General features: G+C 52.2%; 94 protein-coding genes and 4 pseudogenes (2 of these 98 cut by a window edge). 36 read left to right on the forward strand and 62 right to left on the reverse strand.

Annotated features, from left to right (window positions below; translation table 11 throughout):
• The 3 genes from EGM51_11580 to EGM51_11590 all read left to right on the forward strand — a co-directional run.
• On the forward strand, positions 1-2,336 hold the 3' portion of the coding sequence (locus EGM51_11580; protein QBG49302.1) for an efflux RND transporter permease subunit. The gene continues 772 nt to the left of window position 1, outside the view; the window shows 2,336 of its 3,108 coding nt (coding positions 773-3,108); its start codon lies beyond the left edge, outside the window; it ends in the stop codon at positions 2,334-2,336.
• Complete coding sequence (locus EGM51_11585) at positions 2,333-3,685, forward strand: MATE family efflux transporter (GenBank protein ID QBG48007.1); 1,353 nt, start codon at positions 2,333-2,335, stop codon at positions 3,683-3,685. Before EGM51_11580 ends, EGM51_11585 begins: the two co-directional genes overlap by 4 nt.
• Positions 3,686-3,763: 78 nt before the next feature.
• Complete coding sequence (locus tag EGM51_11590; protein QBG48008.1) at positions 3,764-6,001, forward strand: Na-K-Cl cotransporter; 2,238 nt, start codon at positions 3,764-3,766, stop codon at positions 5,999-6,001.
• 50 nt (positions 6,002-6,051) lie between these two features.
• Here EGM51_11590 and EGM51_11595 read toward each other — a convergent pair whose 3' ends face one another.
• Together EGM51_11595 and EGM51_11600 are read right to left on the reverse strand one after the other, a co-directional pair.
• Positions 6,052-6,675, reverse strand: a complete 624-nt coding sequence (locus EGM51_11595; protein ID QBG49303.1) for a guanylate kinase — start codon at positions 6,673-6,675, stop codon at positions 6,052-6,054.
• 40 nt (positions 6,676-6,715) lie between these two features.
• On the reverse strand, positions 6,716-7,747 hold the full coding sequence (locus EGM51_11600; protein QBG48009.1) for a YicC family protein: 1,032 nt from the start codon (positions 7,745-7,747) through the stop codon (positions 6,716-6,718).
• Between EGM51_11600 and EGM51_11605 the strand changes: the two genes are divergently transcribed.
• Positions 7,581-8,006, forward strand: coding sequence for a DUF192 domain-containing protein (locus EGM51_11605; GenBank protein QBG48010.1), 426 nt, complete (start codon positions 7,581-7,583; stop codon positions 8,004-8,006). The two genes, EGM51_11600 and EGM51_11605, sit on opposite strands and share 167 nt — an antisense overlap.
• A gap of 59 nt (positions 8,007-8,065) precedes the next feature.
• Here EGM51_11605 and EGM51_11610 read toward each other — a convergent pair whose 3' ends face one another.
• The 12 genes from EGM51_11610 to trpB form a co-directional block, all read right to left on the reverse strand.
• The gene (locus EGM51_11610; protein QBG48011.1) at positions 8,066-9,475 is read right to left on the reverse strand and encodes a PEGA domain-containing protein; all 1,410 of its coding nucleotides are present in this window, start codon (positions 9,473-9,475) and stop codon (positions 8,066-8,068) included.
• A gap of 6 nt (positions 9,476-9,481) precedes the next feature.
• Positions 9,482-10,825, reverse strand: a complete 1,344-nt coding sequence (locus tag EGM51_11615; GenBank protein ID QBG48012.1) for an FHA domain-containing protein — start codon at positions 10,823-10,825, stop codon at positions 9,482-9,484.
• 25 nt (positions 10,826-10,850) lie between these two features.
• The gene (locus EGM51_11620) at positions 10,851-11,780 is read right to left on the reverse strand and encodes a type II secretion system F family protein (GenBank protein ID QBG48013.1); all 930 of its coding nucleotides are present in this window, start codon (positions 11,778-11,780) and stop codon (positions 10,851-10,853) included.
• Between the two features lie 5 nt (positions 11,781-11,785).
• Positions 11,786-12,661 (reverse strand): secretion system protein F, encoded by an 876-nt coding sequence (locus EGM51_11625; protein QBG48014.1) that lies wholly within the window; start codon positions 12,659-12,661, stop codon positions 11,786-11,788.
• A 2-nt stretch (positions 12,662-12,663) separates the two neighbouring features.
• Complete coding sequence (locus EGM51_11630) at positions 12,664-14,346, reverse strand: FHA domain-containing protein (GenBank protein ID QBG48015.1); 1,683 nt, start codon at positions 14,344-14,346, stop codon at positions 12,664-12,666.
• A 12-nt stretch (positions 14,347-14,358) separates the two neighbouring features.
• Positions 14,359-15,162 (reverse strand): Flp pilus assembly protein CpaB, encoded by an 804-nt coding sequence (gene cpaB / locus EGM51_11635; protein ID QBG48016.1) that lies wholly within the window; start codon positions 15,160-15,162, stop codon positions 14,359-14,361.
• A 21-nt stretch (positions 15,163-15,183) separates the two neighbouring features.
• Positions 15,184-15,822, reverse strand: coding sequence for a hypothetical protein (locus EGM51_11640; protein QBG48017.1), 639 nt, complete (start codon positions 15,820-15,822; stop codon positions 15,184-15,186).
• 187 nt (positions 15,823-16,009) lie between these two features.
• On the reverse strand, positions 16,010-16,387 hold the full coding sequence (locus tag EGM51_11645; GenBank protein QBG48018.1) for a hypothetical protein: 378 nt from the start codon (positions 16,385-16,387) through the stop codon (positions 16,010-16,012).
• Positions 16,387-17,991: a hypothetical protein gene (locus EGM51_11650; protein ID QBG48019.1), complete on the reverse strand. Its 1,605-nt coding sequence runs from the start codon at positions 17,989-17,991 to the stop codon at positions 16,387-16,389. Before EGM51_11650 ends, EGM51_11645 begins: the two co-directional genes overlap by 1 nt.
• A gap of 3 nt (positions 17,992-17,994) precedes the next feature.
• A complete protein-coding gene (locus tag EGM51_11655; protein ID QBG48020.1) occupies positions 17,995-18,624 on the reverse strand; it encodes a hypothetical protein in 630 nt (209 codons plus the stop codon).
• A 47-nt stretch (positions 18,625-18,671) separates the two neighbouring features.
• Positions 18,672-18,887 carry a hypothetical protein gene (locus EGM51_11660; GenBank protein ID QBG48021.1) on the reverse strand — a complete coding sequence of 72 codons (216 nt, stop codon included), beginning with the start codon at positions 18,885-18,887 and terminating at the stop codon, positions 18,672-18,674.
• Positions 18,888-19,282: 395 nt separating this feature from the next.
• Positions 19,283-20,494, reverse strand: a complete 1,212-nt coding sequence (gene trpB / locus EGM51_11665) for a tryptophan synthase subunit beta (protein QBG48022.1) — start codon at positions 20,492-20,494, stop codon at positions 19,283-19,285.
• A gap of 146 nt (positions 20,495-20,640) precedes the next feature.
• Here trpB and EGM51_11670 point away from each other — a divergent pair, with 146 nt between their 5' ends.
• Positions 20,641-21,465, forward strand: coding sequence for a hypothetical protein (locus EGM51_11670; protein QBG48023.1), 825 nt, complete (start codon positions 20,641-20,643; stop codon positions 21,463-21,465).
• A gap of 18 nt (positions 21,466-21,483) precedes the next feature.
• Here the strand turns inward: EGM51_11670 and EGM51_11675 are convergent, their stop codons facing one another.
• The 10 genes from EGM51_11675 to EGM51_11720 all read right to left on the reverse strand — a co-directional run bounded on the left by EGM51_11675 (position 21,484) and on the right by EGM51_11720 (position 34,529).
• Positions 21,484-22,353 carry a hypothetical protein gene (locus EGM51_11675; GenBank protein ID QBG48024.1) on the reverse strand — a complete coding sequence of 290 codons (870 nt, stop codon included), beginning with the start codon at positions 22,351-22,353 and terminating at the stop codon, positions 21,484-21,486.
• Positions 22,353-22,970: a phosphoribosylanthranilate isomerase gene (locus EGM51_11680; GenBank protein QBG48025.1), complete on the reverse strand. Its 618-nt coding sequence runs from the start codon at positions 22,968-22,970 to the stop codon at positions 22,353-22,355. The genes EGM51_11675 and EGM51_11680 overlap by 1 nt, the downstream gene beginning before the upstream one ends.
• Before the next feature lie 4 nt (positions 22,971-22,974).
• The gene (locus EGM51_11685; protein ID QBG48026.1) at positions 22,975-23,643 is read right to left on the reverse strand and encodes a hypothetical protein; all 669 of its coding nucleotides are present in this window, start codon (positions 23,641-23,643) and stop codon (positions 22,975-22,977) included.
• Between the two features lie 182 nt (positions 23,644-23,825).
• Positions 23,826-24,797, reverse strand: coding sequence for a nucleoid-structuring protein H-NS (locus tag EGM51_11690; protein QBG48027.1), 972 nt, complete (start codon positions 24,795-24,797; stop codon positions 23,826-23,828).
• A gap of 204 nt (positions 24,798-25,001) precedes the next feature.
• Positions 25,002-27,329, reverse strand: a complete 2,328-nt coding sequence (locus EGM51_11695) for a hypothetical protein (GenBank protein QBG48028.1) — start codon at positions 27,327-27,329, stop codon at positions 25,002-25,004.
• 158 nt (positions 27,330-27,487) lie between these two features.
• Positions 27,488-28,612: a lipid-A-disaccharide synthase gene (locus tag EGM51_11700; GenBank protein ID QBG48029.1), complete on the reverse strand. Its 1,125-nt coding sequence runs from the start codon at positions 28,610-28,612 to the stop codon at positions 27,488-27,490.
• Positions 28,609-29,475 (reverse strand): LpxI family protein, encoded by an 867-nt coding sequence (locus EGM51_11705; GenBank protein ID QBG48030.1) that lies wholly within the window; start codon positions 29,473-29,475, stop codon positions 28,609-28,611. Before EGM51_11705 ends, EGM51_11700 begins: the two co-directional genes overlap by 4 nt.
• Positions 29,476-29,532: 57 nt before the next feature.
• Complete coding sequence (locus EGM51_11710) at positions 29,533-30,672, reverse strand: autotransporter outer membrane beta-barrel domain-containing protein (GenBank protein ID QBG48031.1); 1,140 nt, start codon at positions 30,670-30,672, stop codon at positions 29,533-29,535.
• The gene (locus tag EGM51_11715) at positions 30,627-32,888 is read right to left on the reverse strand and encodes a hypothetical protein (GenBank protein ID QBG48032.1); all 2,262 of its coding nucleotides are present in this window, start codon (positions 32,886-32,888) and stop codon (positions 30,627-30,629) included. The genes EGM51_11710 and EGM51_11715 overlap by 46 nt, the downstream gene beginning before the upstream one ends.
• 312 nt (positions 32,889-33,200) lie before the next feature.
• Complete coding sequence (locus tag EGM51_11720; protein ID QBG48033.1) at positions 33,201-34,529, reverse strand: hypothetical protein; 1,329 nt, start codon at positions 34,527-34,529, stop codon at positions 33,201-33,203.
• Between the two features lie 237 nt (positions 34,530-34,766).
• Here EGM51_11720 and EGM51_11725 point away from each other — a divergent pair.
• From EGM51_11725 to EGM51_11735, 3 genes and pseudogenes are all read left to right on the forward strand, one after another.
• Positions 34,767-35,992: pseudogene (locus EGM51_11725) on the forward strand (pyrophosphate--fructose-6-phosphate 1-phosphotransferase).
• A gap of 314 nt (positions 35,993-36,306) precedes the next feature.
• Positions 36,307-38,487 (forward strand): catalase/peroxidase HPI, encoded by a 2,181-nt coding sequence (gene katG / locus EGM51_11730; protein QBG48034.1) that lies wholly within the window; start codon positions 36,307-36,309, stop codon positions 38,485-38,487.
• A 62-nt stretch (positions 38,488-38,549) separates the two neighbouring features.
• Positions 38,550-39,434 (forward strand): hypothetical protein, encoded by an 885-nt coding sequence (locus EGM51_11735; GenBank protein ID QBG48035.1) that lies wholly within the window; start codon positions 38,550-38,552, stop codon positions 39,432-39,434.
• A 62-nt stretch (positions 39,435-39,496) separates the two neighbouring features.
• Here EGM51_11735 and EGM51_11740 read toward each other — a convergent pair whose 3' ends face one another.
• The 4 genes from EGM51_11740 to EGM51_11755 form a co-directional block, all read right to left on the reverse strand.
• Positions 39,497-40,705, reverse strand: a complete 1,209-nt coding sequence (locus EGM51_11740; GenBank protein ID QBG48036.1) for a carbohydrate porin — start codon at positions 40,703-40,705, stop codon at positions 39,497-39,499.
• 68 nt (positions 40,706-40,773) lie between these two features.
• The gene (locus tag EGM51_11745; GenBank protein ID QBG48037.1) at positions 40,774-42,279 is read right to left on the reverse strand and encodes a mannitol dehydrogenase family protein; all 1,506 of its coding nucleotides are present in this window, start codon (positions 42,277-42,279) and stop codon (positions 40,774-40,776) included.
• Positions 42,280-42,332: 53 nt separating this feature from the next.
• Positions 42,333-44,081 (reverse strand): hypothetical protein, encoded by a 1,749-nt coding sequence (locus EGM51_11750; protein QBG48038.1) that lies wholly within the window; start codon positions 44,079-44,081, stop codon positions 42,333-42,335.
• Positions 44,078-44,992 (reverse strand): carbohydrate kinase, encoded by a 915-nt coding sequence (locus EGM51_11755; GenBank protein ID QBG48039.1) that lies wholly within the window; start codon positions 44,990-44,992, stop codon positions 44,078-44,080. Before EGM51_11755 ends, EGM51_11750 begins: the two co-directional genes overlap by 4 nt.
• Before the next feature lie 135 nt (positions 44,993-45,127).
• Here EGM51_11755 and EGM51_11760 point away from each other — a divergent pair, with 135 nt between their 5' ends.
• The gene (locus tag EGM51_11760) at positions 45,128-46,222 is read left to right on the forward strand and encodes a GntR family transcriptional regulator (protein QBG48040.1); all 1,095 of its coding nucleotides are present in this window, start codon (positions 45,128-45,130) and stop codon (positions 46,220-46,222) included.
• A 405-nt stretch (positions 46,223-46,627) separates the two neighbouring features.
• Positions 46,628-47,143, forward strand: a complete 516-nt coding sequence (locus tag EGM51_11765; protein ID QBG48041.1) for a hypothetical protein — start codon at positions 46,628-46,630, stop codon at positions 47,141-47,143.
• A gap of 108 nt (positions 47,144-47,251) precedes the next feature.
• Here EGM51_11765 and EGM51_11770 read toward each other — a convergent pair whose 3' ends face one another.
• Together EGM51_11770 and EGM51_11775 are read right to left on the reverse strand one after the other, a co-directional pair.
• Positions 47,252-48,508 (reverse strand): ISL3 family transposase, encoded by a 1,257-nt coding sequence (locus tag EGM51_11770; protein QBG49304.1) that lies wholly within the window; start codon positions 48,506-48,508, stop codon positions 47,252-47,254.
• Positions 48,509-48,663: 155 nt separating this feature from the next.
• The gene (locus tag EGM51_11775) at positions 48,664-48,906 is read right to left on the reverse strand and encodes a hypothetical protein (protein ID QBG48042.1); all 243 of its coding nucleotides are present in this window, start codon (positions 48,904-48,906) and stop codon (positions 48,664-48,666) included.
• A 94-nt stretch (positions 48,907-49,000) separates the two neighbouring features.
• Here EGM51_11775 and EGM51_11780 point away from each other — a divergent pair.
• Positions 49,001-50,356: pseudogene (locus EGM51_11780) on the forward strand (DDE transposase).
• 291 nt (positions 50,357-50,647) lie between these two features.
• Here EGM51_11780 and EGM51_11785 read toward each other — a convergent pair.
• On the reverse strand, positions 50,648-51,898 hold the full coding sequence (locus tag EGM51_11785) for an IS110 family transposase (protein QBG48043.1): 1,251 nt from the start codon (positions 51,896-51,898) through the stop codon (positions 50,648-50,650).
• 388 nt (positions 51,899-52,286) lie between these two features.
• On the opposite strand from EGM51_11785, the gene EGM51_11790 reads away from it, so the two are divergent.
• The 5 genes from EGM51_11790 (at position 52,287) to EGM51_11810 (ending at position 55,629) form a co-directional block, all read left to right on the forward strand.
• Positions 52,287-52,529: a hypothetical protein gene (locus tag EGM51_11790; protein ID QBG48044.1), complete on the forward strand. Its 243-nt coding sequence runs from the start codon at positions 52,287-52,289 to the stop codon at positions 52,527-52,529.
• A 242-nt stretch (positions 52,530-52,771) separates the two neighbouring features.
• Positions 52,772-53,086 (forward strand): YceK/YidQ family lipoprotein, encoded by a 315-nt coding sequence (locus EGM51_11795; protein QBG48045.1) that lies wholly within the window; start codon positions 52,772-52,774, stop codon positions 53,084-53,086.
• Positions 53,087-53,531: 445 nt separating this feature from the next.
• The gene (locus EGM51_11800) at positions 53,532-54,338 is read left to right on the forward strand and encodes a hypothetical protein (GenBank protein ID QBG48046.1); all 807 of its coding nucleotides are present in this window, start codon (positions 53,532-53,534) and stop codon (positions 54,336-54,338) included.
• Between the two features lie 63 nt (positions 54,339-54,401).
• On the forward strand, positions 54,402-54,875 hold the full coding sequence (locus EGM51_11805) for a HEAT repeat domain-containing protein (protein ID QBG48047.1): 474 nt from the start codon (positions 54,402-54,404) through the stop codon (positions 54,873-54,875).
• Complete coding sequence (locus tag EGM51_11810) at positions 54,787-55,629, forward strand: DMT family transporter (GenBank protein QBG48048.1); 843 nt, start codon at positions 54,787-54,789, stop codon at positions 55,627-55,629. The genes EGM51_11805 and EGM51_11810 overlap by 89 nt, the downstream gene beginning before the upstream one ends.
• Here the strand turns inward: EGM51_11810 and EGM51_11815 are convergent.
• The 4 genes from EGM51_11815 to ovoA are packed head-to-tail and all read right to left on the reverse strand — an operon-like array spanning position 55,607 to position 62,649.
• Positions 55,607-57,061, reverse strand: a complete 1,455-nt coding sequence (locus EGM51_11815; protein ID QBG48049.1) for a DUF1501 domain-containing protein — start codon at positions 57,059-57,061, stop codon at positions 55,607-55,609. The two genes, EGM51_11810 and EGM51_11815, sit on opposite strands and share 23 nt — an antisense overlap.
• Before the next feature lie 12 nt (positions 57,062-57,073).
• A complete protein-coding gene (locus EGM51_11820) occupies positions 57,074-59,326 on the reverse strand; it encodes a DUF1800 domain-containing protein (GenBank protein QBG48050.1) in 2,253 nt (750 codons plus the stop codon).
• 60 nt (positions 59,327-59,386) lie between these two features.
• Positions 59,387-60,568, reverse strand: coding sequence for a putative C-S lyase (locus tag EGM51_11825; GenBank protein QBG48051.1), 1,182 nt, complete (start codon positions 60,566-60,568; stop codon positions 59,387-59,389).
• Entirely contained in the window at positions 60,553-62,649 is a 2,097-nt protein-coding gene (gene ovoA, locus EGM51_11830) for a 5-histidylcysteine sulfoxide synthase (protein ID QBG48052.1), read from the reverse strand. The genes EGM51_11825 and ovoA overlap by 16 nt, the downstream gene beginning before the upstream one ends.
• A 225-nt stretch (positions 62,650-62,874) precedes the next feature.
• On the opposite strand from ovoA, the gene EGM51_11835 reads away from it, so the two are divergent.
• Positions 62,875-63,177 carry a hypothetical protein gene (locus EGM51_11835; protein QBG48053.1) on the forward strand — a complete coding sequence of 101 codons (303 nt, stop codon included), beginning with the start codon at positions 62,875-62,877 and terminating at the stop codon, positions 63,175-63,177.
• Positions 63,178-63,406: 229 nt separating this feature from the next.
• On the opposite strand, the gene EGM51_11840 is transcribed toward EGM51_11835, so the two are convergent.
• Positions 63,407-64,027 (reverse strand): tRNA-(ms[2]io[6]A)-hydroxylase, encoded by a 621-nt coding sequence (locus EGM51_11840; GenBank protein ID QBG48054.1) that lies wholly within the window; start codon positions 64,025-64,027, stop codon positions 63,407-63,409.
• Positions 64,028-64,136: 109 nt separating this feature from the next.
• On the opposite strand from EGM51_11840, the gene EGM51_11845 reads away from it, so the two are divergent.
• The 5 genes from EGM51_11845 (at position 64,137) to EGM51_11865 (ending at position 69,631) form a co-directional block, all read left to right on the forward strand.
• A complete protein-coding gene (locus tag EGM51_11845) occupies positions 64,137-64,799 on the forward strand; it encodes an oxidoreductase (GenBank protein ID QBG48055.1) in 663 nt (220 codons plus the stop codon).
• A gap of 97 nt (positions 64,800-64,896) precedes the next feature.
• A complete protein-coding gene (rlmN, locus tag EGM51_11850) occupies positions 64,897-65,940 on the forward strand; it encodes a 23S rRNA (adenine(2503)-C(2))-methyltransferase RlmN (protein ID QBG48056.1) in 1,044 nt (347 codons plus the stop codon).
• Between the two features lie 94 nt (positions 65,941-66,034).
• Entirely contained in the window at positions 66,035-66,334 is a 300-nt protein-coding gene (locus EGM51_11855) for an ArsR family transcriptional regulator (protein ID QBG48057.1), read from the forward strand.
• Positions 66,335-66,425: 91 nt separating this feature from the next.
• Positions 66,426-68,882, forward strand: a complete 2,457-nt coding sequence (locus EGM51_11860; GenBank protein QBG48058.1) for a pyridine nucleotide-disulfide oxidoreductase — start codon at positions 66,426-66,428, stop codon at positions 68,880-68,882.
• A gap of 143 nt (positions 68,883-69,025) precedes the next feature.
• Entirely contained in the window at positions 69,026-69,631 is a 606-nt protein-coding gene (locus EGM51_11865; protein QBG48059.1) for a hypothetical protein, read from the forward strand.
• A gap of 227 nt (positions 69,632-69,858) precedes the next feature.
• Here EGM51_11865 and smpB read toward each other — a convergent pair whose 3' ends face one another.
• From smpB to EGM51_11895, 6 genes and pseudogenes are all read right to left on the reverse strand, one after another.
• A complete protein-coding gene (gene smpB, locus EGM51_11870; GenBank protein QBG48060.1) occupies positions 69,859-70,353 on the reverse strand; it encodes an SsrA-binding protein SmpB in 495 nt (164 codons plus the stop codon).
• A 212-nt stretch (positions 70,354-70,565) separates the two neighbouring features.
• Positions 70,566-70,745 (reverse strand): annotated as a pseudogene (locus tag EGM51_11875) (DNA-directed RNA polymerase subunit omega).
• A 221-nt stretch (positions 70,746-70,966) separates the two neighbouring features.
• Positions 70,967-72,601 (reverse strand): chaperonin GroEL, encoded by a 1,635-nt coding sequence (groL, locus tag EGM51_11880; GenBank protein ID QBG48061.1) that lies wholly within the window; start codon positions 72,599-72,601, stop codon positions 70,967-70,969.
• A 113-nt stretch (positions 72,602-72,714) separates the two neighbouring features.
• A complete protein-coding gene (locus EGM51_11885; protein ID QBG48062.1) occupies positions 72,715-73,002 on the reverse strand; it encodes a co-chaperone GroES in 288 nt (95 codons plus the stop codon).
• Positions 73,003-73,146: 144 nt separating this feature from the next.
• A complete protein-coding gene (dnaK, locus tag EGM51_11890; protein QBG48063.1) occupies positions 73,147-75,087 on the reverse strand; it encodes a molecular chaperone DnaK in 1,941 nt (646 codons plus the stop codon).
• Between the two features lie 362 nt (positions 75,088-75,449).
• On the reverse strand, positions 75,450-75,854 hold the full coding sequence (locus EGM51_11895) for an HPF/RaiA family ribosome-associated protein (protein QBG48064.1): 405 nt from the start codon (positions 75,852-75,854) through the stop codon (positions 75,450-75,452).
• Between the two features lie 347 nt (positions 75,855-76,201).
• Here EGM51_11895 and EGM51_11900 point away from each other — a divergent pair, with 347 nt between their 5' ends.
• The 3 genes from EGM51_11900 to EGM51_11910 all read left to right on the forward strand — a co-directional run bounded on the left by EGM51_11900 (position 76,202) and on the right by EGM51_11910 (position 77,504).
• Positions 76,202-76,825, forward strand: coding sequence for a MarC family protein (locus tag EGM51_11900; GenBank protein QBG48065.1), 624 nt, complete (start codon positions 76,202-76,204; stop codon positions 76,823-76,825).
• A gap of 79 nt (positions 76,826-76,904) precedes the next feature.
• The gene (locus EGM51_11905) at positions 76,905-77,204 is read left to right on the forward strand and encodes a SelT/SelW/SelH family protein (GenBank protein QBG48066.1); all 300 of its coding nucleotides are present in this window, start codon (positions 76,905-76,907) and stop codon (positions 77,202-77,204) included.
• A gap of 6 nt (positions 77,205-77,210) precedes the next feature.
• Positions 77,211-77,504 (forward strand): hypothetical protein, encoded by a 294-nt coding sequence (locus tag EGM51_11910; GenBank protein ID QBG48067.1) that lies wholly within the window; start codon positions 77,211-77,213, stop codon positions 77,502-77,504.
• A gap of 9 nt (positions 77,505-77,513) precedes the next feature.
• Here the strand turns inward: EGM51_11910 and EGM51_11915 are convergent, their stop codons facing one another.
• Both EGM51_11915 and EGM51_11920 read right to left on the reverse strand, forming a co-directional pair.
• A complete protein-coding gene (locus tag EGM51_11915; GenBank protein ID QBG48068.1) occupies positions 77,514-77,798 on the reverse strand; it encodes a hypothetical protein in 285 nt (94 codons plus the stop codon).
• Entirely contained in the window at positions 77,799-78,224 is a 426-nt protein-coding gene (locus EGM51_11920; protein ID QBG48069.1) for an NAD-dependent deacetylase, read from the reverse strand.
• An 84-nt stretch (positions 78,225-78,308) separates the two neighbouring features.
• Here EGM51_11920 and tsaA point away from each other — a divergent pair, with 84 nt between their 5' ends.
• The 4 genes from tsaA (at position 78,309) to EGM51_11940 (ending at position 81,786) form a co-directional block, all read left to right on the forward strand.
• Complete coding sequence (gene tsaA, locus EGM51_11925; GenBank protein QBG48070.1) at positions 78,309-79,004, forward strand: tRNA (N6-threonylcarbamoyladenosine(37)-N6)-methyltransferase TrmO; 696 nt, start codon at positions 78,309-78,311, stop codon at positions 79,002-79,004.
• Positions 79,001-79,756 carry an AraC family transcriptional regulator gene (locus tag EGM51_11930; protein QBG48071.1) on the forward strand — a complete coding sequence of 252 codons (756 nt, stop codon included), beginning with the start codon at positions 79,001-79,003 and terminating at the stop codon, positions 79,754-79,756. The genes tsaA and EGM51_11930 overlap by 4 nt, the downstream gene beginning before the upstream one ends.
• Positions 79,757-79,832: 76 nt before the next feature.
• Positions 79,833-80,468 (forward strand): DUF1080 domain-containing protein, encoded by a 636-nt coding sequence (locus tag EGM51_11935; GenBank protein QBG48072.1) that lies wholly within the window; start codon positions 79,833-79,835, stop codon positions 80,466-80,468.
• On the forward strand, positions 80,461-81,786 hold the full coding sequence (locus EGM51_11940; protein QBG48073.1) for a Gfo/Idh/MocA family oxidoreductase: 1,326 nt from the start codon (positions 80,461-80,463) through the stop codon (positions 81,784-81,786). The genes EGM51_11935 and EGM51_11940 overlap by 8 nt, the downstream gene beginning before the upstream one ends.
• Positions 81,787-81,889: 103 nt before the next feature.
• Here the strand turns inward: EGM51_11940 and EGM51_11945 are convergent, their stop codons facing one another.
• From EGM51_11945 to EGM51_11995, 11 genes are all read right to left on the reverse strand, one after another.
• Positions 81,890-83,956 (reverse strand): alpha-glucuronidase, encoded by a 2,067-nt coding sequence (locus EGM51_11945; GenBank protein QBG48074.1) that lies wholly within the window; start codon positions 83,954-83,956, stop codon positions 81,890-81,892.
• A 538-nt stretch (positions 83,957-84,494) separates the two neighbouring features.
• Positions 84,495-86,024 (reverse strand): TRAP transporter large permease, encoded by a 1,530-nt coding sequence (locus EGM51_11950; GenBank protein ID QBG48075.1) that lies wholly within the window; start codon positions 86,022-86,024, stop codon positions 84,495-84,497.
• A complete protein-coding gene (locus EGM51_11955; GenBank protein ID QBG48076.1) occupies positions 86,024-86,521 on the reverse strand; it encodes a TRAP transporter small permease in 498 nt (165 codons plus the stop codon). The genes EGM51_11950 and EGM51_11955 overlap by 1 nt, the downstream gene beginning before the upstream one ends.
• Complete coding sequence (locus EGM51_11960) at positions 86,521-87,540, reverse strand: TRAP transporter substrate-binding protein (protein QBG48077.1); 1,020 nt, start codon at positions 87,538-87,540, stop codon at positions 86,521-86,523. The genes EGM51_11955 and EGM51_11960 overlap by 1 nt, the downstream gene beginning before the upstream one ends.
• 71 nt (positions 87,541-87,611) lie before the next feature.
• Positions 87,612-88,640 carry a galactose mutarotase gene (locus EGM51_11965; GenBank protein ID QBG48078.1) on the reverse strand — a complete coding sequence of 343 codons (1,029 nt, stop codon included), beginning with the start codon at positions 88,638-88,640 and terminating at the stop codon, positions 87,612-87,614.
• A gap of 13 nt (positions 88,641-88,653) precedes the next feature.
• Complete coding sequence (locus tag EGM51_11970) at positions 88,654-90,279, reverse strand: hypothetical protein (GenBank protein ID QBG49305.1); 1,626 nt, start codon at positions 90,277-90,279, stop codon at positions 88,654-88,656.
• A 62-nt stretch (positions 90,280-90,341) separates the two neighbouring features.
• Positions 90,342-91,103: a hypothetical protein gene (locus EGM51_11975; protein ID QBG48079.1), complete on the reverse strand. Its 762-nt coding sequence runs from the start codon at positions 91,101-91,103 to the stop codon at positions 90,342-90,344.
• 9 nt (positions 91,104-91,112) lie between these two features.
• Complete coding sequence (locus tag EGM51_11980; GenBank protein ID QBG48080.1) at positions 91,113-91,940, reverse strand: 5-dehydro-4-deoxy-D-glucuronate isomerase; 828 nt, start codon at positions 91,938-91,940, stop codon at positions 91,113-91,115.
• A gap of 16 nt (positions 91,941-91,956) precedes the next feature.
• Positions 91,957-94,347 carry a hypothetical protein gene (locus EGM51_11985; GenBank protein QBG48081.1) on the reverse strand — a complete coding sequence of 797 codons (2,391 nt, stop codon included), beginning with the start codon at positions 94,345-94,347 and terminating at the stop codon, positions 91,957-91,959.
• A complete protein-coding gene (locus tag EGM51_11990) occupies positions 94,344-95,237 on the reverse strand; it encodes a DUF4861 domain-containing protein (GenBank protein QBG48082.1) in 894 nt (297 codons plus the stop codon). The genes EGM51_11985 and EGM51_11990 overlap by 4 nt, the downstream gene beginning before the upstream one ends.
• 227 nt (positions 95,238-95,464) lie before the next feature.
• On the reverse strand, positions 95,465-96,175 hold the full coding sequence (locus EGM51_11995) for a hypothetical protein (GenBank protein ID QBG48083.1): 711 nt from the start codon (positions 96,173-96,175) through the stop codon (positions 95,465-95,467).
• Between the two features lie 178 nt (positions 96,176-96,353).
• Between EGM51_11995 and EGM51_12000 the strand changes: the two are divergent.
• Positions 96,354-97,399: pseudogene (locus EGM51_12000) on the forward strand (IS630 family transposase).
• A 232-nt stretch (positions 97,400-97,631) separates the two neighbouring features.
• Here EGM51_12000 and EGM51_12005 read toward each other — a convergent pair.
• Both EGM51_12005 and EGM51_12010 read right to left on the reverse strand, forming a co-directional pair.
• Positions 97,632-100,934 (reverse strand): hypothetical protein, encoded by a 3,303-nt coding sequence (locus tag EGM51_12005; GenBank protein ID QBG48084.1) that lies wholly within the window; start codon positions 100,932-100,934, stop codon positions 97,632-97,634.
• Between the two features lie 97 nt (positions 100,935-101,031).
• Entirely contained in the window at positions 101,032-104,262 is a 3,231-nt protein-coding gene (locus tag EGM51_12010) for a hypothetical protein (GenBank protein ID QBG48085.1), read from the reverse strand.
• Between the two features lie 405 nt (positions 104,263-104,667).
• Here EGM51_12010 and EGM51_12015 point away from each other — a divergent pair, with 405 nt between their 5' ends.
• Genes EGM51_12015 through EGM51_12025 form a run of 3 tightly spaced genes read left to right on the forward strand, consistent with a single transcriptional unit; the run spans position 104,668 to position 107,659 of the window.
• A complete protein-coding gene (locus tag EGM51_12015) occupies positions 104,668-104,934 on the forward strand; it encodes a hypothetical protein (GenBank protein QBG48086.1) in 267 nt (88 codons plus the stop codon).
• 6 nt (positions 104,935-104,940) lie between these two features.
• Positions 104,941-106,995, forward strand: a complete 2,055-nt coding sequence (locus tag EGM51_12020; GenBank protein ID QBG48087.1) for a hypothetical protein — start codon at positions 104,941-104,943, stop codon at positions 106,993-106,995.
• A complete protein-coding gene (locus EGM51_12025) occupies positions 106,982-107,659 on the forward strand; it encodes a response regulator transcription factor (protein QBG48088.1) in 678 nt (225 codons plus the stop codon). The genes EGM51_12020 and EGM51_12025 overlap by 14 nt, the downstream gene beginning before the upstream one ends.
• Here EGM51_12025 and EGM51_12030 read toward each other — a convergent pair.
• Both EGM51_12030 and EGM51_12035 read right to left on the reverse strand, forming a co-directional pair.
• Complete coding sequence (locus EGM51_12030; GenBank protein QBG48089.1) at positions 107,656-107,910, reverse strand: DUF4861 domain-containing protein; 255 nt, start codon at positions 107,908-107,910, stop codon at positions 107,656-107,658. The genes EGM51_12025 and EGM51_12030 overlap by 4 nt on opposite strands.
• Positions 107,911-108,056: 146 nt before the next feature.
• Positions 108,057-108,236: a hypothetical protein gene (locus tag EGM51_12035; protein QBG48090.1), complete on the reverse strand. Its 180-nt coding sequence runs from the start codon at positions 108,234-108,236 to the stop codon at positions 108,057-108,059.
• Positions 108,237-108,951: 715 nt separating this feature from the next.
• Here EGM51_12035 and EGM51_12040 point away from each other — a divergent pair.
• A complete protein-coding gene (locus tag EGM51_12040; protein ID QBG48091.1) occupies positions 108,952-110,994 on the forward strand; it encodes a right-handed parallel beta-helix repeat-containing protein in 2,043 nt (680 codons plus the stop codon).
• 149 nt (positions 110,995-111,143) lie between these two features.
• Positions 111,144-111,893, forward strand: coding sequence for a phosphoribosylformimino-5-aminoimidazole carboxamide ribotide isomerase (gene hisA, locus EGM51_12045; protein QBG48092.1), 750 nt, complete (start codon positions 111,144-111,146; stop codon positions 111,891-111,893).
• Here hisA and EGM51_12050 read toward each other — a convergent pair.
• The 3 genes from EGM51_12050 to EGM51_12060 form a co-directional block, all read right to left on the reverse strand.
• A complete protein-coding gene (locus EGM51_12050; GenBank protein QBG48093.1) occupies positions 111,863-112,375 on the reverse strand; it encodes a cupin fold metalloprotein, WbuC family in 513 nt (170 codons plus the stop codon). The two genes, hisA and EGM51_12050, sit on opposite strands and share 31 nt — an antisense overlap.
• An 83-nt stretch (positions 112,376-112,458) precedes the next feature.
• A complete protein-coding gene (locus EGM51_12055; GenBank protein QBG48094.1) occupies positions 112,459-113,223 on the reverse strand; it encodes a DUF481 domain-containing protein in 765 nt (254 codons plus the stop codon).
• 113 nt (positions 113,224-113,336) lie between these two features.
• Positions 113,337-115,178: a sulfatase gene (locus EGM51_12060; GenBank protein QBG48095.1), complete on the reverse strand. Its 1,842-nt coding sequence runs from the start codon at positions 115,176-115,178 to the stop codon at positions 113,337-113,339.
• Between the two features lie 127 nt (positions 115,179-115,305).
• Between EGM51_12060 and EGM51_12065 the strand changes: the two genes are divergently transcribed.
• Positions 115,306-115,343: the 5' end (the start) of a fumarate hydratase gene (locus EGM51_12065; protein ID QBG48096.1), read on the forward strand. 1,582 nt of this gene lie beyond the right edge of the window; only the first 38 of its 1,620 coding nucleotides appear in the window; the start codon lies at positions 115,306-115,308; the stop codon falls past the right edge of the window.

Consider the following 115,343-nt stretch of genomic DNA (forward strand, 5'->3'; position numbering starts at 1 on the left):
GCGAAATTGCCGATGTGATCGACGGATTCGAGGATACAGACGAGTTTGCATCGTATAACGGACAACCGGCCATCATGCTTGAAATCTATCGCGTTGGCGACCAGACCCCGACTCAGATCTCCCGGACGGTCGAGGAACTGCTGCCGCAGCTCAAAGAACAGCTGCCTGATGGGATCGGCATTGATATTCTCGATGATAAGACCGAGGTATTTTCGCAACGTGCCGATCTGCTGCTGCGCAACGGTGCACTCGGGTTGCTGCTGGTCCTCTTTGTTCTGGGTATTTTTCTGGAAATGCGTCTGGCCCTCTGGGTGGCTATGGGGATTCCGATCTCTTTTCTCGGGGCTATGCTGCTGATGCCGGTCACGGGACTGTCCATCAACATGATCACCATGTTTGCTTTTATCGTATCGCTCGGCATCGTGGTTGACGACGCCATCGTCGTCGGTGAAAACGTCTACCATTATCAGCAGGAAGGCCACGAACCCCACGAAGCTTCCATCCTCGGTGCCCGGGAAGTCTGCTCTCCGGTTGGATTCAGTATCCTCACCAATATTGTAGCCTTCATTCCGCTGGCTTTAATGCCGGGTATGATGGGTCGTGTGATCGGCATGCTGCCGATTGTAGTTATTGCGGTATTCACCATTTCCTGGCTGGAAAGTCTATACGTCCTCCCTTCGCATCTGAGTCATGGCCGGAAAAAAGAACCGCAGGGACTTTTCGGTTCCATCCACCACCTGCAGCAGCGTTTCAGCAATGCCTTCAGCCACTGGGTGCGCACCAAATACGGCCCTTTCCTGGATTTCTGTCTGTCACATCGCTACGTCGTTATTTCGGCATCTCTCGCCATCCTCTTTATTGTAGGCGGATATTGGCTCAGCGGCCGCATGGGTTTCGCGATGTTCACGACCGTCGAATCTGATTTTGCCATCGCCTCGGCCACGCTGCCCTACGGAGCGCCGGTGGCGAAAACCGAAGCCGTTGCCGACCGTCTGGTGAAAGGAGCTCAGAAAACCCTGGAAGAAACCGGACATCCGGAACTGGTGGAAGGTATCTTTGCCCGGATCGGCAACAGCGGGTCCCACACCTGCCAGGTCCGCGTTTATCTGGCCGACCCCGAAATCCGTGATGAAATTATGGGCACCGAAGCCTTTGTACAGGCCTGGCGTAAAAACGTCGGCGAAATTCCCGGGGTCCGTTTCATCCGTTACGCCTCCGACCAGGGTGGACCGGGCAGTGGGCCGGCGCTGGAAATCGAACTGCGCCACAGCAATATCCGAACGCTGGAAAATGCAGCACGTGCGCTGGCCGGGGAACTCGAAAATTATCCGCTCGTGCAGGACATCAATGACGGCGTTGAAGAAGGAAAAACCCAGTTCGACTTCACCCTTAAACCCGAAGCCATCAGCCTCGGTCTTTCCGCCAGTGATATCGGCGGCCAGATCCGCGCGGCTTTCGAGGGTACCGAAGTGCTTCGCCAGCAGCGCGGACGTAATGAGGTAAAGGTTAAAGTCCGTCTGCCGCTGGAAGAACGGACCCGTATGTATAACTTTGAAAAATTCATCCTTAAAACGCCGGACGGCGGAGAAGTCATGCTCTCCGATGTGGTGAATACCGAAATCGGAAAATCCTACACCACCATCAACCGTCGCGATGGAATGCGCACCATCACCCTTACCGCCGATGTGCGTCCCAAATCCAAAGCGGGCGAAGTGATGACCAAACTGGACAACGATTATTTCCCGAAACTGCAGAATCAGTTCCCCGGGCTGGATTACAGTTATGAAGGCCGCACCGCCGATCAGCGCGACAGCTTTGGCAGCATGGCCATCACGATTCCGCTCGTTCTGCTTGCCATCTACGCCCTGCTCGCCATTCCGTTTAGAAGTTACTCCCAGCCGCTTATCGTGATGGTTTCCATCCCGTTCGGCATCATCGGCGCCGTTCTCGGACATCTGATGCTCGGTTATGAAATGACGATGATGGGGGTCATCGGTATGCTCGCGCTCTCGGGCGTGGTGGTCAACGATGCCTTGGTACTGATCAGCTTTGCTAACGAACGCAGACAGCATCACGACACCACACACGATGCCGTAGTTTCGGCCGGCATCCAGCGCTTCCGTCCGATTCTGCTGACCACTCTCACCACTTTCGGCGGATTGGCCCCGATGATTCTCGAAACTTCACGGCAGGCTAAATTCCTGATTCCGATGGCCATCTCGCTCGGCTTCGGTATCCTCTTCGCAACCTTCATCGCACTGTTGATTGTACCCTGTCTCTATATGGTGATCGACGACTGCGGTTCACTTAGACGCAGATTAACGGGCGCCTCATGAGCAAACTTCTCGAAGGATCTGTTGCAGGACATATGACCCGGCTCGCCCTCCCCGGTGTAGCCGGGGCTTTTGCAATGATGGTGTTCAACCTCACGGACACCTATTTTGTTTCCCGCCTGGGCACTGAAGAACTCGCAGCCATGGGCTTTACTTTTGCGGTGGTCATGATCGTCGGAGCCCTGGCCATCGGCTTTTCAGCCGGTGCCGCCTCGATTATTTCACGCGCACTCGGCGCAAAAAATATACCGCTCGCACGCCGGACAACCGCCGACGGACTGGTGCTGACCATCCTCGGTACGGTATTCGTCAGCCTGCTGGGCTATTTCACCATCACCCCGCTCTTCTCCATGCTCGGTGCTGAAGGTCACGTGCTTGAACTGGTGCGCGGCTACATGCAGATCTGGTATATCGGTGCCGTCTTCGCCATCCTTCCACCCGTCTCAGACGGATGCCTCCGCGCCGCCGGTGATATGGTACGGCCGGTAATCGTTATGATCGCCTGCGCTGCTCTCAACGTTATCCTCGACCCGATTTTCATTTTCGGCTGGGGTCCTATTCCGGAGCTCGGCATAAAAGGTGCTGCCCTGGCCACCGTAATCTCCCGCGGTCTGGGCGCATCCGCCTCCCTGCTCATCCTGCATTTCAAGCACCGTCTCATCGACTGGAGCCGACCTCATCTGCGGCAGGCGCTCAACTCCTGGAAAGCGATTATCCAGCTGGGGATTCCCGCAGCCCTCACCCAGGCACTCACACCGGTTGCCCAGGGCTTCTACATCCGCCTGGCGGCCGGAGTCGGCGGCGTAAAGGCCGTGGCCGCCATGGCCACCGGCACCCGTGTCGAAACCATTGTGTTCATCATCTCCATGGCCTACTCCATGGCCATCGTCCCCTTTGTCGGGCAGAACTTCGGGGCCAACGCGCATGACCGCGTCCAGGACGCCCGTCGACTCAGCACCCGCTTTGCCGTTATGTACTCAGGCATCACGTTCCTCCTGCTCATCGTCGGTGCCCGGTGGGTTACCGGGCGTTTCAGCAATGATCCGACCGTGCTGCAACTGAGCATAACCTACCTGTTTATCGCCGCCCTCGGTCATGCCGGCCTGCACACCACCACCTGGCTCAGCCAGATACTGAACGTAATAGGAAAACCCCGGCCTGTAATGGAAGTCAACCTCACCCGCGTCTTCATCCTTATCATGCCGCTCTGCTTCCTCGGCAGCCGCTATTTCGGCTTCACGGGCCTCGTGGCCGGTCTGGCCCTCGCCAATCTACTCTCGGGCACACATGCCTATTTCACCACCCGCGCACAGCTTAAAACCTCCAGCTGTCCCGAATTTGTACCACGCTGAATCGCGTTATGAGTGCTTCCTATTTGCTGTAATCTCTGAAAATATCGCCCTTGTAAATTTACAATATTAGGAATTCCTATGGGCGAACACATCGAAAAGCAGGGATATTCATTCGGCACATTCAAAGGAGTCTATACGCCAAGCGTACTGACGATTTTCGGTGTCATCATGTACCTGCGCTTTGGCTGGGTACTGGGCAACGTCGGTCTGTTCGGCACCCTGCTGATTGTCACCATAGCCACTCTCATTACTTTTCTGACCGGACTCTCCATTTCCGCCATGGCCACCAATATGAAGGTGGGGGGCGGCGGCGCGTATTATATTATCTCCCGCTCCCTCGGACTTGAGGCTGGCGCAGCAATCGGACTGCCGCTTTTCTTTGCACGGGCCATCGGCGTCGCCTTCTACATCGCCGGCTGCACCGAGGCTGTCATGTTCTACACCGGCAATCCACTCGCCCAATGGGGGATTGATCCGGCCATGACCGCCAAAATACTTTCCGCCGGCACACTGATCGCCCTTACAGCCCTGGCCTATTTTTCGGCCGACCTCGCACTGAAAGTTCAATTCCTCATCTTTGCAGCCATTGCTCTTTCTCTGGTTTCATTTTTTATGGGGAATCCCTCCCCTGAAATACTCTCCGTTCCTGCCGATGCCGTTATTCCAGACAAAGTCGGTTTCTGGGTGGTCTTTGCAGTGTTCTTCCCGGCTGTAACAGGAATAGAAGCCGGCCTAGGTTTATCCGGCGACCTGAAAAACCCGGCAAAATCGCTTCCTTTGGGCACACTGCTGGCTATTGGAACCGGGTATCTCGTCTATATGATCATGCCGATCTTCCTCAATACAAAAGTGCACAACCCGGACCTGTTGCTGATCGACTCCAACATTATGTCCACCATTTCCTACTGGTGGCCGGCCATTGCCATCGGCGTCTTTGCCGCCTCTGTTTCCAGTGCTCTCGGCTCCCTGCTCGGGGCCCCGCGTACCTTACAGGCTTTAGCCATCGACCGCATTATTCCCCGGCTGATCGGCAAGGGGTTCGGCAAAGACAAAGCCGATCCGCGTATTGCGACCCTCATTTCTTTTGCGGTCGCTCTGGCCGCCGTACTGCTGGGCGATCTGAATGTGATTGCCCCTATTCTCTCCATGTTTTTCCTGCTCTCCTATGGACTGCTGAATCTCTCGGCCGGTCTGGAAGGACTGATTGAAAGCCCATCCTGGCGCCCGAAACTCAACGTCCCGTGCTGGGTTTCTCTGCTTGGAGCCGCGCTCTGCTTTGCGGCCATGCTGATGATTGATGCCGGAGCAACCATTATCGCAATACTACTGACTGCCTTTGTTTTTTATCTGATCAAACGCCGGCATCTGAATGCCCACTGGGCCGACATGCGCTACGGCATTCTCACTCTCCTCGTGCGCTTCGCCATTCACCGGCTCAATAAACTTAAACCTGATGAACGAACCTGGCGACCGCAGATTATGGCCTTAAGCGGCTCTCCGAAATCGCGCTGGCACCTTGTTGAACTGGCGCATGCCCTCACACGGCACAGCAGTGCACTCACCATTGCCAGCATCCTTCCGGTGGAAGACTGGTCCGCTGAAAAAGTCCGTTCCATGGAAGCCTCTATGCAGGAGTATCTCCAGAAACGGGAAGTCGATGCCATGGTGAAAATCTTCCCTTCGCCCAATATGCTGTCCGGCGCACGGGCACTGGTACGCGCCTACGGCTACGGCCCGCTGACGCCCAATACCATTTTATTGGGCGACACCGAAAACCGTGAAAACTTCACCGAATTTGCGGAACTGATTCAGCTCGTCTACCGTACAGAGCGAAACCTGGTAATGTTGCGGGAAAACGGATTTGAAGAACCGGAAGATGCCGAGGAAATTCACGTCTGGTGGGGGGGCAACAAAGATAATATCGGCCTGATGCTTACCCTCGCCTACCAGATTCAGAAAAGTCCGGTCTGGAAAGAATCGAAACTCATCATCAAAACCATTGTGGAAAACGAAGAGGAAAAACCGCCCGCAGAAGAGCGGCTCAAAAACTTTATTACCGAACAGCGGATTCCTGCCGAAGCGGACGTCCTGATCAAGAACCGCCCCAGCTTTTATGACATCATCAAACAGTCTTCAGCACAGGCCGGTCTGCTCTTTATGGGCATGCGGCCGCCACGCAGCGACGAGCCGGATGAAGAATATGGCCGCTACTACGAAAGCCTGATGGCTTCAACCCGGGATATGCCGCCCACAGCCTTTGTGCTTGCCGCGGAAAAAATCGAATTCCGAGAAGTCATCGGTATTACCTCCGGATGACCCTTTCGTTTCGCAAAAAAAGCCGTCGAAGATCGGCTGTGACGACAGACCTAGAACAACCCCATTCCGGTGAGTACGAGAGATTTAAGATCATCGTATGCGGTTTCCAGATCGTCGTTGATGATCTGATGCGTGTAGTGTTTGGCATAGGCCATTTCACCTTCGGCGGCCGCGAGTCTTTTTTGAATCACTTTTTCCTCATCGGTACCGCGACCGCGCAGCCGTTTTTCCAGTTCTTCCATCGACGGCGGAGAAATAAAAATATCCGTAAAACCGCGACGAATGGGATGCCGCGGATCCAGTTTTGCCAATGATTCCCGCAACTGGGAAGCACCCTGAACATCAATATCCAGCAGGATATGTTTTCCCTCTTCCATTGAATAAAGCACGGTGTCTTCCAGGGTGCCGTAATAATTGCCGTGCACTTTGGCCCACTCCAGAAACTCACCGTTTTTGATGCGCTCCTTGAATTCCTTTTTGGAAAGGAAATAGTATTCCACCCCATCCTGCTCTTCACCCCGCGGCGCGCGGGTGGTGCAGGAAACCGAGTAGACAATTTTCGGAAATTCCTCAACCAGCCGGTCGCACAACGTACTTTTTCCGCAGCCTGAAGGCGCCGAAACCACAATCAGCAACGGTCGCGATGTGCGGACAGCCGGAGGTTCTTCCTGAATCAATTTGTGCTTACCTTCTTCCACATCCTTCTCCTGAATACTATTCTATATTCTGCACCTGCTCGCGAATCCGCTCGAGCTCGGTTTTAAACGCCACCACATACCGGGTAATTTCCACTTCGCCGGCTTTCGACCCCGTAGTGTTGATTTCGCGGAACAGTTCCTGACAGAGAAAATCCAGCGTCCGTCCCACAGGTTCCTTCGAACGCAGCAGTTTGCGCGCCTGTGCCAGATGACTCTTTAAACGGGTCAGCTCTTCACTGATATCGCACCGGTCGGCAAACAGGGCGATCTCTTTAACGATTCGCTCATCGGAAGCCAGATCATTCAGCCCGGCCTCCTCCAGCCGCTGAAACAGTTTTTCGCGATAGCTTGTCACCACCGCCGGAGCCAGTTTACGAATTTCCTGGGTATATTGTTCCAGCAGCGTCAATCGCTCCCGCAGATCACGCTCCAGCATTTTTCCCTCGGCCGCACGCATTTTCGCGAGCCCCTTCAATGCTTTAGCCAGTGCTGCGCTGAGAATCTCCGAAACCTGATCCGAGTCCAGATCACGCTGTTCGATGGATACGACACCCGGCAGCCGCGAGATCAGTTCCGCTCCGAGATCTTCCTGCAGTTTCAGCTTTTCCGCCGTTTTGCGAATACCGGTCACATATTCTGCCGCCAGTTTTTCATCCACCACCACCGAACCGGCGGAGCCGTCTGCGGTTTCCACGCGGATGATGCCGGAAACCCGCCCACGCGAAAATTCCTCGCGGATGGTACGCTGCACCTGGGCATCGAGCGTAACCAGATTGCGCGGCAGATTCACATTAATATCCAGTTGTTTGCGGTTCACCGAGCTTAGTTCGACCGAAACCCGGATACCGGCAGCCGATGCTGCACCCTCGCCAAAACCTGTCATGCTTTTCAACGCCATAAAATTGAACCTGATCCTTGAATTTGAAACTTGTAATGAAACCTCAGAATCCCCGATTCTTAAGGCCATGTCACGCATATTGATTAAAGATGGCCCCGGTATACCGGTCGTTGAAAACGTGCTCATCGCCGAATCTCTGCGGGATCGCATGCGCGGGTTGCTGGGTCGCACCGGTCTGGATCCGGAACTCGGTATGCTGCTCCGCCCCTGCAAAAGTATTCATATGTGGTTTATGCGCTTTCCGATTGATGCCGCTTTTCTGGATCAGAACCTGCAGGTCCTCAAAATGGCCCGCAACCTCCGGCCCTGGCAGCTCGCCTTTGCTCCACGCGCAACAACCTGTGTGCTCGAAACCGCAGCCGGTGTGCTGGACCGTGTGCAGCAGGGCGATACCCTTATTCTGGAATAAAAAATCCAGCCCCGGAAAAGTTCCGGACGCTGGATGTGCTGTTTTCAGATCATGGAAAGCTATTCCGGCACTGCGCTTTTATTCATTTCAATCAATCGGCGGGCCTCGCGGTTGCTTTCATCTTCCAGGGTGATGGGCTGAACATCGCGGATGTCGGCGGCCAGCGCCGTATCAAATACGCCCGGATACCGTTCATAATAGATATTACCGTTGGGCAGTCTGTACTCCATGCGGCACTTGATGATCTCATCGTCTGTCACAATTTTTGTATCATAAACAAAAATGCGTTTAAGCACTTCATGGCGTGTAACAATCTGATCAACTTCAACCTCAACGGCGGTAGTACGTGAAACAAACCCTTCACGCACCAGCTGAATGGTATGCGTTCGATCCGACTTCAGTGTAATGCGGATCGGTTGCGACAGCGAATCCGATCCGCCCTTCGGCTGCGAGGTGGTCAGCAGTTTGCCGTTCACATAAATCTGAACGTTGGCCGGCTCGGTATCAATGACCAGCGTTCCGCTGTTTTTCTCCATGTTAAACTCAACACTGTCGTTGATATCGGGCTCCAGATAAATGTTTTTGGTGGCCGTAGCATACCCGTCAAGCGAGGCCGTGACCTCGTGCGGCCCTTCTTTAAGATTCTCCAGCGTAATCGGAGCCTCGCCAACCACCCGGCCGTCAATCATAATTCGTGCTCCCTCCGGCGAAGTCATCACGGTCAGACCGGAAGGAAGCGCTTCGAGCTCGGCATCAATTTTATACGGTTTAGTGGCCTCGAAAGTCATGCGCATCTGATACGGCTTATAACCGCGTTTCGAAACTTTCACATCGGCCTGACCGGCTTCCACTTCTTCAATACGGATCGGGGTATCCCCGGCATAAATGCCGTTGATACGGACCTCCGCGCCTTCCGGTGAAGAGGTCACATCCAGCTGTGCCGTATTGGAAACCAGTTCAGCGAACACGCGGACCGGTGTCCGGTCTTCCAGAATTGCGGTCATGGTGCGCGGAAGCTGTTTCGGAGAACGGAACTCCAGCCTGTATTCCCCCAGCGGAAGATCCGTAAGCAGCAGCGGTGTATTTCCTTTCGAAACCCCGTCAATAATGACATCCGCATTCTGCGGATTGGAGTCGACCAGCAGCAGTCCGGTGATCGGTTTCATGTTCAGCGTGACGTCCATCTCCTGCCCTTCGAGCAGGCTCACGCTTTTATAGCTCCGCTCAAATCCATCTTTCCGCAGTTCAATCACATAGTCTCCGGCAACCAGGCCCGTCAATGCCTGCGGGGAGCGCCCCTGCGGAGTCCCGTTCACAAAAACTTCAGCGCCTTTGGGATCGGAATTAATGGTGATGGATCCTTTTCCTGCAATTTCAACTTCGCATCCGCTGAGCAATACCAGCGGAAGCAGCAGAAAAAGAGGGCATACCATAGAGCGTTTCATCATAAATAACCGTTTTCCAATCATTGGAACCTACCTCAAATGCTGTTCAACGTTTAGGAGCTTGGCACTGACCTTTTCATAACGAGGATCAGAACGATCCTGAATCAGCTCATTCAAAATACGCAGATACTTCGCCGCCTCATCCCAGTTCCGCAGACGGATCGCCCGGTCGGAGCGGAACAGATAATCTTCATACCGCACATTCTGTTCCGTCTGCGCCGCTTCCAGCAGGCCTGCGGCCCGATGGTAAAGCGCCGGTTTCGGCTCAATCGTTTCCAGATAAAGCATGGTTTCTTTTAAATGGACAATGGCCGATGCCAGATTCCCGTAACGGATATCACGCTCGTTGTAACGGGCTTCCCCCACTTCGAATGCATTTTCCGCCAGCTGCATCAGCTCCTCCGGCTCCTTCATCCAGGTGAAGGAGATGCCAAGCTCACTGACCGCAAAATCTTCAATCAGCTGAGTCGTACGTTTGATAGCCACCGGTGGCGTCCAGTTCAGAATGGTAATATGATGAAACCGGCTATTCCGTAAAACCGCCAGTTTATACAGATCATACTGATTTTCCACCGTTCCGGCATAATCAGAATCCACATCAAAGAAACCGGCCGCTTCAATCCCTATGGAAAGCTGTTCAATCACCGTATCGGAGATTTCCTTGCTTTCAAGCTGATGCCGGTTGGTTTTCAGGTCGTCAATGCGAACCGAAAAGAGACCTTTATCATCAAGCTCCACATGATAGCGGAAGATATTTCTGGGCGTGCCCATGACACGTTCATAGGAAAACGTCAGCGATTCCTTCTGCTCGACCGCCGGGACATCGGTCCGGGAAAGTTCGAACAGCGAAGGGCCGACAATCATCAGCACAATCAGAAAAAGCAGAATAACCGAAACCTGCAGCAACCGCGAGGTCAGCAAAGCCCCCTTCTGTGGAGGCTCTTTTTCCCTGCCTTTTTTTCTCGCCGTTTTTTTATGCCGTTTAAAGCCCAGATCAATTTCATTCTCCGGCGCTTCCGGCACATCGGCACACTCCTCTTCGTTCTTGCCCGCAACCGCCGAAACCGGAACTTCTTCAGCCCGGCCGGTATTGATGATCCGGAACGCCGTATGGCCCACCTCGACCAGATCACCGACTTTCAGCTGATGCTCATCAACCGGCTCCCCGCTGACGGTGGTCTTTTCACCGGCGCCGAAATCGGTAACCCACAGCGTGCCATCGGATTTAAAGAAAAAACGACCGTGAAACAGCATGACCGCATCGTCATCCAGCACCAGGTCATTCGCCGGTGACCGCCCGAATTTTATGCCGGCCGCCGGCACTTTGACTTCCCTGCCGACCTCTTTTCCCTGTTCAATAATCAAATGAGACATGTTGATTTACCTATTTCGTTAACGATCAGAATCCGCCGCGCAGGGCCATCTGCAGGATAACAGGACCCAGCAGAATCAGAAAGACGCCCGGAAAAATAAAGGCCACCAGCGGAAAGAGCATTTTCACCGGCGCTTCATTCCCCATTTTCTCCGCCCGCTGGAAACGTTTCTGCCGGATCTGGTCGGACTGAATCCGCAAAGCCGTACCGATGCCTGTTCCCAGCTCATCGGCCTGCACCAGCGCATTGGTCACCGAACGGATGTCGGGATGGTCGATCCGCTCCGCCATATTCTGCAGCGCCACTTTCCGGGAACGTCCCACCTGAATCTCGCGGAATACGCGGATCAGTTCCTCACCCAGCGGATCAATCGGGCGGAATTCAATGATCCGGTTGATGCCGCTCATAAAATCAAGTCCGGACTCCACAGAAAGGGTCAGCAGATCGAGCACAAACGGCAACGCCCGTTCAATACTTTTATGCCGCACCTGCACCGCATTTTTCATCCAGAGATCCGGATAAAACCCGAGCAGTATCATGATCAGCAGATAAATAAAATACTTCCGATCCGCCAGCATACCGGCGATCCCCGACGGCATGGAACCAAACGACATCCAGAGCAGCACACACAGTACCGAGCCCAGACCAAGCGGCATCATGACACGCAGCCCGATCGCTTCCTCCGGCTCAATCAATCCCTCAAAACCGCCGGCAATCAGCTTTCGTCGAATACGGTGCCGGCTCTCCTCCAGCGAAGCATGCCCGGTAATAAACGAGGGAACAAGGCGGACAAACGGAAGGACCATACGGATCAGCAGCGGCAGACTGCGTTCCTGCCGTCGGCCGTCGGCCAGCGTAATATAGGTGACGTGCTGGGCCGTGCGAATCACCTGCCAGGCCACGGTCATCGCCGCAAACAGGAACATCGAACTGATAATTATGATTTCGTTCGTCATTTCACCTACACATCAATATTTACAATTTTACGGATCAACAGCATGCCCATCGCCACCATCAGAATCACAACCGCAATAATGATCATCCCAATCGACGAACTCACAAATGCCGTCATCATTGCCGGATCCAGAAAATAGATGGCCAGCCCGAGAATAAACGGCATGGCCCCCACCACATTGCCCTGAATTTTTCCCTGCGCGGTCAGCGATTTAATTTTGCCTTCAATCCGTCGGCGCTCCCGGATTGTCTCCGCAATGCGGTCAAACACCTCGGTCAGATTACCGCCGGTCTGCCGTGCAATTTCAATCGACTGAATCATCAGCGTCAGATCATCGCTGCCGACGCGCCGATCCATATCGGCCAGCGCAACCTCAAACTGCACGCCCACCCGAAGCTGCTGCAGAAACATGGCAAACTCCTGGGCAATGGGATTTTCGCCTTCTTTAACAATCGCCTCAAAAGCCTGCTGAATGCTGAACCCCGCTTTCAACGCATTACTCATGCCGGTCATCGCGTTCACCAGCTGCGAGTTAAAGCGCTCCAGCCGACGGGCCCGCAGTACTTTCAGCAGCAGTCGCGGCATGAACAACGCCAGTGTGGCACCGAATATTCCGACCACACCGCCACTGACGAATCCGCCAAAGGAATGAATATCCCCGGCGATAAAAAACAGCATAAAAAAGACAATCAACGCCAGCATACGTGAAATATTGAGCATCTGCTGTGGCGAAATAAACAGGAACAGATCCTCAAACTGCCGGGCGGTATCCGCCGTGTATTCACTGGCATAGCTCTCTTCCGCCTCGCGCAATGCGTTCAGCACCACGTAGCCCATGAGCGCCGCGCACAATGCAAAAAGGGATGGAATCAGCCAGAACATATCTATCCCCACTGCCCCGATCTTTTGGTGGTGAAAATGGAGCGGTCAAACGGAATGCCGCGCACTGCGATTTCCTCAATAAAGGTCGGCACCGCGCCCGTGGCATGCAGACTGCCCTGCACCCGCCCGTCGTCGTCCAGCCCGGTCTGTCGAAATTCGAAAATATCCTGAAGCGTGAGCCGGTCACCCTCCATCCCGGAAACTTCCGTGATTTTACTCACCTTGCGCGAGCCATCCGAAAAACGGGAAATCTGGCAGATCAGATGCACCGCCGAACCAACCTGTTCGCGGATGGCACGAACAGGAAGCTCCATCCCCGCCATCAGCACCATCGTCTCCAGACGGGCCAGCGCATCGCGCGGAGTGTTGGCATGAATGGTCGTCAGCGATCCCTCATGGCCGGTATTCATCGCCTGCAGCATATCCAGCGCTTCCGCACCACGGCACTCGCCCACGACAATCCGGTCCGGTCGCATGCGCAGCGCATTGCGCACCAAATCACGTATCGTGACCGCTCCGCGCCCTTCAATATTGGCCGGCCGCGCTTCGAGACGGACAATATGATTCTGGGTCAGCCGCAGTTCTGCGGCATCTTCAATCGTCAGAATACGTTCATCGTCGGGCAGATAACTGGAAAGCACATTCAGCAGTGTGGTTTTCCCCGAACCGGTACCGCCCGAAACAATAATGTTTTTACGCAGCAGCACACAGACCCGCAGAAACTCGGCAATATCGGGCGTCAGCGTGCCGAAGTTGATCAGATCCTGTACCTTGAACGGCTCCTTCGAAAATTTACGGATCGTTATGCATGGCCCCACCAGTGACAGCGGATGAATCACCGCATTCACACGGGAACCATCGGCAAGACGGGCATCCACATAGGGCTGACTTTCATCAATCCGGCGGCCGATCGGCGACACAATACGTTCAATAACGGAGTGTACCGAAGTTTCGTTGATAAATGTGCAGTCGGTCAGTTCCAGTTTCCCTGCACGTTCCACATAAACCTGACTCGGCCCGTTCACCATAATTTCAGTCACGGTATCATCTTCCAGCAGATCCTCCAGCGGTCCGAGACCGACCGCCTCGTCGAAAATCTCCTTAGCCAGACGATCGGCTTTCAGTCCGGCCGGCAGACGATCACGGATCTCGTCAATGATTTCTTTGAGCGTCCTTTTGATTTTTGTCTGAAGCTCCCCTTCCTGCAGCTTGCTCATACTGAGCCGCTTCAGATCGAGGCGTTCTACAAGTTCGCTGTGGATCTGCTGTTTAACCGCCTGAGTTGCAGCCACATTCCGCGATGCCGTTCTGGGTTTAAAAGGTTCCGGAGCCGATACCGTAACCTCCGGTTCCGCCGCCGGGGGTTCCGGGGACCGGATAGAAGAAGAGACTGCATCTTCACCGAAAATCATCGTATAGTTTCCCAGCTGAATCGGTACGCCGGGAAAAACCTGCCGGCGGGTTGATACCCGCTCGCCGTCTACAAAAATGCCCTCCCCCATCAGATCTTCAATATACGATTCGTCCTCCATCAGCGTCAGTACCGCATGCGCCTCCGTAACACTTCCGTCGTCGAGCACAATACGGTTCGAGGCATCGGATCCGATCATATAAACACCGTACGGCGCTTCCAGAGACTGGGACGGCCTGTTCGGATGGGAGATATTGATTTTAAGCGAACTCATTCTGATTAAACCCTACAGATTAGGAGAAAGGTTGGACTGCCGGCGCTGTTCATTAATCTGCATAAGCACCGATTCAAGATAATCGAAATTAACCGACGGAAAATCGGCCTGATGGCTGACATCGTTCGGATTCCGCAACGAAAGATAAAGCTGTCCGCGCGTCTGCTGGGCGAAAACAAGAATCTCGGCTTCGTGCGTAGTCACTTCGAAAGTCAGCATGCTGTACCCGGTTTTATTCTCATTGCCGGCCTCCGTATTCTGCCGAGCCAGATTGGAGCCGGTAGCCAATACCGTCACATCCTGCAACAGGGTCAGCGTCACCGACTCGGTCTGGTTCGGATTGGTGCGCGATGGAAACGTGAACGTACCCAGAATATCGACATGGTCGTTCGGCTTCACCAGCCCGCTCACGGCTGCGGCACCGGAGATGGCAATCGACAGCGCACGCTTGCCTTTCTGAATGACCGGTGCCAGACCGCTTTCGATTTCGCGCGGCATATCCACATGGGTCCACCAGAGCGGCTCCGCCCGTTTCAATGCATATTTCAGCCGTTTGCCCAGCACACGGTCTACATCGGCCGCCATAAATACATTGTCACCGACCGCACTTTTATACACGTCCTTCAAAGCCAGATCATCGCGCGTCAGTTCGGTCATCGCAGCAATATCCCGCTTTGCCACGATTACCTTCACCTTCACGGCTCCTTTATAGAGTTCGGCGCGTTCATTGGCCAGATAGCGGGCGCTCATCCAGAACGCCAGAATCCCCACCAGCAGCGCCACAATTAAAATCAGCTTATTCTTCATATTCAGCATCTCCAGTAATTGGAAAAATTATCAAAGCGCACCACCCTTAACAAGGATCGTAATCGTATTCACCCCGTCCATACGATCCGTGGCCTGTACATAACATACCCTGCTCTTTTTTTCATAAACCGCCATGCCGCTGACGGTCCCGTTTTTGATCAGCGCCGGACTGATCATTTTCCAGCCCGCTCCCTGCAGTGCCCCCGCATAAAAAACATGCGTTTCCGTCGCCGACGAAGTCGTCTCCAGAGTAGCCAGATAGGTTCCGGTTTTATCGTCTGAAATGGTGGTCCGTACCTTCGCACGGCGATATTCCGGTACCGGCGATTTTACCGACGTTCCCCGTTCCCCGGTGGGTTCATAGACAAAAATCTGCTGGGTCGGTTGCTGCGGCGGTTTCAGCACCAGAAAACCGACGCTCTGATCAGGAAATACCGCACGCCCCGTCGCCCCGTTTTCATTTTCCTGAACCTGTACCTGTGCCCCCATCTGTTCAAACCGGCTTTTCAGCTGATGGACCACCGGTTCGGAAAAGCGGGCGGAATAAATGCGCATTACCGCCGGACGGCCGTTGACGGTCATCTCCGTCACATACGCCTTGTCCCACGGCAGCGAACCATTATGAAACCGATCCCCATCGGCCGCACCGCCGCCGAAAAGACGAAACACTTTTCCAAAACCCGGAGCTGCCATCAAAAGAAGAACGGGAAGTAGAATTCGCAGGATTATACGTCGCAGGAACATTATTCTCCACTTCCTCCCTGCGGATAGAGCAGATCCTCCCAGGGCGGCATGTAAATGGCATTCTGAATCGATACCGAACTGCGGCCGGTGACTCGCTGCATAAACGTCGATGTCACCGGTGTGGACGAAGCCTTCTCCGACCCCACAAGTTCACTGAGCGGGTTTTCCCCGGTCCATAAAAATTCAAACGCATTTTCCCTCCCCCGGGATAGGCTGCCAGCTCCCCCTCCAGATCGCCGCCCGGATTCAGCGCCTGCTCAAAATCATCATCAACTGCGTCAAAATTATAGGTTGAAGCTCCCCCCGATGTTCCTGCCGAATAGGCCATCAGCCGATCCGCCACCTCTTCCCGGGCGGAATAGATCGTTATGAAATCGTAATAGACAATGTTAGCAATCAGATCAATGCCCAGAATGAGCACCATAATCCCCACCAGACCAAGCAGCATCTCGATCATCGCCTGACCCTTTCTGGATTTCAGCTTCCGCATCAGCCCCGCCCCATATTCGGGTTTCCTTCGTAATTCGGATCGCAGACGTCGCCGTTCTCTATGGCTTCCAGGTTTTCCTCAATCCAGTCGAGAATCGCATTCCGGTCTTCATCATCCTCCCACATCTTCAGAATTTCACAGTAATAGCAGTCGTTGTCTTCTATTCCAGAAATGCCTTTCTCAAGATATTGCGGCAAATGCTGATATATGTGCTCATCCCATCCGGGCTGTCTGGGGTTGTCCGAAGTTCGTGATGACAGTTGATTATGAATCAGACGTGCATCATGGAATGCCGGCAGCACTAAACCGAAATACATCGGCGCACGTTTTTTTCCACTTCCATCCGGATCTTCCAGATACCCGAAAGGTTTTGCTGCCGCCTGCCAGTAAATATCCCCCACCGCAATCTGCATACCCGGCGTGTAGATATCCGATGCAATACGCACATCGACGGCGGCGTTAGCTCCGCCATAGTTAAACTCGTCCTTGAATTTCCAGCCTTCATGCAAAGGGAAATCATCGGAATCCGGATAATACATTCCGCTGCTGTATCCCCTGTCCTTCATCCAGGATGATTGTTTGAAAAAATGCCATGAAGTCCAGAGATTGAAACCGTCCTGATACATCATATCCAGATCCACGGCATCCGTTGGCGGATTGGTTTCCATATACCCTACCAGTTGATCCTGAAGGGTGGATGCATTTACATCCACATCGGGGTAATAGTTCGTCAGCGTATCGATATGCCAGTTTGAAGAACTGTAATACGCTGCAATAGACGCTCCGCTGCTGAACTCATATACCTGTGAACTGAAATATTCTGAATTGACGGTATTCCGCTGCGCAAAATCAGGCAGAGGATCCCAGCTCGTATAATCGCTGTAACTGCTGATGAGATCGTACCGGGATCCCCGGGCAAAGTAACAGTAAATCCCTCCGCTCACCGCTCCATAAAAATCGGGATCAAGCAGGATGTGAGTACCGTTAAAAAACAGAAAATAGTCGGTATTCCCGCTCTCCGCAATCATGGTTTCGTTGGCAACCGCCGAAAGAATGGCCCCATATTCCTCCCAGGCTCCCGTGTAGGGCTCCTGAACCGTATCCATATAATACCCGCCACTCTCCTCAAAATCCTGTCCACGCTGAGCCAGAAAACGGGATGTCGCCTCTTCAACCATCAGCTCATCCTTTTCCGTCAGATTCAGCAAAGCACTGGACTGCGCCGCCACCAATCCCATTAGTGGCCCGATCAATGCCATCCTTCTCTTTAAAGGCGCAATATTGAACTCGATATCATCAGCCAGATTCTGAAGATCAGACGAATAATTCGGATCGGTTGGATCCATCGTTGCAAGCTCATCACAGATATACGCCGCCTGCACCAGATTCAGCTCACCGATCATATTCAGCGTAATCCCCTGCCAGCGGGCGGCTGAAAGCGCGGCGGCATCGCCGGCATTGTCGATGCGGATTTTGGTGGAGACAATATTATGCAGATCAAAATTCCACAGCACCACAATGGTTCCGATGAACAGAACCATAATGAGAAAAATAATCGCCTGGCCGGACTCCCGGCCTTCGGATGACTGTAATTTTTTCCACATCGTTTACTGGGTCGTGAGATAGAGCGCAGAGTGATTCTCCAGCCGAATCTCCTGCGTGATGGTATAAAGAGGAACTTCCGAATACTCAATTTCCCCTTCGCTGCTGTACCGAACAACCATTCCGCGATCAGCATCCATAAAAAGACCGCTGGCAAAAGGAAAGATGAGCGGCACATTCTGACTGACGTTGACCCAGGCATCTTCATCCCCTGGCGCCGCAGACTCCACCGAAATTTCGGTATCGGAAGTCAGCCAGTGAAAATAATTCAGAATCGAATCGAGCTGGGATTCATCCTCCGCACCGAGATAAAAGGGGATATAATAATTTTCATACCAGAACTGTTGTGACCCCAGCGACGTCGATACCGCAAGATCCCACCGCGTGCCTACATCGCCATCCGGTAAAGCCTGATGCTGAAGCGTACTGCTTCCATAAGGTGGTCCTGCCGTCGGAATCGTGGTCACGCGTGCTACCCGCTCCACAAACTCCTCATCCATTCCCACGGTCAAAGCCCGGGCCGAAGCAAAGGCACTGAACGAAATCACGTCCCGCGCCATAATCAGATACGAAACCTGCAGTAACCCGAAAAGAATGAGGCACAGCATAATAATCGCAAGGCACGACTCAACCATTGCGGCACCATCTCTTCTTTTTGGAAATTTTCGTTTCACAAAGAAAGCTATAATTCCTGAAGATCTTCCAATGCGGAAGAGCTGTCAGCTTCAGTCTGTCCTGCAGATCCACCATCCAGAGCATCCACAGCACCTCCCAATTTACCTTTAATTGTATCTCCAAACATCCCAAAAAGGACGAGGGCCGCAATAGCCACCACCGCCACAATGATGATGTATTCAACCATCGCCTGGCCTTCTTTACGTTTCATATTCGTTTTCATTTCCCACTCTCCTGTATTTCGGATGCATAAATCACACGGAATGCGCCATCAGTGCCAGTACACGCCCGCCGAATGACTTAAAAGTATAGAGTAACAATGCACACAAACCGATCAGCATCAGAAAGATGCCCGTTGCGATCACATACTCCAGCATCACCTGCCCACATTTTCTTCTCTTATCGGCCTTCATAAAACATACCTGTATATAACGGTTTTCAACGTTTCGAAATTGTACCCGATTTTCCGATGTTTGAAATCTAAAACACAGGCATTAAGTGATCATGAATTAAACCCGTGCCCATGACGAAAGTTCCGCATGAATTCCCCAAAAAAACGGACAACAAAAAAGGGCACCTCCCGGCACCCTTTCTCTGCAAACCTCAGATTAGCGACCATCACCGGTTCTTCGCTTTCCATTCCGCCAGCTGCATCACATCCTTATCTCCGCGACCGGATACATTGATGATAATAACCTCATTCTGATTAAACTGATCCGCGTTTTTAATCACCCAGCCGATGGCATGCGAACTTTCGAGTGCCGGCAGAATACCCTCCCACTGCGACAGCTTATCAAAACCAAACACCGCTTCTTCATCAGTGACATAGGAATATTCCGCCCGGCCCAGATCACGCAGCAGACTGTGTTCCGGGCCCACCGCCGCATAGTCGAGGCCGGCACTGATCGAATGCGTCAGAGCAATCTGACCGTCATCATCCTGCAGCACATAGGTTTTTGAGCCCTGCAGAATACCGATTTTATCCTCAGCAAACCGAGCGGCGTGCATCCCCCCGCTGATCCCGAAACCACCGGCTTCCACACCGATCATTCGAACGCCTTCATCTTTGATGAACGGATGAAACAGCCCGATCGCGTTGGAACCGCCGCCGACACACGCGATTATAGCATCCGGCAACCGGCCTTCCGCCTTGAGAATCTGTTTTCGCGCCTCACGCCCGATTACACTCTGAAAATCACGCACCATCATCGGATACGGATGCGATCCCAGTGCCGAACCGAGAATATAGTGTGTCGACCGGATATTCGTCACCCAGTCCCGCATCGCTTCGTTCACCGCCTCTTTCAACGTCTGCTGGCCAACCGTCACCGGAACCACCGTTGCCCCCAGACTTTCCATACGGAACACATTCAGCGCCTGGCGCTCCATGTCCACTTTGCCCATGTACACAACGCATTCCATATCAAACATCGCACAGACCGTCGCCGTCGCCACACCATGCTGGCCCGCGCCGGTTTCCGCGATAATACGTTTTTTACCCATGCGTTTCGCCAGCAGCACCTGCCCCATCGAATTATTGATCTTATGCGCACCGGTATGACAAAGATCCTCACGCTTCAGATAAATTTTCGCCGTACCGAGCTGCTCCGTCATACGCTCCGCAAAATAGAGCGGCGTCGGCCGGCCCACATATTCACGAAGATAATACTGCAGCTCCTTCTTAAATTCAGGGTCCTTACGAACCTCTTTATAAACACGGGTCAGTTCATTCAACGGCTCCATCAGCGTTTCCGGCACATACATGCCGCCATAATCACCAAAGTGGCCGAGTCTGTCAGGTTGAGTCGGTTTCATTTCAAAAATCCTCATTAAAAACGGATTGAGATAATGTGCCCCCCACCGGACCAATTCAAGGCTCTTTTCCCAAACCTCTCCCAAGCCCCGCCCGATTTTCCCTTGCTTCCTATAGATATATCATCTATTACCCACGATCGTGCTAATTAGATGATATATCTATGAAATGGAAAAGCTTTCATCATCCGGACTGGTCGCTGCCCGTCGTACGTCGACGGGTGCAGGAGGAATGGATAGATCTGCTTCAGGATCTGGCCGAGCTGCTACGCACCGCCGGACGCTCCCACCTCTGGAAGCACACATACCCCAACCTTCGTTCCTATCACAATTCGATGTCGCGCCTGCGAAAGGCCGGTCTGATCGTAAAACAAACCAAAGCAGCCGAACTGCCCTACCTGGAACTGACCGACGCAGGTAAAAAGCTGTTGCCGATCTATCACGAACCCGAAAAAATGTGGGAAACGACATGGAACGGAATCTGGTACATGCTGATTTTTGATGTACCCGAAGTCCAGCGACACTACCGCGACAAACTCCGTGCATTCCTTAAGCGTATGCGCATGGGCTGCCTGCAGAAGAGTGTATGGATCACCCCCCGCGACATTCGTCCGGAATATGACGACCTCGAACGCGCGGCCAACGTGAATGCGGTTTCCTATCTACTCGAATCCCGCACCGTGCTCCACCGCGCTGCCCGGGAAATGGTCGATACGTCCTGGAACTGGAAATGGATTGATCAGCTGCAGGCCCGCTACCTCTCCGTATACAACTACAACCTCGAACTGCTCGAACAGATCGACCACGATGCCGACGCCCTCATGCTCCTGCTGAAAGAGGATTCCGAAGCCTATATTCAGTGCATGCACCCGGATCCCCTGCTACCGAACGAACTGCTTCCGGCGAATTACCTTGGAAAAGACGTCTATGCCCTCCACAAAACTCTCCGCAAAAAAGTCGCTCACCACCTGCAGAAGTATATTATTTAACCACTACGATCGTAGAGTTTAGATGATATACTTTTCAATGGCCTGCTCGGCTGTGACGGGTGTGTCGGACGGGGAAATTCCGGCCTGGTGAAGTGCCAGACCGATGACGGTTTCGGGCGATAGGCCTGATTCACGAAGCCGGGATATGCTTTCGGAATGCTGGCGCTTACTGAGTTTCCGGCCCGAATCATCATAAATCAAGGGATGATGGAAATACTGCGGAACCGGCGCGTTCAGGGTTTGGAACAGCTGAATCTGACGGGCGGTGCTGAAAAGAATATCCTCTCCTCGGATAACGAGACCGACGCCCTGACGGATATCATCGCAAACGCAGGCAAACTGATACGTCCACTGCCCCTGACGGTCGCGCAACGAAAAATCGCCGCACTGCAACCAGGGAATCTGACACTGTTCACCCCGTTTAAGATCCTGAAAAACCACCTCTTTTCCCGGGGTCCGAAAGCGGACCGTATGGCCTTCGAGCGGGAGCCCCTTTTCGGCACAGGTTCCTGAATAACAGAGTTCCCCAGCTCCTTCCGACTGCATTTCAGCAATCTGCCGGCGGGTGCATTCACAACCGTAAACCAACTCCCGTTTTTCCAGCTCATCCAGTACGGACTGATAATATTCCGAACAATCGCTCTGCCGGAATGCAGATGGTTTTTCCGCAGGAGATGAAATTCCGAGATCCGGAACAAAACCAAGCCATTCCAGGGTTTCAAACATGGCCTGTTCATATTCCGGCCGGGCCCGGGAAAGATCGTGATCCTCAATCCGGAAAAGGACACCGGCACCGAACTTGCGAGCAATCCCCCAGACATAGAGCATATGGAGTACATGCCCCAAATGAAGATATCCGGTCAGACTGGGCGCAAACCGGGTGATCATCAGGCACTCCGGGCGGTCTCGATAAAGGCTTTCACTTTATCCATATCCTTCACCCGCAGCTCTTTCTCAACACCGGAACTGACGTCCACGCCCCAAGGCTTCACCTGGGCAATAGCTTCAGCGACATTTTCCGCCGTCAGTCCACCCGCAAGCAGAATGGACTTTTCAATGGCCCGAACAAGGGTTCTCGCCATACTCCAGTCGCAGGTTTTCCCGGTTCCGCCAACAGTCTTTTCGTCGTAGGAATCGAGCAGAATACGGTCGAATTCAAAAGAGGATTCGGAATGATACAGCTCGGCCGGCGTTGTTGCCCGCCAGACTTCCAATCCCTTGAAAAATTCGCGATCAAGGCTCCAGCTGTCGTGCACTTTATGCACCTGAATCACATCAAAACGGCCGTGCTGCGCAGCATGTGCAAGCTCGGCTTCGCCGGGGCACACAAATACTCCAACGCGTTTGATGTCTTCCGGCGTTTCCCACTGCCCCACCTCTTCCGGTGGGACATAGCGTTTAGATTCCGGCCACTGAATAAAACCGACAGCATCAGGCTTTAAAGCAGAAACCTGCTCGAGGTCGTCCCCCGAACAGATTCCGCAGATCTTGACAAATGTCGACATTGGACTACTCAGCAGGAACCTCTTCAGCCGACGGAGTCACTTCCAACTCAGCAATATCTTCTGCAATTTCACCCGCAGCCTCAATCGCCAACGCTTTGCTTTCCCCGGCTGTCAGATTCATCGGACTCTGGCCTTCCGCCCAGACGATTTCAAAATCTTCGACACCGATAAATTCAAACGAAGTGGTGATCTGACGACTCAGCGCATCACGGGTATCGCCCTCTTTATAGGTATTTCCGGAGGCAACCAGCAGTACAACACTCTTGATTTTGTGTAACGGTTTAATGCCATCTTCAGTGATCTCAAAAGTCAGTCCCGGACAGAGAATCTGGTCAATCCAGGCCTTCATAGCGGCCGGCGAAGAAAAGTTCCACATCGGCATGGTCAGAACCAGAACATCCGCATTATTGAACAGTTCCGCCTGTTTGGAGGCATAATTCATCGCCATTTCCTCCACCTTGGAACGCTCGTAGCCCTCCTGAGTAACCGGATTCCATACGGCGCGATAAAGCTCATAAGAATAAAACGGCGGTTTTTCATCATAAAGATCGACATTCACCAGCTCTACGTCCGGACGCAATTCAATAAGTTTTCCGAAAAAGGCCGCGGCCAGCTGTTTTGAAACCGATTCTTCAGTCGGTTTCGGATTCGCGCATACGTGCAAAACATTCATATTAAGGGACTCCTTATCTATTTCCCTCTCCCAAGGGTATTTCCAAATTGAGTGGTGTTTATAGCCTAAAGCGTAAGGACCGTACAACCTATAACCCCGAATAACAGGTTTCTGCAGGCCGTTTTACAAAAAATCTCTCCAAAAACCGGAGAGATACATCCTTTCCAATGACCGCCAACGGGTTAGATCGCAGTGATTTCGTCGTAGAATCCGACATAGTCATCTTTACGGTCACTGTCCCGCAACGCCATGGCCGTGCGCGGATGTTCATTCTGATGCCCCGTAATCATATACGGAATACTGTAGCCCCAATCAATTTCCTGACTGAGCGGATGCATGGTATGCTGTACAAAATTCAGAATCGGCCGCAGATTAAACTTCGGATTCTTCAGAAACCCGACGAGCAGCTCGGTCGGGCAGTTACCTGCACCGCGCCCCATTCCCATCATCGTGGTATCGAGCATTTTAACACCGTTGATCGCAGCATACATGGTGTTGGCATAGGCCAGTTGCTGGTTGTTGTGCGCATGAATTCCGAGAATCTTCCCTGTCTTTTTATACCGCTCAATCAGGTCTCCGATCTGCTCGTAGTACAACGAACCGAAACTGTCGACCACATAGAGGAAATCGATCTCCTCTACGCCCTCCAGCGTTTCAAGGCCATTATCAAGCTCATAGTCCGGCACCGTCGAAACCGCCATCAGATTCAGCGCCACTTCATAGCCCTTATCCTTGGCATCCTTCACAATTTCCAGAGCCGCCGGAATCTGATGGATATAGGTGGCCACACGGATCAGATCGAGTACGGACTCATTTTTCGGCAGAATATCATTCAGATCGGTTCGACCGGTATCAGCCATGGCACAAAGTTTGAGACCGGTATCGTTTTCGCCCACTTCCCGGCGGATATCCTCTTCGCTCGAAAATTTCCAGGGACCATGTTCGTTGCCCGGGAACAGCTTTCTATCCGCTTTATACCCGACTTCCATATAATCAATGCCGCCGGCCACGCAGGTATCATAAACCCCTTTAAAAAAACCGTCATCAAACTTGTGCGCGTTGCACAGGCCGCCATCACGCACCGTGCAATCTACAATTTTCAGGTCGGGATCAAAAGTCACCCAGCCCGCGCTCTTATCATGCTGCTCACTCATACTCTCTCCTGTATTTTTAAAATCCGAAAAGGGCGAGGAATATAACACTGCCCCAAAAATGAACGAAACATTTCCCGATATATTTAAAATCCGGGCAGCCGGAACCTTTCCCGGAGATTGAAAGAAGTCTTCCCCCAGGTCTGCGGAAGGACGGAAAAGATAAGCCTCCCGAAAACAGCCTTTGACCGAACCCCATTACGTAAATCAGTGCTGCCCGATTTTGAAATAGCGCTGCTCTTCAGCCGTTTTCAATTCGCTCGAAAGAAGCACAAATCCGGCAGAGTCAGCAAGATTGGTCGCCGCCGGCTCCCAGATACCGGTCACCAGGTTGGTAGTCGCCCAGAGCACATTCGTCGATCCCGGCTCGGCCCCGACCCCGAAAACCGTTTCATCCAGTCCGATCACTTCAGCGGAGCAGAGTCGAATGCCGTCCTGCAGCCCGTTGTGCTCCAGACGATAGGTCCCGGAACCGCCAGCACTATAGCTGAAAACCAGAATGGTATAGGTCCCGGCCTCCGGTGCCGCCAACAACGGAATCGCGGCCTCTGAGGATCCGGCGTCCGAATCAATAAGCACCCCGTCCGGATCGTAAAGATTCAGCTGCAGAGTCATGCCGCCCGCATCCACCAATTCAATGCAATCCAGCTGAATCGGGTCACCTGCACATGCGGAAAATTCAAACAGATCCAGATCGCCCAGATCCACTTCCCCCTCCGGAAAGATTTCAGCCGCGAGTGCTCCTCCTTCATCCCCCGAAGGGACGATAAAGAGATTGCCGATGTTGGCAAAACGCAGGTTATACGTACCTACACCGCCCGAAATATAATTTTCAACCACTACCGTGTAGACGCCGCCGCTGGTAATCGAATGACTGATCAGCGCATCGGAGGCATTCGCACTGTGTGTAATGGATGATCCGTCCGGGCCGTAGAGCAGGATCCACGGTGAAAAAACTGCCGGTTCCGTCGAAACATCCCCGCATCGCAGAATAATCGAATCCCCAGCATCCGCGCTGAAGGTCCACAGATCCACATCCGCCAGATCGGTAATGCCGATATGATTCGCCCCGTTGGTCAGCGCACCGCCCTCATCTCCGGCCGGCACCACGAATGATTTCCCGGTATTCGCGTAGCGCAGATTATACGTGCCCGCGCCGCCAGAAATATAATTCTCCACCACCACCCGATAGACGCCGCCCGTGGTGGCCGCATGAACAATCTCCGCATCAGACGAATTGGTATCCTGCGAAATCAATGATCCGTCCGGACCGTACAGCAGAATCCAGGGAGAAAAAGAAACCAGCTCTGTCGTCACCTCTCCGATCCTCAACCGAAGGGTATCCCCTTCATCCGCGCTGAAAGTCCACATATCGATATCCGCCAGATCGGTAATGCCGATATGATTCGCCCCGTTGGTCAGCGCACCGCCTTCATCTCCGGCCGGAACCACAAACGACTTTCCGACATTCGCATAGCGGAGATTGTATGTACCCGCTCCGCCCGAAATATAATTTTCAACCACTACCGTGTAGACGCCGCCGGTCGTGGCCGAATAGCTGATCAGCGCATCGGAAGAATTCGCATCCTGTTCAATAAAAGATCCATCCGGCCCATAGAGCAGAATCCAGGGCGAAAAAGTCCCGAGATCGGTCGACACTTCGCCGATCCGCAGAATAATCAAATCCCCAGCATCCGCGCTGAAGGTCCACATATCCACATCCGCGAGACCGATCACCCCGAAATGATTTTCACCGTTCGTCAGCTCGCCACCCTCGTCTCCGACCGGAATAACGAAAGGTTTTCCGGCGTTCGCATAGCGGAGATTGTATGTACCCGCTCCGCCCGAAATATAATTTTCAACCACTACCGTGTAGACGCCGCCGGTCGTGGCCGAATAGCTGATCAGCGCATCGGAAGAATTCGCATCCTGTTCAATAAAAGATCCATCCGGCCCATAGAGCAGAATCCAGGGCGAAAAAGTCCCGAGATCGGTCGACACTTCGCCGATCCGCAGAATAATCAAATCCCCAGCATCCGCGCTGAAGGTCCACATATCCACATCCGCGAGACCGATCATCCCGAAATGATTTTCACCGTTCGTCAGCTCGCCACCCTCGTCTCCGACCGGAATAACGAAAGGTTTTCCGGCATTCGCATAGCGAAGATTGTATGTACCCGCTCCACCCGAAACATAGCTTTCAACCACCACCGTGTAAACGCCGGTGTTGGTAATCGAATGGGCGATCTCCGCATCAGAGGCCGACGAATCCCCTTCAATGAGCACTCCGCCCGGACTATAAAGCCGAATCCAGGGAGAAAAGGTCCCATAGGCAGTCGTGACCTCCCCGATCCGCAGAATAATCGAATCCCCTGTGTCTGCCGAAAAAGTCCATGTATCGTTCACATCATTTGTCGTGATGCTGCCCGTGTGGTTTCCGCCGTTGCTGAGAACTGCGGCATACGAGACGAAAGTGCTGGCGAAAACCAGTAGGATTGAAATCCCGGGAACGTGCATGGTGCGTGATGCTTTCATAAAATTCTCCCGTTATGCCCGGAATCACTCTCCGGGCTGGGGGGAAACCTGCCAGATCACTGACGGATGGAAAGCCTCTTCTGAAATTTCTTTACAAGTTTATATGATATAAATATACGCGTATTTCCAATACATATTAGCATGCAGTGCCGCAACATTCAGTCCAACAGAATCTGCACAACCTGCTGTGCGGCAGTTCGGACACCCAGCAGCTTCCGGAGTTCGGAATATCCTTTCAGCATCGCGGATTTTTCGGCTGATGACTCCATGAACTTTTCCAGTTCCGCCACCATCATTTCAGGCGACGCTGCATTCTGAATCAATTCCGGGCAGACGGTTTTTCCGGAAATAATGTTCACCAGACCGATGTGTTTAATCTTCACCACTGACCGCGCAAACCAATACGTAAAGGCACTGGTTTTATAAACGAGGATATGCGGCGTACCGATCAGCGCAGTCTCCAGAGTCGCAGTCCCCGACGTCACAATCGCCGCTTCGGCCTGACGCATCACTTCGCGCGCATTTCCACAAACGACATCCAGCCGTACCGGTTTATCCAGGGATTGGGAAATTTTTCCCTTCACCAGTTTTTCGATCCGTTCATTCGGCGAAGCGATCATAAAAGAGAGATCCGGAAACTTCTGTTCCAGTAATTTTGCCGCGGAAAGAATAGCGGGAAGAATACGCTCAATCTCCTGTTTCCGACTGCCCGGGAGGAGAGCAATGCGCTGATCCGACTGCCATGGCAGATCCAATGGTTCTGTTTTCAGAAATTCATCAATCTGCTCCACCAACGGATTCCCGACAAAATCGACCTGAAGTCCGGTCCCTTGAAACAGCTCCACTTCAAACGGAAAAATAACCATCAGCCGATCAATGCAGGCCGCCATTTTCGGAATCCGCTTTTTATTCCACGCCCAGACCTTCGGTGAAATATAATAATAAACCTTCACCCCACGCTTCTTCAGCTCCGGAGCAAGACGCAGATTAAAGCCGGGATAATCAACCAGCAGTGCCTTCTCCGGCTTACGTTTATCGACCTCGTCCAGAATCTGCTGAAGCACGCCTTTAAAAAAGCGGTACTGTTTGAGCACCTCGATAATGCCCATCACCCCCATGCGGTCGGTATGCTGCAACAGTTCAACAGCTTCCGCCTTCAGATGGTCCCCACCAATCCCCCACCACTCCGTATCCGGCGTTTTTTCCTTATAAGCACTCACCACTTTCGAGGCATGCAGATCCCCCGAAATTTCGCCGGCCACCACTAGAATCGATTTCTTCATTGCCGATCATGACCATCAGAGGTTTCCGTATCTACCGCCACAAAGGCCATATTGTACCGGTCCGCCAGCTGAACCAGCTTATCCTGTTCAAGCAGAATGGTTTTCCCGGCCTCCACCGCCAGACAGGAAACCCTCGCTTTTTTCATCATCCGAAAGGTTCTGGTTCCAACCACCGGAATATCAAACCGCATATCGTGCCCAACTTTCGGCACTTTCACAATCACACAGCCGGCTTTACCGACCCGTCCAGCACGCCTGATGCACTGGTTGGTGCCTTCAAATGCCTCAACGGCCACAATTATGCCCTCCTTGAGAGCTACAGTCTGGCCGATCTCAAAATCGCTGGTTCCTTTGACCAGTTTCAAACCGAGCGCAATATCAGCCTGCTCGCGTTCTGTCGGGGCCCTTTTGCTTAAAAGCCCTTTTTCCGGTGTATAACATTCCATAAAAGCATTACCGGGCAGAATCTCAATCCCCAGATTTTCAATGGCTTCTACCACGGCACCGAAGATCGTATGCGCATTTTTAAAATCAAGCCGGCGGTACATCTCAACCGCAAGCCGGTCCATGCGAACCGTAAAGAGATTTTTCGGAGCAATCTGTCCAACCATCATACATTGCCGGATGCCGATAGAAGAGAGGGTATCCAGAAAACACTGCATGCTGCCCAGATTCACCCAATGAACCTGATCCACTAACATTGAAATTTCGCGACGCGTCTCCCCTTTAAATGCCACCACATCAATACGCTTCACCCCGGCGTCGCGCGCAGCGCGGGCCAGCATCAGCGGATAGGCATCTCGTCCGGCAATAATAATCAGTGATTCAGGAACATCGTTCATATCCGCCACATACTGCCCCAAAAAAGAACCCTTGGAAAATCAAATTTCCAAGGGTTGGCTCAAGCGGACAGCGTACGCTTAAAACTCGTAAAGCAGAGCCCCGCTGAATACGGCGGAATAATAATCCTTACCCCACTGGCCGTCGATATCAGCCGTCAGCTTCACCCCGTTTTCCAGTTTAGCCGCAAAGCCCACTCCGAACTGCGCCAGATTCGCTTCCGGACCGCGCATAATGAAGAGTCCACGCTGCGTGGAATCAATCAGCGTGTAGTCCACGACTTCGTCATCGTCATTGAATTCATGTATCCAGTAACCGCGCAGCTGAGTTTCAAAATCAATCTTAGCACCATAAGTCGGCACCGTCAGCTCAGCCCCCAGCATAGAGCGGCAGTCCCAACGATCAAACGATTCAATATCCCGTGCAACCGAGGTAGAGGATTTTTCCTTATATCCATCCTGACTGTACAGACTGCCCTGCACCCCAATCAGCGGTTTGATCAGTGAACCTTCATCGTCGGGATTCAGCATTTCTGTGCCCAGCCCGAAATAAATCGTTGTCTGCGCCGCATCCGCCGAAGAAGTCACATCAAAATCCGTTCCGGAGGTGTTATCCATACCGATTACACCATGGCTGAGTACCACATCAGCAAACCATTCCTTTGTGCCGTATGAACCGTAAAGCATACCGTAAGCGGTGTCCGCATCACTCTCATCCCCGTTATCGCCGGAAAGAGAAGAACCGGTATAGCCACCGGCCAAACCGACAAGCAGTTCACCGAACGCTTTATCCACACCCAGCACCATACCATAACTGTTGAAATCATAGCCGTTATCATATCGACCGTTCTGATCACGATCGCCCAGACCGCCGTAAGCCTTAACCCAAGGCTGATAACTCTGCTCCGGATCATGATATCCGGGACCGTAAACTCCATACATTCCGTATTCATGGAAAGACGAACCACGGGCACGAATCTGATCTATCGCCCCCCAGATCCCTTTGGCATGCTCAAAAGTCGGCAGACTGTAGATATAGAGCTGTTTCATCTGAGCCTCTACTTCATTCTCAGACAGTCCATTCAGAATTTCCACCTGGTTTGAGGCAGCAGTATGTCCGGCAGCCGCCATGGTTTCGATTTCCTCAATAATTGCATCCATCAGCGAACCGGAACCTAAGTCCCCGACATCCGCAATGGACCGACGCGTATAGATGGCCATGATATTGGTTCCATCCACCAAATTGAGCTGATAGTCGACCAGACTGCCCCCGAAGCATCCAGTGCAGATAACGAAATGCCGTTGGTAACCCCATCAATAACCAACGTATCGGCCGTAATGATACTGTTGGTGTAGGTCGTATCGACAGTCAGCCGCGAAACCGCATCCACACCGACCTTCGCACCGGCTTCAAACTCCGCCTGCGAAGCAGCCAGATGTCCGACGTTGGTTCCGGTAGAATCCGTCATAATAGTCAGTCTGGCGCCGGAAGCCTGATAGTATTCATCCACATCCACCAGTGCGCCGGATGCAATCTCCAATCCGGAATCACCGCCGGCGTTACGGTTGTAAAGGGCCGAAGCATTCAACTGCGCTCCGTCTTCCACCCGGAGAATATTATTATCACTGCCCTCGTGCCATTCGCCGTCAATGACAGTACCGCCGATTGCAACATAATTACCCGCTGTCAGTGTTGACCCCACGCCGCTTACCAGCACCATGTTATTGCCGCCACCTTCTGCAAAATCACCAATAGTAAGCGCTCTTACAGAAGCGGAAGCCCCGTTCGTTATGATCAGCGCATTCTCCTCATCCACATCACCGATATGCACATCGTATGATCCCAGATTCAGAGCTGCCGCTGCACCGTTAAAAATGTTGGTACTTTGATAGCGCTGAGAAAAATAACCGACTTCATCCCAGTCCCCCCAGTCCAGGCCGGGAAGAATAAACCCTTCAGACTGAAACTCATAGGTAACTCCCCTGAAAATTCCGACATAAGGCACATCGTCGTATGTTATATCCTTAACAAAGGTAATTTTCGAACCACTCTCCAGCACAAGCTTATTGTCTGCATCGTTAACGCACTGTGCGGCATTGGTCAGCACCAGCTCTCCGCCATTTCTAATGGTCACTGTACAGCCCATGTTGGTGTCTGCGGTTCCGAGTTCAAAATGGTCGATACTCAGCACGTTACTGTCTTCAACATATACCTCCACCGCACCGAGCGTGACCCCTGAGTTTGTAGTAATCACATTTGTTGTGATTGTTCCGATCAGCAGTTCATTTGCATACCAGACGCTGTTTGTTCCGCCGAGGGTAACCGTGCCGTTTCCGTCCAGCGCCTGAACATAATTGGTGCCGCCGTAAAACTCGACCGTCCCCGCGTCCATTATCAGACCGCCGGATGCTGTAAAGTCACCATAAAACTCCGCAGTCCCTCCCCGCAACTGAAGGCCACTGTGAACGTTGCTCGAACTGCCGGTATGGTGGAAATCATTATAGGCTCTAAAGATACCGCCATCTGCAATCTCAAGATGGTTACTGTTGGCCGCGCCCTCGAAAAGCTCGACAGAACCGTACATCGACAGCACCCCTCCGTTCCGCACCTCTACCGAGTTCTCATAGGTTGTAGAAGAGCCGATCACAAGGTTCGTAAGGGATAAAGAGGCGCCCTCAACAATGGACAGTGTATTGGAATCCGAAGTAGCACCCACAGCTACAGCACCGTTCAGCGGCTCCCATTCCGCCTCCTCACCAAACAGCTGAAGTTCCTGATATCCGTTATCGACATCATTAACTCCGGTCAGCGTCCCGCCCACTGCAAGCACCGAATTAGACCCCAAATAATAAAACCCATCCATCGAGGCATCCATATCTCCATGGATTTTCAAGGTGGCGGAATCTCCGATAACCAATGCGTTCCCGTTTGCAACTCCATTAATTTCCAGATCGCCGTCAATCTCCAGTGTTCCCATACCGCCGGCATTGAGACCATCAAAGTTATTCGTTTCACCCGGCAGCCAGCCTACCCACACCATATTATTGCTGTTGGCATCAGTACCAATGGTCAGATCTTTCGCACTCCAGATCGCATTGACCGTGTTTGTTGTTATTTTGAGAATTCCGTTTTCATAGGATTCCTCATAATCAACACCACCGTAAATCTGAACAAAGTTTCCATCAGCCGAATCGGAATATCCCACATATGCCTCCTCGGTCGCGAGTGAAGCATCGTTGAATTTTCCGCCCTCTTTATAGGAAACAATGCCTAAATAGTTATTCGTCGTGTACTTACCGACATACACCGTCCCCCAGACAGCGTCTTCCGACAGATATTTCCACTGATTATCAATCTGAACAGCATCCTCATCCGCAAAAGCCGAAAAAGCCAGTGCCGATATCACTGAAAGCCCAACTAAATGTTTAATACCCATCCCTGATCCTTTATTTATTTAAAAATTTAAAGTTTAAATAAGCAAATACAGGGCCAATCTGTAAGGGTTTGTATCAGATCAGGAACCCGGAACCTTTATTCTTCCCGGATATCCTTTCCGGATTCAGCCATCCAAAGCCCCCATGAAAATTATGAATGAATATACGGAACACCGCAGTTGCCATGGTGAATGGCTCTGCCTCCGCTTCAGAAAACCGACGCATAACGCGCACTGCATTAAGCCGGTTATTGGAACAGCCGAAACCCTGGCCCGTTTCTCATTTTGGCAAATCCGGTTCCGAGTTATGGATAATCATTTGTCCACGGTCTGCTCTTCGTTGGCGGACATCAGGCCTTCAATCATTTCAACCAGTCCCTGCAGCTCTTTGGCTTTGCACACATCAAGAACGGTCAGGCCGTCGGCATCGGGAATATCCGCACGGGCTCCTGAACGCAGCAGGAAACGGGCAATCGCATATTCCCGCCTTTCGATAGCATGATGCAGAACTGTTTTTCCTTCACCGAGAATCCGGTTCGGATCGGCACCGAGCTCCAAAAGCAGCGTGGCGGTTTCATACTGCCGATTCACCAGCGCGATCTCAAACGGAGTACGGTTTTCCTCATCAACCAGATCAATACGATCAAGAGCACCCGCCAGTTGCTCCACCAATTGATTATGTCCCACCTGAGCAGCCATATGCAGCGGTGTCAGACTGGAAAAATTGAATACGGAAGCATCGGCCCCGTTTTCCAGCAACAGCTCTACGGCCGACACATGCTGACGTCGAACCGCAATATGCAGCGCGGTATCACCCCGCTGATCGAATGCATTAATCTCCGCACCGGCCTCAATCAGAACGCGGGCCCGCTGGAGCGAAGCGCTTTCGATACACTGCATGAGCGCGGTGCGGTAAAGACCGTTACGCTCATCAATATCCGCACCGGCGGCAAGCAGCAACTTTAGCGCCGCTGCATCTGGCAGCTCCGCCGCCCGATGCAACGCCGGCGTACCGTCAACATCATTGACACTCGGGCTGAGCCCGGCATTCAGCAGCGTTTCAAGCATTGGAGGATTTCCCAGCGAGGCGATAACCGGACTGATTCCGCGCGGATCGAGATTCACCAGCGGGGCACCGTGCCCGGCCAGCCACGCGAGGGCCTCGGGATAATTTTCCCGGAAAGCCACCTGAATCAGCGTCAGTCCTTCGGCATTTTTACGGGAGAGCACTTTCGGGTTGGCACTAATCCGCTGTTCCAGCAAAGTCAGTTTACCATTCCGCAGCAGATCAAACTCGTTTTGAACCGCACTCTGATACCGCATCACGAACCAGCCCGCCCCGCCGATCAGCACCAGAACCAGTAATAAACCCACAATCCACCATGGAAATGACTCCACCCTGTCCAACAGACTCCGTGACACATTCGTGATTCTTCCGGCCACAAGATACGCGATAAACAGCACAACGGTTCCCAGCACCAGCGCCCCCGTCAGAATCGCTGAAAACAGAAACTTCCGGTCATCCAGCTCAAATTCGAGCTGCCCGTGAAAATGCCAGGCGGCAAACCCGGCCAGGGCCGTCAGTACCAGTCCGATCTGGGCTGAAAAGCGAAGCCGGCCACGTATAATAAATAGATCCGCCATAAGAATATCCCGTTCTGTTGCAGGATTTTTTTACCATGCCCCCGCTCAGCAACTCAACCCCGCCGAACCACTAATGGTGCCGCAGTAACCGGCCGGTTTACCCCCTCCACTTCAACCCCATTGGCCCGGATGCAGCAAATCCCCTGTCGATTGCAGGCAATTCCCGCTTGCGTTTTCAGCCCCGATTCCCATTATTTGCGCTTCATTTTTAACCACTTCAATTGAAAGGAATTAAACATGGCTGTTAAGAAAGTTGCCCTGCTGACCGCCGGCGGACTTGCCCCTTGTCTCTCCACCGCGGTGGGTCGCCTGATCGAACGCTACACCGAAATTTCCCCGGAAACTGAAATCATTGCCTACGTCGGCGGCTACAAAGGCCTGCTGCTCGGCGACTCCATCACAATTACCGATGAAATCCGTAAAAACGCAGCGGTACTGTACAAACACGGCGGCTCCCCATCGGTAACAGCCGTGTCAAACTCACCAATGTCAAAGACTGCGAAAAACGCGGCCTCGTCAAAGAAGGACAGGATCCGCTTCAGGTGGCCGCAGACCAGCTCGTGAAAGACGGCGTGGATGTTCTCCACACCATCGGCGGCGACGACACCAACACCACAGCAGCCGATCTCGCAGCTTATCTGGCTGAAAATGACTACAAACTGACCGTAGTCGGTCTCCCGAAAACCATCGATAACGATGTCTATCCGATCAAACAGTCCCTCGGAGCCTGGACCGCGGCCGAAGAAGGTGCGCGCTTTTTCGAGAATGTAGTCGCCGAGCACAACGCGAATCCGCGTATGCTCATCATCCACGAAGTCATGGGCCGCAACTGCGGATGGCTCACCGCCTACACCGCCAAGGTCTACCATGAACGCCTCGAAGAACTCGATTTCCTGCCGAATATCGGACTCTCCAAAGAACGTAAAGACGTACACGCCATCTTCGTTCCGGAAATGGATATCGACATTGCCGCGGAAGCCAAGCGCCTCACCAAAGTGATGGACGATGTCGATAACGTGAACATCTTCATCTCCGAAGGGGCCGGCGTTGATGCCATCATCAAGGAAAAGGAAGCCGCCGGCGAAGAAATCATCCGCGATGCTTTCGGCCACGTGAAACTGGACACCATCAATCCGGGAGCCTGGTTCGGCAAACAGTTTGCCGATCTGCTCGGTGCTGAAAAAGTCCTGATTCAGAAATCCGGCTACTATGCGCGCGCCGCCGCCTCCAACGAAGCCGACCTGAAACTCATCAAAGAGTGCTGCGACGTGGCCGTTGATTCCGCGATCGCCGGCATTGGCGGTGTGGTTGGTCATGACGAAGATAATAACGATGAGCTCCGCGCCTGCGAATTTCCGCGCATTGCCGGCGGCAAACCGTTCAATATTGACGAACCGTGGTTCGGCGAACTCCTTGCTGACATCGGCCAGACCAAAGGGACTAAAGTGGAAGTCAGTCACTAAAAAAATCATGTCGTAATGGCTGAAGCGTGATCACGTTCAGCTGTTCACGGTCTCGACTCAGAAAAGCGTTCTCCGAAATTCCGGAGGACGCTTTTTTTCTATGGTTTGAATGCTGCCAATCCCCTTGCCACGACCGAAATAGGTGATACCATCCAGCCTTGGCTGGAGGATCATATCGATATCTATAATTTACCGACGCAGCTGTCTTTATAAATTTCACAAATCACAAAAGAATTATATAATGAGTTTCAGTAAAAGGGGTGAATAGCACACAGGATCAACAAAGGAATGCGCACACAAACCAGGAGAAAAAAATGAGCACCGAAAGCCAATGCCCGTTTACGGGAGCCGGAAGCAGCAAAACAACCTCAAACGGGGACTGGTGGCCGAATCAGTTGAATCTGGATATTCTTCATCAGCATTCTCCCAGATCCAACCCGATGGACGAAACGTTCAACTATGCGGAAGCATTCAGCAAACTGAACCTGAAGGCCGTAAAAAAAGACCTCAGGCACGTCATGACCGACTCCAAAGACTGGTGGCCGGCTGACTGGGGGCACTATGGCGGTCTGATGATCCGTATGGCCTGGCACAGCGCCGGAACCTACCGTGTCGGCGACGGACGCGGGGGTGCGGGCAGAGGCCAGCAGCGTTTTGCTCCGCTCAACAGCTGGCCCGACAACGTCAGCCTCGATAAAGCCCGCCGCCTGCTCTGGCCGGTAAAAAAGAAATACGGCAATAAAATCTCGTGGGCCGATCTGATCATTCTGGCCGGCAACGTGGCCCTGGAATCGATGGGATTCAAGACCTTCGGTTTTGCGGGCGGACGCGAAGATGTCTGGGAACCGGACCGGGATGTGGACTGGGGCTCGGAGAAGGAATGGCTGGATAATGACGGACGCGACCTGGACCCCGACAATGTGGATAATCCGCTCGCCGCCATTCAGATGGGCCTGATTTATGTGAATCCTGAAGGCCCGAACGGCGAACCCGATCCGCTGGCCGCCGCAAAGGATATCCGAAACTCTTTCGCGAGAATGGCCATGAATGACGAGGAAACAGTGGCCCTGATCGCCGGCGGGCATACCTTCGGGAAAACCCATGGCGCCGGCGATGCCTCCCATGTCGGCCCCGAACCCGAAGCGGCGCCGCTCGAACAGATGGGCATCGGCTGGAAAAACAGTTTCGGCAAAGGCATGGGCCGCGACACCATCACCAGCGGCCTCGAAGGAGCCTGGACGCCCCGGCCGACGCGATGGGACACCGGATTCTTCGATATGCTTTTCGGCTATGAATGGGAACTGGTCAAGAGTCCGGCCGGTGCCTGGCAGTGGCATGCGAAAGATGTACAGGAAAAAGATCTGGCCCCGGATGTGGAAGATCCGTCGATCCGTGTACGAACCGTCATGTTCACCACTGACCTCGCCCTGCGGTTCGACCCGATCTACGGTCCGATCTCCAAACGTTTTCATGAAAATCCGGAGGAATTCAGAGAAGCCTTCGCCCGCGCCTGGTTTAAACTGACCCACCGCGATATGGGACCGAAATCGCGCTATCTCGGCCCGGAGGTTCCGGAAGAGGATCTGATCTGGCAGGATCCGGTCCCGGCCGTAGACCACAAACCGGTTTCCGCAGCGGACATTAAAGCGCTCAAACAGCAGGTTCTCGACGCAGGACTTTCGATCGCCGATCTGGTCTACGTGGCCTGGTCTTCGGCCTCCACCTTCCGAGGTTCCGACAAACGCGGCGGAGCCAACGGCGCACGTATCCGGCTCGCCCCTCAGAGAAACTGGGAAGTCAACCAGCCGGCTCGCCTGAAAAAAGTGCTCAAAGTGCTGGAAGCTATTCAGGCCGGTTTCAACAGACAGCATGATAAGAAGCAGGTATCCCTCGCTGATCTTATTGTTCTGGGGGGTAATGCCGCAGTGGAAGCCGCGGCCGCCAAAGCCGGATATAAAGTCAAGGTGCCTTTCACACCGGGCCGTACCGATGCGACGCAGGAAATGACTGAAGTCGATTCCTTCGAATATCTTCGACCGCTGGCTGACGGATTCCGCAACTATCTTCCGAAAACATATGCTGTTTCCGCCGAAGAACTGCTGATTGATAAAGCACAGCTGCTCACCCTGACCGCGCCCGAAATGACGGTGCTCATCGGCGGCCTCCGTGTACTGAACGCCAACTTTAAACGGGCGAAAACCGGAGTCCTCACCAAACAGAAGGAGACGCTCACCAACGACTTCTTTGTGAATCTGACGGATATGGAAACGGAGTGGAAACCCGCTGAAAAAGAGGGGTTCTACGAAGGGTTTGACCGGAAGACCGGAAAACGGAAATGGACCGCAAGCCGCGTCGACCTTATTTTCGGCGCGCACTCGCAGCTCCGTGCACTGGCCGAGGTCTATGCCCAGGACGATGCAAAGCAAAAATTCGTCAACGACTTCGTCGCCGCCTGGACCAAAGTCATGAACCTCGACCGGTTCGACGTCGCCTGAATTATAGCTATTGGAAACAGAAAAGCGTCCCATCCGGGGCGCTTTTTCTGTTTAATGGCACCATGAATTTTGAAGCAGCACTTCGATCCTGTCCGAAAATCCTGATGGAGGCCGCCATTGCCGAGCGGGTTCGCCGGGCACATCCCGGCCAAATGCATCCCCGGCTTGCGACCTCTCTGATGATCCTGACTCCGGAAGGACGGAACATTCTCCGCGCCTTTGTGCGAGAGTATATAGCCATCGCCCGGAAAGCCAGCCTGCCGATAGTCATCGGTACACCGACCTGGCGGCTTGATAAGCTCCGCAGTTCTGAAGAGCACATTCCTGACGATCTGAACAATCAGGCCGTCGCCTTTGAGCAAGCATTTAAAGAGGACTATTCCCGCATCATCGTTGCCGGACAGATCGGTTGTCAAAATGACTGTTATAAACCCGAAGAAGCGCCCGGCACCGAAGACGCCTACGATTTCCACTCCTGGCAGATCGAACGCCTGACCGATTCAGACTTCCTCTACGCCGTCACCCTTCCGGAAGTCGGAGAAGCCCTCGGCATCGCCCGGGCCATGGCCGCAACCGGCCTGCCGTATATCATCAGTTTTGTGATCGGCAAAGACGGCCGCATCCTCGACGGCACACCGCTTGATCGGGCCATTGAAACCATTGATTCCGCAACCCGGCGGCCGCCGACGGGATATGGCGTCAACTGCTGCTACCCCGCATTCCTCCGGACCTCGGAACTTTCCGGAAATGCCGCAGGGCGCATGCTTTCCATTCAGGCCAACGCCTCCTCCCTCTCGCATGCCGAACTCGAAGCGGCCGAAACCGTTAAAGCCGATCCGATTGAGGACTGGAGCCGCTGCATGCTGAACCTGCACCGTACCACCGCCATAAAAATACTCGGCGGATGCTGTGGAACCACCGGCCGGCACCTGAAGACCCTCCTATAAAAAATCCGGCCGCCGGAACAGCAATCCAACGACCGGAACAGGCCGGCAGTCCGGGAGAATTTTTAGAAAGACGCACCAATCCAGGCCCCCAGAACAAGGGCGTCATCAATATCACCGTTGGTCCCGCCGCCGGGGTCCACGATATACTGCACGGACGGCTGAATGTAGAAACTCGGAATAATCTGAATCCGATGGCCCAGTTCATAAACCATTTCCGCATCCACATCGCCGCCGGAAACATACCGTCCGTATTCATCGCTGATTTTCCCATACGTTACAAAACACATGGTGTGGTCGTTTTCGCGCCCGGGAAACAGCCCTTTCCAGTTTGCACCGCCGCTGATCTGCATCGGCACTTTGGCCGTTTCGTCCTGATGCGTATAGGATCCGAATGCGAAAAGACGCAGATTCTCCATCACTTCGACATCACCATGTCCGTAGAAGCTCAGCAGATTCCCGGTTTCGCCCCCGTCAAAATCGGTGTAGTCATATACCGAATCCGCGATGCCGAGGTAGACACGGGCCGGACGGTCAAACACCTCCGGCGTCCAGTCATACTGCGCCATAAAGGTTACCCCGTCATCGCTGCGCCAGCTCCAATCGGTTCCCTTCACGTAATCGCTCCAGATGGAATCACTGACCTGATAAGCACCAAGCTGGAATTGATGTTCTTTGTTCAGCGTATACTTCACCCGGCCGCCCCAGAGCCCCAGGGGAAAGGAATAAATCTGCGAATTCTCCAGCATCAGCGAACGAACCGGACCGTTAATGGAGGTGCTGAGTGAATACCGGTTAAGCTCGTTATCGGCAAAATCCTCATCCATGGACGTGCGGCCGAATTTAACCGCCAGATCCTCTCCGAACATTTTTTCGATCCAGACCTGATAGAGCCAGGTCACCTGCCCTTCGGCGCCGCCGTTGATCGTCATCGGGTCATAAATGCCGCCGACATCGCCGGCAATGCCGTTACCGGAACGGTTGACTATGGATAGTTTAATTCTGGTTCCATCCCACCCGATCAGTTTTTCCAGATCGAGATCCACCCCGGCATAGGTCTGCGCCGTAAAATTATCGGCCGTCTCAATCCCGCCGTCCACATTCGCGGCATAGATGGAATCAAAATAGAGGAACGGAAAAATTCCCGCCTCTTCCATACTTTCGTGCCGACTGAACAGCCGCTCCTCTTCATACCACGCTTTATTCTGAACCGCCTCTTCAGCAACGGCCGTCAGCGATAGTGCTGCACATAACCCTGTAAATGTATTTTTCATGTTCACTCCTCATTTTCGGTCGAGCCGGGATGCCGCCGCATCCCGGTCTCCGCCCGGGTGAATTTCGATTATACCGCCTGCCGCTCTCCGGCCAGAACCTGCTCCATCAGCCGTGCGATGTCGGGATTTTCGTATAGCGCCTCAACCATTGCCGCATAGGTTTGGGAGAACCGTTCATTGTCAACCAGATCACCGAAAATCGGTTCCAGCCGCAGAAACGAAAGTACATCATCCTCTGTGCCCATCGCCGCCAGATGCAGCTCGTCTTTCATTTCATCAACAACATCCAGCTCCACACCATGCCGACTGAGCCCTTTATCGCTGTAATAACACCAGGCAGCAATCACCAGCGTTGCAAAATCAATACTTCCGCCGGAAGCGAGGTTTTCATTGATCGTGGAAATCAGGAACTTCGGCAGTTTGGCCGAACTTTCCAGACAGATGCGCGCCAGACTGTCTTTGATATTCGGATTTCCGAAGCGCTCAATCAGGCTGTCTTTATACTCATCCAGATTGATCCCCTCCACTTCGTCGAGCACCGGCGTTGCTTCACGGTCCATAAAGGCGCGCAGATAACTTCTGAACAGCGGATCCGTAACGGCACCATCGATCGTTTCATGGCCGTGAATCGAACCGAGCAGACCGAGTACGGAGTGACCTGCATTCAGTAACCGGATTTTCATTTTTTCGTAGGGCGTGACATCCGGCACAAATTGAGCACCGACCTTTTCCCAGGCCGGACGGCCGTTGGAAAAATTATCCTCAATCACCCACTGACAGAACGGTTCGCAGGTAACCGGCCATGCACCGCGCACTCCGAACTCGGTCCGAAGATATTCAATGTCCGATGCGGTCGTCACCGGCGTAATGCGGTCCACCATGGCATTCGGAAAACAGACGTTGGCTTCGATCCATTCAGCCAGTTCCGCATCCAGTTTTCCCGTAAAAGCCAGCAGCATTTTTTTTGTCATGTCACCGTTATGCTGAATATTGTCGCACGACTGAACAGTGAAAGGCGGCAACCCGGCATCGCGGCGTTTTTTCAGCGCGGCGGCCAGATAGCCGAACACCAGTCGCGGAGCATCCGGATGGGCCAGATCGTGCTGGACATCCGGATTATCGAACATGAATTCGCCGGTGGCGGGATGGAAATTATAGCCGCCTTCCGTAATGGTCAGGGAAACGATTTTCGTATCCGCGCAGGCCATCCGCTCGATCACCGCCATCGGATCGTCCACGCTCAGCATAAAATCGATAATCGATCCGATGACACGGGCTTTCACCCGGCCGTCGGGATGCTTGAACATCAGGGTATACAGATAATCCTGCTCTTTGAGAATATCGCGCATTTTACGGTCCGCTTCCCGCAGGCCGACGCCGCAGATCCCCCAGTCGAGTGCATCGGATTCATTCATCAGCGATCCGGTGTAATAGGCTTCGTGAGAGCGGTGGAACCCGCCGACACCCACATGTACAATGCCCGCTTTCATTTTACTGCGGTCATAGGTTGGAATGATCATTTTATCCGCCAGCAGCGGCAGATTTTTCTGGTTCAGTTTGATCGATTTATTCATGACACTCTCCTCAGAGTTTCCGGAGGGACAGCGGCCCTCCATTTTTTAATTCCTTATGAAACGACAGCTTCAGGTTCGGCGACAATCGCCGGTGCTTCAACCGAGGCTTTTTTGCGGCGCATCGCCCAGTAAGCCAGCACGAAATACACGATGGTGCAGATGAAACCGTAGCGATAGAAGAGAGCGCGGTTCACATCATAGGTTTCCATATCCGGACTGCCCCACATGGTGATGCAGGCGAGCACCATGGTAATGACGAGGCTGAGGATCGAGGTCCAGGTCAGGACTTTGGTCAGCAGCGTAGTATCCTTAACCGGCTGCGGAGTACGGGCGGCCAGATAATCCTGGTATTCCGCCACTTCCGCATCAAAGGCGGCATCGGCTGCCTCTTCTTCAGGATACGATTCCGCCGCACCGTATTTCTTCGCCATCAGCGTGTAGAGCACAATAGTGAAGAGCCAGGTCGGAATGAAGAGATAGTAGAACGACATCACATTCAGAGCATTCAGCCCGAATCCGAAAACCAGACCGGCAATCCATGAGGCAATTGCAGGTGTACTGTGGGTGAGCTTGCGGTACCGCGCCCAATAGCGGGTGAAGCCGATTTTCGGAAAGATCACATGCTCTGCGAATACAATGGCTCCGACCGGAACCACCAGCAGCCCGGCATAGGTCAGCATCGGAAGCATTTTAGTAAAAACGAACGGAAAACAGGCCACGATCACCGTCACAACACCAACCGCCAGCGTGGTTTTTTTCCGGGAATGCCGATGAAAAATCGCCTGCGCCGCCAGTCCCGCACGGTAGAGATTGGCATTCGCCGTAGTCCAGCCGGCGATGATCACAATCACGAAGCCGGAAAGACCGAGGGCATAGTACGCCACATCGCCGGGATCGAGCTCGGTAATCGTGGTTTTCAACAGCACTGCTGTGCCGGCCCCCATGATACCCGCGGAAATCCAGGCAATGAAATGACCGAACAGCATGCCCGAACTGGTACAGAGGCCGTAGACTTTTTTCTTTGCATAGCGGAACAGCGCCATATCGATCAGACCGAAATGCGTAATGGTATTCGCCGCCCAGGCGAAACCGATCACTTCCAGCAGGCCGATGCCCGGTTCGCCGGCGGCATTCACACCGGTCCAGATCGACTGATTGCCGATCGCCATAAAATCGCCGAATCCGTCAAGCACCGTTTTACCCAGTACAGCATTGGACAGCGCCGGCATCAGCACGAGCGATCCGCTGGTAAACATGACAAACAGCCAGGGCGCACAGATTCCCGAAAATTCAGAAACCGCATTAAAACCATACATAGCCACAAAAACCACTATGATTCCTACCGCCAGCACCACCACAACAAACCACGGATTGGTGGGATACCACGCCAGCTGTGCCGGTATTTTAAACAGAAACCGCACCGCCGTCGACGACACCGTAATCATGGCCGCCGATATCACCGTGAAGATGATGACGTTCGCCCAGTTATACAATGCCGTCATTTTATCGCCCGCAATTTTATGCAGATAGTTGTAAAGGCTCATCCGTGTATCCACGGCAATCGGCGAGGTGATCATCGTCCAGCTGAGAATCGCCAGAATATTCCCGATGAGCAGACCGAGCAGGATGTCCATGGTTTTTGCGCCCAGCGCAACAAAAGTGGCCCCGATAACAAACTCGGTGGCAGCAACGTGTTCACCGGCATAGAGACCGAGGAAGTGGCCCCAGCCGTGCAGTTTATGCTTTGAAACCGGAAGCTGTTCTTCACTGATACTCTTCAGATGCTGGAAGTTCGCGTTCATACTCTCTCCTCACATTCAGTAACTGATTCATAATTAACAAGATACTCCGGAAGAACCGGAGTGGCGCCCTTCTGCATACAGACAAAGGTGGAGACTTCGTTGGTGTAGAGATTCACTTTGCTCAGCGGCCACCCCTGCAGCACGCCCATACAGAGCGCTGCCGTCGCCGAATCACCCGCCCCCACCGAATCCACCGCCAGCCCTTCACAACCGGCGCAGTCATCGATCTCATGTGCGCTCAGCAGAATACTTCCGTCTTTCCCGCGGGTGAAAAAGATCAGCTTCAGGCTGAACAGCCGGCGCAGCGCCTTCAGCTGCTCCACTGTATCGCCCTGAAGATCAAAATAATCCGCCAGCACCGGAAGCTCTTCATCGCTGAGCTTCAGCACATTCGCCAGCTCCAGCGACTCGGCAATAATCGGCTTCGAATAAAAAGACTGACGCAGATTCACATCGTAGATTTTCAGCGCATTATCGGGAACCTCACAGATGAAAGAACGGATTGAGCCACGCGATTCGCCGGAACGCTGCGAAAGCGAACCGAAACAGACCGCATCCAGCGTGGCCGCAAATGCCTTCAGCTCTTCCGGACAGGGAATATGATCCCACGCCACATCTTCGTGAATTTCATAGGTCGGTTTCCCGGCTTCATTCAGCACCACATCCACTGTACCGGTCGGATACTCCGGCGTTTCAAAAATAAAATCCGCCGACATCCCCAGTTCATTCAGCCCCTCACGAATCTCTTTACCGAGCGGGTCTGCACCCACGCAACTGACCGGTTTGGCGTTAGCACCCAGCTGACCGCAATGACATGAAAAATTGGCCGGGGCACCGCCCAGGCGCTTGTGTTCCGGAAATACATCCCAGAGCAGCTCGCCGATTCCTGCCACATTAAATGTTCTGTTCATCGTTATCTCCTCTCCCCGTCGGGGCTGTAGACTTTCCTGATTTGAGACTCACAGGTTCTCATGAAAGGTCTGTTTGTAAATCTATTTGCTAATTTTATATTTGCATATATCTAACATTTACATAACATTTAATGCATGAACCACTCAAAACCAAGGTACTTACAGATATCCGAAGAAATTCGCGTTTTAATCCGAAACCAAACCTATAAACCCGGTGATCTCCTTCCAACCGAACAGGATCTGGCTAAAAAATACAGCACCTCACGCCCCACCGTCGCCAAAGCGCTGAAACTGCTGAGCGATGAAAAACTGGTGCGCCGCCGCGCCGGTTTCGGCACTCAGGTGCTTCCGCCGGGCAAGTCGGCTCTCACCGCCGCCTTCCTCATTCCCCGGCTGCATGAAACCGAGATTTTTGAACCGATCTGCGCCGGCATTTCCCACACCGCCGGGCGCGAATCCATGCGAATCATCCGCCCCTCCGAACTGGGTATGGATACCGATCCCCGCCATCTGGCGGAAGCACTCACCGATCAGTTTATCGATGAAAAAGTAAACGGCGTTTTTTTCACACCGGTTGAGCACATCCCCAATCAGGAGGAATTCAACCTGGGCATTATTAAACGGCTCGGCCGCGCCGGCATCCGGACAGTCCTGCTCGACCGCGATGTCTACCCCTGGCCCCGCCAGACCCCGTATGACCTCATCGGCATCGACAACATCGAAGCCGGATACATCATGGCCCGGCATCTCCTGAATAACGGATGCGGAAAAATCGCCTTTGTATCGGCTCCCAATCCGGCCATGACCGTGCAGCTGCGCCGCATCGGCAGCTCCGAGGCCCTCGTGCATGCCGGACGAACGGCCAGAGAACTCGAACAGGTCGAATATCAGCCGGATGCCCCGCGTAAAACCCTTCAGAAACTGGTAAAGAAAGGCGTCCAGGGCATCATCTGCGCCAACGACGCAACCGCCGCCCCGCTGCTTCGGGAGCTGATCGATTACGGCATAGACATTCCCCGGTCGGTCCAGGTCTGCGGATTTGATGATGTCAAATACGCCTCGCTGCTGAGCGTCCCGCTGACCAGCTACCACCAGCCCTGCGAAGGCATTGGAAATGTAGCGGCCAACGTTATGCTCAACCGCATCCGGCATCCGGAAAGTCCGGTACAGCGCATAACGCTGAAAGGTCAGCTGATCATCAGAAACTCATCCTGCGGCCCGATTGGTTAAAGCGATCCAGACATTCGAAATTTTATAACCATTAAGCACAAAGTACGCAAAGTTTTGGCAGGATCAGGTGCCCCACCCCGTCGCCCGGCTGAATGGCTCAGCGTACACCCGCCCGATGGGACATCGGGCCTACAGGCATACGAGTAACTGATGTGGCCTTAACAGGATACCCCTATAAAGCAAATCATCTGTTATACGGGGCAGGCCGGCGGCCGGCGATACCAGCCTGCGCCGCTGCCTCGATGGCATCGGAACCTGATCGTACCGCAGGCGGCTCGCCTGCTGCAAAACCGCACCAGCTCAACCCTTGAAAATACTTAATTTTCTCCTTACGGATCATCTAACATTTTATTATCGTGATTTATAAAATAAACAACGCGAAATTTTTCCGATATAAGGAAAAACATGAGACCAATATATTTGCTTACGATTCTCACGATTCTTGTCGGTTGTAGAGAACAAGATCCAAACAAGGAATTGATGAAGGAAGTTGCTGAAGCGTATCAAGCTGGTTCCAAAAAGATTCTCACAGAAGAGTTATCTAATGAAAACACTGAGTTCATTGCAGACACTCTGGAGCTTAGAACCCGATGTGATCAGATCATGACTCATATTGGAAAAGGTGAAATAGACAAAGCCTTCAGTGAGATCAAAAAATACACATTCCTCCCTAAACAAGAAATGGATGCGGCTCAAGCTGCGACCAAAAAACAAATCTCTTTAACTCTAAATAGATTTGGTGATTTTTGCGGGTACGAATTTGTTTCCCAAAAAAATGTGAGCCCATCACTTGTTAAGTTTGAGTACATTGCAAAATGTGAAAACCATCCTCTTGTCTGGCGGTTCATGTTCTACAAAGCAGATAACAAATGGACACTAAATATTTTTAATTGGGATGACCAAATTCAGACATTAAATTAATCGAACCAGAAATTAGAGCCTATCAGGACAACGTTGATTAATTCGGTCAATGCCTGATTCCCTTCAAGCTCACTTTGGACGTTGGATGAAGAAGGAAAAATAGCCTCTTCAGCAAAATCTGTGGGTTGCTTCCGGCTCCGGGAGGTCGCCCATCGTGTGAAACAGGGCGATTTCAAGCACTTCGTAGCTTCGAAAGCCGTATGCTTTTCTCGTTACCAGATTTACTTTGCGGTTCAGGCCCTCGACGACGCCTGATGAATAGGCCTTCTTGGCTTTGAACCAGTTCAGGATCAGCGGCTGATGCCGCCGGATCGTTCCGACAAATTTTTTCATAGGATCGAGTCGCGAGCGCATGGCTCGGGTGCTCCATTTCTTGAGATACCATTCTGCCCAGTATGGGCTCGTGTAGTTCCAGAAGAGCTGGAAGCTTTCCTTGAGCAGATAGGCCCGGACGCTCTTCAGGTCGTAGGTGAGCACATCATTGAGTTTGAGTGCCTGTTTCTCGGTGAGGTTTTCCGGGTTTTTGAGCAGGCAGTATTTCGTATGTTTAAGCACCTCGTCATCGCAGCCCTCCTGCCGTAAGCGTTTGACCTCGTCGATACGAACCTGGTTCACGGCTTTGTTCAGATGCTGAATGATGTGGAAGCGGTCGAGCACATGCAATGCCTGCGGGGCCTTTTTAGCGATGACCTTGAGGTAGGCCCTCCACATGTCGGAGCAGACGAACTCCAGCCGGGCGCAGCGATCCCGGCCGAAGGCCCGGAAGATCCGCAGCAGGGTTTTGGCCGTACGGTCTTTACCGACGAACAGCAGGCGGCGCATCCCCGCATCGATCCGGTAGACCACGGTAAGGTATTGGTGTCCCTTGCCGTATTGGATTTCGTCCACGCCGATGGCCATCACGCCGTCAAGGTTGCGGTGCGCCAGCCCATAGTTGACAATGGCTTTGACCGAGCGGTAGACCGTGTCCCAGCTTGTGTGGAACGATTCGGCGGTTTCCTTCCACGAGAGTCTGCGTGCCCAGCGGGCAAGAAACAGCTGAAACGCTTTGGTTGTATGCGACTTTCCATCCGCCCACGGAACCTTTTCGACCTTCACACCGCATTCGGGGCAGTTGACTCGGCGCATTCGGTATTCAAGTTGGACGGGAATATTCCAAAGCGGAACGAATTCGAATTGCCGCACCGATTGGCGGTCGTAGCATTTCCTTGGCTTGCCGCACCCCGAGCAAAGCACCTTGCCGTTGAGTCGGGGCCTGATTTCCGCCACCAACGCCGGACCGGCATTACGCAGTTCCAGACGGCAGGCGGAGTAAACAAATGATTTGAGCGGATGAACTCTGTTGAGTAGGGTCTGGATTCGCACCGGGCATACCTCTTCTGTGTTGTGCAGTTCTGGTAGACCACACATTACAGATAAGTTGCCCGGTGCGTTAATCATTATTTTTTACCCACAGATTCAGCAGAAGACCCGAAAAATATGAATCATGAATCAATAGTTAAGCGTCTATCTGAACCTCTTTACAATTCCAGAAAATGGATGCGCATCGCCAGCGTTCTTCTGATTGTCCAAGGCATTTTCTCAATTTTCAGCATCTGGGGAATACTAATTTGCTGGATTCCTATTTGGATGGGAGCTTTGTTGCGACAAGCGGCCAATCTTATAACCACATCATTTGAAACAAATGATGAAACTACATTCACCACAGCAATGGAAAAACTTGCCAAATATTTCCGGGTATTTGGAATTCTGGCACTCATCATGGTAGTTGTTTTCATCCTAGCAGTCTGTCGGACTTATCTATTTTAGATTTAAGGCACCTACGATAGACTGGTTTAGTCTTAACGGATTAGACTTATGGCTACTCGACTCAAAAACCTCGACCGCAATACCCCGATGCTTTTACCGCCGGATCTTCGCGACTGGATTCCTCAGAACCACATCGTTCATTTTCTGATTGATGCCGTGGAACGGCTTCCGAGCGAAAACTTCCACGTCAACCGGCGGGGAACCGGCGACGAGCAGTATCCACCGCGCATGATGCTGACCCTGCTCATCTATTGCTACGCTACAGGCCGCTTCTCCTCGCGCGTGATTGAGGAGGCATCCTGGTCGGATGTCATCGTTCGTTATATCTGCGGGGGCGACCTGCATCCCGATCACGACACCATCTGCACGTTCCGCCGTACGAATCGCGAGCTGTTCGAAAAGGCTTTCGTGCAGGTGTTGCTTATGGCGCAGGAGACCGCCGGGCTCAAGAAGGTCGGCACCGTGAGCATCGACGGCACCAAAATCAAGGCCAATGCCAGCAGGCACTCCGCCGTCAGCTATAAATACGCAGGCGAGCAGATCGAACTGCTGCGCCGGGAGGTTGAGCAACTCACGGCCAAAGCCGAACAAATCGACAACGTTCCGCTCGACGACGGGCTGAGCATTCCAGACGAAATCGTCCGGCGCGAAGACCGAATCAAGAGCTTGGAGCAAGCCCGCTCCATCATCGAGGAGCGTTACAAAGAAGAACACCTGCAGAAACAAGCGGACTACGAAAAGAAGAAATCCAGGCGCGACGACCAACGTAGAAATGGACGCAAACCGCGCGGCAAGGAGCCCCAGCCTCCATCGGAAACGCCGCCCGACCACAAGCAGTACAACTTCACCGATCCCGAAAGCCGGATCATGAAAGCCGGGAACGGAAACCACTTCGAGCAGGCCTATAACGCACAGGCCGCAGTCGATACCGAAACCTATCTGATCGTCGGCCAGCTCGTCACCGACGCACCCAACGACAAGCAGCAACTCAACCCCGTGCTCGAAAGCATCCCTGCCGAGGTTGCCGATCCGGAAAACGTTCTTGCCGATACCGGCTACTACAGCGAAGACGCCGTCAGGAAAGCGGAGGCCAACGCTGGTCCGAGCGTTTATTGCGCCATGGCCAAAAGTGGACACCACGTCAGCGTCGCCGATCTTGAAAAACAATCCATCGCCCTTGCGCCGCCGCCGGACGCATCCGCAAAGGAGCAGATGGCCCACCGCCTCAATACGCCCGAAGGCAAAGCACTCTATAAAAAACGTAAGCAGACCGTGGAGCCCGTCTTCGGGATCATCAAGGAAGTCCTCGGCTTCCGCCGGTTCTCTATGCGAGGGAAAGAGAAGGCCGAAACCGAATGGAGCCTCGTCTGCCTCAGCTACAATCTAAAGAAAATCTTCACCCTATCGGGAAGGTGCGCCCCGGAACGACCGCTCCGAACCGCAAAACAGCACGCCAAGGCCTTGGCGCGACCTATTCTCGCGTTTTCCCGGGTTAAATCCTGCATCGAGATGAATTATTTGGCTTCAGCAGAAAAGTCTTTCGTAGTTTTGCAGTCAGGCAGTGTTTTAACTCCGACAGGCTGCTAGGATTCTGTGCTGCCATTTTGATCCCATCATTTGCTAAAGCACGACAAGCAGCACTTGAGGCAAGCGGGCAATAGAAAAAACATCCAACCAGCCATCTGAGGTTGTCCGTCAACGTAAAAACTGACTTTCTATCGGCCCGTTTAACCTAATGGCGTCGGGGTGTTCGTATATGATTTTGATTAATCCGGAGCCCCGTCTTTTGAGGAGGCTGATGTAATGCAGTTCATCGTAGGGGATCTGCTCTTTCCAGCACCGGTACAGGATGCGGATCCATTTGTAAGCCAGAGCACGAACGGCCTGATGACCCATCCCTTTTTCACGGGCCTGGATGTAAAAGGCCCGGGTCCACAATGAATGTTTGGTCGTTTCATTGGCCCATTCATGGAAACTCTGCCGGACGAAGTTGGAGCACTTCCACCGGCGGTGCACCCAATGGGCTTTTCCGCTGCGGTCGGTTCCTATTGCTGCGATGAGTCGGGGGCCGAATACTTTTCCAGTGGCCGGAAAACTTGAAATGATGGCTGCATCGTCATGGCCGGCATAGGTGCGGACGATTAGACGGTCGTAGTCCTGAATACTTTTACGCAGTTGCTTTAGCTGGGCGACCAGAGCAGGCATCTGCATGCTGAAGCTTTCCGTGATCACTTCATCCGTGGTGACCGGTTCGGCCTGCTCGATGGCCTCAAGCCGTTTTTCAATCCCCCCGGAGTAACGACTGTTTCCGTGGGTATAAAAGCTGCGAACGGTGGAAAGGCGTGAACGCTTCAGCTTTTCAAAGGAGGGCCAGCGGGTCAGAAAATCCAGCGCCAGCCGTTCGTTGAGTTTATCGCCGGCGACCTCGCAGGCCAATGGATAGTAACTTTTCAGGCAGGACCGCAGTTCATTGGTCAGCTTGCCCCGTAGATCCACCAGCTTCCGGCGATGCTCCGTCAACAGCATCAGTCTGCGGGTGTCGGGGCTGTCCGGACGCCAGGCCTTAAGTTTATGATTTGAATCCCGGACGAGACTCATGATCAGTTCCGCATCGGAAGGATCATCCTTGGCCCCGCTCGGGGTCCAGGCGTCGCGCACCTTCGCCACGGTGGCCGGATGCACAAAGTAGATCGTAATGAATCCGTACTGCATCAACTGGAACGCCAATGCCCCTTTAGACTGCTCAAGCCCGACAGCTATGGGCTCTCCGGGGAAACGATCCCGCAGTCTGCAGAACCAGTCATCCAGCACTTCCGGACGATGTTTGATCACCCCGTACTCGAGGGCTTGCTCTTTGGCATCCCAAAGGCAGATGTCGTGCTTTTCATCGGCCCAGTCGATACCAGGCACGACCGGAAACATTCTGTTTTTCGGTGTCTGTTTCATGTCCGTCTCCTGTTGTATTTTAAGAAGGAACACGCTGGCTCCGGACCTGCGAAAGTCTTATAGTCGGTCATCATTAGATGACGACATCCGAGTATTCGTTGTCGGCCGAAGCGCACCGACTGGATCGAACGGCTGGTTACAGGCATTGGAGTGCTTGAGGGTCGAAATTCGTATCCAGCCGGTGCGTGCCCTCTCGGGCGGAAAATTATCAATGAAAAATATAAAAGAACAGTCGCCAGGCAGCCTCCGCTCAGAGCGGTTCACAGGGCTCTCCGCTCCGGCTGCCGGATTAAGTTGGAATACCTATAAGAACGTGGAGCCTACTTGGACAACGCCCGTTGAGTCAGGCTAAACACGAGAATCTTTTTAGACGCTGACCACAGATGAAATGAAAATAAAATTACACATGTTTATTGTCCCGGGGTTCCTTCTTGCAGTTTTGAGTGCAACAGGATGCTCATCCTCTTTTTTAAAGAAAACAGGAACGGACATGGCCATAGCCGAATCCTACGATCAGTCATATGAAAAGAAGTCTGGAATGACAGAACGGGAATATGAACAGAAAATAAAACGTGATCAGGAACAGCGGGAAGAAGAACAAAGACAATTCAACTTAATGAGGAACCAATAAAAATAAGCCAACCAGCCGGTGCATACCCTTTCGGGCGGAAAACGATCAATGAAAAACATAAAAGAACCGTCGTCAGGCAGTCGCCGTTTCGAACGGTTCACGGGGCTCTCCGCTCCGGCTGCTGAATTGAATCGGAATACCGAATAACCTATAAGAAATCAAAGCCTATCCTGAGACAACGCTGTTGGATTCGGTCAGAATACCCAGTGCTCTGGCTCACTGTGAACATCCGCTGAATAAAAATGAAAAATACAACATTCCTGATTTTATCCGTATCTTTTTGTTCATTGATTTTATTTCTGGTCAATGGTTATGGAACTATTGCGGAAAGATATTTATGGCCTAAATTTGATGAATCATTCGGAAATGAGAACAAACCATCTGCTAAATTTTACATTGGAACCAAAGCTGATATTTCATTCGCTTATAGTGGGATAACTAAAAAAAATTATGCTGGAGCATTATTTCTGGTCGATGTTCCATTTTCATTAGTTGCAGATACACTATATGTTCCTGTTGATTGTTATTATTTACTAAAAGATTCAAATAAAAAATAATCGAAAACAACAGTCCTCGAATCCAAGCATCTCCGTATTTTACCCTTCCCCGCTCCCCATCCCTGCCCGCTCACATTACGGTGTTCCTCTGCGGACGCAGCGGCTCTGCGGGAGATCCGTTTTTCAAGCACTTTGGCAAAAAGACGCGAAGTTTTTATCCGAACCGAAAGTCCCTCCACCGTCGCCCGGCGGAATGGCTCTGCGTACACGCGCCCGATGGGCATCGGGCCTGCAATTGGGAAAAATCATGCTGCAGGCTACGGATGCAGCCTTGCACTGGATGCCCTGTATCGAAAGGATCGGTCCTGACTTCCTTCCTTGCTAACGCAGAATGATTCCCCCACAAAGATAGAAAAGCCACTTTACTGGATTACGGAACCTTTTAATCGTCAAGAAGGTGTGGTAGACACAGGAACGTTACTTTCTACGAATGGATTCCATGAAGATGCGGAGGATTACAGCTTTGATTCTGACAGCCGCCCTCGGCGCGGGCGGTGTATGGCTTTGGCGCACCAGCCGGCCGGAGGAAGAAATAGCGCAGGAACCGGAAATTATTCATTCCCCACCCGCTCCCCCGCCTGTTGCGGAACGACTGATCGTTCCGGAAAAAAACATAGAAATCAAACAGGCCCCGCAGGCTGTTCCGGTCGTTCGCTCCACACCACCCAAACCACAGATGCAGCTTGCGGCAAAAACCGGGAATAAGCCGGCCTCCGTTTCCTCCTCGAATCTCGCCCGCTACTGGAAAATGCAGGAGGAGCGTTTTAACCGGTTGCTTGATCAGCTTTTCCGGACCACGGATCCCGAAAAACGGGCGGCTCTGCTGAATGCCCTGGCGCAGCATGTGCGGGTGGATACGCTGCAGACACTTGACTGGATTGCCACGCTGGAATCAGCCGAAGAACAGCGCATCGCCCTTGAAGCGGTAAATAAATATGCGCTCACAGGCATCGGTGCACGCATCGAAATGGATGATTCCGGTCTGCCGAAAATCCGCGAAACCACCATTCTGAGTGCTGTTGAATCCAGCGGAATGGTGGCTGCAGGCGACTATATTGCGGGCATGGTCAAGGATGACGGTACGGTGCTTAATTTTCAGGGAATGTCCCTTCAGGAAATTGTCCGGAATCTGCGCGGCGAACCCGGCAGCAATATCATCCTGAACGTCGAACGGCAGTCGCCCGGCGGTCGGATCATCTTTCCTGTTCCCGTCACACGCTCCATGATCGTGATGCAGCCCTTTTATGACTGACTCTGTCTGCAGACGGAAATGATCCGCCCTTTCCATGAAAAGAAAGCATGATAGAGTCGGTTCATGAAAAAGAAGCCGAAACTCGAAACCGCCATCTGGATCATGTTTATCACTATGATCATTCTCTACATCATCGGAGCCCGCATGATTTTCACCGGCGTCCAACGCTATGCCAACGAAGCAAAAGCCGAATACGGCGGCGACCACGTCGGCGCACTGATTGCCCTCGTTGAAGACGAATCTGCTTCGTTTGAAAAACGGAACAGCGCGATCTGGGCCCTCGGGCAGATCGGCAGTGAGCGTGCGTTACCCACTCTCCGGGAACTCGACACCGATGAGGTTCAGCTTCCCCCTACGACTCCACTGCTTCCATTATGCAATACAGTGTCGAGAAAGCGATTAAGCAGATTAACCGGTTTTCTGTCACACGCTGGATGTACCGGTTTTTATGACTCCGCTACTCACTGCTCTAGCACTCTGTGCCTTCGCCGCCAACTCTGTATTAAGTCGACTGGCACTGGCAACACAGGCCATTGATCCCGTCTCTTTCACCTTGCTGCGACTGCTCAGTGGAATGTTAGTTCTGCTTCCGCTTTCTTCCGGCATCCGTAAAGCCACCCCTTCCAGAGATTGGAAAAACGCGGTCCTTTCCGGCCTCGCCCTTTTCATCTATGCCCTCGCCTTTTCACTTGGCTACGTCACAATCAGCTCCGGCATGGGCACACTGATTCTAGTCGGCGCAGTCCAATTCGCTATGTTTGCCTGGGCACTTATACAGCACGATCAGATTTCCAGAAGCAAATGGATCGGAGCCGGGATCTCCTTCGCCGGTTTAATCGCCCTCGTTTCACCGGGCCTCACGGCCCCCGATCTAAAAGGCGCCACGTTGATGGCCGCCGCCGGCATCGCCTGGGGACTCTATTCCATTCGCGGCCGCGGAGCCCGGTCCCCCGTTCTGATGACCGCCCGGAATTTCACCTGCGCGGTTCCGATGGCGGGAATCACTGCCATACTCTTTTTTCAGACATTGGAAATTTCGCCGTGCGGAGCAATCATCGCCGTTTTGTCGGGATCAATCACTTCCGGACTGGCTTATGTCATCTGGTACCGGGCACTGCGGGATCTTTCCACCGTCACCGCCTCGATGGTGCAGCTGTTGATTCCGGTCCTCGCCGCGGCCGGCGGGGTTGTTTTTCTGAATGAACCTCTAACCGCCCGCCTGCTCATTTCATCAGCACTGATTCTCGGAGGAGTCGGCCTGGGAAGCCTTAAACAATCCGTCCGGATTTAATGAAACCGACCGGCTGCGATGCGGAAACCGGATCAATAAAATTTTCTATATTCGGCAGCACATACGGCAGGTCCGCAGCGCTGACCCCAAACCAGCGGGCGATTTCGGCAAAGAAAACATCCACCGAGGTACTCGGCAGTATGCGGCCGCCTTTCCCCACATCGTCGGCACCATCGATGGCGAGACTTGGAAACGTGCCGTAAACTTTTCCACCATCCACCGGCTCGCCCATCACCATGGCATTTCCGCCCCAGGCGTGGTCACTGCCGCGACCGTTGGAACGCAGTGTTCGTCCGAAATCGGAAGAAGTAAACGTCACCACATCCTGCGACAGACCGAGCTCCTCCAGAGCCAGCTGGAACTGATAAAGCCCTTCCGAAAGATCCGTCAGCATCCCCGCCTGCGTATTGAGCAGCTCCCCGTGATGATCCCATCCGCCGAAATTGATAAAGATGGAATTCCGGCGCAACCCGAGATCGGCGCGGATTTTTATGGTAATGGCGGCGGCGCGTAGATTTTTACCGAAATAGGTATCCGGAAAAGAAGCATTGGTCAGCAGGCCGTCAAATCCCGGCTCTACGGCATCCCAATGCACCTTAAAGGCCTGTTGAGCTTCGATACTCTCCTTCGTGTGCCGGGCAAAACTGTCGCGCATCAGATGCCGGTTCTGCAGCTCGATCAGACTCATCAGCCCTTCATTTTTCAGATGGTGTTCCTGCGTCCAGTCCCATTCGCTTTCGAACAGCAAAGCGCCATTGCGGGTGATCGCCATCTGTTTTGTGGAGTCGCCGATCTGATAGATGTTATTTCCGGCCAGCGAAATACTCATGGCCGTCTCCTCCGTGTTGGCGGCACTGTGCAGCACATCGGCCATACGCCCGCCCCATCCGCGCAGTTCGGCCATACCCTGCGGCACCGAGGTCTGCCACTGCTCAATCTGATCGATATGCGAAAACAGGGATTTCGGCAGCGCCACACTGCCTGTCAGATAATCCGACAGCGTCGTCGGCTCCACCAGCGTGCCGACATTTGTAACAAAAGCCAGTCGCGGTGTTCCCGAAAAATCACCCGTGCCATTGAAAAGGTCGGCCAGTCCCGCACAGCTCGGATGCAGGGCATACAGATTGCCGTCATTGCCGCTGATTTGTGTCAAGGGATGCAAAGAAGCATCATTCGACAGAGCCAGCGAACTCCGCGATGCCGCATATTCGGCATAGCCGCCGTCTCGCCGCAACAGCAGATTAAAGGTATCGCACCCGCCGGCCTGCAGTACATTCACCACCGTTTTCCGGTCATTACCCGGCAGCAGAGCATCCGCCGCCGCATTGCCGGCCAGTTTCAGATTGATCAGCGAGGACATCAGCGTCGCGGTCCCGATCCCGGCACAGCTGGCTTCACCCAGCATACGTCGTCTTGTAAAGATTCTGCTCATGATTCCACCTTCTTATTTCAGGGTTGCACCTTCCGGGCTCATCAGGGCGAAATAGACCGCCAAACGAATGCGTTCAATCTGCTCGCTGTTTTCATTCAGCCGGGAAACCAGCCCGATAATCAGCTCCCGGGTATCGGCCGACATATCACCGCCGCAGAACAGCAGCGCCGCACGATCAACCAATGCCGGCACATCCGTAACCAGCGGAAGGAAGGCCGACCAATCCGGCGGATAATGATAATTATTCCCGTTCTTAAACCCGTTGTTCATCTGGTTCCACAGCCGGTTCGGGAAGGAAATGGCGGAATAACTGTCGGTGATGCCGAAAGCCGGCGAATCAAACCCGCCCTCCGCCAGCTGTCCGGGCAGTCGGTAATCCGGCCGGTAAAAATTAAACACCGACGGCGCATACATGGGTTCCTGCAGGGAATCCTGGGCAAACTGGCCCCAGTCCCACCATTTCAGGTGTTCAAACCGTCCGAGATGCTGCACCCGCGCCAGATGCATCGCACGGATGACCGGCTCTCGCAGTTGTCCGTATTGCACGCGGGCCAGGAATTCTACCGGTGTGCGGGCCTCGGGATCCAGCAGAATGGCGCGCACCACGGCAGCGAGATCACCGCGAACCCCCGAACCGTTATCATCAAACACCGCCGAAATCCGGGCCACATATTCCCTCGAAGGATTAGAGGTCACCAGAAACTGGATCAGTTGTTTTCCGACAAACGGGCCGACATTCGGATGGTTGAAAATATTATCCAGTGCATCTTCAATATCCTGCAGTCCGTTGGCTGTACTCGGCGTACGGGCCGGAATAACATATCCATTAAGCAGCGTCTTTTCCCCGAAATCGTGATAATCCGCAAACATGGCCATCGGCGGATAGAATTTTGAATCCCAGATTCCCTCACTGTCCCAGGCATAACCCGCCCATTTCAGACCGGTGAACACCCGGGCCAGCTCTGTGATCTCCTCGTTTCCATAGGTTGGAACGGGTTCGCCGAATTCATCCAGCACCCGTGTTCCGTCAGGATTCAGCTCCCACAGACCGATGGTAAACAGCTGCATGATTTCCCGCGCGAAATTTTCATCAGGATACCGGTTGATGAAGACATCAGCCTTCTGGTTGCCCAGGTGGCTGAGATAGAGCCCCATACACGCGTGGAAGGTGACATCGTGCAGAATGTCCCGGTAGTTTCCAAACGCATGCTCAATGAACAAATCATAATAATCCGCAATCGGACCCGGTTTATTGGCAAAATTGGCATCCGCCCGCGAAACAACCAGAATCTGACTGAGCGCAAAGGCCACCCGCTGACGCAACTGATCATCCGCCTGTATCGCGCCGCGGGCCCAGGTGGTCATGAAATTATTCCCGAAAACAAAGGTGTAGGGGCTGATGGAATAGGCGTATCCCTGAATATCCGGATTGGGAAAGCCGGCAAAGAGATCCGCATCAATTTCATCGATGTAAGGTCGGGTATAATACGGCGGCAGCGCCATCTGATCGTCAATCCACTGCTCAATGCCCACCGCCTGCAGATTCGTGATATCCGCATAGGTCGGCCCGAACGTGGCCTGCATCAGAAAACGGGCCGCCTGGGCCTCGGTCGGGGCATTCGTAACCGGCACATCGTTATAGATTGCATGAAAAGCCGCCAGATCTCCGGCGACCAGTACCGACGCACTGTTGGTCGGACTGAAACCGAGCTCCTCCTCCATCCAGTCCGGCACCCCGTCGGCATCCAGATCAAGATCAGTATTGTGCACCCTGAAAAACCGGTTGGAAGGCCCCAGCGGAAATTCAGCATAGAGCTCGCCGTTGCTGTTGACACTTCCGCTCCCTTCAAAAGTCCAGACTGTACTGTTCAGCGACCCTGCTGATTCAAGTTCGCTGTTTCGATGCGGAAGCTGCGGCCATTCAATCCGCAGTTCAGATAACTGCTGATCAGAGACCGACAGTTTGAATACACTGCGCGCATCCAGTGCATGCGTTCCCGCCCTGCTTTCATCCAGATTAGACACACTGTCGCCATCATCATCCTCATCCGGTACAAGTTCAAATCCACCGCCATACAGCGCTTCCCAGATATCCGGCAGGCCGTTTCCATCCAAATCCATTTCAGACGGCGACACTACCGGCGATGCGGAAAATGACGTTTGCAATATCAAACCCAGAAAACCGGCAAAACTGACAGACAGATCAACAGATCGCTTCATAATGCTCCTCTTCAGGCCGGTTCCGTACACCGGAGCCAAAACCATGAGAACATTATCAACTATATCAGCATTTTACAATTTATATTTACCGCAACCTGCTGAAAGTCAGGACGCTGAAAAAACCGAAACAATCCGATCCACTGCGGGAAGCAGAACAGAACGCGGATGCGCGCAGTTAATCCGGAACCAACCCTCGCCAGCCGGACCGAAAAAATTACCGCCGGAAAGCGCCACATTCGCCTCCTTGATCAGTTTTTTAAATACCGTCTGCCAGTCGCCGAAAGCGCGGAAATCGCTCCAGACCAGAAAGGTGGCTTCGGGCTCCATGACAAAAAGCCCATTCACCTGACGAAGCCGCCCGCAGACCTGTTGAATATTTTCATGCAGGTACGCCAGAAGCTGACGTCTGTACTCCGCCCCTTCCGGCGACAGAGCCGTTTCCAAGGCCACCTTGCCGAACAGGTTGATATCGCCGCAGTGCGCCCGCTCCTGCGCCCGACGGAATGCCGTACGCAACTTCGGATTCCGGATAAAAACAAACGACGATTGAAGTCCACTGGTGTTGAAAGTCTTTCCGATGGAGTGCGCCACCACCGCAATTTCATCCGCCAGCGGAATATTCAGCACACTTTGATGCCGGACTGGCGGATAAACAATATCGCTATGAATTTCATCGCTGAAAAGAACGACACCGTATTCTGCGCAAAGCTCCACCACTTTTTCCAGTTCCTGAACAGTCCACGCCCGACCGCCGGGATTCTGCGGATTGCACATCAGCATCAGTTTCACATCCGGCCGGTCCAGAGCCTGGGCCAAAGCCTGGTAATCGATCATAAACCTGCCGTTTTCCACCTGCAGCGGAACATCGGCCACGTTGCGGTTATTGGTTTTCGTACAGCTGAAAAACGGCCCGTAAACCGGAGAAAGTAACGCCACAGCTTCTCCCTCTTCTGTATAGGCCTGAATCGCCATAGAAATGCTGGTGACCACAGAAGGGGAAAGCAGGGTATACGCGGTCTCCACTTCAGCAGCATGCTCATTCTTCATCCACCAGGCAATGGCCTCAAATATACCATCGTACTGTTCCGTATATCCAAACATTGGATGACCGGACCGCTCCCGTATCCGCTCGACCAGAAATCCCGGTGTTGGCAGATCCATATCCGCCACCCAGAACGGTTCAACATCGGCATTGCCGAAGAAACGTTCGCGTGCCTCGTATTTTTCGGCATGCGTACCGAGGCGGGAAACCGGAGTTTCAAAATCGTACATTATCTTTTTTTCCATAGCGTCACTTCCGAAAGCGTATGCTGATGCTTATGCCTGGTTTCACGAATCACAAACGGAACCTGCTGCGGTTCCCGGATCATTTCAAAAGAGTCGTCAAGCAGTGCATGCAGTCCATCCAATGTGGTCACCGGCTCTCCATCTTTTTTAAACCCGCCCAGCCAGTTGCGCTTCGGCGTGAAGTTCTCGAGCCAGGTATAGGGCGAGGCAATCAGCAGCATTCCGCCCGGATTCATCCGGTTCGGAATCTCCCTCAGAAAACGTGCCGGATCATTCAGCCGGTCAATCAGGTTGGCCGCAATTACCAGATCATAGCCGCTGAAGATCGGCTTCATGTTGGTGGCATCCTGCTGCAGAAAATGGATATTCGAATAATCGCCGGTCAATCCGAGTTCTTCCAATGTCCGCTCCTGGAACGTGACCAGCTCCCCCTCCTCCTGCCGTTCATAGCGAATACGGCCTTTTGCCTGCATGCGTGCACCGACCTGCACAAAACGGGCGGAAAAATCGAGTGCATCCACCTCCTCAAAAAAATCGGCAATTTCAAAAGCGGTACGGCCGACCGAACAACCGATATCCAGCGCTTTGCCCTTGGCCTCTGCCACCTCCAGTGCGATCTGCGCAATGGCTTTCGGGAAATTCGGAATGCCGAAACATACATCGCCATAATGAAACTCACAATACTGAGAGACGAGCGCATCGGTTTCATAGACATCAAAATCCGTCTTTACGGGTTTATCCGAAACCACATACCGGAAACCGGCATGCTGATAGAAATGGCGCCGGAAGGCATAGCGGCTGTGCAGTGCGATTTCGTTCCCGGTGGAAATCCACGAACCGCCTTTAATCAGGTTGTGGCGGTTATCAAAAGTCGGAACGGTGAAGTCATCATACAGCGGATGCACTTCAAATCCGTTGTAGGGATAAATCGGGGTTTCATTCCATTGCCATACATTGCCGACCACATCGTAGAAATCGCCGTGCGCAAACCTATCAACCGGCACAGACGAGGCATAATGCTCCAGGTTCCAGTTGGCGGAAACAGGGCTTTCATGATGTTCCCGATTGAGTCCGGTTACTTCCAGCAGACGACGGTATTCCGCCTCGTCCGGCATCCGGACCGGCAGACCGGTCTGTTCATTTTTCCAATTACAGAACGCCTTAGCTTCCAGATAGCAGACCTCCACCGGCCAGTTCATCGGCAACGGAATTTCTTCGGTCATAAGACGCAATCGATAGTTTCCGGGTTCACCGCGCCAGAATTCCGGCATCGTGGCGTGGTGATACTTCCGCCAGGCCCGTCCCTCTTCATCCCAGTAACGGTCCTGCTCATAACCTCCGGCATGTATAAACCCGAGATATTCCCCATTGGAAACCAGATAACGCGAAGCCCGGAACGACGGCACGTCCATCTCGACATGCCCGTATTCATTGTCCCAGCCGTAAAGCGGATGATCCCGCTCTTTGCCCAGAACCACCCTTCCTCCGTCCACAGCAGCCAGCTCATTTTCAATGGCCGGACCAGCCGCAGTACAGACCGGAAAAAGAGCATGCGGACGCACTTTTTCGAGATCCAGCTGGCGGATCAGTACGGAACTGGTTTCCAGATGAATCCGCTCATGCTCAATGCCCATCATGACCGCCCAGAGCGGACTTTCCCATCCGACAGGCAGCGTAAAATCGATCGAGTCGATCAGGTTGCAGACCGTCTCTTTGACCTGATTCCGATAAACCCGAACCGCCTGCACCGGCGGCCAGTCATAGTGGGTTTCATCGAGATCATCCCAGCTCATTTCATCGACCCCGATGGCAAAAAGGGATTCAAATTCCGGATGGATGCGCTGGTCAATGAGTTTCCCGAGCATCAGCTTGTTGATGAAAAAAGTGGCCGTATGACCGAAATAAAAAATCAGCGGATGGCGAAGCGGCTGCGGCCGCTCATAAAAAACCTCATCAGAAGCCAGCGTTTCAAAGAGCCGTTCGTAAAGCGTCCAGGTCCTGAGGAAGTAGTCTTTAATTGCAGCACGCTTTTCTTCAACCGTACCGCTGGTGAGATCAATATTCCGGGTAATCAGTTCCATGACTCCTCCTGCTCTGACAATAAAGCCTTTGAAACTAACGGATGAGACACAGCACAGACAGCATATAATTTTTACGATTAAGCGGTCTCGCCGGTCCGTCTCCGCTCACGGACCGCTGACCGCCTTTTTTCAGACCGATCTAAACCGGTTTTTTAATACATATTCAGGGTTGTACCCGCAGAGCGATCGTTCTACGGTGCAGTTGTTGTCGGAGTTTATTGGGTTATGATTAAAAATTTAGAAAAATCCCCTTCCACGCAAAAACCTAAAACCGATGAAACCGGGTGTCGTTCATTCGGTCAACTGAAGGACTGGCAGATCGATCGGTACCGCATGGCCGTTGATGAGAATATGTGGTACATGGGCGAACGTCTGGGGCGCAAGGTCGAGTGGGAAGAAGCTGAAGAGGATTTCCTGCAGAACGGCTATTACGGCTGCGCTCCAAAATGGCGAAGCCAATACTGCCAAAGCAAATGCAGCTATCTCGCCAACTGCAAACTCGGCCAGCTTTTCACCCGGAAACCCTAATAAACACCGGAAAGTCCGGCCGGATACAACGAAGTCCCTATTTCCGGCACCGGATCAGTCGTTATACCAAACGTTAAAACTATCCGATATAAATTTGATCCCTCGCAGAGGCGCTGAGGACGCAGAGAAATTCAGTCATAAATGGCTCCGCGCGCTCTGCGTCGCTGCGCGGAATAACGCTGTCGTTAAGACCGGAATGTTTTAGTAAATGGTATTATATCTCCACCCGTTATTCCGCCGGCACACCGCTGTGAAAGCGGAAAAGCGGATCTTTCGATTCAATAGCATGCCGCTCAATTTTTCCGAAAAAAGCGACCCGCTCGTCGATCGGCTCCTCCGAATAGTGCTGAGCGAGCGTCAGATAATCTCGGAAATGCCGCGCCTCTGATTTCAGCAGCGACCGGAAAAACGCACTAATTTCTTCGTCCATATGCGGAGCCAGCGAATAAAACCGTTCGCACGAACGCGCCTCGATGTAAGCCCCGATAATCAACGTATCGACCAGATTGCCCGGTTCCTTTTTACGCGCCGGCTCATGCATCAGCCCGGCATAACGGGAAGGTTTCAGAATTTTATAGGTATAGCCCCGCTTCGTCAGCAGCTCATGCACCTTTTCAAAATGCCGCAGTTCTTCGCGGGCCAGTTTCGACATTTTGATCAGCACGTCCGGTTTATCCGGACAACGGAACATCAGCCCCAGCGCCGTACGCGCGGCACACTGTTCCAGATAGCAGTGATTCAGCAACAGAATTTCCTCCTGTTTCAGCGCCTCAGCAATCCAGGCCTGCGGGGTTCTACAGGATAAAAACGCCAACAAATTGTCTAAATCGTCCTGGCTGACCAGTTCCATAATGCACTCCTTAAAAAAGCCCGCTTTTTATCACTAAGTTCCGGGAAGGTCTACGGAGAATGAGATTAGTCTCGACCTGAGCCCGAAATTGAATAGCTTCTCCGGTTTTATGAATACAAAAAATCCAGAACTCCATCGCGTTCAGCTCACTCACCACGAACAGATTTCACCCGGTGTGTTTGAAATCGGCTTTATCCGCCGATACGACTTCATTCCCGGCCAGGCCATCAAACTGGCGATCGATGAAATTCACCCGCCGCGGATTTACAGCATCTGCAGCGGAAACGAAGATGATGAACTCTGCGTTTTATTCAACATCAAAGAAGATGGATTTCTCACACCGCGCCTCGCAAAACTGACGGTCGGCGATACGGTTTTTGCATCTGTTCCCTACGGCACCTTTTTCGGTACCGAAGCACCGGCCTGGTGGATTGCCACCGGAACCGGCATCGCCCCGTTCCGCGCCATGCTCCGCTCGGGCATGGGCAAAAACAAAAAACTGGTGCATGGTGTGCGAAAACTCAACCAGTTCTACTTCCAGCACGAATTGACCGAAGGCCTTGGCGAAAACTATCACCGCTGCTGTTCCGCAGAAAGGATGGACGGTATCCATCCGGGCCGTGTCACCGCCTTTCTGGCTTCATGCGCCGATCTTCCCGCCGATTGGAAATATTATATCTGCGGGCAGGCCCAGATGGCGGTGGAAACGCGCGATCTTCTGATTGAAAAAGGCATCCCGTATGAAAACATCGTGACGGAGATCTATTTCTAACGACGTTGACCGTCACGACGCAGCTTCAAAAAACATTCGGCGGGACTTCGTGCCTTTTGAACCGCTTTCCGGCAATAATCCCCTCCGGTATGAGGACATGAATTTTATGAAAGAAAAAGATCCCCTTTTTGGAAAAACGCTGAGCGAACTGAAAAACCTGGTCGCAGACTACGGGCTGCCCGGATTTACGGCGAAACAGATCGTCGACTGGCTCTATAAAAAAGAGATCCGCTCGATCGATGAGATGACCAACCTCTCGAAAAAGGCGCGCGATCTCCTGAATCAGAACCATACCTTCGGCCTGACCGAATACGTCGACGTCAAAGAAAGCTCCGACGGCACCCGAAAATATCTTTTCCCCACCGCACACGGAAAATTTATCGAAACCGCCATGATTCCGTTTAAAGACCGGAAAACCGTCTGCGTCTCCTCCCAGGTGGGCTGTAAAATGGGCTGTCTTTTCTGCATGACGGCTAAACAGGGATTTCAGAACCAGCTTTCCGCCGGCGAAATCGTCAACCAGATCCGCAGCCTCCCGGAACGTAACGAAATCACAAACATCGTCTACATGGGCATGGGCGAACCTTTCGACAATCTCGACGAGGTGCTGAAAAGCGTCGAAATCCTCACCGCTGAATGGGGTTTTGCCATGAGCCCGCGGCGAATCACCGTCTCCTCAATCGGCATCATCCCGGCCATGATTCGTTTTATGGAAGAATGCGAAGCGCATCTGGCGATCAGTCTGCACACCCCCTTCCACGAAGAACGGCAGAAACTGATGCCGGTACAGATTGCCTACCCCATCGAACAGGTCGTTGAACAGCTGAAAGAATATGACTTCAGCGGACAGCGCCGCGTCTCCTTTGAATATATTGTTTTCGGCGGACTCAACGACACACCGGAACATGTTAAAGCACTGGTTAAAATGCTCGCCGGGCTCAAATGCCGCGTCAACCTCATTCGTTTTCACCCCGTTCCCGGAACTCCACTGCATGGGACCGACGAAAAGACGCTTCAGCAATTCAAAGACGGACTGAACCGAAAAGGCATCCTGACCACCATCCGCGCATCGCGTGGACTCGATATTGATGCCGCCTGCGGCCTGCTTTCCACCAAAGCACTGCTCAAACAGGATCAATAAAACCTTTCAGAAACGCCCCCCTTTTTATTTCAATTATTCCACTCGACATAACATAAACAAATCATAATATTCATATTCATTATTTGGAGAACGCATGACACCTGAAGAACGGGAAATGGCATCTGAAGTCCTTAAAGCAATGGCGCACCCCATCCGACTGGGCGTGATTGAAGTGCTGGCCGAAGGCGAACGCACGGTGACAGAACTTTATGAACTCCTGGGCTGCAGCCAGTCCATGATGTCTCAGCAGCTCAAAATTCTCTGCCAGCAGAAACTGATCAACATCCGGAAAGAGGGCATTCAGAAATACTGCAGTCTGTCCAACCGCGATTTCCTGCGCGTCTTCACCTGTATGCATACCCACCTTCGTAAATACCTCAATTTTAAGGACTGAAATAAAACAGAATCCTCATGGTGTTATCGTGCGGATATCACATTAACATATTATTAACTATTAATGATAATATAAGTGGAAAGGTCATATAATGAGTAAAAAACTTCTGATTGTTGGAGGCGTCGCCGGCGGCGCCAGCGCGGCGGCCCGGGCACGCCGCCTGGATGAAAACGCTGAAATCATTCTTTTTGAACGCGGTCCCGATATTTCGTTCGCCAATTGCGGTCTGCCCTACCATATCGGCGGACAGATTTCCGACCGCGACAAACTGCTGGTAACCACACCGCAGACCATGGTCGCCAAATTCAATCTGGATGTCCGCACCCGTACGGAAGTCACCGCCATTGACCGCGAAAACAAAATGGTCACCGTCAAGAACCTGGAGACCGGCGAAGAATATACAGAAACGTATGACAATCTGGTCCTCAGCCCCGGTGCCGCACCGGTACGCCCGCCGATTAAAGGCATTGAAAATCCGCGGGTTCTGACGCTTCGCAACCTCGAAGATATGGACTACATCATCAAGGCCATCGAAAACAAAAAAGCCGTCGCGGTTATCGGCGGCGGTTATATCGGCCTTGAAATGGCGGAAGCCCTGCGCGACAGAAACTATGAAACCACCCTGATCGAGCTGGCGCCTCAGGTCATGGGTCCGGCCGATCCGGAAATGGCCACCCTCCTGCACCAGGAACTCAAACTGTTCGGCGTAAATCTTAAACTGGAAACTTCCGTTACCGCTTTTGAGGAATCCAGCGAAGGAGTGGATCTGGTCCTGAGCGACGGCGACCGCCTGCACGTGGACGTTGCCGTTCTGGCAATCGGTGTGAAACCCGAATCCAAACTGGCGGCGGATGCCGGACTGGAACTCGGAGCGACCGGCGGCATTAAAACCAACGATCATATGCAAACCTCCGATCCGGCCATCTATGCAGTGGGCGACGCCGTCGAAGTCACCGATTTCATCACCCATCAGCCGGCATTGATTCCGCTCGCAGGTCCGGCCAATCGCCAGGGCCGTATCGCCGCCGATAATATTTTCGGACGCGACAGTACGTATAAAAACACCCAGGGCACCGCCATCTGCAAAGTATTCAACATGGCCATCGGCATGACCGGTCTCAGCGAAAAAACGGCAAAGCGCTGCGAAATCCCCTACGAAAAGGTCTATGTCCACCCCGCCAGCCATGCCTCCTACTATCCCGGCGCCCACCCGATTTCGCTCAAACTGCTTTTTGATCCGGACTCCGGAAAAGTCCTCGGTGCGCAGGCGGTCGGTGCCGACGGCGTTGACAAACGCATTGACATAATCGCTGTAGCCATCCGTGCCGGTCTTACGGTTTACGATCTGGAGGAGATGGAGCTGACCTATGCCCCGCCGTTCGGTTCCGCCAAGGATCCCGTCAATTATGCCGGTTTTGTTGCCGCCAATCTGCTGTCCGGCGATGTGGCACACTGCCATGTGGAGGATGTCCAGAAACCGGCTCCGAATCAGACCCTGATTGATGTACGCGATCCTTCGGTTGTTGCCGGCGGAACCATCCCGGGAGCCATTAACATTCCGATGCCGGAACTGCGCGCAAGACTTCCCGAACTGAAGCCCGACCGTGAATATCTTGTGATCTGTCAGGTCGGTCTGAACGGCTATCTCGCCTGTCGCGTGCTCATGCAGAACGGGTTCAGCTGCCGTAACCTGACCGGCGGTTATAAAACCTACTGTATGGTCAATGCTGTTGAAACCGGAACCGCTCCGGAACAGGAGAGTTCTTCGGATGATGCCGGCACAGCCGCGGTGAACCCCTCAAAAGAGGAACCGCCCTTGCAGATTGTCGATCATATTGACGCCTCCGGGCTTCAGTGCCCCGGACCGATCATGCAGCTTTCACACACCATTGAACCGTTACAGAACGGTCAGGCCGTCAGTATTGTATCCAGCGACCCCGGATTTGCATCCGACGTAGCGGCCTGGTGTAACTCCACCGGAAACCGCCTCCATTCACTGGACCCGGAAAACGGCAGCTATAAAGCCATCGTTGTGAAACAGGCCGCAGCGGCAACCGGACCCGTTCCGGCAGCCTCCGGGGAAAAGCGCTTCACCAATGTCGTGTTCAGCAATGACCTCGATAAAGCGCTGGCCGCCTTCATTATCGCCAACGGCGCAGCCGCCATGGGCTATAAAGTCACCCTGTTTTTCACCTTCTGGGGGCTGAACATCCTTCGCAAAAACGAATCGGTAAACGTACAGAAAAATATGGTGGAAAAAATGTTCGGCTGGATGATGCCGAAGGGCCCGGACAAACTGAAACTTTCACAGATGCAGATGAGCGGTATGGGTGCCGCGATGATCAAGAGAATCATGAAACAGAAAAACGTGCTCTCCCTGCCGGAACTGGTCAACGAGGCCCTCGAAAACGGCGTCAAAATTGTTGCCTGCTCAATGTCCATGGACCTGATGGGTATTAAACGAGAAGAGCTCATCGACGGCATCGAAGAAGGTGGCGTAGCCATGTATCTCGACCATGTCGGCGGAAACGGCAATCTGTTCATTTAATCCATCGGCAGGCAGCAGAATCCGCAACCGATCTGCTGCCTGTCTTTCGCCAAAAGCGCTAAGCCGCTATTGCATCCCGGCAAAAATTGGCCTCGCTCCTGCTGGTTTTATTCCGTAATGCTTACTCAATACGGAACAGAACCATGAATTTTAAAAACGTTATCACACTTACTGCGCTGTTTTCTTTTGCCGCTCTGATACTCAGTGCGGTTATTTCCGCACTGTTCGACCTCTGGACAAAATGGATGGCTCTTCATATCAGCCTCAGCATCCTGTTCGGAGTCTGCTACGTCATACAGACCAGCCTGGAAATCAAAAAAGAGAACGCCAACAACCGGATCACGGGAAAAAAACGGCAGTGGCTCACGGTCAATTCCTATACCGCCATCCTGCTGACCGGCTGGGTTGTTCTCGGCTCCCTGCTGAACTGGCCGCCATTCAGCGTCCTTCAGCCTTCAACAGATTCCGGCCCGACGGAAGAACAGATTCAACAGAATGAGGTTAAAGACAGCCCGGCGGAACAGGTTCAGGCGGCGAAACCGCCGCTGCCCGAAAAACCGCCGCTGTTCTACAGCGGCCGGTCCATGCGCCGCCTCGCGGAAAAATATGAAATCGACATCAATGCGATCATCACAGGTCTGGAAAAAATCGGCATCGAGGCTTCGCCCGACTGGACCTTCAGGGAAATCGCCGAACACAACGAGATGAACTCGGAATCGGTATACGAAGCCGTCCGGCAGGTACAATAAAATACAGCGGCGAAACTTCAGGATATCGCCATTCCGGAAAAGGAAAGATCGCATCCGCCCGGTTTTATACCAAACGTTAAAACTATCCGGTATAAATCTGATCCCTCGCAGAGGTACTGAGGATGCAGAGAAATTCAGTCATAAACGGCTCCGCGCGCTCTGCGTCGCTGCGCGGAATAACGCTGTCGTTAAAACCGGAATGTTGTAGTAAATGGTATTACGAGTCGCTACCGGTTATTGAAGTTGCACATAGCACGGGCCGAATCGCGGTCGGACTCGCGCTTTTTAATGGTATCCCGTTTATCGACCACGTTTTTACCTTTGGCCAGCCCGATCCGGATTTTGACCTTTCCCTTCGAAAGATAAACTTTCAACGGAACAATCGTCAGCCCTTTTTCCCGGATCTTGCCATAGAGCCGCTCGATCTCTTTTTTATGCAGCAGCAGTTTCCGTTCGCGGGTCGAAGGATGGTTATAGATATTACCATGATCATAGGGCTGAATGGTACAGCCGACGAGCCAGGCTTCCATCCGGTCGTCCACATGCACATACCCCTCCTGCACACTGATCAATCCCTGCTTGCAGGATTTCACTTCCGTACCGCTCAGCACAATCCCGGCCTCTATTTTTTCCAGAATATGAAAATCACGCAGTGCCTTGCGGTTGGTGGCCAGCACCCCCGCTCCGGGATCATTTTTTTTCTTTCTGTTCTTACCTGCCATGGCCAATCCATTCCTGCATCCGAAACACAAAATACTAAACAATTTCCCATGCCCGGAAAGGAAAAAGCTCAAAACCCGTGGGCTTTGAGCCTTTGTACATTCGAAATACTTCCGAATTCCGAAATTCGACTTATCCCTTACAGGAGGATCGAAGCATCGAAGTCCAGTCCGGGCACTTCCTCTTCTTCCTGAGAGAATGTCATTTCAGCGGTCAGCAGACCTTCTGCGATCTCTTTCAGAACCAGATCGTGATTGTCCATTTCCGGATGATCTTTCTTCACCATCGGACGTGCGCCGCTGTTGAGCTGGCGGGTACGGTAGGAAATCAAATTCACCAGCATCGGTGTGTTGGGGATTTTTTCTTCCGCAATGCTTAGGTACTCAAAGTTCATTTTATTATCTCCGCGCAAGCAACTTGCATTATTCTGCCAAGCAGAATTCCTGGTTTTCCTACAAAAAAAATTGGCGCGTAGTATAGCACTCGAGTTCGTTCCGTCAACGCCATTTACAGCAAAATCCGCCCCCGGCAGGGAGCGGATTCTGAACAGAACGGATTACCGGAGGATGTTCAACCGACATCCCGAAAATCCGGCAACCCGTCAATCCGGGCGTTTTACATCATGCCGCCCATGCCATCCATACCGCCCATGCCGCCCGGTGCAGCAGGACCTTCCTTTTCCGGAAGATCTGTGATCATGCACTCGGTGGTCAGCAGCAGACCGGAAATGGACGCCGCGTACTGCAGAGCAGAACGGGTAACCATTGCCGGGTCGATGATGCCGGCTTCAATCATGTCAACATATTCGCCGGTCGCAACGTTGTACCCCATGCTCTGTTTGGATTTCTTAACTTCCTGAACAACCAGAGCACCCTCTTCGCCGGCATTCGCAACCAGCTGACGAAGCGGAGCTTCAATCGCTTTGCGGACGATGTTGGCACCGATTTCTTCGTCGCCTTCAACTTCCACTTTGTCGATGGCTTTCTGCACACGGATCAGCGCTACGCCGCCGCCCGGTACGATACCTTCAGCAACTGCGGCACGGGTTGCATGCAGTGCATCTTCAACACGTGCTTTTTTCTCTTTCATTTCCGCTTCAGTCGCAGCACCGACGTTGATGACTGCCACACCGCCGGCCAGTTTAGCCAGACGTTCCTGCAGTTTTTCACGGTCGTAATCGGAAGTGGTTTCTTCGATCTGACGGCGAATCAGGTCGATACGGCCTTTGATGTCGGAAACCTTGCCGGCACCTTCAACGATGGTGGTGTCATCTTTACCAACCGTAATGCGTTTTGCAGAACCGAGGTCATCGATGGTAACGCCGTCGAGTTTGATGCCGAGATCTTCCGTGATGAATTTACCGCCGGTCAGGACCGCGATATCTTCCATGATGGCTTTACGGCGATCACCGAAGCCCGGAGCTTTCACCGCGCAAACATTCAGCGTGCCGCGCAGTTTGTTCACAACGAGTGTTGCCAGCGCTTCACCTTCGATATCTTCCGCAATAATCATGAACGGTTTACCGGTTTTAGCCACGTTCTGGAGTAGCGGAAGCATGTCCTGCAGGTTGGAGATTTTCTTCTCGAACAGAAGGATGTAGGGCTCTTCCAGAACCGCTTCCATGGTGTTGGAATCGGTTACAAAATACGGAGAAAGGTAGCCTTTGTCGAACTGCATACCTTCAACCACATCAAGGGTGGTTTCGATGGATTTAGCTTCTTCAACAGTGATGGTTCCGTCTTTACCGACCTTTTCCATCGCTTCCGCAATGATGTTACCAATCGTGGCATCACCGTTTGCGGAGATGGTACCGACCTGGGCAACTTCTTCGCTGGTTTTCACCTTTTTGCTCAGCTTGCCGAGCTGAACAACCATGGCTTCAACCGCTTTATCGATACCGCGTTTCAGACTCATCGGGTTGGCACCGGCCGTTACGTTCTTCAGCCCTTCGCGGTAGATGGCTTCAGCCAGAACCGTTGCAGTAGTGGTACCGTCACCGGCGATGTCAGAAGTCTTGGAAGCAACTTCCTTCACCATCTGCGCGCCCATGTTTTCATAAGCATCTTCGAGTTCGATTTCCTTTGCAACGGAAACACCGTCTTTGGTTACCGTCGGGGAACCGAATTTCTTATCAAGAATCACATTGCGGCCTTTCGGGCCGAGCGTAACTTTTACCGCTTTGCTGAGTTTCTCAACACCACGCAGCAGCGCATCACGTGCTTCTACGTCAAATACAATCTGTTTAGCCATTTTACTTAATCTCCTTCGTCGATTAAGAAATCCGAAGTTACGGATTCGTAGTCTGAAAGATTCTGATTGGCAGAATCAGTTTCAGGTTCCGGGTTTCGGATTTCGAAAATTATTTAGCCGATGATCGCGAGAATGTCGTCTTCGCGCATGATCTGATATTCTTTACCGTCAACCTTAACTTCCGTGCCGCCATACTTCGGCATCAGAATGATATCACCTTCCTTGACATTGAACGGAACAGCATTTCCGTTTTCGTCAACCTTACCGGTACCGACGGCAATCACTTTGCCTTCCTGCGGCTTCTCTTTTGCGGAGTCCGGAATAATGATTCCGCCTTTAACCGCTTCCTCTTCCTTCACCGGCTCAACCAGTACGCGTTCGCCCAATGGTTTAATGTTCATGGATGTATCTCTCCTTGTTAGGTTTTTTATAGTTACCGATCTCCGACAACCGGCATCCGGCCCAGCGGAACTCCCCCGGCTCTTTAACGAGCCCGACGGCGTTCCGCCACAACCGGCAATCGGCAGTCATTGATCTAAATCGAATTATTTTCTGTCTTCGTCGTCATCGACCATTTCGAAGTCCGCTTCCTCAACATCAGATGCGGTCTTTTCACCGCCGGCCGATGCTCCCGCATCTGCACCGGCCGCGCCGCCCGTATCCGGACCGGCACCCTGTGCTTTGGAATACATTTCCGTCGCAGCCGCCTGCATCTTTTCGTTGAGCGCATCAAGCGCGGTTTTCATACCGTCATAATCTTCCGCTTCGATCGCTTTTTTCACCGGTTCAATGGCCGCTTCAACTTCAGCCTTCTGTTCCGGGGAAACTTTATCCGCATTTTCCTTCAGGAATTTTTCGGTCTGGAAGACCGTGGAGTCCGCCTGGTTTTTCAGGTCGATCCTCTCCTTCATCTTTTCATCTTCCGCCGCATGCGCTTCCGCATCCTTCATCATTGCTTCGATTTCTTCGTCGGTCAGACCGGAAGATGCTGTGATGGTGATGTGCTGCTCTTTACCGGTGCCCAGATCCTTTGCACTCACTTTCAGGATACCGTTGGCATCGATATCGAACGTCACCTCAATCTGCGGGGTGCCGCGCGGTGCCGGCGGAATACCGTCGAGATTGAAACGGCCGATGGTCTTATTATCCTTGGCCATTTTACGTTCGCCCTGCAGCACATGAATTTCCACGGCCGGCTGATTATCCGCCGCCGTCGAGAAAATTTCGCTCTTCTTCGCCGGGATCGTCGTATTCCGCTCAATCAGCGGAGTGGAGATACCGCCCATGGTTTCAATACCCAGCGTCAGCGGGGTAACATCCAGCAGCAGAACATCTTTCACTTCACCCTTCAGAACACCGCCCTGAATGGATGCACCAATGGAAACCACTTCGTCCGGGTTAACGCCCTTATGCGGCTCCTGACCGAAGATGTCCTTCACCGAATTCTGAACCTTCGGCATACGGGTGGAACCACCGACGAGAATCACTTCGTTCACATCCGAAGCGCTCAGTCCTGAATCCTTCAGACAGTTGCGTACCGGCTCGATCGCTTTCGAGATCAGATCGTCACACAGCTCTTCGAGTTTTGCACGGGTCAGTGTAACATTCAGGTGTTTCGGACCGGACGCATCCGCCGTAATGAACGGCAGGTTGATTTCGGTCGACTGCGAGCTGGAAAGTTCACATTTTGCTTTTTCTCCCGCTTCTTTCAGGCGCTGCAGCACCATCGGGTCCGCCGAAAGATCGATGCCGTGCTCGGCTTTAAAGTCCGCAACGAGCCAGTCGATAATTTTCTGGTCAAAATCGTCCCCGCCCAGATGGCCGTCCCCGCTGGTGGCTGTCACTTCAAAAACGCCGTCGCCGATATCAAGAATCGACACATCGAACGTTCCGCCGCCGAGGTCGTAGATGGCAATTTTCTCTTCCGACTTCTTGTCGAGGCCATAGGCCAGCGACGCCGCAGTCGGCTCATTGATAATACGCAGCACTTCCAGACCTGCGATTTTACCGGCGTCTTTAGTTGCCTGACGCTGCGAGTCGTTGAAGTAGGCCGGAACCGTGATGACCGCCTGGGAAACCTTTTCGCCCAGATAAGCTTCCGCATCCGCTTTCAGCTTCTGCAGAATCATCGCCGAGATTTCCGGCGGACTGTAGACTTTATCGCCGATTTTAATATGGGCGTCGCCGTTTTTCGCTTCAACCACGTCATACGGAACCAGGTCGATCTCGTGTTTCACCTCTTCATACTTGCGGCCCATGAAACGTTTCACGGAAAAGATGGTCTGTTTCGGGTTGGTTACCGCCTGACGTTTTGCCGCAGTGCCTACCAGGCGCTCGCCGTCCTTGGCAAAAGCCACAATAGAGGGTGTGGTACGCCCGCCTTCCGCATTCGGAATTACCGTCGGTTCGCCACCTTCCATAACGGCCATACACGAGTTGGTGGTACCGAGGTCGATACCTAATACTTTAGATCCTGCTGTACTCATTTTATGTCTCCTTCAAATAAATTCGTGTCATTCATGCGACGCCGCTCCTATAACACGAACCGTGCCACCGGGAGCGAAGCGTAACAGGCAATACATAACCGACTGATTTCAGGACACTTAAAACCTAAAACTTAAAACTCATCACTGTCCGCCCACCTGGGCGGACTGCGCCACATGTCCCACTTCACTCCATGCGCGTGTCACACCCCGCGTCACAATGTCACACCTTTCGCCATATAACAGAGAAGGAATACGGGCAGGCCGCGCGGAAACATCTTTGTATTCTTCGTTCCGCTATGACCGCAAAAAACCCCCTCCGAAATTCACGGAGGGGGTTCGCTGAGATTTACAGAATGAATCGATCAGGCCGCTTTGGCCTTGGATTTATAACGGCGGGCCCGCTTCTGGTGATGCCGGACCAGCTGGCGCTCAATGCTGTCAAACACATCGGCAATTGCTGAATAAACACCGTCATGCATGCCGGTTTTTTCGGTGCTCTGGGCGGTATACAGCTTTTCACCGGGCACGGTCAGCTTCATCTTAACCTGAAAAATACCGTTTTTCTCTTTATGGTGTGTTTCATCGACGGTCACCACGGCCGAGGCTCCGGGTATGGGAAATTTGGTGAATTTGTGCATCATTTGATTAACCAGCCAGGTCACCCGTTTTGTTTCTGCCATATGACGGAACTGAACTTTTACCGGAATTCCGGATTCAATGTCAGAAGAGGCGGGATTAGTCAGTCTTGATGTATTCATTTCCATCATTTCCTTTCCTGTTAGGTTGTCGTTTCCGAGCGGAATTCACCAACGGGCGTCACGCTCGCGCTACAAGGATAGATTACCGTTTTAATAACGTCGTTCAAAGTTTTTCCGGTCTCAATATCGTACCAACAAGCCGAAATTTCGTAACCCCATGAACAGAAAGGAGAAGCACTCTTTCAACACAAACAACCGGACACAGCGGTCCGGAAACCGAATAAAGTTCCAACGGATAATATAAACAGATTCTTTGCCGTGTATTCCGTGACTTCTGCGATGAAATATACAGTTTCCCCTGCAAATCCTGACAAAACACCTCGTCCGGCTTTTATCAGAATGTTAAGAAAAATCGTATGCATGAACTGTTTGAACACATGATTACCGTTTTTCTGGGCTATTTCGCCATCATGAATCCGATTGCCAATACCGGAGCCTTTATCGGTCTGACGGCTGACATGGCAGAACAGGAGCGAATGGCCGTTGCCCGCCATGCTCTCTTTGTGTCATTTTTAATCGTTCTTGCCTTCGCCGTGCTGGGTAAAGCCATTTTCCACCTGTTCGGCATCACCCTTCCTGCACTGCGGATCACCGGAGGTCTGCTTGTTTTTCAGGTGGGTTACCACATGCTGCAGGGAAAATCCTCTAAAATTCAGAACAGTTCCGACGAAAGCGATGTGGATATGGCCATCTCGCCGCTGGCCATGCCGATTCTTGCCGGACCGGGAACCATTGCCACCACCATGAATTTTTCAGCGAAAGCGGGCTACGGCGAAATCGCGATCACACTTTCGATGTTCGCTCTCCTCTGCCTGATAACGTTTATCTTTTTCAAATACAGCGAAAAAACTGTTGAAGTGCTGGGACAGCGCGGGCTTAAAATTGTCACCCGCCTCATGGGACTGATTCTGGCTGTGCTCGGTATGCAGATGCTGCTGCACGGCATCGGCGGTGCCGTTGATGCCTATCTCGGCCAATAATAAACCAAACTGCTTATTGAAATTCTCTGTGTCCGCCGTTCCCGTTGTGGTAAGCATTTAAATTCACAGGAGAAAATGTATGGAAAAACGCAGCGTCACCATCGAATACTGTACCAAATGCCGTTTTATGATGCGATCGGCCTGGATTGCCCAGGAACTGCTGCAGACCTTTGAAGGCGATATTGATGAAGTCATCCTGAAACCGAGCGAAACGGCCGGGATCTGGCGCATCTATGCCAACAACCAACAGGTCTGGGACCGAAAAACCGAACGGGGTCTTCCGGAACTCAAAGAGCTTAAACGCCGCGTACGCGACATTATCGCCCCGGAGAAAAACCTGGGCCACGCCGAAACCGTTGAACCGAAGCCGGAGGCATAATCCACAATGACCAAAACAACCCTGCTCCTGATTGTGCTCTGCATCGCCCTGGCCATCCACTATGTCTCCCAGAAAACCCTGCTGAAAAAAGGCTGGGAAGCGGAAGATCCAAAACCCTACATCAACCGTTTCATGATCAACGGCGCCGGACTGATCGTCATTGCTGCCGCTGCGCTGATTGCCGCCAAACCGCCCTACGGCCTGTTCGGCATTCTCATCTTCATCGAAGGTGCAGTCTGCGTCACTTTCGGCCGCAAACTCAGCAAAAAACCGAAGCATCAGGATAAGCAGACGAAGTGAGGCTGAAAACTATTTCAGTTGCGACATAACTTCGCAGAGGTCCTCATGAATTACGAGCTGCGCTTCTGCATCCATCGGTGTCGGATCGCGGTTGATGATCACCAGCCGCGCATTCCACGGGCGGTACCCCGGAAGCCCGGCGGCCGGATAAACCTGCAGCGAAGTGCCCAGAACCAGCACCAGATCCGCGTTACTCATCACCTTCACTGCCTGCTGCCAATCGTATTCCGGAAGCATTTCCCCGAAGAAGGTGATATCGGGCTTAAAAACGCCGCCGCAGGAGCAGTACGGAATTTAACCTTCTTCAATGATTGGAAAAAGCTGTTCCGTCTTCACCTGAACCCCGCAGGAGCGGCAGGTGCTGCGGATATAATTTCCATGAACCGTATACACCGGATCGGAGCCCGCCCGCTGATGATAATCGTCCACATTCTGCGTAATCACCGTTGCGTGGTCCCAGGAGGCCAGCACCCGATGCGCAATATTCGGCTCAGCCGCTCTGATCTGCGGATAAAATGTGCGGGCGAAATGATAAAAAATCGAAGGATCGCGGCTGAAGGCATCGAGATCGAAAACGTTGACGTTTTTTTCATCGGAATAAATCCCGCCCGCCGACCGGAAATCAGGAATGCCCGAAGCCGTCGAAATCCCCGCCCCCGTAAGCACCGCCATTTTATTAGCGTCACGAATCCATTCGCCTAACTGCTGAACCGGTTTCATACTCCTCAGACTACACAGATTTTCCGGATTAGACAGTCAGGAAAAAATCTATGTAATCCGTGTAATCTGTGGATACTGTTTGTTATGAATTTTGAGTTTAAACCAATTGGAATCATCCGTTCTTGTTATACAGACAAGTTCGGCATACCACGACAGCCGGGCCTGGTGAAAAGTGCGACAGCAACACTGGAGCTGCTTCCTCCGTTTAATCAGCCCGAAGCCTTCCGGGGACTGGAGGATTTCTCCCATCTCTGGATTCTTTTTGCATTTCATCAATCTCCGTCCAAAGGCTGGAAAGCCACCGTACGCCCGCCGCGGCTCGGCGGGAACGAACGCATCGGCGTTTTTGCCTCACGCTCCAATTTCCGACCGAATCCAACCGGTCTTTCCGCCGTTAAACTGCTGGAGGTGAACGGAACGGTTTTAAAGCTCGGCGGCGGCGATTTTCTCGACGGCACACCCGTACTCGATATTAAACCCTATATCCCCTACTCCGACTGCATTCCCGATGCAGAAGGCGCCTTTGCATCGGAAGCCCCCGAACCCGGAAATTCGGTCGTATTCCTGCCGGCGGCTGAACGCCAGCTTCACGCACTGGAAACCGGAAACCGGCCGAACCTCAAACAACTGATTTCCGATATGCTGGCCTACAATCCGCGCCCGGCATATCTGCAGAATGATCCCGAGCGAATCTTCGGCACGACCGTTTTTGACCTGGAGGTTAAGTGGAAACAAAGCGGGCAAACCGTTGAAGTTATCTCCATGAAAAAGAAAAAATGAACAACGATCCGTTCCAGCTTCGTGAAGCGTTTCTTGCTGAGCTGCAGACCGGTCAGCTTGCACAGCTTTTTAATCTGCTGTCCGACGTCTATTTTGTCGTAAAGGACCGGAACGGAAAAACCATGATGGCCAATGAGCTGGCCGTTCATCTGTGCGGACTTTCGAGCGAAGAGGAGATGATCGGGAAAACAGATGATGACCTGTTTTCCCCCGACCGCGCCGAAGCCTACACGAAAGATGACCGCCAGGTGCTGGAAACCGGCAAACCGGTCATCGACCGCGTGGAACTGGCTCCGGATCCACAGAATTCCATCAACTGGTTTCTGACCACAAAAATACCGCTTTTCTCAACATCAGGCGAGGTTATCGGAATCGCCTGTATCGCCCGGAACTCCAGCAATTCGTACAACAAACTACATCCCTATATCGAAATGAACGATGTACTGGAATTCATCCGCGAACATTACGCCGAAGCCATTACCATCGAAATGCTGGCCCGGCGGCTCCATCTTTCCAGCAGCCAGTTCGAGCGACGGTTTAAGAAGATTTTCAAAATCACACCGGCCCGGCACATCAAAAATGTACGCTTAAAAGCGGCCTGCCACCTTCTTTCAACCACCCGGGATACCATTGCATCCATTGCCCAGGAATCCGGCTTTTATGACCACAGTCATTTCGCCCGCGCTTTTAAGAGCGAATTCGGGATATCCCCGGGCGATTACCGTAAGCGTAAAACACAGGGATTGCGGTAATTTACACGCGCATGCCTGATATTTACAAGACGTTGCGGTCTCGCCCTGATAGCGTCGCTATTCAACTGGAGAATTTATGAAACATACAGCGTTCATCACTGCACTGTTTATTACCGTATCCGGATGGGCTGCACCTCAGGGTTTTACAGCCCTTTTCGATGGTCATTCCGCCCGGGGATGGAAAGGCGCTCTGGATGGCTATCGTTTTGAAAACGGAACCATTCAATGCCGAAAAAACAGCGGCGGGGTGCTCTTTACGGAAAAAGAATACAGCAATTTTATCGTGGAATTCGAATTCAGGCTTCCGCCCGGCGGCAACAACGGGCTGGCTATACGCTATCCCGGATATGGAGATACCGCCTATGTCGGTATGTGCGAACTGCAGATTCTCGACAATTCGGCCAAACGGTATGAAAAACTGGATCCGCGGCAATACCATGGATCGGCCTATGGAATGGCTGCCGCCAAACGCGGCTATCTGAAACCGGCCGGAGAATGGAATTTTCAGCGCGTCGAAGTCATCGGCTCCACAATTAAAGTGATCCTTAACGGCACCTTAATTCTCGACACCGATCTTTCGCAGATTACCGAATACCAAAACAACAAACCGCATCCCGGAAAAAACCGCACATCCGGCCACTTCGGCTTTGCCGGACACCGCAGCCCGGTTGCATTCCGGAATATTTACATTAAGGATTTAACGCATGAATAATCGCCGCACATTTTTAGGTCAATCCGCCGCAGGCACCGCAGCGGTTTCCCTGTTCAACATCCGGAAAGCCGGAGCCGCTCCAAGTGAGACCATCAACCACGCCAGCTTCGGTGCAAACGGTATGGCCTTCGGCGATATCAAAAGTCTGACCAGAAGCGAACACGTAAACCTGGTCGCAGTGGCGGAAGTGGATGACAACCGCTTAAACAGGCTTCTTGAACTGTTTCCCGATGTCCGGGTCTATAAAGACTGGCGCGTGCTGCTCGAAAAGGAACATAAAAATCTGGATTCGGTGAATGTCTCCACCCCCGATCACATGCATGCCCCCATCGGCATTTCCGCAATGAACCTCGGCTTGCACGTCTATGGACAGAAACCGCTCGCACACGATTTATATGAAACCCGGCGTATGGCGGAAATCGCCAAAAACAGTGGTGTGGTTACCCAGATGGGGGTTCAGCTTGCCTCCAGCACCTACGAACGCCTCGCGGTTAAAATGATTCAGGACGGCCTTATCGGAAAAATTAAAGAAGTTCACATTTTCAGCCATAAAACCTGGGGCGATCCCTCGCCGCGCCCCGATCGGTCCGATCCGGTGCCGAAGGGGCTCGACTGGGATCTCTGGTGTGGTGCAGCCCCGAAAGTTCCATACCTTGGAAACAAATATTATCATCCCGGAGGATGGCGCTGCCGCCTGGATTACGGCACCGGCACCCTCGGCGATATGGGATGCCACATTTACAGCCCGATGTTCCAGGCGCTGAAGGTGACCGCCCCCCTTTCGGTGCGCTCTCTGGGCGGAAAACCGAATGCAGCCAACTGGGCTGTAAATGAAAAATTTGAATATATTTTCCCGGGCAACCAATTAACGGCCGGAAAAACCATTAAAGTGACCTGGACCGACGGATCGCTCCGGCCGCCTGGAAAATTCATTCGGATGTTCGGCGAAAAAATGCCGAAACAGGGCGGTATTTATGTCGGAACCGAGGGTATTCTGCTTGCCCCGCACATGGAACTGCCCGTTCCCTACCCCCGCGAAAAATTCGCGGATTATCGCTACCCTAAATTCCCGGCACGTAATCACTACAGGGATTTCATCAATGCCGTCCGCGGCGAAGCGGTTAAACCGATTGCCGATTTCCATGACTATGGCGGCCCGCTGACCGAAACCGTACTGCTCGGCGCGCTATCCTCGCATTTCCCGAACGAAACGCTGGAATGGAATGCGGCCGAGTTGAAATTCACCAACCATGAACAGGCCAACCGGCTCATCCGGAGAAGCTATCGTTCCGGCTGGGAAGTTGACGGTCTCTCTTAATTGCCGACACCTGTGCCGTACGCTGTTCATGAATCGTACTCGACAAAACACGCTGTCAGTAGTTTATCGGGACGGATACAGTTCAGTCAACCGGAACAGTTTATTATTCTGTCGGGATTGCAAAACGACTGAAATAATCCAGACAGGTTCTACGCCAATGGCGGGCATATTTCTGTTCCTCTTTCAGCTTGCCTAAAACAGATGCATGAATTTCCGGATCGACTTTACCTTCGAGCGTTTTCCATGTTTCGACCATCTGATCCACATAGCTGACACCGCGGTTATATCGATTATTCAATTCCTCCCAAAGTGTACGACCGGACGACAGCTCTGTATCCCATTCAACACGATGGAACCATAGTAAATATTTGAGAGGAGTTTGATCGATATCATTAAACTGAACTTGGAGGTCGGGAGAATATTGTCCTGCATAATCCGTTCCCCGTTTTGTACGATCAATTCCCACAGCCTTTTTATCAGCATGATGATACATCGGCCATGCAGCCGGCCCGGGACCGTAATGACTCCCTTTTTCAAAAATATGCGTTAAGCCCAACGGCATAGAATAATCAACATTGGCATCATACGATCCCTGCATCATTTGATTGATGGTTTTTCGGGTTTCAGCGTCGCAGTTAAACGTCATAGAAATCCACTCATCTGCAATTTCCTCTGACGTCAGCCGGGGATTCCATGCCAAACGGCCAAAGGCATACCAGTTGGCCTGATTAAAAACATTCCCGCACCAATCATATCCATCGCCGGTATTGGCAACACCCGCCATACAGGTCCTTTCCTGCCCGAGCGTTCCGTCAACCACATCGGCAAGTACTGATTCGCCATGACCATAGATATCTGCATCCAACACATCTCGCCACATCGGGCCCAGGTATGTCAGTGTGGTTGACTGCCCTAAATACTCTTTTGTAATCTGCAGCTCCAAAGCGAGTTGTGTTTTAGGTACTGCGCCGAAGAGTGGAGAAAAGGGCTCGCAGGGCTGGAAATCGATCGGCCCGTTTTTAACCTGCAAAAAGACGTTCTCCCGGAACATTCCGTCTAAGGGTTTAAACTCACGGTAAGCATCTTTTGTCCGGTCGTTGCTACCACCATATACAAACGCCCGCCACAATATAATGCCGCCATACGGTTTAAGAACATCGGCAAACATATTTGCACCGTCAACGTGACTACGCCCATAGGTTTTCGGACCAAGCATTCCCTCCGAATTGGCTTTCACCACAAAGCCTCCAAAGTCAGGAATTAATTCATAAATATCCGCCACTTTCTTTTTCCACCAGTCCTGCACAATTGGATCCTGCGGATCTGCAGTGTCCAGATCGCCAATTCCTGTCCCCCGGATTCCATGTCGTCCCAGCGAAGGCTTAACCGGTGCAGAAAAGTTGGCGGAAAGATATAGCGTAATCCCCCATTCCCTGAAGACATCAGCCAGAACTTTAATTTTCTTCAGATTTTCATCCGTCAATATCGTGGCATCGGCATTTACATTATTAATCGCCGCTCCATTGAGGCCGAGCGATGCGCAATAACGGGCATAATCAGTGTAACGCGGATCCTTGTTCTCCGGAAGCTCTTCAAACTTCCACAGACTGCGGCCGGCATAGCCCCGTTCCACCGACCGATCAAGATTGTCCCAATGATTCAGCATCCTAAGATCAATCTTCGGCTCCTCAATTATACTCAGAGAATCTATCGACCGCTGTGTCTGCATTAACCGGATAAAATGAAATACCCCATACAGCACACCGACATCCGTTTTCGATACAATCAGTGTAACTTTTTTATCCTTGATATCCGTCGTCTGAAGTAGAAACCCTTCGCCATTCAACACGCTTACCTTTTCTGCAACCGTTGAGGACAGAAGCCCTTTAAGCTCGCCGAACGTACCCAGCACAACCGCTCCATCAACCATCATTTTCTGAACCGGTGGCCGATGCCCAGTCAAACCCGCAACAGCAGAAAGCAGTTCATTTCGTGCATTGATTAAAACAGCAGATGCATCGGAACCGCTGATAGCGGCAATGACATATTTTTTCGCAACAGTTTCCGGAAGTCGGTCATATGAGAGCCAGAGTCTGGAATAATCCGCAATGGCCGGCACCGCACCGGATACGGCCAACAAGCCCAACAACACACTCAACATCTTCTTCATAATTATTCACGTCCTATCTTAGGAACCCCGGAACCGATCTCCAGCAAAACACAGCCTCAGAAAAATCTATAATGCATATTCAATAATAAAAAATGCATTAAAGCGAAGAAGCACAACCACTGAAACGAGAGACAGGTCATGCATAATACCAAACGTTAAAACTATCCGGTATAAATTTGATCTCTCGCAGAGACGCTGAGGACGCAGAGAAATTCAGTCATAAACGGCTCCGCGCGCTCTGCGTCGCTGCGCGGAATAACGCTGTCGTTAAGACCGGAATGTTTTAGTAAATGGTATAAATCACGATCTGATACACAACATATTTTCCGCCCATCAACGGACTGAATGCAGACAGTGCAGCAATTCGGATGATATCCCCACCGCAGTTTTCCAGCATCACCACAACTACCGAAACATAGGAAAAATGATGACATTCCACGCGCTCCGACCGGTCACCCGGAAACGCTGAAACATATCAACCGATCTCGTTTACCGGTTATGGATATCCCCATGCAGCAAAATGCACAGAGAATTTACTTTATTCCTCTGCTTCCGAATCCCCGGTCCGAACAGCCCCTGCCGAATCTGGGGTAGCCGACCGCTTCATAAATTCACACTTCTGCACATCTTCCGGTTTGAGCTGTTTGGTGGCAACCGGCAGCCAGAGCGAGGTGGCCGGGACATAGGTAATCACCAGTAGAGCAGCAATCATGGCACCGAAAAACGGCAGCAGCGTCGGCGTTACCTTCGCAATGGTGGATCTGCCCACACCGCAGCCGATAAACAGACAGGTGCCCACCGGCGGTGTGCAGAGGCCGATGCAGAGATTGGCAATCATCATGATCCCGAAATGAACCGGATGCATCCCGAGCTGCGAAACCACCGGCAGAAAGATCGGTGTAAAAATCAGGACAGCCGGTGTCATATCCATGAATGTGCCAACGATGATCAGCAGCAGATTGATCGTCAGCAGAATAACCACCGGATTTTCAGAAAGCCCCAGCAGCGCGGCACTGACGGTCTGCGGGATATTGGCCATGGTCATAATCCAGCTCATGCCGGAGCTCGCCCCGATCAGCAGCATCACCACCGCGGTCGTGATTCCGGTATCGAGCAGAATCTGCGGGAGTTCCTTTATGCTTATTTCGCGGTAAATCACGACCGACAGCAGAAAGGCATACACCACGGCAATGGCCGCAGCTTCCGTTGCGGTGAAAATACCGCCCAGAATACCGCCGATAACAATGACAATCAGCAGGAGGGTGAAGTAGGCCCGCCGAAACGTCGTGAAGCAGGCACAGCAGACTGCCGACCAGATCAGGAACCAGACGATACCGTTTGAACACTTCCAGAACCCGATATCCACCCAGCCTTTCTGCGAAAGGAGGGTGGAGACCAGCATCCCCGCAATGATTCCCGTCGCGGCAATCGGTTTCCACGCCGGCATTTCAAGTGCTTCCCCCTGATATCCTTTGATCACCGAAATGATCCCGCCGACCAGCATGATAAAGAGGCCGGTAATCAAACCGGGGAGAAAGCCCGCCATAAACATGGCGGCAATCGAAACTGAACCCGCCGCCACCGAATAGACAATCATAATATTACTGGGCGGAATCAGCAGGCCGGTGGTCGCCGCCGTAGTGGTTACCGCCACATTGAACTCACGGCCGTAGCCTTTACGGTTCATCTCGGGAATCATAAAACCGCCGACGGACGAAACCGCGGCCGCGGCCGATCCGGAAATCGATCCGAACAGCATACAGGTGAGCGTATTCACATAGGCCAGTCCGCCGGGCAGACGTCCCACAAGCGTGGCGGCAAAATCAATCAGACGCCGGGCAAGCCCCCCTTTACCCATCAGATGACCCGACAGAATAAAGAAAGGAATAGCCAGCAGAGCAAAAGCATTAACCCCGTTGGCCATTTTGGCGGCCACAACCAGAGTCGGGTCCGAACCCTCCGCCAGAATCGCAAAGAATGTGGCCAGCGCAATCGCGACCGCAATCGGCACATTCATGACCAGCAACAGAACAAAAACCGCAACCAGAATCAGCGCAACCACGCCCATTATTCCGCCTCCACTTTTCCGGTAAGGGTCTCGACCAGATTTTCAATGGTGTAAAGCATCATAAACAGCCCGGCAATCGGGAGCGCGAGATAAACATGCCCCATTTTCCAGCCGAGAGCCGGCGTCGTCTGCTCCATTGCAAGCGCATCGAACACCACCCGTCCCCCACCGTAGATAAAAACGGACCCCGCAAAAAAGAGGACCACCCCATGCACCACAACCGCCATGAGTTTCTGTACTTCGGGATCGAATTTACCCACAAAATAATCAACCCCCAAATGCCCCTTTGTACCGAAAGCCACCGCCCCGCCCAGCAGTGATACCCAGACGAGAAGAAAACGCGCCAGCTCCTCCGTCCATTTTGCCTGTTCACCCATCACAAAACGGGTGAATACGCCCCAGCAGACATCCAGTACCAGCAGCGTTACCGCAACGATGAGTGTCCAGTTCAGCATGGCACTCATTCCCCGTTTAAATTTAAGCCATCCCTCCACCATTATTCGACCTCTGAAATCTGTTTAAGCAGTTCCCGGACTTCAGGGTTTTCAATTTCGGCCAGCATCGGAGCAACCTTGGCCGCAAATGCGGCCGTATCCACTTCATACACCGTGACCCCTTCGACTTTGGCCTGTTCAAGCGATTCCTGTGTTTTTTCCTTCCACAGCTTACGCTGGAACATGACCGATTCTTCCGCCGCCTGCTGCACCCAGGCCCGCACCTGCGGATCGAGTTTGTTCCAGACTTTGGTACTCATCATCAGCATGTCCGGAATACGGGTGTGACCGTCCAGCGAAAAATGCTTACAGACTTCATAATGTTTATTCGAAGTGAAACTCGGCGGATTATTCTCCGCGCCGTCAACCGTTCCCTGAGCCAGGGCGGAATAAAGTTCACCCCAGGCAATCGGCGTCGGAGCTCCTCCCAGCGCTTTAACCATATCCATAGCCGTCTTCGACGGCATGACCCGGATCTTCAGCCCCTTGAGATCATCCGGCGTCCGGATCGGCGTATCCTTGGTATAAAAGTTCCGGCTGCCGGCATCATAGTAGCAGAGACCGCGCAGGAATTTAGATTCCCCCTTTTTCAGCATGGCCTTTCCGATCTCCCCGTTGAGCACATTCCAGTAGTGATCCGAATCCCGGAAGACATAAGGCAGCGCAAAAACCGACATCGCCGGAATAAAACTTTCCATCGCCGCCGCCGAGGTTTTCGTCATGGCCAGAGATCCGTTCTGAAGCTGTTCAATACACTGAATCTCGGAACCCAGCACGGAACTCGGATAAATGTCGATGGAGACCGAACCGGACGACAGTTCCTCCAGCCGCTCTTTCATATAGACCATGGCTTTGTGCACCGGATGGCCGGTATCCAGACCGTGTCCCAGTTTCAGCACCAACTGAGAAGTGCCCCCTTTTCCCGCAGCTTTCTGCCCGCGTAAAAAGATGGAAAAACCGGCCGTAGCCAGCAGACTGCCCACCAGAACTCCACCGATAAAATAGGAAAGTCCCCTATTCATATTTACCCCCTTGAAAACCTGTATTACTATATCTGCAAACGTTTGAGATCAACCTTTTCCTCACCACTCCACTAAACATCTAAACCATCAGCTCCAAAGCGGTAAACACAGGTATGGCGATATTCCCCACCGGGTTCCAACCGCGCTGATGGAAAGGTTCCGATATTCACGGCATTGGCATGATTCTGAGTTTCCAGACAGAATCCACTGTGCGGTCGATAAAGCTGACCACCTTTTCCTTCTCCGCCCACAAAATAGCCCTCATAGAAAACCAGACAGCTCTGATCTGTAAAACACTGCATAAAGCGTCCGCTCCCGGGGTCCGTCACCTCGGCGGCCGGCGCAAATGTACCCGGCGCATGCAGCACGTAATACTCCCCGTGTCCGCCCTGCTGGCCTTCGGTGTATTCCCGGATCGGCCGGGCTATACGGAAATCATACACCGAACCGTCCACCGGTTCCGTTTCTCCCGTCGGAACAAACCGCTCATCAATGAGCAGCCGTTCACAGGACTTGATGCTTAACCGGTGATCCAGCGTACTGCCGGTTCCGGCCAGATTAAAATAGGTGTGGTTGGTAAGATCACATACCGTCGGCCGATCTGCGGCCGCCCGGTACTCCAGCTTCAGCTCGTTTCCGTTCGTCCAGGTGAAAAGCACTTCCACCGACAACGTTCCCGGATACCCCTGATCGCCATCCGGACTCTCCAGGAACATCCGCACGGATTGCTCATCCACCACTTCCGCGTTCCAGAATTTCCGGTGGAAACCGCCGGGACCGCCATGAAGATGTGTCTCCCCTTCATTCGCCGGCAGCGAAAACCGCGTTCCATCCAACGTAAAGCAGCTTCCGCCGATCCGGTTGGCTACCCGACCAACGGTCATGCCGATATAATGCGGATCCGCTTCATATCCGGACACGTCATCAAAACCGAGCACCACATCCGCCACCGCCCCTTTCGCATCGGGCACCTCAACCGAAACCACCGCCGCACCATAGGCGGAAAGTTTAACCCGATACCCGTCTGCGTTCGTGATAACGAAGGCGGGTACCGTACGGCCGTCACTCAGTTTTCCGAATGCTGTCTGCTCAACCGGCATACCTGTTCCGAATTTACGGCCGCTCCAGAATCAGACCGACAGCATCGGTTTCATAATTCTGAAAATGACGCCACGGCGCACCGCCCAGCCACATCAGCACTTTATAGCCCTCACCGGCCACCACGATCGGGCGGATGTTTTTATATTCCGAATCAAACGTCAGCTGTTTCCAGTCAATAGAAGAAACATCGTCGTTCGGACCGATTTCCGCAGTATAAATTTCGTGCACCCCGCCCGTCGGCTTTCCGGTTTTCGGATCCACATCGGTTGAAATATAGACCTGCTCCGGATTTTCCGGATCAAAGGCGAACAGTCCGGTGTAACTGCTTTCGATGTCATACAGACAGGTGCCGCCAAAGGCGATCTGGCGGTCGTTCCACTTTTCCCCGTCCCAGGACGCAATGCGGTAGTGATGATCTTGATGCGTATGATAAACCGTATAGCCGACATGCGGTCGTTTTTGAGAGTCACTCGCAATCGCTACCGTCCAGGCCGCATTGGAAACACTGTGCGTACGCCCTTTCCACTCTTTGATCTCGCTGCCTTTATACAGCTTTTCCGCCTGCACCGTCACCAGCGGACCTTCTGACAGATCTTTGATCTTTGTTCCATCCACGTTGTAGAAAGAGCCATTACGGAACTCCGCATAATACAGACTGTTTCCATACTGGCGCGGATGCGCATCCGTAAACGAAATACCCACGGCATTCTCATCGATCTGCTGATACCGCGCATAGGGGCGCTGGCGGCTGCCTATGTCATGCGTGATAAAGTGCGTATACTCTCCCCACGTTTCGCCATCGTCAGTCGATGTGATAAACGCCGGATTAAAATGCTGCCCGTCGCGGAAGAAGCAATAGAGCTTATTTTCATCCTTCATGGTGTAGAGATTCATATAAGTGACACCGCGCTTATCTTCATAAACGTGATGAAACTCTTTCCGCGGTCCCCACTTCAGATAATCCTCAGGATCGGAAATATGATAATGGTGAATCTTTTCCTGACCGTGTTTGGCATAAACCGTCAGCAGACTGCCATCCGGACGAACATAGAAAACCGGCGAATCATGATCGTCACGCTGGAACTTCGGATACAGCACCGTCGAACCCAGCGGTTTATCCGCCTTCAGATCATACACCCCGACCTTGACATCGCCGCTCTTCCCGCTGATCCCGCCGATAATCAGTTTTCCATCATGAATAATCGCCCGGGGATCTTCATACCAGCACCACCCCGTATCCTTCATGAACGTGGTCAGTTTCCGCTTCTCGGCTTTTGCACGAACCGGCACATGCCCTCCAACCAGCCTGTACATTTCAGAACCCGCAGCCAGAAAAGCCCCGATGCCGTAAACCTCGGTTTTATCCGCAAACGAATCTCCGGGAGCCGCCCCGACCGGCTGCACATAGCCCAGCATACCCTCTTCGGTTACACATTCCGTCAGTGCCTGCCAGGCGTTCAAAACCACCGGCTCATAAACTGCACGATCCAGCAGCCCGTTATTAATCCCCCACGCCAAACCGAAGGTAAAGAACGACGTGCCGCTGGTTTCCTTAACCGGATATGCATCAACTCCACCCAGCAGGCCCATACTCCACGTACCGTCCTCACGCTGGCAGTCCTTCAGACTTTCCGCCATCTGCTTAAAGAGCTCAATGTAAAACGGGCGACCTTCCCAGTCCTCCGGAAGATCCGGAATCATCAAAGCCAGTCCCCGAACACCCAGCCGTTACCCCGCGCCCAGTAGAGCTTGCGGCCGTTGGGCTCGCGTTTTTTGAAATAAGACGAATCGCGCCAGAACAGATGATCCTCTGTATCCCAGAGCAGATCATACGTGGCATGATATTCCTGATCCATGAAATCAAGATATTTCCGCTCACCGGTCACTTTAGCCAGCCGGGCCCAGACCGGCGGCGCCATAAACAACGCGTCGCACCAGCCCCAGCGGTAATGGCAGTCGGTCTTATTTCTGTCCTTTCCATATCCGCTCCATTCGAGCGAACCGGTTTTCGGATGCGCCAGAATCCAGTCAAAACGCTCCTGTGTCGGCCGGAGCATTGCCGGATCTTTTTTCTCCTCGTACAACGAAAGATAAAACTGACCGACCGTATGATCATCGGCATGATAGGGCCGGTGATGTAACTTCCAGCCGTTCCGCTCACCAATCATCATGAGAAACGCCTCAACCTCGGGATCTCCCGACACCTTGCGCCACTCATTCATCCCGGCATACAAAGCGCCCATATGCCACGTCAGATCATGCCATTTCTTCGGCACTTCACCCTCCGGCAGCTTTCTCCAGGAGGAAATCGCACGGTATTTCCCCGAATCCTCAAAGGTTTTAATCTGCCAATCCGCTACCTTTTTCGTCAGTCCGGCTACCGCATCCGGCGAGGGTTTTCCTCCGGCCAGACAACCGACCGCCATGACGGCAGCCCCCAAAAACACACCATATTTCATCATCCGTTCTCCTTACTTCAGGTCGTCGACAGCAATATGATCCATATCATCAAAACGCTGATTTTCCCCGCCCATGGCCCAGCAGAAGGTATACGCCTTCGTGCCGCAACCCGAGTGAATCGACCACATCGGCGAAATCACCGCCTGTTCATTGGAAACCACGATATGCCGCGTTTCATCGCCCGGCCCCATCATGTGAAATACCTTCGATGAATCATCGAGTCCGAAATACATATAGACTTCCGTCCGGCGTTCATGCGTATGGCACGGCATCGTATTCCAGACACTGCCCGGCTCGAGTGCGGTAAAGCCCATCACCAGCTGGCAGCTTTTTATCCCGTTTTCATGGATATACTGATAAATCGTCCGCTTATTGGAATCCTCCAGCGATCCCAGTTCCAGCGCATTGGCATCCACCTTTTTCGCCTGAGTCGTCGGATACGCCGCGTGCGCCGGATAGCTGACCATGTAAAAACGCGCCGGGTCCCCGCCGTTGACCGAATCAAATGTAATGTCTTTCGAACCGCGGCCGATATAAAGACCATCCAGATTTTCCATCCGGTATTCCGTGCCGTCCACGGTCACCGTTCCGTTTCCGCCGATGTTCAGCACACCGACTTCCCGACGCTGGCAGAAATAATCCGCCGCAAGTTCCGCCCCGGCTTCCAGCTTCAGGCCTCCATCCGTCGGAACCGCCGCACCGATGATGCTACGTTCCACTTCGCAATAAAGCAGGTTCAGTTTTCCTACTTCAAAAAGGTCCGCCAGAAACGCTTCGCGCAGCTCATCCGTGGTCATCCGTTTATATTCATTTTTTCCTACCGTATATCGCACATCCATTGTCTTTATCCTTATTTTAAAATTCCATGCTCATCATGATTTCGCAGTCGTAGTCCTGATAACGCCGGTACTCCCCGGCAAACCAGAACAGCGCATTGACTTCGCCCCGCACAATAACCGGGCGGAGCTGATTATTCACCGGATCGTGCGTCAGCTGTTTCCACGTCCAGCCCCCGGCGGTTCTGGTTCCTTTGAACAGCTGATAAATCCGCTTCGGCAGCGGCTTTCCTGTATCAGGATAAACATCGGAAGCAACGACCACTTCCTGATCATCCGCAGGATTCAGTGCAATACCGCCGGCATAATGCTCTTCTTTCCGGTACAGATTGCTTCCCGCAAATGCAATCTCCTCACATGTCCATTTTCCATCCGCATACCGCGCCGTCCAGTAGCGCATATCGGTTCCCATCTGTCCGCTGGGCGATGAAATAAACGCGCCGAACGGCTTTCCCGCCTGATCGTATTCCATATCCCAAACCCAGCCGCGCCCATTCGCCGTGCCGCCATCAAAAACCAGCGTTCCATCGTCCGGCTTCATCGGATTACTTTTCAGTTCCTCCACCGTGCGGATCACCGTGCCGTCTGATTGATGGAATGCGCCGTTTTCGTAGTACATGTGATACACATTATTCTGTTTGCATTTACGCGGATGTCCATCGGTATAGAGCAGATCAATGCGGTTCCGCCCATTGGAAACATATTTGATATAGGGCCGGTCATTGCCTTCGCCGATATTGATCAGCTGAATAGGTTCAGCCCAGGTTTCCGCATCGTCATCCGACGTGGTGAAATGCGGATTAAAATTATTTCCGCGGAAAAAGTTGTAGATCCGGCCGCTCTCATCCTCAAGCCGATGCAGGTTCTGATAGGTCACGCCACGTTTGCCATGGCTCATCCTGAAACTCCGCTCCTCACCGGCCACCGCCTCTTTCCATTGTGACAGAGTCAGTTTGCGCTGATAAAAGTTTTTGTGCGTACCGTGCGTCGCATACGTCACCAGCAGACGTCCATCCTTCAGCGGCAGAAAAGCACCGACGTTATGATCATCCTTCTGTTCCCACGTACTGAGCACCATTTCCTTCCGGGCATGGGCACTGGGCATTTTTTCCAGTCCGAATGCGGTCATCGCGGTTTTGCCGTCGCTTCTCACATAACTGGCATAGAACACATTGTTATGCAGAATCACCCGTTCATCGTTATACCATGTCCATGCCCCGTCATCCGCCACCGAACGCGGCTGAAACGGATTCGCGATCTGCTCTTCCATTTTCTCCAGCGGCTGGAGTTTCAGCATTTCCACGCCAGCCAGAATAAAAGCTCCGACGCCGTAATCCTTCGTATCTTCGGCCCGCGTTTCGTGCGGCGACCCCGCCACCAGCTGGCAATAGCCCAGACGGCCTTCCGGCGAAACACAGTCCATCAATCCACGCCAGCCGCGCATCACCACCGGCTCAAAATAGTCGCGCGGCAGCCAGCCTTCGTTCACACCCTTCGCCAGCGCATACACAAAAAATGATGACCCGGTCGTCTCTTTGGTCGGCAGCCATTCCGGATCATTCACGCAGGCCCGCCACAGCCCGTCCTCGCCCTGATATTTCGCCAGGCTGAAACTCAGGTCCGTAAAGAGGTCAATATACTTCTGCCGCATCGGATCGTTTTCATTCAGATACGGAATCAACCGGGCAAGCCCGCCGATAACCCAGCCGTTGCCACGCCCCCAGAACACCTGTTTTCCATTCGGTGTCTTGAGCTTTTCGGTCTGCGCCTTGCTGTTGCGATAGAAGAGTTTTTCATCCCGGTCATAAAGAAAGTCGACCGAATCCCAGTAAAGTTTGTGCAGCTGATCATAGTAGCGTTGATCGCCGGTTGCTTTTCCCATACGGGCATACACCGGCGGAGCCATATAAAGCGAATCACACCAGCTCCAGAGATTACGCCCGATAAACGGAACATCCTTTTTTGCCCATTGGTGCAGCTCACCCGGCTTAATCACGTCCCGATCCAGCAAAGCGCCCAGCTTCTTTTTCAGGTTGGCGATTTTCTCATCGCCGCCCTTCAGAAAATAAATATCCAGATAGGTCTGTCCCGGACAGACATCATCCGCATGAAAATAATTATTGATATCCCACTCCGAAGCTTCGCCCCATTTCATGGTCTGTTCCAGATACCATTCATCGCCGGTCTGCTCATAGGCCGCAACAAACGCCGAAAAAAACGTACCGACCAGCCAGTTTCTGGTTGGAATATTTTCCCCGTACAGATTCAGCTGATATTCCGCCGCCGAACGGATGGTCGAATGGATCGTCTCCTGCCGGAAAGCATATTCATCCAGTTTGGAATACGGCTCCGCAGCGGCAGATACAGCCAGAAAAGCGGTAAGCCCATACAGTATATTCTTCGTCATCATTTTCCCCGGTTAAATCCTTTCAGATAGGCATTCCAGTCATTGGAACTTTTAATTTCGCCGGCGCGTTCCCAGCCATAACCGGCCCAGTATTCCACCTGTCCGCTCCGATCGGTTTTCGTAATCAGCAGCGCATGGCTTTCATCTTTCCGATCCGAATTCACCGCTTTAAATGCATCAATGCGTGACGGCTCCATCACCACACCGGTCCCCAGACCGTCTCCGTCAATGGTTTCCCAGCAGGCCATCCAGCCCTCTTCCGTATTTTCCGATACCGCCGCCTTTCCATCATGCGTGGTCAGGCCGACAGCAATCGGAAGACCTGCAGCAATTTCCCCGTTTTTCCGGAAGGTCGAGGTCGCTTTAAACAGGCGGTCGCCCAGCTTAATCGAAATCTGCTTCTCTTCGGTATAAACATCACCGTCATGCTCCCACTCATAGGAAAGCACAAAAACCGACTCCGCAGGTTCGCACTTAATAATCCGCCATTCCCGGTACACATTGGACGTAATCAGCCGGCCATCGATCCACAGCCCCAGACCGCCGCAACCGCGCGAAGAACCCACATGATACGGATCATATCCCTCGCCCCAGTCCCGGTGGTAGGTCTTCTCCTTCATCTGACCGTACCACGTATCAATCACCGGATAATCCACCCGCTTCAGCCAGCAATCGATTCCGCTGTCCTCCTTCCCCTTCAGAAAAGTCGGCCCATACATGCGGAACGCCGCTTTATCGTTCTCCCACGCGAAATCATCCGCGCGTTCCGGAACATACCGGCAGAATGTTCGAGGTTCCTGCGAGCCGGCGCATACAGACAATCCCACGCCCAGCATCACCGTCAGTGTTAATAATGGTTTTGTTTTCATATTCCCGTAATTTACGCGCAACATGGAATTGCACAACGGGACGATTCAACTTTTGCAGAAAATGTTCAAATATGAACAAAAAAAGAAATCCCTGCACATATGCTCGCAGTTCTGCCGCGTTCGGTCGTTTAATAAAACAGGGTGCCCCGTAGACGGGACACCCTGTCCATGCGAAGACGCATGAGATGATGTTTTTAGGTCATACGCCGCCCGACCCGAAACCATACGGGCCGAACCACAAACCTGAATATTCAGATGTTGAAATTCCGGCGGACAAAGATCACGCAGATACCAAACGATGCAATTAAACCGAGCGTGGCCGGTTCCGGGATTGAAGTCATGGAAAATCCGCTCAGCGCAGCCGTTGTACCATTGGCAGTACCCCAGTTAATGTCAACGGAATCAACTCCATCAACTTTTGTGAAAGTGAATGTTTTATAAACATCGCCAGAATCGTAATCCGTCGTCTGAATCGCAGACTGAACCCCGTTATATGTGATCGCCAGCTGACTTTCCTGATCAACCCCGTCACCAACACCGTATATTGTTAATTTAACAGTTTGTCCGGGATCTATTTCCTCAAAACCGGAAATTCTAAAATAACGGCTCACATCAATATCAGTACTGGTGTAGTAGATATAAGAATCCAGAATCGGTGTCTCTGCGAAATTTCCGCCGGATGTATTCCAGTCATTCCAGTTAGCGGTGTTAGCCGAAAAAGTTATACCGGAAAGACCTACTGCAAAAACCGTTCCACCGGTAACATCGCCCCCTCCGCTGACCAGATTCACTACGGCTGATCCGTTAACATCCGCATCATTCACTTGATAATCCGCAGCGGTGACGGAGGTCAGGTTCGCCGTGTTATCGGCATTATGGAAATTAACCAGCAAAGTTGATGCAATATCCGCCTGAACAGCCAGAACGCCTCCGACAACCGTCAATGCAATTACTCTTTTCATGTTATCTCTCCTTGTTTTTTCATTAATTCATACTCCCCGATAGCCGGCCCTATGAAAGCGCACGCCTAATACTGAATTCTTTTTGTATCTCAAACCAGAAATCTGGACCACTGTCAAAACCACAGATACGGCAATTAAATATTGAGATCACGAAACGGTTTCTGATATGATCTCTCTCATGGAAAAGGAAGATGCGAGAAAGAATCCGACCTCCCTTCATGAACGGCGCAAGCAGGTGATCCGACTTCACCGCAAAGGATACCGACCCATGAAGATTGCGGCTCTGACGGGCTTAAGCTGGGGCGCTGTAAACACCGCCATAACCCTCTATGAGGAAGGCGGGATGTCTGCCCTGAAACCCAGGACACGCGGACGCAGGAACGGCATGTGCAGAAGACTGGGAGTGGAAGAGGAAAAGCGAATTCAGCAGCTCATCTGCGAAAAGCGTCCGGAGCAGTTGAAAATGGACTTTGCTCTGTGGACAAGGACGGCGGTCAGGGAACTGATCCGGCATGAATTCGGTATTGATTTACCGGTCCGGTCGGTCGGCGAATACCTGCGGCGATGGGGGTTCACGCCGCAGAAACCCGTCAAACGCGCTTATGAGCAGCAGCCCGAAGCCGTACGGAAATGGCTTGATGAGGAATACCCGGAGATTGAAAAGAGAGCCCGTCAGGAAAGGGCGGAAATCCATTGGGGAGACGAGACCTCCATCATGAACACGGATGTCAGGGGCCGCAGCTGCTCCCCCGCGGCAGAACGCCCGAAACCTGTGCCGTCTGGGGCAGACGTGAAAAGTTCTCCATGATTTCCACCGTAACGAACCGGGGCAGGTGCCGCTGGATGATGATTGACGGGGCCTTCAACGCAGACCGGCTGATCGAGTTCATGGAACTGCTGGTAAAGGATGCCGGGCGGAAGGTGTTTCTCATTCTGGACAATCTCCGGGTTCACCATAGCAAGCCGGTGAAGAAGTGGCTGGCGCAGCATACGGATAAAATCGAGGTGTTTTTCCTGCCGAGCTACAGCCCGGAACTCAACCCGGACGAACAGTTGAATGCCGACCTCAAACACCGGATTACAACCTCGGTCCCAGCGCGCACCCGCCGCAGACTGAAGGCCATAACCATAGAACACATGCGGCTGATCGAATGTTCACCCGCCAGGGTCATCAAGTACTTTGGAGACCCGCATGTCAGCTATGCCGCAAAGCACAACATTTAATTGCCAGAGCAATAACACTCCAAAATCTCTATTCTGACACGCCCTGTCAGCGCCATACCGCATCAGTGAAATTCCGCCTGCAGTCACCGGATTCACTTCGGGAACAAAACAAACCTGAACAACAAAAATTTCGGAATCCGATTAAATCTGATCTCCTGGCGACAACAGCACATAAACAGATGCTTCCGAAAGACCATTCCGGATTTTCGGAACAGCATCCGGCCCCCATTGATCAGTTCCGTTCAACCTTAAAAAATCTCTGCGACCGGTCCATTTTTTCTGAAAAAGTCAAGGAGGCATCCACACCAGGATAATTGCTCACCGAAATCCATTCTGCTTCGGCGAGGTTTGTACAGCTGTAAAGGGTATAATTTTCAGCAATTGAGGTGGAATCCCACTGCAGAACTAAATTAGACCCGGAAATTCTCCCGGTGAGCCGATCTGATGGCGGGTTCTGGATTACGGCATTATTAAATACTGCTTCACATAACTGACCGTCATTATGTGAAGTCACAGCAAGCCCGGCGAAAACATCGGCAGTCATGGAAACCGTCTGTTCTGCAATGAGAGTCCAGCTGAATCCATCGGTCGAGTAATAACCGCTGAAACGGTCTCCCGAACGAATCAGCCGAACAGATTTGATACTGCCCGAATCGCCAACAGTGCCGACATAGCTGCTTGCAGCCCCCGCAGATATCCGCCACTGCATACTAACCCGCCCATCCGGACGGACTATGACAGCAACATTTGCAGCATCCGCATCCTGCGTTTCCCGTATCATGACCCCGCCTTTCGACCATTCATTAACACTTTCAACTTCAGCTACGCGTACCCTGATATCACAATCCCCACTCCAGGACTGCGATGCAAAAAATCCTTCATCAGCCGTATTCCAGAGATCTGAACCACTCGCGGAAATAATCGTGGATCCGCCAACCTGTGTAATTGCCCCTGCCGCCGCAACGTCTCCCAGATCCTGCATATCGGAAAAATGAACGGTCTGGTACGGAATATAGGTTCCTTTGAAAAAACCGGCCCCTACACAGGCCAGCCACAAGGTCGTTGGATCATGAATGCTGAATTCGACATCACGAATCCTCCAGTTAATAGAGACCGACCGATTATTCTTTGTCCACGTCCGGCCCCGGTCCTCGCTCAGATACAAGCCGGGATTTTTTTGAAGGTTTCCGACGGTAACAACCACAAGATTGGAATCAAAAGGCGATACATCCACACACTCAGTCAATGGACTGACAAATGTTTTTTCCCATGTGATGCCATAGTCATCACTATACCACAGCCCACCTGTGTTCGAATTCCGATATCCGGCGGTTATCCAGATCCGCCCCGATTGATCAATTTTCACTTCATTCACACCGTCGACTTCCGGATCAATCGTTATTTCCGTCCAGGTCTGTCCACGATTCACCGAATGATAAAGCCCTCCGTTGCTCGCTTCAGGAACATCGAAGGCTGCCCCTTCTACGGCAATGAACATCGACTGATATGTGGGATCCCGCGGATCCCATTCTATTTTGTTTACCCGTGGATTAGCGGGCAGACCGATATTCCGAGGGGCAAAGGTCCGGCCTCCATCGGATGAATAATAGAACCCACCTTCTTTGTCCCAGTCAGATGCAGCCCTCCTCCTTATGCCGAAATAAAAATATTGCGGGTTGACGGGGTCTATGAGCAGAGATCGGGTCTCCATCTGGTAGGTTGCCGCCGTTGCGTCCCCCCATTTGCTGAACGTGGAACCCCCATCAGTGGAGCGCCAGATTTCATTGGCATGGGCCTGCCGGTAAGAAGTGACAAAAACGGTATCTGTGTCGTTAGGGTGAAGCGCAATAGCCGACACTGTATCCATGGTCGGCAGCTGTTTCATAGCCACCCGCCCGTTCATATCATCCAGGGTGGTTTTCCACAGACGATGTTCTCCGCTCCCAAGGTACAGCTCACCGGGACGCAAACGGGGGTCCTGTTTCATGGATTCACCGGGCAGATTGCTGTTTCCCCGCCCGACCAGATTACCTGCCGGGGTATAGAATTCATCAATCTGCTCAAAGGTTTCTGCGCGATTGGTACTGACCAGGGTACAATGACCGCTGATCAGCATCACATCACCACGCGAATTCACATCGAACGAACGCATCGTCCGTTGTGGATAGCTACTGCCCCACTGCTGATTAAACGGTTCATGATTCCATACCATATTTTGGTTTACCGGATTACCGCGCGCCGACCAGAATTCAGCATCGTTAGCAAACGCCGGTCCATACCCGCGGGTCACCATCATCCATGTACCGCCCCCATCTGAGGTTTTCCATAAAGGCCCCATTCCAAACGAGGCCAGCAACCCCTGCGGATCACCAAGCCCGATATACACCGTATCCGGGGCACTTGGATCGACGCGCAGCAACTGCACCGGCTGCAGTGCGTCAACAGGCTTATCGGGATAAAGCGACTGAACGACTGCTTTATCGGTTTCAAACCATTTAGCCAGATAATTGTAATATCCATCACCAACAATCCAGCCCAGCCGGTTGATATCCAGATAAAGATTACCATTAATCTGCTGCCATGTTTCCCCGAGATCTATTGACCGGTAAACACCTCCCGAATTGGTCGTTGTTGACCCGGAAGGGAAATACCGCACCTGATCAATAACATAGACTACTGTTGAACCGTTGCCGTCATCATACAGATCGAGACTGATAACAGTATTGTTCGGCAGCTTTCCTGAACCAATGTTTATCCACGAATCTCCACCGTTATCCGAACGGTACAATCCATAGTTTGATGCCGCAAAAATCTGTTGCGAATTATTTGGATTGACTTGTATCCGGCAAAACTGCGCTGCCGGATCTATCCCATTACTGACTTCTGCCCAGTGGGTTCCGCCATCCACCGTTTTCCATATCTTTCCGGAAATCTCACTGCTATCCCCTTGGGGATTTGCAGCCGTTGCTTCCTTCATCGAAGAGCTCCACAATTGTCCATGTCGATGGTTCCCTGCCCCGACATACCACACATTGTGATCGCCGGGGTCAATCGTTACCGCAGAAACCTTTGATTTCCAGCTACTCCGGTCGGTTCCATCGGAATCCAACTCATACCACGGACAATTCAACACTATCGCCCAGCTCTGCCCCCGGTCCGTGGTTACTCTTAAATGCGAGCCTCCCAATGCAAGCCCCACATCGGTGTTGGAATGTGAGTACCAGACTTCGCGCTGACGTCCGAATCCGCTATCCCCGTCATAATTCCGAGCATCAAACCAGGAGTGCCCATTGTTATCTGTCTGATAATTTCCCCCCATATCCGGACTGAGGAATGCCGTATCCGGAAGCACCGGATGATACCGGACAAGGTCGCACATACCCGAATTACCCGGCCCTTCCTGGGTCCATATAATGCGATCCGCCGATGCAATACGATGTGTTTGCATCTGACTGAAAAATGCCTGCTGTGCAACCCCTGCACAAACAATACTCCCCGAAAAAAAAATTAAGCTGGCCCCGGTTTTTATATTCATTTTCTGTTCCACATACGGAAAGTGCTAAAAAGAACCCCGCCGAAAACCGCCGGGGTCCTGCCTTTTCACACAAGTTGAAAAAGCATTCTGTTGATATTTACAGATCAAGTTTAATGAATGTTTTCGGTTCAGTAGTCGGAACAAAGTTCGTAACCGCCTGCCACTGGTAATCAACATTCTCCACACCCATCACGGTGTGATTATTCGTCGTCCATGTGCCGTTCACCAGATCATCTGTGGTGACCAGTTCATAAGCAAGATCATTGGCCGGATCGCGCGATTTCACATAAGTATAGATAAAACCCTCCATACCCAAGTGAGATGTACCTGCCGTATTCAATACGGGCAGAGCTCCCCGATCCGCTGCATCGTTCGGATCCCCCCCGTAGGCGAATTCTTTTTTATTGATTACACCATCCCCGTCCGGATCGGCGTTCTCTGCAGCATCTGCACCGGAAAGACCGTTATCGTCTGCCCAGAACTCGTACGGAAGCGTATTACCCGTAACATTCACCTCGAATTTACTCAGACACATATATGACGCTTTATCTGCAAACCATCCAATGGCATTGATATCTGTTAATATCGAATTATCGGCCAGTGTACTGCCTGCAGTCATCAGTACATCCACCTGAGGATGGAGTTCATTCCAAGTTTCAGCCATAACATCGGATACTCTGATATCTTTCGCACCGCTACCTCCTTCCCCGAACCTGACACCGGTGTCACTGACATACCATTGCGAACCATTGCGTATGGCAGGATAGAGATATCCGCCGTTACCATCAGAATAGGATACAAGCCCCAGATAAATAGTCAGCAGCTGACTGGTTGCATCAATTCCCGACGGGATCGCATCCTCCCAGTCCATATCATCAATTTTGATGTACGCCAGTTGTCGCGGTGCAGAATCATTCCAGCCTCCCGAGAGATAATACCGCTGCCCCACTGATCCGGCATTCTCAATGAAATACCGGGAGGCAATGCCGTTTGTTCCCGGCATCTGAGTGAGTCCGTAAAGAGTATAACCATTATAGGTTACCCCTCCGCTGACTTCTCCATGCGCAATCATCGGAGTCAATTCCCGACGATCCAGATAGGTAATATCCGCACCGGCATTCGTTACCGCACCAACCTGACTCAAATAAAACGTAGACGAAGTGGAATCGATCAGGTCATTGCGGGAACCATCCATATCCACAATCTCAACCAGGGATTGCGGCACTGCACTGGTGGGCATGGAATCCATGAAAAGCGGGTCAACATCCGCATCGAACAGCGCACGTACAATATAGGTATTAGTGACACCATTCCAGCGCGGAGAATCTTCCAGACTGACCGTTCCAAGAGGAACTTTTGACACATTTTCCGCCACTGTATACTCTTCTCCTCCTGTCATCATGAAGATGTCATACCCGGAGGAATCCAGTACATCATCCCAGGAAAGAATAATCGAACGGTCCGCTGAAACAACACTTGTAATAACCGGGCCTGCCGGAACCGGGAGGTTGTTCGTCGTATGTATCAGATTGACACTGTCAAAGACCGTATGCACTGGACCGTTTGTAGTCGAACGCTCGTCCAGAGCCTGAGGATGTATGCCCATGGTAAAATAGCTGTATTCAGCAGTATACAAATCCGCTTTCAAATCGGTTGAATAGGGAATCCGGATCTGGGAGTGATTGATGGATGATGCACCACTGACCAGATTAGACAGGCTTGCGTATGCCTGATAGACGTTTTCATCACGTGTTTTGCGTAGTTTGAATGAAATACGGATCGGATCCGTTGTTCTGCTTCCTCCATTTTTCGGGTCCCAGCCCAGATCATCTGCATCCAGTTTCGCTAAACGATTATTGTCGTTATCCAGCAACGGACTGTCAAATACGATAATAAGTTCGCCACCACCACGAGCAGTTAAATTAAACAGCGCCTGTGCAGCATGTCCCCATATGTGGTGCTTCTCCGTTGTAGAGGCTGTCAGTCCGAAAGTCATAATGGATTGATTTGAGAATTCGCTATCGCCGGGAGCGGGGCTTCCGGCTGTTATCATAACATCCAGATAACCTTCCAGAGCATCATCTTCGTTATTGCGGATCAGTCGGTCAAAATAGACCGCATTGCCGTTGTCGGTATCATAATTACTGTACGACGAAGCCGAGTCGGCCACATCAGAAACTGTAATAACATTAAAAGCGTTTGATCCACTGCCGGTCAGCGACTCCCAACCCTGCTGCCCTGCCAGATCACCATCGGTATACCCTTCAGCGGCTGTAAAACCGATATCGGCAACAGTTTCGCCTGCATAAATTTTGAGCGGTGACACCTCATCCGAATTTGCGGAGTTCCCATTGTAGTATACCGCCTGAACAGCATAATAGTAGGTCGTGCCAGCAACCGCTGTTGAATCCGTGTAAGAATCTTCGGCTACACGCGCAATGGGGGCTCCAAAAGATCCACTGGTTTCAGAGCGGAACACATCATACTCGGCTGCTCCGGGCATATGATCCCAGCTGAGCTCAACACTGCTTCCCGGCCAGATGGCAGTCAATCCGGTCGGGGCTTTGAAAGGGGCTGTTTTCTCGATTTTGATTCGGTCAATCATCACCTCACAGTCATTGGCAACAGGCTCCATACAGCTGAGATGGAAATACAGATCGGAGGCATTCCATATATCCACATTACTCACAACTTCATAGGCTGACTCATTCACATTCGAAGCCGCATTAATGAAAGTCATCTCCAACCGGAATTCATTGGTTACATCCGATTTTGTAATTTCATAAATCATCTGCAGGTTATCGGTATCCGGATCCGCAACGGGACCTACATTGGGTTTCGGATCAGCCCCCAGATCATCTACGCAGTCTGCCCAGACAGACGGTTCTCCCGACATCCACCAATTTTCAAAGTCCGGGAAATACGTCACCCGGCCGTTTTCCCAGCCGTTATACGCTATCCACGATATGAGAGAACTGCCCTCCCCGACCGCATTCGTATTCTGCAGTCCGCAGCTCCACAGAGTGTAGTTTGGGGTTTCCCCCCCTCGCATACTGTACCGATGGTCAATCGTGATTTTCACCGTATCACCGGGAATCAGAGAAACCGCATTTAAACCGCTCAACAGCAGTGAACTGTTATCAGCCGACATGGTCATCTCACTATTGGCATCGACAACAAAAGCATCGTTGACAGACGCAACCCAATCGCCCTGTCCGTAAATATCTCCTGCGGGATATGCACTGAAATCGTCTTCAATAATCACCTGTGCATGAACGGCAATCGCCGCAAATAATCCGGCAGACAGTAGCCCAGTCTTTATCTTCATCTCATCGTTCTCCTTATTTGTTCTGCTGACGGGCAGATAATACCCGATATAAAGCCTATGCTTTACTGATTCCGGAAGGGGTTTCCCTGAGGATATCATCCAAGAATGTTCAGCCTCCACATATAGGAAATAAACAGAATACAGAATTACGTCTACTGTTATAAAACAGAGAAAAAAGTCTCACTTATGACACTGTCCGGACGAAAACGCGCTCCTTAACAGGGTCCCCTCCCGGCATCTGATTTTCTCCGGCAGAATGTTTGTTTTTTCTTTTCGGATGTTCGGCGATTGATGCCCCGGCTCGCAGGCTGCATTTCTCCAGCAGATTTTTGTATTTTAAAATCAAGGCCTCCCCGTAATTTTGAGATACTCCGACTCGAAGTCTAGAGAGAACAATCAGCCTGCATGGCTTCAGCGAAAATGGAAACCAGGTCATATATTTCCGGCCACGAGAGCACCTGGAACATTACGCAAAAGCGCAAGTGGACCGGCTTCCGGCAGCGTATATTCCCGCCGGATGGCGTCTCTGCTTCCGAGGGTTTCTTTCATCTGAAAACCGGTTGCCTGCTTTCAGGAAATCAGCCATTTCCAAAAGATTTATTTAATCCGATTCAGCTAAGAAGCGATACCGAATTGCATGATATGATCAATTGCAGTATAGGTGAAGCTTAGGTCTGCATGAGAAAACAATTAACCCAGTTCATGTTCTCCATACTGCTTCTCGGAAGAGCTGTCGCCGCGCTCACTCCGGAAGCGGCTGAAAATGTGCCTTTTTATCACATTCCATCCACAATAAAATACGCCGACAGGGAAATCGAACGACTCAATAAGAACATACAGACAAAACCCCGGCTTGAAGACAGCATTCAGTTCAAAGCATTCGGATTTCACAGCGACTATCTCCCGGTTCTCTCCGAAATTCCGGATCAGCCCAGATGGACTTTGGATCTCACCTTCGAAACATACACCGGGATTGAGGAGCTTTTTCTGGTGCCAACCATGGAACGCAGAATCGGCCGAAACTACAATAAGAATGCTCCCTATGGTTTTCCAAGCCACTTCCGGGTTTCCCAGGTCTTTCCGGACGGGCGGATACAGCCTGTTTATGAACACAACGGAAAACCGCACCTATCCCGCATGCCTTTATTCATCGCCTTTCCTGAGCCACGTTCCTCATCGGTCCGACTTGAGATTTTCAAAGGCGCAGTAGAAGAGAACCGGGAGTTTTTTGCGCTCGAGGAGATCTATGCCACTTCATTTTCCTACATTCGTCGCGCTCAATCCGTTAAAGTCAGCTCCGCCATTGAATCTCCGCCGTTCTGGGGGTTGAATTATCTCTTTGACCAGCAAACCAACCTCGGCCAGCCACTGGGGCCTAAAAACCCGTCATTGTCCCCGAAACAGCAGAAAGATTTCTCCGCAAATTTCGGGCATACGCCTCCCGGCTGCGCTGAAATTGAAATCGATTTCGGAGAAAACCGGCCTTTCGGCTGGCTCATATTGTATCCCGCCCTCTGGCCCGAAGGCATCCTGATTCCAGGTTACGGATTCCCCGGGAAAATATCCGGCACAATAATTCCGGAAAACCAAGACGGATTGCGGGGATCCTCCTCTGAAATCGAAAACTGGACGGGAGGTTCCCCGGGCAACAATCCGGTACGCCTCCATGGAAAAGGCCATATCGGACGCTGGCTTAAGCTTAAACTCAGCGATTTCCCTCAGCATAACGGCGATTATATTTTTGCAATGGGAGAAATCAGAATGTACGGAAACGGCAGACTCTATCCCGTTTCCGGCATCCGACTTGAAGGATTCCCGAAAACAGAATTCGCAGATCATATGTTCGACGGTTATGTCGGAGGCCAGCCGGTTCTGTTTTTTAAAGACTGGTTTTTTAAAACCATAAACGGAAACACAGCAAGATATGAGAAACAGAAATGGGAGTATACCAGACAGGCACTTGAACAACGCCTGGACACACTGCTTCGATCCACCGCTATGTCAATCGCGGTTACCACAGTTATATCGCTTGGGATAAGCATAACCGTTATCCGGAAAAACCGTCGAAAAAAAATCATTGAACTGCGCCGGCAGATCAGTTCCGACCTTCATGATGATGTCGGCGCTCTGCTCGGGTGCAGTATGCTTGCAGCCCGCCACCTGGAAGAGACCCTTTCAAACGAAACGGATATCCTGAAAGTACGACGAATCATCGATTCAACCACAAAAGCCATTCAGGCCATGCGGGATATTGTCTGGGTAAGCAGCGACAATCAGGACTCCGCCCGGCAGCTTGCAGAAAAATTAGAAGAAACGCTGGAAATTTATTCCGGGAAATATGAGGTGTCCTGTAAACATGATCACCTGCTGAATCTGGCGGATTACCGCCTGCAGTTTTCCGAAAAACGGGATCTTCTCCTTTTCATCAAAGAAGCACTTCACAATATCGATAAACACGCCAATGCAACACGGATCAACCTTCAGATAACCGTTAAACAGAACCGTTTGAAAATCATTATAACCGATGACGGGTGCGGCTTCGATTTCAGACAGGCACCCGGACAGACCACCGGACAGGGACTAATCAGCATGCGGGAACGTGCAAATCACATGCGTGGCATCTTCACCATAAAAACCTCACCGGGAAACGGCACCGAAATAACACTGGAACTCCCCGTGAAAAAGAAGCCGTCTCCACTAAAACCAAGGGAAACCACAAATGAATCCAATTGAAAACACCGCCTCCGATGAACCTATTAAAATATGGATTGTAGAAGACCTCGATGACTATCGGGAGGACCTGGTCAGTTACTTTGAAACCACCCCGGAAATTGACTGCCGGGAAAACTTCCGCACTTTTGAAGCCGCAGAAAAAGCAGCCGAATGTTGTAGATACAGCCATTGGCCGGACGTAATTCTCATGGATATCCAGTTGCCGGGAAAAAACGGCATAGACGCCATTCCCGAACTTCAGCGACTGATTCCCGGAGTCGATATTATTATCCTGACTTCGTTCGGGGACAAACGCAGAATCTTCGATGCCATCTGTGCAGGTGCCTCCGGATATCTCCTTAAAACCGATGGACTTGCCGACATCGTAAAAGGCATTCAGGAAGTCCATGCCGGCGGTTCGCCTCTCAACAGCAATGTTGCGGCCATCGTCCTCACTATGTTTTCCCACTTTAAAAAACCGGAACCGGATACGGAACTCAAAGAAATTGAACTTGAGATTCTTAAACAGCTTGCAGATGGCTCGTATACCAAGGAAATTGCCGCCGCCCTGGATATGAAAACGCACCAGATCAATTACCACGTTCGGAATATTTACCGGAAACTGCACACCAATTCATTGAGCGGTGCTGTTGCACGGGCTCTGCGCCGGGGGCTCATCAGTTAATTCGCCTTCTGCCAGATGCGGACATAATCCACCCGCTTCAGCCAGCAATCGATTCCGCTGTCCTCCTTCCCCTTCAGAAAAGTCGGCCCATACATGCGGAACGCCGCTTTATCGTTCTCCCACACGAAATCATCCGCGCGTTCCGGAACATACCGGCAGAACGTGGCCGGAGCAAAGGTTGAAGCACAAGCCACAGACGAGAAGCTCATCATAAACAAAGCCACCAACGATAAAAGAGTTCGTTTTTTCATAGTCCCGTAATTTACTCCGCCGGCATTCAAGCACAACCGACCGATTCAACTTTTGCTGAAAATGTTCATATATAAACCGTTCAATAAGAATAATCCGACAAGCATCCTGTTCGAACTTAAGTGCATCTTCTGTAATAAGGCGGGAATTAGTCCGCAGAAATATAACTCCGAATGGCTTTGAGCCCCTTCACCGTTGAGAAACCGCCATTACAAAGAACTGTTAAAGCCTTGAACGTTTCAGCATCCTTTCCTTCATTTCCATCTTCTCCAACAAACAACACCACATTGGGCACGTCCATTAACCCTGCTTCCCTCTGACTTTCCATGGAATTCCATTTTTTCTACCCGAAAGGCTCCTGATTACCTGCTTTAGACGACTGAATTGCAGAGTTTTCCGTTGATCAGCCGCCGGTCCGGCTGCCGAAATTCCGGTTTTCACCGCTGTTTTCCGTATTCCCCATCTCAGTACACACTGGCGCCCAGCTGCTGCACTTGGAACAGGTTGCAGGCCGCGGATTGCCCTGATCGATCCGACAGCTCCCTTAACAGCCATACCGTGTTCTATCCGGCACCTTCGAGGAGACGTCGGGTCCGGGGAAATACCGGAAACTGAAACATCGAGAATCCGAAACCCGGTCCCTGATAATCAAAGTCCGCCGCCGCTGTTGTACTTTCTGTATTTCATAAGTATAGGCTCATCTTTGTATCAGGCCTGCAACGGCAGGTTTTTAGATGCGCCCAACAGATAAAAACAACTCCCATAATGAATAGTCCATAAGGACTATTATCAAAAACCTTAATTACTGATATATAATAACATATTTCATAAAATATGACATGCTTCATAATGCCGGGCTTCGTCATCAGAAACATGCCGCTACAGGAGGTTGCCTGAGTTGCTTTAATCAGATGAATAAGAATTGATAAAGAGAGTTTTACGCAGAATAACCCGATCAGGAAAGACCATGATAATATTGCGTATAACGCTTTTTTTACCAGCCGGTTATTAAACAGACAAAACAACCGAACAAAGAGGAAATAATGATGAATGGCAGAATACAGGGCGTGTACGCCCTTTTAATATCATTGGCACTTACTTCAGCCAGCAATGCCGCAACCTACTATCTTGATGCAGACGGCGGAAATGACAATAACACAGGAACATCGCAAAGCGCCGCCTGGAAATCGCTGGACAAAGCCGGTTCGCACACCTTCACTGCCGGAGATACACTGCTGCTTCAGCGGGGCGATACGTTCTGGGGAAAACTGGAGCTGAAGGACGACAGCGGTACGAGTTCAAGCCCTGTTACCATTGGCGCTTACGGTTCCGGCGACCGCCCTTTCATCGGGGCCTACAGCCGGTACTGCGGAATCTATATTTATAATTCCAGCCATATCTCTATCCGTGATATTGAGATTAAAGCGAACGGCGGCGATGCCATTGACGGAATGTCTAACTCCAAACGCTACGGGGTTTATATCGGAGGAAATTCCTCGAATATAACGATCGATAATCTCTACGTGCACGATATCTATCCGTATGAAGCGACGGAGAGTGAAGGGATAAATCCGACGACCTATATGGGAAATGCATTCGGACTGTTCGGAACATCCTCCGCACCATTAACAGATATCACGGTCAAAAACTGTCAGATCGATAATGTCGGATTTAAAGCCTTCGATATGAAATACGTCGACTCTTCAAAAGTGGTCTGGAATCAGATGGAAAACATCGGCGGACCGGCCATCGTCCCAAATACCTGTAATGATTTGATTGTACGGGGAAATGTGGTCGACGGTTCCGGCCAGTATACCGATCCGCGCATGCACGGTCGCGGCAGCGGAATCTGGCCGATATGGTGTGAAGATGTGCTGATCGAAAAGAATACTTTTATGCATGCACGCGGCAAATATGACTCATGCGGTGCACACATCGATATGGGCAATAAAAATGTGGTTATCCAATACAACCTGAGTATCGATAATGAAGGCGGTTTTGTCGAAATTCTCGGAGGGAATGAAAACTGCGCATACCGCTATAACATCAGCATCAATGATGGTGCCCGTATAAAAGGTGAAGACGGGGCTCTGGGCGACGGACACGTTATTGTTTTCAGCGGTCATTATTCCGGCGAGCGCACAGCCTCCCAGTACAGCTATGTCTACAACAATACCATCTACGTCAAAGAGGGTCAGCACTGTTCGTTTGGACTGGAAGCTCCGATGGGAACGGTGCTTGTCGCCAACAACCTTTTTTATATTGAAGGAGATGCCCTGGACGGAACGCCTAACTGGTATAAAGACTATGCAGCAGGTGCAGAGGATGGGGTATACTGGAAAAACAACGTATACCAACGGGCGGATATCTTCCCGACAGACTGGATCTTTTATGAAACGGATCCGGTTATCGGTGATCCGGAACTGGCGAATCCGGGCGGACTGACAGCGACCGATTATATTCCGGCAGCAGGTTCTCTGGTTACCGATCGCGGCATTACAATTACCAAGATTCCGGGAGATACAGTTGGACTAAACGTCGGCCTGGAAGTCAGCACAGATTATTTCGGCAATCCGATTGAAGGAGCTCCGGATGTGGGAGCGATAGAGGTCGGCACAACGTCGGTCCCCGTCGGAAGTACAGTTATCGTGAGCGCATCCGGCAACGGAATGAACGTCTGGGCCAACGGTGGAACAGGAGGAAGCTCGGAAAACTGGCCCTTGCAGGCCGCTTCAACCGGAACCGGCGATTGGGTCCGTTATACCGTTGTTGATGCAGGCGGCGGTTATATCGCTCTGAAGTCCAGTGCAAACGGGAAATACGTCTGTGCGGACAAAGGTCTGGACTCCTCTCATTGGCCGCTGGCTGCCAACCGCACAGAAATCGGAAACTGGGAAAAATTCATCTGGATAAATAACAGCGACGGCACTTTTTCTTTAAAATCCAAGGGCAGTGGCAAATATGTCTGTGCAGACAGAAACCTTGATGCCAATCGTTGGCCGCTGGTCGCAAACCGCACGGAAATCGGTTCGTGGGAAAAGTTTTACTGGATAGATCCCGCGCTGAGTCTGTGGGTAAAAAATTAATGTGTATGACTCCGGAAACTTCATGCTGAAAATTTTATGCGACTGATAGACAGCCATATGATTGCAGGCAGACAGCGACCGATTCCGGCACAAGAAAGTGTATGCATCGCCGGATTGAGTCCCTCGTATGGATATCATACACTTTCATCATGAAATTCAGACCCTGTATAGACCTGCATAACGGCAAAGTGAAACAGATCGTCGGCGGATCGCTGACCGATGACGCGGAACCGGAAACCAATTTTGTTTCGGAAAAACCGCCGGCGTGGTATGCCGAACTTTACAAAAAGGACGGACTCACCGGCGGCCACGTCATTAAACTCGGGAAAGGCAATGTCGATGCTGCGAAAGAGGCCCTGGCCGCATGGCCGGGCGGTCTGCAGATCGGTGGCGGTATTGCGGTCGATAATGCCGGACTGTGGATTGATGACGGAGCCTCCCATGTCATCGTTACCTCCTATCTTTTCCAGAAAGGACAGCTTGATCCGGCACGTCTTGATCAGCTGCAGGAAGCGGTCGGGGCTGATAAACTGGTCATCGACCTGAGCTGCCGGAAAAAGAATGGAAACTACTATGTGGTCACCGACCGCTGGCAGACTTTTACCGACTTCATCGTCAATGAACATTCATTGAAAACGCTGGGCAGACAATGTGCCGAATTTCTCATCCACGGCGTGGATGTGGAAGGTAAGCAGCAGGGCATGGATGAAGAGCTGATCAAACTGCTGGCCGATCACTGCCCCATTCCCTGCACCTATGCCGGCGGCGTGCGGAATTTTGATGATCTCGAAAAACTGGAGGAAGCAGGACAGGGTCGCATCGATGTCACCATCGGCTCGGCGCTCGATATTTTCGGAGGCCCCATGTCCTACGAAAAAGTCGTCAGCTTTTGCAGATAGGTTTCGGCCTCTGCAGAAAATTCTCCGGGAGCCCAGTGGGCGAATTCCTTATCGCTTTCCGGATTGTACGGTCCGGATTTAACTTCAAACAGAACCGTGTCAGGCTCGAGAGCCAGAAAACTGTGCCAGACACCGCCCTCGAAATCGATTCCCGGCATGGAGGAACCTGCACGGACTTCCTGTGCCTGAAGAATTTCACCCTCATTGCTGAAAACCAGACAGCGGATTGCTCCCTGCAGCACGATAATACTTTCCGCCCGGTCTCGGGCATGGCGGTGCGGTCGAATGTAGGTACCGGGCTGAACGGCATTCAGCATACGCTGCAGCAGTGCCTCCCCGGATTTATGCAACGGGAGGATCATCCGCTTTCGCGGACTGATCCGCGCTCCGTCCACCACCTTCCGGATCAGTTCCTGATTGATTCCGGTCACCGGTTGTTCCGGAGCATTCAGTGCCATATTGAATTGCGGCGTCCCCGACATTGCAACCTCCTTAAACAAACATAAAAAAGCCGCCTGTCCCGGAGAAACGGGAATAACAGGCGACTTTTCCGAAGCACGGAATCCTAGAAATCGTAGGACAGACCGGCCAGTACCGTAATATCGTTGTGTTCTGCGACTCCCGCATCCGGAAGATTGTCATACTCATCGCGCAGTTCAACAAATACAGACAGCGTTTCAAAGATCTGACTGCGCACACCGGTCACCAGCAGACCGTTGTTATCGGTATCAAACTCTTCCATGTTGGCGTTGTATTCGAGATTCAGATAGTAGCTTGCGGTTTCGGTAATGTTCCACAGATAGTTCAGCGCGGCACGGTATTCTCCGAACGTATCCTCCCCGGATGCTGTGCGTTCGTAGACATAGTTAAGACCGATGGAGGCATCGAGCTTCATATTGTCCTTATCGATGAAATAATAACCGACGTTCGGACCGACTTTGCCACGGAACCGGATACGTTTAATCGTGTCATTCAATGCTTCGGCAAATACACCGGCGAACATTTTCGAATCGCCGAATTTATGCCGGTACTCAGTCTGACCGCGCACCTGGCCTTCAGTCTGCTCTTTCGGCGTGGTCGGCGTTCCGGTTTTTCCGTATTCCGCATACAATGAGCCGATGACATCATTATGCTCTCCGTACCGCTCCCCTTTCAGATTCATAGTGAACAGCGATTTTTCCGTATTGCCGTCACGATAGGTGGCACCCAGCGACAGATTACGTTCCCACTTAACCGCAGGTTCGTCCGCAGACCCCGCCTCATCCTGAGCCAGGCCGGCTAACGGAGCGGCAAAAAGTGCTGCAAAAACAACTCCCTTAATCAGTTTCATATTACATCTCTCCTTAACGTGTTAATTTAGGAATATGAGTATAAATTAAGTATTTTCATTCCGCAATATCTATAAGGAAGAAGTCACCGCCTAAAAAATTCCCCGAAATACGCCTATTTTCCTGAGGGAAGCAGATAATCCATTCTGCGCCGGCTCTGTGATTTTTCATGCTGTACCCACGGGGCATTTTTAAATTCGGAGAGATCAAATGCCAGGCCTTTGGCATCCCGCAGCAGCACCACCGAATTCAGCATCAGATTGGCCTCAACCGGATCTGCGGTTTCCCGCAGCGCCTGCATGATCACCGGCACCGGATCGCCGACACCGGTCAGCCCCAGAAATTCCGCGGCGCGAACCCGAACCAGACCTTCCGGATCGGACGTGGCCAGCTCGCTCGCCTTATCACTGAAACCACCGGCCTTCCGGCCGAACGAACTGCAGACCACCAGCCCCCAGTACCGCTTCCAGGGATTAGAGGAATCCAGCGCCGCACGCAACGGTTCCCGGATTTCAGGAAACGGCCGCAGACTCAGATCCGCAATATCAACCAGCTCGGCAATTTCCTGCTGATGCTCCTGCCCGTACTGCACGGGGTTACCGGATCCTTCTTTCAGAAACTGCGATTCAGGAATAAAGCTGAGATCCGGCATGGACTTCACCTGCTCCCGCAGCAGCTCACGCAATTCAACCAGTTTGCTGTAATATTTCGGATCGCCCGCCAGGTTGTACAATTCATCCGGATCTTTGCTCAGATCATACAGGCATTCCGCCGGCCGCGGCTCAAAGAACCGGCTCTGGAGCGGATTCAGATCTCCGGCGAGATACAATTCCCGCCACTCTTTATAGGCCAGCATTTTATAGCGATAGAAATTATACAGACCGTCAAAATTGAAGGGTTGATAATTGCGCATATATTTAAAATCACCTTTGCGCACCGTGCGGACCAGATCATATTTTTCGTCAAAGCGGTCGGCGTAACCGAACGCCGTATCCCGCGCATTCAGCTCAGCAAGCGTTACCCCCTCCCCAAGAAACGGACGCCCGTCAATCTCCTCCGGAATCTTTACCCCGGCCAAATTCAGCACCGTCGCGGAAAGATCGACAAACTGCACAAATCCGCCGATACGGCTGCCGCGAGCGGCCGGAACCAGATGCGCCCAGTTTTTCGGCACATAAACGACCATCGGCACATGCAGTCCATTATTGTAAACATAACCCTTGCCCCGCGGCAGCACACCGCCGTGATCGCCATAATAGAAAATAAAGGTATCATCCAGCAGCTCGTCGTCCTCCAGCATCTGAATAAATTCCCCCATCTGCTCATCCAGTTTCATATGGTTGTCGAGGTAGCGGGCATAGGTGTAACGGAATGTTTCCGTGTCGGGATGATACGGATACAGCTTCACCTGTGCCGGATCCGTTTCGGTTTTCTGTGTCAGGTCTTTAAAATGGAGCTGGCCCTCATGGGTGATGTAATAATTCTGCACATGGAAAAAAGGCTGCCCGGCAGCACGCTTACGGTAACTCGCCTTGCCGGACGACTCATCCCAGACCCCCTCCTTCTCGGATGGAAGAAAGTTATAATCCTCTTTCGCGTTGTTTGAGGTGTAGTAACCGGCCTGCCGCAGATACCACGGAAACATCTTCAGATTTTCCGGCATCGGCACCGGTTTTTCGTTGCGGTGATACTGCACCCCCAGGCGCGGAGCATAACAACCGGAAATAATCGTGCTGCGAGCCACCGAACAGACCGGTGCACAGGAAAAAGCATGGTTGAAAACCAGCCCGTGTCTCGCAAGCTTTTCCACATTCGGCATCGCTGCGCCGTTGGGATTATAGAGCCGCAGCCAGTCAGCCGAATTGTCCTCGCTTACAAGCCATACTATATTCGGCCGATCCGTCTTCCCTAAGACCGAAACCGCCGCCAGCATCAATAATACAACCACCCGCCTCATCGTCACTCTCCTTCAAATCCCTAATTTTCACTATGCCTTAAAACACCGGATATGATACATACATCCGCTCGTGTTTGAGGCGCAATCAAACAAAAGAATAGATTTTATATTAACCAGGGAGCCACACATGAGCAATTATACGTATACTCCGACGTTCCAGCACAG

The organism is Verrucomicrobia bacterium S94 (assembly GCA_004299845.1).
Classification (GTDB): domain Bacteria; phylum Verrucomicrobiota; class Kiritimatiellia; order Kiritimatiellales; family Pontiellaceae; genus Pontiella.

Bases quoted from the DNA above. Each gene is read 5' to 3' on its own strand.
- EGM51_11585 (QBG48007.1), top strand. From the start codon at position 2,333: ATGAGCAAACTTCTCGAAGGATCTGTTGCAGGACATATGACCCGGCTC.
- EGM51_11590 (QBG48008.1), top strand. From the start codon at position 3,764: ATGGGCGAACACATCGAAAAGCAGGGATATTCATTCGGCACATTCAAA.
- EGM51_11605 (QBG48010.1), top strand. From the start codon at position 7,581: ATGCTTTTCAACGCCATAAAATTGAACCTGATCCTTGAATTTGAAACT.
- EGM51_11600 (QBG48009.1), bottom strand. From the start codon at position 7,747: ATGCGATCCCGCAGAGATTCGGCGATGAGCACGTTTTCAACGACCGGT.
- EGM51_11610 (QBG48011.1), bottom strand. From the start codon at position 9,475: ATGATTGGAAAACGGTTATTTATGATGAAACGCTCTATGGTATGCCCT.
- EGM51_11615 (QBG48012.1), bottom strand. From the start codon at position 10,825: ATGTCTCATTTGATTATTGAACAGGGAAAAGAGGTCGGCAGGGAAGTC.
- EGM51_11620 (QBG48013.1), bottom strand. From the start codon at position 11,780: ATGACGAACGAAATCATAATTATCAGTTCGATGTTCCTGTTTGCGGCG.
- EGM51_11625 (QBG48014.1), bottom strand. From the start codon at position 12,661: ATGTTCTGGCTGATTCCATCCCTTTTTGCATTGTGCGCGGCGCTCATG.
- EGM51_11630 (QBG48015.1), bottom strand. From the start codon at position 14,346: ATGAGTTCGCTTAAAATCAATATCTCCCATCCGAACAGGCCGTCCCAG.
- cpaB (QBG48016.1), bottom strand. From the start codon at position 15,162: ATGCTGAATATGAAGAATAAGCTGATTTTAATTGTGGCGCTGCTGGTG.
- EGM51_11645 (QBG48018.1), bottom strand. From the start codon at position 16,387: ATGCGGAAGCTGAAATCCAGAAAGGGTCAGGCGATGATCGAGATGCTG.
- EGM51_11650 (QBG48019.1), bottom strand. From the start codon at position 17,991: ATGTGGAAAAAATTACAGTCATCCGAAGGCCGGGAGTCCGGCCAGGCG.
- EGM51_11655 (QBG48020.1), bottom strand. From the start codon at position 18,624: ATGGTTGAGTCGTGCCTTGCGATTATTATGCTGTGCCTCATTCTTTTC.
- EGM51_11660 (QBG48021.1), bottom strand. From the start codon at position 18,887: ATGAAAACGAATATGAAACGTAAAGAAGGCCAGGCGATGGTTGAATAC.
- trpB (QBG48022.1), bottom strand. From the start codon at position 20,494: ATGAGGATTTTTGAAATGAAACCGACTCAACCTGACAGACTCGGCCAC.
- EGM51_11670 (QBG48023.1), top strand. From the start codon at position 20,641: ATGAAATGGAAAAGCTTTCATCATCCGGACTGGTCGCTGCCCGTCGTA.
- EGM51_11675 (QBG48024.1), bottom strand. From the start codon at position 22,353: ATGATCACCCGGTTTGCGCCCAGTCTGACCGGATATCTTCATTTGGGG.
- EGM51_11680 (QBG48025.1), bottom strand. From the start codon at position 22,970: ATGTCGACATTTGTCAAGATCTGCGGAATCTGTTCGGGGGACGACCTC.
- EGM51_11685 (QBG48026.1), bottom strand. From the start codon at position 23,643: ATGAATGTTTTGCACGTATGCGCGAATCCGAAACCGACTGAAGAATCG.
- EGM51_11690 (QBG48027.1), bottom strand. From the start codon at position 24,797: ATGAGTGAGCAGCATGATAAGAGCGCGGGCTGGGTGACTTTTGATCCC.
- EGM51_11695 (QBG48028.1), bottom strand. From the start codon at position 27,329: ATGAAAGCATCACGCACCATGCACGTTCCCGGGATTTCAATCCTACTG.
- EGM51_11700 (QBG48029.1), bottom strand. From the start codon at position 28,612: ATGAAGAAATCGATTCTAGTGGTGGCCGGCGAAATTTCGGGGGATCTG.
- EGM51_11710 (QBG48031.1), bottom strand. From the start codon at position 30,672: ATGGCCATCTATACGCGTCGGTCCATTGCGGATGTCGGGGACTTAGGT.
- EGM51_11715 (QBG48032.1), bottom strand. From the start codon at position 32,888: ATGGGTATTAAACATTTAGTTGGGCTTTCAGTGATATCGGCACTGGCT.
- EGM51_11720 (QBG48033.1), bottom strand. From the start codon at position 34,529: ATGGCGGATCTATTTATTATACGTGGCCGGCTTCGCTTTTCAGCCCAG.
- katG (QBG48034.1), top strand. From the start codon at position 36,307: ATGAGCACCGAAAGCCAATGCCCGTTTACGGGAGCCGGAAGCAGCAAA.
- EGM51_11735 (QBG48035.1), top strand. From the start codon at position 38,550: ATGAATTTTGAAGCAGCACTTCGATCCTGTCCGAAAATCCTGATGGAG.
- EGM51_11740 (QBG48036.1), bottom strand. From the start codon at position 40,705: ATGAAAAATACATTTACAGGGTTATGTGCAGCACTATCGCTGACGGCC.
- EGM51_11745 (QBG48037.1), bottom strand. From the start codon at position 42,279: ATGAATAAATCGATCAAACTGAACCAGAAAAATCTGCCGCTGCTGGCG.
- EGM51_11750 (QBG48038.1), bottom strand. From the start codon at position 44,081: ATGAACGCGAACTTCCAGCATCTGAAGAGTATCAGTGAAGAACAGCTT.
- EGM51_11755 (QBG48039.1), bottom strand. From the start codon at position 44,992: ATGAACAGAACATTTAATGTGGCAGGAATCGGCGAGCTGCTCTGGGAT.
- EGM51_11760 (QBG48040.1), top strand. From the start codon at position 45,128: ATGAACCACTCAAAACCAAGGTACTTACAGATATCCGAAGAAATTCGC.
- EGM51_11765 (QBG48041.1), top strand. From the start codon at position 46,628: ATGAGACCAATATATTTGCTTACGATTCTCACGATTCTTGTCGGTTGT.
- EGM51_11775 (QBG48042.1), bottom strand. From the start codon at position 48,906: ATGATGAGTGCCAGAATTCCAAATACCCGGAAATATTTGGCAAGTTTT.
- EGM51_11785 (QBG48043.1), bottom strand. From the start codon at position 51,898: ATGAAACAGACACCGAAAAACAGAATGTTTCCGGTCGTGCCTGGTATC.
- EGM51_11790 (QBG48044.1), top strand. From the start codon at position 52,287: ATGAAAATAAAATTACACATGTTTATTGTCCCGGGGTTCCTTCTTGCA.
- EGM51_11795 (QBG48045.1), top strand. From the start codon at position 52,772: ATGAAAAATACAACATTCCTGATTTTATCCGTATCTTTTTGTTCATTG.
- EGM51_11800 (QBG48046.1), top strand. From the start codon at position 53,532: ATGCGGAGGATTACAGCTTTGATTCTGACAGCCGCCCTCGGCGCGGGC.
- EGM51_11805 (QBG48047.1), top strand. From the start codon at position 54,402: ATGAAAAAGAAGCCGAAACTCGAAACCGCCATCTGGATCATGTTTATC.
- EGM51_11810 (QBG48048.1), top strand. From the start codon at position 54,787: ATGACTCCGCTACTCACTGCTCTAGCACTCTGTGCCTTCGCCGCCAAC.
- EGM51_11815 (QBG48049.1), bottom strand. From the start codon at position 57,061: ATGAGCAGAATCTTTACAAGACGACGTATGCTGGGTGAAGCCAGCTGT.
- EGM51_11820 (QBG48050.1), bottom strand. From the start codon at position 59,326: ATGGTTTTGGCTCCGGTGTACGGAACCGGCCTGAAGAGGAGCATTATG.
- EGM51_11825 (QBG48051.1), bottom strand. From the start codon at position 60,568: ATGGAAAAAAAGATAATGTACGATTTTGAAACTCCGGTTTCCCGCCTC.
- ovoA (QBG48052.1), bottom strand. From the start codon at position 62,649: ATGGAACTGATTACCCGGAATATTGATCTCACCAGCGGTACGGTTGAA.
- EGM51_11835 (QBG48053.1), top strand. From the start codon at position 62,875: ATGATTAAAAATTTAGAAAAATCCCCTTCCACGCAAAAACCTAAAACC.
- EGM51_11840 (QBG48054.1), bottom strand. From the start codon at position 64,027: ATGGAACTGGTCAGCCAGGACGATTTAGACAATTTGTTGGCGTTTTTA.
- EGM51_11845 (QBG48055.1), top strand. From the start codon at position 64,137: ATGAATACAAAAAATCCAGAACTCCATCGCGTTCAGCTCACTCACCAC.
- rlmN (QBG48056.1), top strand. From the start codon at position 64,897: ATGAATTTTATGAAAGAAAAAGATCCCCTTTTTGGAAAAACGCTGAGC.
- EGM51_11855 (QBG48057.1), top strand. From the start codon at position 66,035: ATGACACCTGAAGAACGGGAAATGGCATCTGAAGTCCTTAAAGCAATG.
- EGM51_11860 (QBG48058.1), top strand. From the start codon at position 66,426: ATGAGTAAAAAACTTCTGATTGTTGGAGGCGTCGCCGGCGGCGCCAGC.
- EGM51_11865 (QBG48059.1), top strand. From the start codon at position 69,026: ATGAATTTTAAAAACGTTATCACACTTACTGCGCTGTTTTCTTTTGCC.
- smpB (QBG48060.1), bottom strand. From the start codon at position 70,353: ATGGCAGGTAAGAACAGAAAGAAAAAAAATGATCCCGGAGCGGGGGTG.
- groL (QBG48061.1), bottom strand. From the start codon at position 72,601: ATGGCTAAACAGATTGTATTTGACGTAGAAGCACGTGATGCGCTGCTG.
- EGM51_11885 (QBG48062.1), bottom strand. From the start codon at position 73,002: ATGAACATTAAACCATTGGGCGAACGCGTACTGGTTGAGCCGGTGAAG.
- dnaK (QBG48063.1), bottom strand. From the start codon at position 75,087: ATGAGTACAGCAGGATCTAAAGTATTAGGTATCGACCTCGGTACCACC.
- EGM51_11895 (QBG48064.1), bottom strand. From the start codon at position 75,854: ATGATGGAAATGAATACATCAAGACTGACTAATCCCGCCTCTTCTGAC.
- EGM51_11900 (QBG48065.1), top strand. From the start codon at position 76,202: ATGCATGAACTGTTTGAACACATGATTACCGTTTTTCTGGGCTATTTC.
- EGM51_11905 (QBG48066.1), top strand. From the start codon at position 76,905: ATGGAAAAACGCAGCGTCACCATCGAATACTGTACCAAATGCCGTTTT.
- EGM51_11910 (QBG48067.1), top strand. From the start codon at position 77,211: ATGACCAAAACAACCCTGCTCCTGATTGTGCTCTGCATCGCCCTGGCC.
- EGM51_11920 (QBG48069.1), bottom strand. From the start codon at position 78,224: ATGAAACCGGTTCAGCAGTTAGGCGAATGGATTCGTGACGCTAATAAA.
- tsaA (QBG48070.1), top strand. From the start codon at position 78,309: ATGAATTTTGAGTTTAAACCAATTGGAATCATCCGTTCTTGTTATACA.
- EGM51_11930 (QBG48071.1), top strand. From the start codon at position 79,001: ATGAACAACGATCCGTTCCAGCTTCGTGAAGCGTTTCTTGCTGAGCTG.
- EGM51_11935 (QBG48072.1), top strand. From the start codon at position 79,833: ATGAAACATACAGCGTTCATCACTGCACTGTTTATTACCGTATCCGGA.
- EGM51_11940 (QBG48073.1), top strand. From the start codon at position 80,461: ATGAATAATCGCCGCACATTTTTAGGTCAATCCGCCGCAGGCACCGCA.
- EGM51_11945 (QBG48074.1), bottom strand. From the start codon at position 83,956: ATGAAGAAGATGTTGAGTGTGTTGTTGGGCTTGTTGGCCGTATCCGGT.
- EGM51_11950 (QBG48075.1), bottom strand. From the start codon at position 86,024: ATGGGCGTGGTTGCGCTGATTCTGGTTGCGGTTTTTGTTCTGTTGCTG.
- EGM51_11955 (QBG48076.1), bottom strand. From the start codon at position 86,521: ATGGTGGAGGGATGGCTTAAATTTAAACGGGGAATGAGTGCCATGCTG.
- EGM51_11960 (QBG48077.1), bottom strand. From the start codon at position 87,540: ATGAATAGGGGACTTTCCTATTTTATCGGTGGAGTTCTGGTGGGCAGT.
- EGM51_11965 (QBG48078.1), bottom strand. From the start codon at position 88,640: ATGCCGGTTGAGCAGACAGCATTCGGAAAACTGAGTGACGGCCGTACG.
- EGM51_11970 (QBG49305.1), bottom strand. From the start codon at position 90,279: ATGGCGGAAAGTCTGAAGGACTGCCAGCGTGAGGACGGTACGTGGAGT.
- EGM51_11975 (QBG48079.1), bottom strand. From the start codon at position 91,103: ATGATGAAATATGGTGTGTTTTTGGGGGCTGCCGTCATGGCGGTCGGT.
- EGM51_11980 (QBG48080.1), bottom strand. From the start codon at position 91,940: ATGGATGTGCGATATACGGTAGGAAAAAATGAATATAAACGGATGACC.
- EGM51_11985 (QBG48081.1), bottom strand. From the start codon at position 94,347: ATGATGACGAAGAATATACTGTATGGGCTTACCGCTTTTCTGGCTGTA.
- EGM51_11990 (QBG48082.1), bottom strand. From the start codon at position 95,237: ATGTTGCGCGTAAATTACGGGAATATGAAAACAAAACCATTATTAACA.
- EGM51_11995 (QBG48083.1), bottom strand. From the start codon at position 96,175: ATGAAAAGAGTAATTGCATTGACGGTTGTCGGAGGCGTTCTGGCTGTT.
- EGM51_12005 (QBG48084.1), bottom strand. From the start codon at position 100,934: ATGAATATAAAAACCGGGGCCAGCTTAATTTTTTTTTCGGGGAGTATT.
- EGM51_12010 (QBG48085.1), bottom strand. From the start codon at position 104,262: ATGAAGATAAAGACTGGGCTACTGTCTGCCGGATTATTTGCGGCGATT.
- EGM51_12015 (QBG48086.1), top strand. From the start codon at position 104,668: ATGGCTTCAGCGAAAATGGAAACCAGGTCATATATTTCCGGCCACGAG.
- EGM51_12020 (QBG48087.1), top strand. From the start codon at position 104,941: ATGAGAAAACAATTAACCCAGTTCATGTTCTCCATACTGCTTCTCGGA.
- EGM51_12025 (QBG48088.1), top strand. From the start codon at position 106,982: ATGAATCCAATTGAAAACACCGCCTCCGATGAACCTATTAAAATATGG.
- EGM51_12030 (QBG48089.1), bottom strand. From the start codon at position 107,910: ATGAAAAAACGAACTCTTTTATCGTTGGTGGCTTTGTTTATGATGAGC.
- EGM51_12035 (QBG48090.1), bottom strand. From the start codon at position 108,236: ATGGAAAGTCAGAGGGAAGCAGGGTTAATGGACGTGCCCAATGTGGTG.
- EGM51_12040 (QBG48091.1), top strand. From the start codon at position 108,952: ATGATGAATGGCAGAATACAGGGCGTGTACGCCCTTTTAATATCATTG.
- hisA (QBG48092.1), top strand. From the start codon at position 111,144: ATGAAATTCAGACCCTGTATAGACCTGCATAACGGCAAAGTGAAACAG.
- EGM51_12050 (QBG48093.1), bottom strand. From the start codon at position 112,375: ATGTCGGGGACGCCGCAATTCAATATGGCACTGAATGCTCCGGAACAA.
- EGM51_12055 (QBG48094.1), bottom strand. From the start codon at position 113,223: ATGAAACTGATTAAGGGAGTTGTTTTTGCAGCACTTTTTGCCGCTCCG.
- EGM51_12060 (QBG48095.1), bottom strand. From the start codon at position 115,178: ATGAGGCGGGTGGTTGTATTATTGATGCTGGCGGCGGTTTCGGTCTTA.